This window comes from Advenella kashmirensis WT001, from assembly GCF_000219915.2.
GTDB lineage: Bacteria > Pseudomonadota > Gammaproteobacteria > Burkholderiales > Burkholderiaceae_B > Advenella > Advenella kashmirensis.
Genome location: NC_017964.1, coordinates 1209934 through 1325276, shown reverse-complemented (window position 1 = coordinate 1325276; position 115343 = coordinate 1209934). Strand labels below are relative to the sequence as shown.

General features: G+C 55.9%; 99 protein-coding genes and 14 pseudogenes (2 of these 113 only partly in view). 32 read left to right on the top strand and 81 right to left on the bottom strand.

The window, feature by feature from the left end:
* Positions 1 to 490, top strand: partial view of an acetyl-CoA carboxylase biotin carboxylase subunit gene (locus tag TKWG_RS06235; protein ID WP_014750033.1) — the end only. The gene continues 821 nt to the left of window position 1, outside the view; only the last 490 of its 1311 coding nucleotides appear in the window; its start codon lies beyond the left edge, outside the window; it ends in the stop codon at positions 488 to 490.
* A gap of 59 nt (positions 491 to 549) precedes the next feature.
* Here the strand turns inward: TKWG_RS06235 and TKWG_RS06230 are convergent, their stop codons facing one another.
* The 11 genes and pseudogenes from TKWG_RS06230 to TKWG_RS06190 all read right to left on the bottom strand — a co-directional run bounded on the left by TKWG_RS06230 (position 550) and on the right by TKWG_RS06190 (position 11601).
* Positions 550 to 1278 (bottom strand): GntR family transcriptional regulator, encoded by a 729-nt coding sequence (locus tag TKWG_RS06230; protein ID WP_041709928.1) that lies wholly within the window; start codon positions 1276 to 1278, stop codon positions 550 to 552.
* Between the two features lie 231 nt (positions 1279 to 1509).
* On the bottom strand, positions 1510 to 2061 hold the full coding sequence (locus tag TKWG_RS26930; RefSeq protein ID WP_407636914.1) for a 2OG-Fe(II) oxygenase family protein: 552 nt from the start codon (positions 2059 to 2061) through the stop codon (positions 1510 to 1512).
* Between the two features lie 78 nt (positions 2062 to 2139).
* Positions 2140 to 2490: pseudogene (locus tag TKWG_RS26925) on the bottom strand (2-oxoglutarate and iron-dependent oxygenase domain-containing protein); the annotation flags it as partial.
* A 163-nt stretch (positions 2491 to 2653) separates the two neighbouring features.
* Positions 2654 to 3396: pseudogene (locus TKWG_RS22350) on the bottom strand (amino acid ABC transporter ATP-binding protein).
* On the bottom strand, positions 3393 to 4112 hold the full coding sequence (locus TKWG_RS06220; protein WP_014750030.1) for an amino acid ABC transporter permease: 720 nt from the start codon (positions 4110 to 4112) through the stop codon (positions 3393 to 3395). Before TKWG_RS06220 ends, TKWG_RS22350 begins: the two are co-directional and overlap by 4 nt.
* On the bottom strand, positions 4109 to 4804 hold the full coding sequence (locus TKWG_RS06215) for an amino acid ABC transporter permease (RefSeq protein ID WP_014750029.1): 696 nt from the start codon (positions 4802 to 4804) through the stop codon (positions 4109 to 4111). Before TKWG_RS06215 ends, TKWG_RS06220 begins: the two co-directional genes overlap by 4 nt.
* 132 nt (positions 4805 to 4936) lie before the next feature.
* Positions 4937 to 5764, bottom strand: a complete 828-nt coding sequence (locus TKWG_RS06210) for an ABC transporter substrate-binding protein (RefSeq protein WP_014750028.1) — start codon at positions 5762 to 5764, stop codon at positions 4937 to 4939.
* A 286-nt stretch (positions 5765 to 6050) separates the two neighbouring features.
* A complete protein-coding gene (gene boxA / locus TKWG_RS06205) occupies positions 6051 to 7316 on the bottom strand; it encodes a benzoyl-CoA 2,3-epoxidase subunit BoxA (protein WP_014750027.1) in 1266 nt (421 codons plus the stop codon).
* Positions 7317 to 7376: 60 nt separating this feature from the next.
* On the bottom strand, positions 7377 to 8804 hold the full coding sequence (boxB, locus tag TKWG_RS06200) for a benzoyl-CoA 2,3-epoxidase subunit BoxB (RefSeq protein WP_014750026.1): 1428 nt from the start codon (positions 8802 to 8804) through the stop codon (positions 7377 to 7379).
* A 96-nt stretch (positions 8805 to 8900) separates the two neighbouring features.
* On the bottom strand, positions 8901 to 10562 hold the full coding sequence (gene boxC / locus TKWG_RS06195) for a 2,3-epoxybenzoyl-CoA dihydrolase (protein WP_014750025.1): 1662 nt from the start codon (positions 10560 to 10562) through the stop codon (positions 8901 to 8903).
* Positions 10563 to 10686: 124 nt separating this feature from the next.
* Complete coding sequence (locus TKWG_RS06190) at positions 10687 to 11601, bottom strand: helix-turn-helix transcriptional regulator (protein WP_014750024.1); 915 nt, start codon at positions 11599 to 11601, stop codon at positions 10687 to 10689.
* 144 nt (positions 11602 to 11745) lie between these two features.
* On the opposite strand from TKWG_RS06190, the gene TKWG_RS06185 reads away from it, so the two are divergent.
* From TKWG_RS06185 to TKWG_RS06145, 9 genes and pseudogenes are all read left to right on the top strand, one after another.
* Entirely contained in the window at positions 11746 to 12216 is a 471-nt protein-coding gene (locus tag TKWG_RS06185) for a DUF4863 family protein (protein ID WP_014750023.1), read from the top strand.
* Positions 12217 to 12378: 162 nt separating this feature from the next.
* The gene (locus tag TKWG_RS06180; RefSeq protein ID WP_014750022.1) at positions 12379 to 13953 is read left to right on the top strand and encodes a benzoate-CoA ligase family protein; all 1575 of its coding nucleotides are present in this window, start codon (positions 12379 to 12381) and stop codon (positions 13951 to 13953) included.
* 150 nt (positions 13954 to 14103) lie between these two features.
* A pseudogene (locus TKWG_RS06175) lies at positions 14104 to 15274 on the top strand (ABC transporter substrate-binding protein).
* A 58-nt stretch (positions 15275 to 15332) separates the two neighbouring features.
* Positions 15333 to 16202 carry a branched-chain amino acid ABC transporter permease gene (locus tag TKWG_RS06170; protein WP_014750019.1) on the top strand — a complete coding sequence of 290 codons (870 nt, stop codon included), beginning with the start codon at positions 15333 to 15335 and terminating at the stop codon, positions 16200 to 16202.
* Between the two features lie 27 nt (positions 16203 to 16229).
* Positions 16230 to 17198, top strand: a complete 969-nt coding sequence (locus TKWG_RS06165) for a branched-chain amino acid ABC transporter permease (RefSeq protein ID WP_014750018.1) — start codon at positions 16230 to 16232, stop codon at positions 17196 to 17198.
* Positions 17195 to 17976: pseudogene (locus tag TKWG_RS06160) on the top strand (ABC transporter ATP-binding protein). Before TKWG_RS06165 ends, TKWG_RS06160 begins: the two are co-directional and overlap by 4 nt.
* An 11-nt stretch (positions 17977 to 17987) precedes the next feature.
* Entirely contained in the window at positions 17988 to 18701 is a 714-nt protein-coding gene (locus TKWG_RS06155; RefSeq protein WP_014750017.1) for an ABC transporter ATP-binding protein, read from the top strand.
* Positions 18702 to 18846: 145 nt separating this feature from the next.
* On the top strand, positions 18847 to 20076 hold the full coding sequence (locus TKWG_RS06150; RefSeq protein WP_014750016.1) for an ABC transporter substrate-binding protein: 1230 nt from the start codon (positions 18847 to 18849) through the stop codon (positions 20074 to 20076).
* Positions 20073 to 20990 (top strand): BKACE family enzyme, encoded by a 918-nt coding sequence (locus TKWG_RS06145; RefSeq protein ID WP_014750015.1) that lies wholly within the window; start codon positions 20073 to 20075, stop codon positions 20988 to 20990. Before TKWG_RS06150 ends, TKWG_RS06145 begins: the two co-directional genes overlap by 4 nt.
* 108 nt (positions 20991 to 21098) lie before the next feature.
* On the opposite strand, the gene TKWG_RS06140 is transcribed toward TKWG_RS06145, so the two are convergent.
* The 7 genes from TKWG_RS06140 to TKWG_RS06110 all read right to left on the bottom strand — a co-directional run bounded on the left by TKWG_RS06140 (position 21099) and on the right by TKWG_RS06110 (position 27362).
* Entirely contained in the window at positions 21099 to 21665 is a 567-nt protein-coding gene (locus tag TKWG_RS06140; RefSeq protein WP_014750014.1) for a tRNA (mnm(5)s(2)U34)-methyltransferase, read from the bottom strand.
* Between the two features lie 23 nt (positions 21666 to 21688).
* Positions 21689 to 22231, bottom strand: a complete 543-nt coding sequence (locus tag TKWG_RS06135) for a GNAT family N-acetyltransferase (RefSeq protein WP_014750013.1) — start codon at positions 22229 to 22231, stop codon at positions 21689 to 21691.
* 163 nt (positions 22232 to 22394) lie between these two features.
* Positions 22395 to 23255: a 3-hydroxyacyl-CoA dehydrogenase NAD-binding domain-containing protein gene (locus TKWG_RS06130; protein WP_014750012.1), complete on the bottom strand. Its 861-nt coding sequence runs from the start codon at positions 23253 to 23255 to the stop codon at positions 22395 to 22397.
* 152 nt (positions 23256 to 23407) lie between these two features.
* Positions 23408 to 23974, bottom strand: a complete 567-nt coding sequence (locus tag TKWG_RS06125) for a YcbK family protein (protein WP_014750011.1) — start codon at positions 23972 to 23974, stop codon at positions 23408 to 23410.
* Positions 23975 to 23996: 22 nt separating this feature from the next.
* On the bottom strand, positions 23997 to 25628 hold the full coding sequence (locus tag TKWG_RS06120) for a L,D-transpeptidase family protein (RefSeq protein ID WP_014750010.1): 1632 nt from the start codon (positions 25626 to 25628) through the stop codon (positions 23997 to 23999).
* Between the two features lie 110 nt (positions 25629 to 25738).
* The gene (locus tag TKWG_RS06115; RefSeq protein ID WP_014750009.1) at positions 25739 to 26395 is read right to left on the bottom strand and encodes a dienelactone hydrolase family protein; all 657 of its coding nucleotides are present in this window, start codon (positions 26393 to 26395) and stop codon (positions 25739 to 25741) included.
* A gap of 49 nt (positions 26396 to 26444) precedes the next feature.
* The gene (locus TKWG_RS06110) at positions 26445 to 27362 is read right to left on the bottom strand and encodes a LysR family transcriptional regulator (RefSeq protein WP_014750008.1); all 918 of its coding nucleotides are present in this window, start codon (positions 27360 to 27362) and stop codon (positions 26445 to 26447) included.
* 170 nt (positions 27363 to 27532) lie between these two features.
* On the opposite strand from TKWG_RS06110, the gene TKWG_RS06105 reads away from it, so the two are divergent.
* From TKWG_RS06105 to TKWG_RS06095, 3 genes are all read left to right on the top strand, one after another.
* A complete protein-coding gene (locus TKWG_RS06105; protein ID WP_014750007.1) occupies positions 27533 to 28738 on the top strand; it encodes an ABC transporter substrate-binding protein in 1206 nt (401 codons plus the stop codon).
* 12 nt (positions 28739 to 28750) lie between these two features.
* Positions 28751 to 30244, top strand: a complete 1494-nt coding sequence (locus tag TKWG_RS06100) for a CoA-acylating methylmalonate-semialdehyde dehydrogenase (protein ID WP_014750006.1) — start codon at positions 28751 to 28753, stop codon at positions 30242 to 30244.
* Between the two features lie 281 nt (positions 30245 to 30525).
* Positions 30526 to 31692, top strand: a complete 1167-nt coding sequence (locus TKWG_RS06095; RefSeq protein WP_014750005.1) for a glycosyltransferase — start codon at positions 30526 to 30528, stop codon at positions 31690 to 31692.
* A gap of 120 nt (positions 31693 to 31812) precedes the next feature.
* On the opposite strand, the gene TKWG_RS06090 is transcribed toward TKWG_RS06095, so the two are convergent.
* From TKWG_RS06090 to TKWG_RS06080, 3 genes are all read right to left on the bottom strand, one after another.
* A complete protein-coding gene (locus tag TKWG_RS06090; protein ID WP_014750004.1) occupies positions 31813 to 32913 on the bottom strand; it encodes a fimbria/pilus outer membrane usher protein in 1101 nt (366 codons plus the stop codon).
* Between the two features lie 154 nt (positions 32914 to 33067).
* Entirely contained in the window at positions 33068 to 33829 is a 762-nt protein-coding gene (locus TKWG_RS06085) for an aldolase/citrate lyase family protein (protein WP_014750003.1), read from the bottom strand.
* A 91-nt stretch (positions 33830 to 33920) separates the two neighbouring features.
* Positions 33921 to 35366 carry an NAD-dependent succinate-semialdehyde dehydrogenase gene (locus TKWG_RS06080; RefSeq protein WP_014750002.1) on the bottom strand — a complete coding sequence of 482 codons (1446 nt, stop codon included), beginning with the start codon at positions 35364 to 35366 and terminating at the stop codon, positions 33921 to 33923.
* A gap of 310 nt (positions 35367 to 35676) precedes the next feature.
* Between TKWG_RS06080 and TKWG_RS06075 the strand changes: the two genes are divergently transcribed.
* Positions 35677 to 35973, top strand: a complete 297-nt coding sequence (locus tag TKWG_RS06075) for a CidA/LrgA family protein (RefSeq protein ID WP_014750001.1) — start codon at positions 35677 to 35679, stop codon at positions 35971 to 35973.
* A 30-nt stretch (positions 35974 to 36003) separates the two neighbouring features.
* Positions 36004 to 36686 (top strand): annotated as a pseudogene (locus TKWG_RS06070) (LrgB family protein).
* Between the two features lie 142 nt (positions 36687 to 36828).
* On the opposite strand, the gene TKWG_RS06065 reads toward TKWG_RS06070, so the two are convergent.
* From TKWG_RS06065 to TKWG_RS06025, 9 genes are all read right to left on the bottom strand, one after another.
* On the bottom strand, positions 36829 to 37578 hold the full coding sequence (locus tag TKWG_RS06065; RefSeq protein WP_014749998.1) for a sulfite exporter TauE/SafE family protein: 750 nt from the start codon (positions 37576 to 37578) through the stop codon (positions 36829 to 36831).
* 63 nt (positions 37579 to 37641) lie between these two features.
* Positions 37642 to 38091, bottom strand: coding sequence for a D-aminoacyl-tRNA deacylase (dtd, locus tag TKWG_RS06060; protein WP_014749997.1), 450 nt, complete (start codon positions 38089 to 38091; stop codon positions 37642 to 37644).
* A gap of 3 nt (positions 38092 to 38094) precedes the next feature.
* Positions 38095 to 38520 (bottom strand): cupin domain-containing protein, encoded by a 426-nt coding sequence (locus TKWG_RS06055; protein ID WP_081489379.1) that lies wholly within the window; start codon positions 38518 to 38520, stop codon positions 38095 to 38097.
* 211 nt (positions 38521 to 38731) lie between these two features.
* Positions 38732 to 39673: a 2-hydroxyacid dehydrogenase gene (locus TKWG_RS06050; protein WP_014749995.1), complete on the bottom strand. Its 942-nt coding sequence runs from the start codon at positions 39671 to 39673 to the stop codon at positions 38732 to 38734.
* Positions 39674 to 39726: 53 nt separating this feature from the next.
* Positions 39727 to 40983, bottom strand: a complete 1257-nt coding sequence (locus TKWG_RS06045; protein WP_014749994.1) for an NAD(P)/FAD-dependent oxidoreductase — start codon at positions 40981 to 40983, stop codon at positions 39727 to 39729.
* A 65-nt stretch (positions 40984 to 41048) separates the two neighbouring features.
* Positions 41049 to 41780, bottom strand: coding sequence for an amino acid ABC transporter ATP-binding protein (locus tag TKWG_RS06040; protein ID WP_014749993.1), 732 nt, complete (start codon positions 41778 to 41780; stop codon positions 41049 to 41051).
* On the bottom strand, positions 41777 to 42430 hold the full coding sequence (locus TKWG_RS06035; RefSeq protein ID WP_014749992.1) for an amino acid ABC transporter permease: 654 nt from the start codon (positions 42428 to 42430) through the stop codon (positions 41777 to 41779). Before TKWG_RS06035 ends, TKWG_RS06040 begins: the two co-directional genes overlap by 4 nt.
* A gap of 73 nt (positions 42431 to 42503) precedes the next feature.
* The gene (locus TKWG_RS06030) at positions 42504 to 43256 is read right to left on the bottom strand and encodes a substrate-binding periplasmic protein (protein WP_322786603.1); all 753 of its coding nucleotides are present in this window, start codon (positions 43254 to 43256) and stop codon (positions 42504 to 42506) included.
* A 9-nt stretch (positions 43257 to 43265) separates the two neighbouring features.
* Positions 43266 to 43898 carry a helix-turn-helix domain-containing protein gene (locus TKWG_RS06025; protein ID WP_014749990.1) on the bottom strand — a complete coding sequence of 211 codons (633 nt, stop codon included), beginning with the start codon at positions 43896 to 43898 and terminating at the stop codon, positions 43266 to 43268.
* Positions 43899 to 44397: 499 nt separating this feature from the next.
* Between TKWG_RS06025 and TKWG_RS26920 the strand changes: the two are divergent.
* A pseudogene (locus TKWG_RS26920) lies at positions 44398 to 45635 on the top strand (DmpA family aminopeptidase).
* A 174-nt stretch (positions 45636 to 45809) separates the two neighbouring features.
* On the opposite strand, the gene TKWG_RS06015 reads toward TKWG_RS26920, so the two are convergent.
* Entirely contained in the window at positions 45810 to 46613 is an 804-nt protein-coding gene (locus TKWG_RS06015; protein ID WP_014749987.1) for an alpha/beta fold hydrolase, read from the bottom strand.
* A 14-nt stretch (positions 46614 to 46627) separates the two neighbouring features.
* Positions 46628 to 47947 (bottom strand): MFS transporter, encoded by a 1320-nt coding sequence (locus TKWG_RS06010; protein ID WP_014749986.1) that lies wholly within the window; start codon positions 47945 to 47947, stop codon positions 46628 to 46630.
* A 172-nt stretch (positions 47948 to 48119) separates the two neighbouring features.
* Between TKWG_RS06010 and TKWG_RS06005 the strand changes: the two genes are divergently transcribed.
* Positions 48120 to 48596: a MarR family winged helix-turn-helix transcriptional regulator gene (locus TKWG_RS06005; protein ID WP_014749985.1), complete on the top strand. Its 477-nt coding sequence runs from the start codon at positions 48120 to 48122 to the stop codon at positions 48594 to 48596.
* Positions 48597 to 48675: 79 nt separating this feature from the next.
* Here TKWG_RS06005 and TKWG_RS06000 read toward each other — a convergent pair whose 3' ends face one another.
* The 6 genes and pseudogenes from TKWG_RS06000 to TKWG_RS05975 all read right to left on the bottom strand — a co-directional run bounded on the left by TKWG_RS06000 (position 48676) and on the right by TKWG_RS05975 (position 55210).
* Complete coding sequence (locus TKWG_RS06000; protein ID WP_014749984.1) at positions 48676 to 49650, bottom strand: Bug family tripartite tricarboxylate transporter substrate binding protein; 975 nt, start codon at positions 49648 to 49650, stop codon at positions 48676 to 48678.
* A gap of 73 nt (positions 49651 to 49723) precedes the next feature.
* On the bottom strand, positions 49724 to 50857 hold the full coding sequence (locus tag TKWG_RS05995) for an FAD-dependent monooxygenase (RefSeq protein WP_014749983.1): 1134 nt from the start codon (positions 50855 to 50857) through the stop codon (positions 49724 to 49726).
* The gene (locus tag TKWG_RS05990; RefSeq protein WP_014749982.1) at positions 50854 to 51330 is read right to left on the bottom strand and encodes an acyl-CoA thioesterase; all 477 of its coding nucleotides are present in this window, start codon (positions 51328 to 51330) and stop codon (positions 50854 to 50856) included. Before TKWG_RS05990 ends, TKWG_RS05995 begins: the two co-directional genes overlap by 4 nt.
* Entirely contained in the window at positions 51317 to 53005 is a 1689-nt protein-coding gene (locus TKWG_RS05985; protein ID WP_014749981.1) for an AMP-binding protein, read from the bottom strand. The genes TKWG_RS05990 and TKWG_RS05985 overlap by 14 nt, the downstream gene beginning before the upstream one ends.
* Before the next feature lie 23 nt (positions 53006 to 53028).
* Positions 53029 to 53924, bottom strand: a pseudogene (locus TKWG_RS05980) (VOC family protein).
* 23 nt (positions 53925 to 53947) lie between these two features.
* A complete protein-coding gene (locus tag TKWG_RS05975; RefSeq protein WP_041709089.1) occupies positions 53948 to 55210 on the bottom strand; it encodes an alpha/beta fold hydrolase in 1263 nt (420 codons plus the stop codon).
* A 112-nt stretch (positions 55211 to 55322) separates the two neighbouring features.
* Here TKWG_RS05975 and TKWG_RS05970 point away from each other — a divergent pair, with 112 nt between their 5' ends.
* Positions 55323 to 56090, top strand: a complete 768-nt coding sequence (locus tag TKWG_RS05970; RefSeq protein WP_014749980.1) for a TetR/AcrR family transcriptional regulator — start codon at positions 55323 to 55325, stop codon at positions 56088 to 56090.
* A 337-nt stretch (positions 56091 to 56427) separates the two neighbouring features.
* Entirely contained in the window at positions 56428 to 57873 is a 1446-nt protein-coding gene (locus tag TKWG_RS05965; protein WP_041709087.1) for a cryptochrome/photolyase family protein, read from the top strand.
* Between the two features lie 60 nt (positions 57874 to 57933).
* On the opposite strand, the gene TKWG_RS05960 is transcribed toward TKWG_RS05965, so the two are convergent.
* From TKWG_RS05960 to tkt, 25 genes and pseudogenes are all read right to left on the bottom strand, one after another.
* Positions 57934 to 58917: a Csu type fimbrial protein gene (locus tag TKWG_RS05960; RefSeq protein ID WP_014749978.1), complete on the bottom strand. Its 984-nt coding sequence runs from the start codon at positions 58915 to 58917 to the stop codon at positions 57934 to 57936.
* Between the two features lies 1 nt (position 58918).
* Positions 58919 to 60460, bottom strand: a complete 1542-nt coding sequence (locus TKWG_RS05955; protein WP_171815129.1) for a fimbria/pilus outer membrane usher protein — start codon at positions 60458 to 60460, stop codon at positions 58919 to 58921.
* A 74-nt stretch (positions 60461 to 60534) separates the two neighbouring features.
* Positions 60535 to 61275 (bottom strand): fimbria/pilus outer membrane usher protein, encoded by a 741-nt coding sequence (locus tag TKWG_RS23560; protein WP_050981544.1) that lies wholly within the window; start codon positions 61273 to 61275, stop codon positions 60535 to 60537.
* A gap of 46 nt (positions 61276 to 61321) precedes the next feature.
* Positions 61322 to 61849, bottom strand: a complete 528-nt coding sequence (locus TKWG_RS05950) for a Csu type fimbrial protein (RefSeq protein ID WP_014749977.1) — start codon at positions 61847 to 61849, stop codon at positions 61322 to 61324.
* A gap of 191 nt (positions 61850 to 62040) precedes the next feature.
* Positions 62041 to 62859, bottom strand: coding sequence for a fimbrial biogenesis chaperone (locus TKWG_RS05945; protein WP_148274487.1), 819 nt, complete (start codon positions 62857 to 62859; stop codon positions 62041 to 62043).
* Between the two features lie 316 nt (positions 62860 to 63175).
* On the bottom strand, positions 63176 to 64369 hold the full coding sequence (locus TKWG_RS05940) for a M20 aminoacylase family protein (protein ID WP_014749975.1): 1194 nt from the start codon (positions 64367 to 64369) through the stop codon (positions 63176 to 63178).
* 150 nt (positions 64370 to 64519) lie between these two features.
* The gene (locus TKWG_RS05935) at positions 64520 to 65530 is read right to left on the bottom strand and encodes an L-threonylcarbamoyladenylate synthase (RefSeq protein WP_014749974.1); all 1011 of its coding nucleotides are present in this window, start codon (positions 65528 to 65530) and stop codon (positions 64520 to 64522) included.
* Positions 65531 to 65625: 95 nt separating this feature from the next.
* Complete coding sequence (locus TKWG_RS05930) at positions 65626 to 66813, bottom strand: 5-(carboxyamino)imidazole ribonucleotide synthase (protein WP_014749973.1); 1188 nt, start codon at positions 66811 to 66813, stop codon at positions 65626 to 65628.
* Positions 66814 to 66828: 15 nt separating this feature from the next.
* Positions 66829 to 67377, bottom strand: coding sequence for a 5-(carboxyamino)imidazole ribonucleotide mutase (gene purE, locus TKWG_RS05925; protein WP_014749972.1), 549 nt, complete (start codon positions 67375 to 67377; stop codon positions 66829 to 66831).
* 10 nt (positions 67378 to 67387) lie between these two features.
* Positions 67388 to 68268: pseudogene (locus tag TKWG_RS05920) on the bottom strand (phosphoribosylaminoimidazolesuccinocarboxamide synthase).
* 213 nt (positions 68269 to 68481) lie between these two features.
* Positions 68482 to 68787, bottom strand: coding sequence for a helix-turn-helix domain-containing protein (locus tag TKWG_RS05915; RefSeq protein WP_014749971.1), 306 nt, complete (start codon positions 68785 to 68787; stop codon positions 68482 to 68484).
* Positions 68768 to 69151, bottom strand: coding sequence for a type II toxin-antitoxin system RelE/ParE family toxin (locus TKWG_RS05910; protein WP_014749970.1), 384 nt, complete (start codon positions 69149 to 69151; stop codon positions 68768 to 68770). The genes TKWG_RS05915 and TKWG_RS05910 overlap by 20 nt, the downstream gene beginning before the upstream one ends.
* A gap of 147 nt (positions 69152 to 69298) precedes the next feature.
* Complete coding sequence (fba, locus tag TKWG_RS05905; RefSeq protein ID WP_014749969.1) at positions 69299 to 70363, bottom strand: class II fructose-bisphosphate aldolase; 1065 nt, start codon at positions 70361 to 70363, stop codon at positions 69299 to 69301.
* 118 nt (positions 70364 to 70481) lie between these two features.
* Entirely contained in the window at positions 70482 to 71111 is a 630-nt protein-coding gene (gene mog, locus TKWG_RS05900; RefSeq protein ID WP_014749968.1) for a molybdopterin adenylyltransferase, read from the bottom strand.
* Positions 71108 to 71401, bottom strand: a complete 294-nt coding sequence (locus tag TKWG_RS25850; RefSeq protein WP_264300279.1) for a nitrilase-related carbon-nitrogen hydrolase — start codon at positions 71399 to 71401, stop codon at positions 71108 to 71110. Before TKWG_RS25850 ends, mog begins: the two co-directional genes overlap by 4 nt.
* 16 nt (positions 71402 to 71417) lie before the next feature.
* Positions 71418 to 71948 carry a nitrilase-related carbon-nitrogen hydrolase gene (locus TKWG_RS25845; RefSeq protein ID WP_264300278.1) on the bottom strand — a complete coding sequence of 177 codons (531 nt, stop codon included), beginning with the start codon at positions 71946 to 71948 and terminating at the stop codon, positions 71418 to 71420.
* Between the two features lie 82 nt (positions 71949 to 72030).
* A pseudogene (gene pbpC, locus TKWG_RS26915) lies at positions 72031 to 74258 on the bottom strand (penicillin-binding protein 1C).
* Positions 74255 to 74809, bottom strand: a complete 555-nt coding sequence (locus TKWG_RS21220) for an alpha-2-macroglobulin family protein (protein WP_014749965.1) — start codon at positions 74807 to 74809, stop codon at positions 74255 to 74257. Before TKWG_RS21220 ends, pbpC begins: the two are co-directional and overlap by 4 nt.
* The gene (locus tag TKWG_RS21215; protein WP_148274486.1) at positions 74782 to 75174 is read right to left on the bottom strand and encodes a hypothetical protein; all 393 of its coding nucleotides are present in this window, start codon (positions 75172 to 75174) and stop codon (positions 74782 to 74784) included. Before TKWG_RS21215 ends, TKWG_RS21220 begins: the two co-directional genes overlap by 28 nt.
* Positions 75171 to 76727: an alpha-2-macroglobulin family protein gene (locus tag TKWG_RS21210; protein WP_050981541.1), complete on the bottom strand. Its 1557-nt coding sequence runs from the start codon at positions 76725 to 76727 to the stop codon at positions 75171 to 75173. The genes TKWG_RS21215 and TKWG_RS21210 overlap by 4 nt, the downstream gene beginning before the upstream one ends.
* Positions 76728 to 76833: 106 nt before the next feature.
* A complete protein-coding gene (locus TKWG_RS21205) occupies positions 76834 to 79530 on the bottom strand; it encodes an MG2 domain-containing protein (protein WP_050981540.1) in 2697 nt (898 codons plus the stop codon).
* The gene (locus TKWG_RS21200) at positions 79527 to 80210 is read right to left on the bottom strand and encodes a hypothetical protein (protein WP_050981539.1); all 684 of its coding nucleotides are present in this window, start codon (positions 80208 to 80210) and stop codon (positions 79527 to 79529) included. Before TKWG_RS21200 ends, TKWG_RS21205 begins: the two co-directional genes overlap by 4 nt.
* A 322-nt stretch (positions 80211 to 80532) precedes the next feature.
* On the bottom strand, positions 80533 to 81729 hold the full coding sequence (locus TKWG_RS05880; RefSeq protein WP_014749964.1) for a phosphoglycerate kinase: 1197 nt from the start codon (positions 81727 to 81729) through the stop codon (positions 80533 to 80535).
* 90 nt (positions 81730 to 81819) lie between these two features.
* Positions 81820 to 82830: a type I glyceraldehyde-3-phosphate dehydrogenase gene (gene gap, locus TKWG_RS05875; protein ID WP_014749963.1), complete on the bottom strand. Its 1011-nt coding sequence runs from the start codon at positions 82828 to 82830 to the stop codon at positions 81820 to 81822.
* Positions 82831 to 82846: 16 nt separating this feature from the next.
* A pseudogene (gene tkt, locus TKWG_RS05870) lies at positions 82847 to 84900 on the bottom strand (transketolase).
* A gap of 101 nt (positions 84901 to 85001) precedes the next feature.
* Here tkt and TKWG_RS05865 point away from each other — a divergent pair.
* Positions 85002 to 85805, top strand: a complete 804-nt coding sequence (locus TKWG_RS05865) for a 16S rRNA (uracil(1498)-N(3))-methyltransferase (RefSeq protein WP_014749960.1) — start codon at positions 85002 to 85004, stop codon at positions 85803 to 85805.
* Between the two features lie 38 nt (positions 85806 to 85843).
* On the opposite strand, the gene TKWG_RS05860 is transcribed toward TKWG_RS05865, so the two are convergent.
* The 4 genes from TKWG_RS05860 to TKWG_RS21195 form a co-directional block, all read right to left on the bottom strand.
* Entirely contained in the window at positions 85844 to 86308 is a 465-nt protein-coding gene (locus TKWG_RS05860) for an NUDIX hydrolase (protein WP_014749959.1), read from the bottom strand.
* Between the two features lie 329 nt (positions 86309 to 86637).
* Complete coding sequence (locus tag TKWG_RS05855; protein ID WP_014749958.1) at positions 86638 to 87105, bottom strand: barstar family protein; 468 nt, start codon at positions 87103 to 87105, stop codon at positions 86638 to 86640.
* Positions 87102 to 88334: a patatin-like phospholipase family protein gene (locus TKWG_RS05850; protein ID WP_014749957.1), complete on the bottom strand. Its 1233-nt coding sequence runs from the start codon at positions 88332 to 88334 to the stop codon at positions 87102 to 87104. Before TKWG_RS05850 ends, TKWG_RS05855 begins: the two co-directional genes overlap by 4 nt.
* Before the next feature lie 278 nt (positions 88335 to 88612).
* On the bottom strand, positions 88613 to 89476 hold the full coding sequence (locus TKWG_RS21195) for a hypothetical protein (RefSeq protein WP_014749956.1): 864 nt from the start codon (positions 89474 to 89476) through the stop codon (positions 88613 to 88615).
* Between the two features lie 199 nt (positions 89477 to 89675).
* Here TKWG_RS21195 and TKWG_RS05840 point away from each other — a divergent pair, with 199 nt between their 5' ends.
* A complete protein-coding gene (locus TKWG_RS05840; RefSeq protein WP_014749955.1) occupies positions 89676 to 90830 on the top strand; it encodes a pyridoxal phosphate-dependent aminotransferase in 1155 nt (384 codons plus the stop codon).
* A 57-nt stretch (positions 90831 to 90887) separates the two neighbouring features.
* On the opposite strand, the gene TKWG_RS05835 is transcribed toward TKWG_RS05840, so the two are convergent.
* Positions 90888 to 91763, bottom strand: a complete 876-nt coding sequence (locus TKWG_RS05835; protein ID WP_014749954.1) for a lytic transglycosylase domain-containing protein — start codon at positions 91761 to 91763, stop codon at positions 90888 to 90890.
* A gap of 140 nt (positions 91764 to 91903) precedes the next feature.
* Between TKWG_RS05835 and ubiD the strand changes: the two genes are divergently transcribed.
* Positions 91904 to 93454 (top strand): 4-hydroxy-3-polyprenylbenzoate decarboxylase, encoded by a 1551-nt coding sequence (gene ubiD, locus TKWG_RS05830; protein ID WP_014749953.1) that lies wholly within the window; start codon positions 91904 to 91906, stop codon positions 93452 to 93454.
* Positions 93455 to 93631: 177 nt separating this feature from the next.
* Here ubiD and TKWG_RS05825 read toward each other — a convergent pair whose 3' ends face one another.
* The 6 genes from TKWG_RS05825 to TKWG_RS25835 form a co-directional block, all read right to left on the bottom strand.
* A complete protein-coding gene (locus TKWG_RS05825; protein ID WP_014749952.1) occupies positions 93632 to 93859 on the bottom strand; it encodes a hypothetical protein in 228 nt (75 codons plus the stop codon).
* Positions 93852 to 94262, bottom strand: coding sequence for a phage holin family protein (locus tag TKWG_RS05820; protein WP_014749951.1), 411 nt, complete (start codon positions 94260 to 94262; stop codon positions 93852 to 93854). Before TKWG_RS05820 ends, TKWG_RS05825 begins: the two co-directional genes overlap by 8 nt.
* A gap of 12 nt (positions 94263 to 94274) precedes the next feature.
* Positions 94275 to 94592: a DUF883 family protein gene (locus tag TKWG_RS05815; RefSeq protein WP_014749950.1), complete on the bottom strand. Its 318-nt coding sequence runs from the start codon at positions 94590 to 94592 to the stop codon at positions 94275 to 94277.
* 283 nt (positions 94593 to 94875) lie between these two features.
* A complete protein-coding gene (gene upp, locus TKWG_RS05810; protein WP_014749949.1) occupies positions 94876 to 95511 on the bottom strand; it encodes a uracil phosphoribosyltransferase in 636 nt (211 codons plus the stop codon).
* 18 nt (positions 95512 to 95529) lie between these two features.
* Entirely contained in the window at positions 95530 to 96192 is a 663-nt protein-coding gene (gene dacB / locus TKWG_RS25840) for a D-alanyl-D-alanine carboxypeptidase/D-alanyl-D-alanine endopeptidase (protein ID WP_264300297.1), read from the bottom strand.
* Positions 96102 to 97247, bottom strand: coding sequence for a D-alanyl-D-alanine carboxypeptidase (locus TKWG_RS25835; protein ID WP_171815128.1), 1146 nt, complete (start codon positions 97245 to 97247; stop codon positions 96102 to 96104). The genes dacB and TKWG_RS25835 overlap by 91 nt, the downstream gene beginning before the upstream one ends.
* Positions 97248 to 97562: 315 nt before the next feature.
* On the opposite strand from TKWG_RS25835, the gene queA reads away from it, so the two are divergent.
* From queA to lnt, 10 genes and pseudogenes are all read left to right on the top strand, one after another.
* Positions 97563 to 98621 carry a tRNA preQ1(34) S-adenosylmethionine ribosyltransferase-isomerase QueA gene (queA, locus tag TKWG_RS05795; protein ID WP_014749947.1) on the top strand — a complete coding sequence of 353 codons (1059 nt, stop codon included), beginning with the start codon at positions 97563 to 97565 and terminating at the stop codon, positions 98619 to 98621.
* A 149-nt stretch (positions 98622 to 98770) separates the two neighbouring features.
* Positions 98771 to 99910, top strand: coding sequence for a tRNA guanosine(34) transglycosylase Tgt (gene tgt, locus TKWG_RS05790; protein WP_014749946.1), 1140 nt, complete (start codon positions 98771 to 98773; stop codon positions 99908 to 99910).
* A 111-nt stretch (positions 99911 to 100021) separates the two neighbouring features.
* A complete protein-coding gene (yajC, locus tag TKWG_RS05785; RefSeq protein ID WP_014749945.1) occupies positions 100022 to 100312 on the top strand; it encodes a preprotein translocase subunit YajC in 291 nt (96 codons plus the stop codon).
* 82 nt (positions 100313 to 100394) lie between these two features.
* Positions 100395 to 102289: pseudogene (secD, locus tag TKWG_RS05780) on the top strand (protein translocase subunit SecD).
* 53 nt (positions 102290 to 102342) lie between these two features.
* Positions 102343 to 103281 carry a protein translocase subunit SecF gene (gene secF, locus TKWG_RS05775; RefSeq protein WP_014749942.1) on the top strand — a complete coding sequence of 313 codons (939 nt, stop codon included), beginning with the start codon at positions 102343 to 102345 and terminating at the stop codon, positions 103279 to 103281.
* A 177-nt stretch (positions 103282 to 103458) separates the two neighbouring features.
* Positions 103459 to 104883: a tRNA (N6-isopentenyl adenosine(37)-C2)-methylthiotransferase MiaB gene (gene miaB, locus TKWG_RS05765; protein ID WP_014749940.1), complete on the top strand. Its 1425-nt coding sequence runs from the start codon at positions 103459 to 103461 to the stop codon at positions 104881 to 104883.
* Entirely contained in the window at positions 104880 to 105938 is a 1059-nt protein-coding gene (locus tag TKWG_RS05760; RefSeq protein WP_014749939.1) for a PhoH family protein, read from the top strand. Before miaB ends, TKWG_RS05760 begins: the two co-directional genes overlap by 4 nt.
* Positions 105931 to 106488, top strand: coding sequence for an rRNA maturation RNase YbeY (gene ybeY / locus TKWG_RS05755; RefSeq protein WP_014749938.1), 558 nt, complete (start codon positions 105931 to 105933; stop codon positions 106486 to 106488). The genes TKWG_RS05760 and ybeY overlap by 8 nt, the downstream gene beginning before the upstream one ends.
* Before the next feature lie 279 nt (positions 106489 to 106767).
* Positions 106768 to 107666: pseudogene (locus TKWG_RS05750) on the top strand (HlyC/CorC family transporter).
* Positions 107667 to 107670: 4 nt separating this feature from the next.
* Positions 107671 to 109281 carry an apolipoprotein N-acyltransferase gene (lnt, locus tag TKWG_RS05745; RefSeq protein ID WP_014749935.1) on the top strand — a complete coding sequence of 537 codons (1611 nt, stop codon included), beginning with the start codon at positions 107671 to 107673 and terminating at the stop codon, positions 109279 to 109281.
* Between the two features lie 99 nt (positions 109282 to 109380).
* Here lnt and TKWG_RS05740 read toward each other — a convergent pair whose 3' ends face one another.
* The 7 genes and pseudogenes from TKWG_RS05740 to imuA form a co-directional block, all read right to left on the bottom strand.
* Positions 109381 to 109782: an OB-fold nucleic acid binding domain-containing protein gene (locus TKWG_RS05740; RefSeq protein WP_014749934.1), complete on the bottom strand. Its 402-nt coding sequence runs from the start codon at positions 109780 to 109782 to the stop codon at positions 109381 to 109383.
* Positions 109755 to 112614 (bottom strand): annotated as a pseudogene (locus tag TKWG_RS05735) (error-prone DNA polymerase). The gene TKWG_RS05740 and the pseudogene TKWG_RS05735 overlap by 28 nt, the downstream one beginning before the upstream one ends.
* A 102-nt stretch (positions 112615 to 112716) precedes the next feature.
* Positions 112717 to 112929: pseudogene (locus TKWG_RS22340) on the bottom strand (PHP domain-containing protein); the annotation flags it as partial.
* Entirely contained in the window at positions 112926 to 113390 is a 465-nt protein-coding gene (locus tag TKWG_RS24615) for a hypothetical protein (protein WP_014749931.1), read from the bottom strand. The pseudogene TKWG_RS22340 and the gene TKWG_RS24615, both read right to left, overlap by 4 nt.
* A gap of 17 nt (positions 113391 to 113407) precedes the next feature.
* A complete protein-coding gene (locus TKWG_RS24610; protein WP_238534320.1) occupies positions 113408 to 113632 on the bottom strand; it encodes a DNA polymerase Y subunit UmuC family protein in 225 nt (74 codons plus the stop codon).
* A gap of 41 nt (positions 113633 to 113673) precedes the next feature.
* Positions 113674 to 114306, bottom strand: a complete 633-nt coding sequence (locus tag TKWG_RS24605) for a Y-family DNA polymerase (protein ID WP_238534319.1) — start codon at positions 114304 to 114306, stop codon at positions 113674 to 113676.
* Positions 114307 to 114328: 22 nt separating this feature from the next.
* Positions 114329 to 115343: the 3' portion of a translesion DNA synthesis-associated protein ImuA gene (gene imuA, locus TKWG_RS05725; protein ID WP_238534318.1), read on the bottom strand. It continues 86 nt past the right edge of the window; the window shows 1015 of its 1101 coding nt (coding positions 87-1101); its start codon lies off the right edge, out of view; its stop codon occupies positions 114329 to 114331.

Genomic DNA, 115343 nt, shown 5'->3' with positions numbered 1-115343 from the left:
TGGTGTGACCGAAGCGGTCACGGGCATTGACATTGTGCAAAGCCAGATTGCACTGGCCGCCGGCAAACGTCTGCACGAGGTCATTCCTGATCGGCCGCAGGCCCCGGACGGCCATGCGATCCAGGTTCGCATTTATGCCGAAGACCCATGGCGCTTCACCCCGTCTCCCGGCTTATTGAACGTTTTTCGATTGAGCCAGGGCGCCGGCATTCGCATTGAAACCGGTTATGCTGAAGGCACGCGGGTTTCACCGTTTTATGATCCCATGATTGCCAAGGTAATCGCGCATGGCGCCACCCGACACCAGGCCATTGAACGCTTAAAAAATGCGTTATCAGACAGCGCGATCGAAGGTATCAAGACCAATCTGCCGTTTCTGCTGGCCGCATTGGAATACCCGGAATTTTGCCAGGGACAGGTTCACACGCAGTTGGCACAAGATATTGTGAGGCAGGCGGCGCCCGATAAAAAGCGTCCGCTTGTCGCGTGATGAATCGCACTGCCAAACCGTAGCAACACGGATCCAATGCGACCAATCGGCCTGATCGGTTAGTGCGTCTCGGCTTGCAGGGCCGCCAGGGTGGCATCCCAGGACTCCTGGATCCGCTGCTGGCAGATCTGTGCCGCCAGTTCAGCATCACCCGCCCGGCAGGCCTGCAGGGAGCGTTGCCAGTGCTCGATAGAACGCACTCGCCGTTCCCTGGATCGAAATTGCAGCTTGGAATAACGCAGGGTTTGCAATGACAAGGAGGTCACGATCTGGCTTAAGCGCGTATTGTTGGCGTAACGCGCTGACAGCAAAGACAGGCGATAAGTCGTCTCGGCGTAAAGACTGCCATCGGCAGGCGTGTCAATGCATGACGCAAGCTTTTTGATACCGTGCTCAAGCAACTTGAGCAATTCCGGGTTTTGAGCCGCCGCATTTTTTCGTGCTGCCAGAGACAGCAGGCTGCTACGCACTTCGAAGATTTCCGCCAGCTCATCGGCGTTCAGCTCTGACACGCTGGCTCCGCGTCTGGGGTTGACGACAACCAGGCCCTCTCGTTCCAGGATTCTTAACGCTTCGCGTACTGGCCCGCGACTGACCTCGTACCGTTCGGCCAATTCCTGCTCAGGAATATGTGCGCCGTTGGCCATGGAGCCACTGATGATCTGGTCACCCAACTGGGCGGCAATTTGCTCTGGCAGCGATAATGTAAGCTGCTTGCGTTCCGCAAAGAGTCGAAATCCGACCGAACTTTCAAAGTTGTCAAGTGCGTCTTGATCAGTTGGTTTCAAAATAAAATCCTGTTTGCCGGCAGGCATTGGTAGACACGGCGTCCGGCAGAAAATGATTGCAGACGGTTCTGTGCATTATAACGCCGTTGTAATAATTCATATAGTTAACAATAGGATTGTCGGGATTATCTGATGATTATTCTGTCGCGACTAAGCACGGCCCCCCCTGCCTGTGGGCGGTACATCACGCCATCCTGCGTCATACAATATCCATGCGCGTTAGCCACCCCCTTACAAGACCTCCTGGCGCAATTGCGGAAATACCCTGGATACTTTATTGAGCAAATAATCTCCATAAATGCCATTGAAGGCATGTACATTCGCCTTATCCCAGCGCGATGCGCTGTCGTCCGGATCGGGAACGGCGGGCAGTCCTTCGATGGGCTGCACCTGAGCAAAGTAATTGGGGTCAAAGAACAGCGGAAAAGACAGCCGATCGTGCCCCGAGGTGTTGCGTATAACCCGATGGGCGGTTGATCGATACCAGCCGCCGGTCATGCGTTCCAGCATGTCGCCGATATTGCAAATGAAAGTGCCGGGCACCGGCGTTGCATCCACCCAGCCGCCGGGCGTTTTTACCTGCAGGCCACCAATCTGGTCCTGCAGCAATATAGTCAATAAACCGTAATCCGTATGTTCGCCAACGCCCCATTGCACATCCATGTCCTTGGGCACCTCCTGGGTTGGATAATTAAATATGCGAAACAAAATCAGGGGGTCTGCCGTGTAGCGGCGCGCGAAGTAGTCTGCCGGCAACGCCAGACTGAGCGCAATGCCGCGCATCAGGGCGTGGCCCAGCGCGGTCACCGCTTCCATGTATTGCAAGATGGTTTGTCGCAAATCCGGAATATCGGGAAACAGGTTGCGCCCATGCACCGGTGTGCCTGCCTGAACCAGCGGATGGTCATCGGCCAGCTCGGTGCCCAGATAAAGCCCTTCTTTCCAGTCGGGCCTGCCCGACGTCAATTCACCCCCAAGAGGAAAATAACCACGCCACGCCCGGCCACCCAGTGCCATTCGCCAGCGCATTTTTTCCTGCACGTCCAGGGCAAAGAACTGGCGGCTGAGCGCATCCAGGCGCTGTATCAACGGCATCTGTACACCATGCCCCGAAACATAAAAAAAGCCATGGGCACGGCAGGCATTGCGAATGTGATCGGCAACCGTCTGCAATGCCTTGGGGCTGCTATCGGTGATCAGCGCAGAGACATCAATGATCGGTAATGCCGCATGGGGTGCTGAGGTATAAGTCATGGTCTTGATCGAATGAATGGTTGAAGATCCGGCACCCGGCAGTTCGCAAACGACTGCAATAGCGACTGCGGGCGCAAGGGCAAGATTATTCCAATTGTCATCATGCCCGGGCAAACCGCTGTTATACCGCCCGGGCGAAAGGCGTGCGTATATCGGCGAGAAACTGGGCAGCCTGGGGTGCTGCGGACGATTGAAAAAATCGTCCGGTGTCGCACGCTCCAGCATTTTGCCGGCATCCATAAACAGAATTCGGTCCGCCACTTCGCGCGCAAACCCCATCTCGTGCGTCACACATACCATGGTCATGCCGTCTCTGGCCAGATCGCGCATAACCAACAATACTTCCCCGACCATCTCAGGATCCAGCGAACTGGTTGGTTCGTCAAATAACATTAGTGGCGGCTCCATGGCCAGCGCACGAGCGATGGCAACGCGCTGCTGCTGCCCGCCCGACAATGCGTCGGGCATCGCGTCGGCCTTATGGGCCAGTCCGACCCGATCCAGCAAGGACAAGGCTTTTTCCCGCGCCGCCTTGGCAGACAGCCCGCGCAGATGCATGGGCGCCAGGGTGCAGTTTTCCAGGGCGCTCAAATGCGGAAACAGATTGAACTGCTGAAAAACAAAGCCTATGCCAGAGCGAAAGGCATTCAAATCAATTGATTTATCATGAATGTCCTGTCCGTTAACGCGGATATGGCCGGCCTGGATGGGCTCCAGGCGATTGATGGTGCGGATCAGGGTGGATTTTCCCGATCCCGAAGGGCCGCAAACGACGACCACTTCCCCACGCGCAACGGTTTCCGTGACATCGACCAGGGCATGATACTTGTCATACCATTTATTCACATTTTCAAATTCAATCATGTTGCTTCCTTGCGGGCCACAAGCGCCGCTTGCTGTTTCCCACGCCGGCGTTCAAGCCAGTAGGCAAAACGGGACAGGCCGAAACACAGCAGCAGGTAGGTCAGGCCCAGGACGAGATAGATCTGTGCCGGATACACCATCACCTGGGTATTGATTTGCGAGGTGATAAAAGACACTTCAGCAAGACCAATGATATAACCCAATGAGGTTTCCTTGATCGTCGAGATAAACTGGTTGATCAGCGATGGCAACATATGCCTGATTGCCTGCGGCAATACAACCAGTCGCATGGCCCGAAAATAACCAAAACCCAGCGAACGGGCACTCTCCATCTGGCCCTTGGGCAGACCCTGAATGCCGGCCCGGATAATCTCGGCCAGATAGGCCGCGTCGAAAATGACCAATGCAATTAGCATGGTCCAGAACTGATTGGTTTTTACGCCGGTCACGCTGGGCAAAAAGAAATACGCCCAGAACACCACCATCAGCAACGGCGTTCCGCGCACCACAAAAACCAGGAGACTCACAGGCCAGCGCACGGCGCGCCACGGACTGATGCGGGCAAACGCCAGGGCAATTCCCAGCGGCATGGCCATGACCAGCGCACAACTAGCCAGCAACAACGTTAACGCCAACCCGCCCAGCGGTCCGTTCGGATACTGGCCAACCAGAAAGTACAACCAGTACGTATCAATGATCTCAAGAAATCCGCTCATAGCGCCCTCGGCGGATAACGGTGCTGGAACCATGCCGCCAGCGCGGTGATCAGCAGCGACAGGCTCAGATAGGCAGAGGTGGCAAAGGCAAACGATTCAAAACTTCTGAAGCTGGCGCTTTCAACCTGGCCTGCCTGATACATAAGCTCTGCCACGCCAATGACGGTTGCAATACTGGTGTTTTTCCACAAATTCAGTGTCTGCGAAATCAACGGGGGCGTAATGACGCGCATGGCCTGTGGCAGGATAACCAGACGCATGGCGGCCAGAAAACTCAGGCCCAGCGCACGCGCCGCTTCCATCTGTACAAATGAAATGGCCCGAATCCCGCTGCGGATGTCTTCAGCCATATAAGCTGCGGTGTAAAGCGTAAGGGCGATGACCGCGCAGCTGGCTTCGGTATTACCTGCGTAAAGCCATTGCTTTGCTGCTTCGGGCAGCAGCTCGGGAGCGCCAAAATACCAGAACAGCATATGTGCCAGCAAGGGGATATTGCGAATGGTCTCTACGTAGGCGAAGCCCACGCCACGCAACAGCCGAAACGGCGACAGACGCAGCAAGGCGATACAGGTGGCCAGCGGCAGCGCGAGCACCAGTGAAATGGCCAGCAACTGTATGGACAGCCATAATCCTGCCAGCAGCATGTCATGGTACCGGCCGCTAAGCAGCATGGAAGCGTCAAACTCGGGCATGTATTGGTCGCGTAGTCATGGAACAAAAAACGGCGTGAAATCCGCTGCGCAGGTCGAGCGCAGCACACGCCGTCGCTTGGCAACAGCTACCGGTCGTGTTCCGATGCTGTCTTGCGGATATCCAGTCTACTCTTAAATCTTATCGGTTTCGAGTTTAAAGCTGCGCGTTGAAAACTGTGATTTGGTATCCGGTCCGTACCACTTGAAGAAAATTTTCTCGGCCTGGCCAGAGGCTTCGAGTTCACGCAGCGTATCGTCAACGACCTTTTTCAACCCGGCCTCGCCTTTGCGCAAGCCGAATGCCAGCGGCTCTTCGCTGATGCTTTGCTTGAGCACCACAAAATCTCTCTGTTTGGGACCCAGCTTGGCGTAGACGCGCAACAGGGCGGCTTCATCGTCAACATAGCCTACGCCCTTGCCTTGTTGCAATGCAAGAAACGCCTGCTGGCTGGTATCGAAGGTGACCACGTTTACATCTGGCACCGCCTTGCGGATATTGGGCTCCTGGGTGCCGCCACGAATGGTCAGCACTTTCTTGCCCGACAAACCGGCCAGATCGGTGATACCGCTGTCGCTGCGCACCAGCGCCTTCTGTCCGGTCACAAATGTGGTCACGGAAAAATCGATCTGCGCTTCGCGCTCTTTGTTGTGCGTCAGGCCCGCGGCAATGATATCAACATGCTTTTGCTGCAGTTCGGGAATGCGCGCCGCTACGGCGACCTGTTTGAAGCGCGCCTTGACGCCGATCTTGTCGGCGACTGCCTTGGCAAGGTCCACTTCATAACCGATGAACTCTCGGGTTTTGGGATCAATAAAGGTGGCAGGTTCATCTGTGCCCAGGACGCCGACAACCAGTTCACCGTTTTTCTTGATATCGTCCAGTTGATCAGCCTGCGCGTTGACGGCACTCAGGCCGATGAGGGTTGCGCCCAGCAAGGCTAGTAGTTTTCTCTGTTTCATGAAGATTTCCTGATAGTTGGCGTTATGCTCAAACGTTATTTGGAATGCATATATTCGTGAAGAAAACTATATCAGCATAACAAAAGCCAATAAAATAACCAATGGTTATATGGTAATAATCAGGTTTCACGTTCAGCGCTGGCACTGCATGCTGTCGCAGTGCCCACATGGCATGACATATGACTTATGTCCCGTCCATTCATTGGCAAGCCCCATCCAAGCGCAAAAAAAAGCCGCGCCTGGTTCACAGGCTGCGACTTTTTCCCGGTTCACACAATGGCAGGAATTAATACGTCTCCAGATGCAGACGCCCTTTTTGCCTGAGCGTAGCATGCAGTTCGCTCCATTGCATACCGCCTGATGCGGCCGCTTCCTGCAACACCTCCAGCACGCCCGATTCCATGCCCTTGACGCCACAGACATAAATATAAGTGTCGTCGTTCCTGAGCAACGCCAGCAGATCGGGCAAGCGTTCGCGCATCACATCCTGCACATATTTCTTGGGTTCGCCAGGCGTGCGTGAAAATGCAAAGTTAATATCGATAAAGTCTTTGGGCAGCTTGTTGAGCGGGCCGAAATAAGGCAATTCTTCCTTGCAACGAGCGCCAAAGAAGAGCATGAGTTTGCCGCGATCGTCGCCCGGCTCCTGCAGGCGCTTGCGTCGGCGCCTCTCGGTCATCGCGCGCATGGGCGCACTGCCGGTTCCGGTGCAGATCATGATGATATTGGCACCAGGGTGATTCGGCATCAGGAAAGTATGCCCGAAAGGGCCGATAACCTGTACCTTGTCGCCCTTCTTCAAATCACATACGTAATTGGAGCAGACGCCCCTGACCGGATTGCCATCATAGTCCTGCACCACCCGCTTGACGGTGATCGATACGTTGTTGTAGCGGGGCCGCTCGCCGTCTCGCGGACTGGCCAGCGAGTATTGACGGGCATGATGCAAACGGTCGCCGGCGTCGGTGCCGGGCGGAATAATGCCGATAGACTGACCTTCCAGTACCGGAAAGGGAGCATCGCCAAAATCCAGCACGACATGGCGAATGTCGCTATCGGATGACTCATCGGTCAGCCGGTAGTTTCCCGACACCGTTGCCGTCACCACGTTGCGCGTGCCGTACAAATTCGTATAGCTGTGCGAGGCCGACCAGGGAGGGACCTGCGAGCCGGCCACATAATTGCTACCCTGAATGGTTACTTCGGCATCGGCATCCGCGTCAGCACCAGTCGCGCCGGCATCGGCGAGCGCCGTTATGTCCGCCACATCCAGCGCCAGCGGCGCAGGCAACTCGTCCCAGCTGTATTGTTCATCGAGTGAATACATTTTTTCGGCGAGCACCGGCTGCCAGTTGTCTATGGCACCGGTCGGACAGGGCGCCACACAGGCCATGCAGTGGTTGCAGACATCGGGCCTGACGACGTAATTGGTGCCGTCGTGCGTAATCGCATCGATCGGACAGGTTTCCTCGCATGTGTTGCAGCGTATGCAAATTTCCGGATCAATCAGGTGCTGTTTTTTTATTACCTGGGCTAATTCGATCGTCGCCATAACAGTCTACCTCCTGGATCTATTTCCATATTGTTGGATGCCCGTGTCGGGCATCCCCGATCAGTTGAATCGCACATACTCGAAATCAACCGGCTGTCGATTGATACCCATGACCGGCGGCGCGATCCAGTTGGCAAATTTGCCTGGTTCGACAACGCGCCCCATTAGTGAAGCGACAAAGGCCCGGTCCTCATGGGTCGGCAGCCAGTCGCGCTCGCGCTTGACCCATTCAGCCTCGGACATCATCGTGCCTTCTGGAGAAACAAACACGCCCGACAGGGTGCCGATACTTCGGTTAAATGCCTTGTGCGGCGTCTTCAGGCGAAAGGCAATACCCGCCTTTTCAATGACTTTGTTCCAGCGATTGACGCCACCGACCGAATCCTTGATATAGTCATCGCGCAACACTTCGTTCAGGGCGTTTAGCATCGGCACGGAGCGCTCGACCAGGCGACCGTCCTGCACCGCCAGCACATTGTAGGTGCGATCGTATAGTTTATGATCGTCATCACGCTTGGTTTCTTCATAGCGTCCTTTCAACCCGGTGTTGTAGAACGTAGCTGCGTTACTGGATTCGTCGGCACCAAACAGGTCAATGGTGACACTGAAGTGGAAATTCAGATAGCGCTGAATGGTTTCCAGATCAATCACGCCAGCCTCGCGAAGACGCGCGGCATCGTCGGTTTTCAATTGGTTCATCACCTCGCAGGTTCGCTGAATGACCCGGGATACGCCCGACTCGCCCACAAACATATGATGCGCCTCTTCGGTCAGCATGAATTTGGTCGTACGGGCCAGCGGGTCAAAGCCGGATTCGGCCAGCGCACACAATTGAAATTTACCGTCACGGTCAGTGAAATACGTGAACATATAAAACGACAGCCAGTCTGGCGTTTTTTCATTGAAGGCCGCCAGAATCCGCGGATTGTCTTCGTCGCCGCTATTGCGCTCAAGCAACGCCTCGGCTTCCTCGCGGCCATCACGACCGAAATGCTTATGCAGCAGGTACACCATGGCCCACAAATGCCGTCCCTCTTCCACGTTGACCTGAAACAGATTGCGCAAGTCATACATGGAAGGCGCAGTCAGGCCCAGATGGCGCTGCTGTTCCACCGATGCCGGCTCAGTGTCGCCCTGGGTCACAATAATACGTCGCAGATTGGCGCGATGTTCGCCCGGCACATCCTGCCAGGCCTTCTCGCCCTTGTGTTCGCCGAAATTGACCTGGCGCTCGGCATCGCGCGGGTTCAGGAAGATGCCCCAGCGATAGTCCGGCATCTTTACATAGCCGAAGGAGGCCCACCCCTGCGGATCTACACTGGTCGCGGTACGCAAGTAAACGTCAAAATCCTGGGAACCGTCGGGACCCATTTCGTTCCACCATTTACGATAATTCGGTTGCCAGTGCTCCAGCGCGCGTTGCAGCGTCCTGTCTTCAGACAGGTTCACGTTATTGGGGATTTTTTCGCTGTAATTGATACTCGACATAGTGATCTCCAGTGTCATGGAGCGGGTATTTCAATGAGTTTACCCGGCTCCTTCATTTTGATGGATATACGCAGCTAGCAGCCAGATGCGATGGGGTCAGACGCGATTGCGGTCAAAGTTCGGTTTTTCGCCCTTGCCATACAATTTGAGGGCGCCTTTTTCACCCACCGCATTGGGCCGGATGAAGATCCAGTTTTGCCAGGCCGTCAGGCGGCCGAAAATCCGGGTCCACATATTTTCCGGGCCGTTAAAGCGCAGGTTGGCTTCCATGCCGGTTAACGCATCGGGCGACATGGACACCCGCTCTTCAATGGCAATCCGCACTTCTTCGTCCCAGTCGATATCATCCAGCGCATAAGTAACCAGGCCGGCCTGTTCGGCCTGATCGCCTTCCAGTCCCTTGCCGGCCAGCGCCTTGATCCGTTCCAGGCTGACCGGATCATCATAGAAGCGGCGCGCCAGACGCGACTGCCGCGTCACCATGGGCAAAAAGCCGAAATTGATCGGACCAACGGTGATACGCGGCGTGCGATCTTCATCGTCGGGCAGGGTCAGCATATAGATGCGGTCGCAGGCAAGCGCAGGCTCCAGCAACGATCCGGCAAAGCATGAGCCTTCATCGACCAGCGCAAACAGAGAGCGCGAAGAAACGTCCAGTCTTGCAAAAGTACGACGCAGCAAACCCAGTGTTTCGCGCACGAACCAATGGTCCTTATGATTCAGCAGGATATCGTCGCTTTTGAGCACAGCCTCGGCGCTGCCTGTCGTCTTGATCAACCACAGCCCGCTGTCCAGTTCATTGGTGCGCATGGAAAGAATGGCATCATCCAGTTCGCGGGCCATTTGCAACGGCCACCAGCTCATACCGGCCTGCAAAATGGCATCAATGCTTTCGGGCAACGCCCCTTCGGGGCCTCGCAGGGTGAACGTGGCGAACTTGCCTGCGCGATCAATATCAACATTGACATATTTGTAATGCAGGCTGTCGGCCGTTTCGTGTTTGTCAAGCGCCGTCAGCGTCACGCCCTGCAACCCGGGCGATGAACCTGAAGCATTCTGCTGCGCCAGTTCCTGTGCACGGGCGCTGATGGTTTCCTGAAACCTGGCCGGCTTGACGACCTCATCAACCAGTTTCCAGTCTTTAGCCCGCTGGCCGCGCACGCCTTCAACCAGGGTGCAGAAAATATCAGCGTGGTCATGACGAACCTTGCGTTTATCGGTGACCCGGGTCAGCCCGCCGGTCCCCGGCAGAACCCCGAGCAAAGGAACTTCAGGCAGCGACACCGACGAGGAGCGATCATCCACCAGATAGATTTCATCACAGGCCAGGGCCAGCTCGTAACCGCCACCAGCACAGGCGCCGTTGACGGCAGCAATGAATTTCACGCCTGAATGCTCGCTGGTATCCTCTATGCTGTTGCGCGTCTCGTTGGTGAACTTGCAGAAATTGACTTTCCACGCGTGACTGGACAGACCCAGCATGAAAATATTGGCGCCCGAGCAGAAAATGCGCTCTTTGCCACTGGATACAACAACGCTGCGCACTTCCGGATGTTCAAACCGAAGGCGATTGAGTGCATCGTGCAATTCAATATCCACACCCAAATCATAGGAGTTCAGTTTCAGCTTATAGCCGGGACGAATGCCACTGTCTTCATCGATGTCAATCGTCAGCCGTGCAACATTGCCTTCGGTCGTCAATGAGAGGTGCTTGTACTGCGACGGATTGGTCTGGTAATTGACTTTCAGCTCGCTCATGGCTGTCTCCAATAGAGTCATGCATTTCATTGCATTTAGTTTGTCATTAGAGGCACTATATTGCATGATTCTATAGGTGGTCAAGCCGTTTGACTAGGGATTTACCCTAGCCACTTCGGTTCACTCAGGTCAATACTTCGGCCGACTGGCGCGCCGCCTGAACTTTCGCAAACAGCGACTCAAAGGTCTCTTCAAGGGGCTGAAGGCTGGTATCCAGATGTACATCCGCCTTGCTATAGAAGGCCACCCTGCCCTCCAGGATCAGCTTCAGGTCGTGCATGGCTTCCTTGCTGCCGGACATGGGACGGAAATCGCCCTGGGCAATGACACGATCCATATGTTCGCGCGGTGTGGCCTGCAACCAGACCGTCAGGCAATGCTCCAGCAGATTGTTATAGGTGGCCGCTTCGGAAACCAGCCCGCCCGGCGTGGCAATGACCACTTCAGGATATAGCTGGATGGTTTCTTCCAGCGCGCGTCGCTCATAGCGACGGTAAGCGACGGGGCCATATAGCGAATGAATCTCGTTGATGCTGCAACCGGTAGTCTGCTCAATTTCATGCGACAGCTCGATGAACGGATAGCCAAGCCGGTCTGCAAGCATGCGGCCCAGCGTGGATTTGCCGGCACCGCGCAGGCCGATTAGGGCAATGCGTGACAGCCGCGAGCCCGGCGTCTTGTCGGCGCCGAACAGCTCAATCAGCCGCAGCCGCACTTTATGCAAATCCTTCTCGCTGCGGTTCTCCAGTAACTCGCGGATCATCAGCCACTCGGGCGACGAAGTGGTAACGTCGCCGATGAGTTCGGCCAGTGAGCAAGTGAGCGCCTGAGCGACCTGGTGCAGCACCAGTATGGTTGCATTACCGGTACCCAGCTCAAGATTGGCCATATGGCGCTCGGAAATGCCCGCCAGACTCGCCAGCCTCTTGCGCGTGATGCCCTTGCGCGCGCGCAGCGAGCGGATGCGCTCACCCAACGCCCGCAACAGCGGCGTCTTGTCTTGCATCGAATCTATTTCAAATGAATTTTCCAGCGTCATAGCGTGCCATTTCGTAAATCGGGAGCTAGTGTTTTCCCTAAAGATTGAGCAAAAATCTTGACTGATTTTAACTGCATGCCTATCTTATCATCTACATGCAAAATAATGCACGAAAAAAAATCAGGTGTTAAGGAGACTTTAAGCATGCGCGAACATTTCGACACGCTTATTCAGACGGTAACCCGTCAAATAGCAGGCCGTCCGCTGGATCACACGCTCCAGGCGTGGCTCAATGCCGGCTACGGTGCGCACTCGGACTGGTACCAAGAAATGACGGCAGCCTGTATCCAGGGTATAGCAGATGGCTGGATGTGCAAGCACGAAGCGCAGGGACTCAAATACGGCCGGGTGACCAAGCCGTCCGAAGCGAGCCACGGATTTTCCGTGGATGTGGTCAGCATGCAGGATATCCGCGGCCCGCATCACCGTCATCCCAATGGCGAAATTGATCTGATCATGCCGCTCACACCCGGCGCCCGGTTCGATGGCAGTGATGCCGGCTGGAAAGTCTACGGCCCGGACTCTGCCCACTATCCGACCGTCAGCAACGGTGCAGCCCATGTGCTGTATTTGCTGCCGGACGGAAAAATAGAATTCACGGCGCAGCAGCAATGACAGCTCAATGAAAAGTCAGACCCTGTCGACAACCCGGCTGCAGCCATATCAACGTAGCACAAAACCGACACAGGCAGCCCATTGATCCACTCACAGCGCGGCAGTGCCAACAACTTGAAGTGCGCCGGCGGCAAGCAGCCAGGCATTTAGCGGAGTTAAACCATGCAGACCCCTGAAAACAGCAGCCAGTTCAATATTGCCGACTATCTGATCCAAACCAACCAGAACCGCCTGGATCGCATTGCTTACATCGATAGCAACGGAACGTTGACCTATGCCGCGCTTTTTGACAAAGTGCGGCGCCTGACCTCTGTGCTGAAAAACCTCGGCGTGCACCGCGAAGAACGGATACTGTTGCTGATGAACGACTGCACAGACTGGCCTGTCGCCTTTCTGGCCGCCGTTCACGCAGGCATTGTGCCGGTTGCCATCAATACCTTGCTGACACCGCAAGACTATAAATACATTATTGAAGACAGTCGCTGCCAGGCCGCCATGGTGTCGGCAGCACTGTTGCCGGTGCTAACCCAGGCCATGAGTGAAGCAGAGCACGAAATCAAGCATATCCTGGTGTCACGTCCGCAAGGTGAACTCTCGCATGGCCAGTTAAGCATGGACCAGGCAATGGACGCTGCAACGCCCTGTCATCGCCCCTGTAGCACCAAGGCCGATGAACCGGCCTTCTGGCTGTACTCATCGGGGTCTACCGGTAAACCCAAAGGCACCGTACACAGCCATGCCAATCCTTACTGGACCATTCGCTATTATGCACAGGACCTGCTGCGGCTGACCGAATCAGACCGAATTCTGTCAGCCGCAAAACTGTTTTTTGCCTACGGACTGGGCAACGCCCTGACCTTCCCGTTGGGTGTCGGGGCCAGCGTAGTTCTGATCGAGGGCCGCCCGACCCCGGATGCCGTGTTCGAGGCGATGCGCAAACACCAGCCCACAGTGTTTTGCGGCGCACCAACCGGTTATGCCGGCATGCTGGCGGCTGCCAACACACCTACCCGCGATGAAGTGCAATTGCGGATGTGTTCGTCAGCTGGTGAGGCTCTGCCAAGGGAACTTGGCGAGCGTTTCACGACTCATTTCGGATGTAATATCATCGATGGCATCGGATCAACCGAAATGCTGCATATTTTTCTGTCCAACCGGCCTGATGACATTCGCTATGGCACCACAGGAAAACCCGTACCCGGCTATGAACTTGAGCTTCGCGACGAGCAAGGTGCTATCGTCGCAGATGGCGAAATCGGCGATCTGTACATCAAGGGCAAAAGCGCTGCCCTCATGTACTGGAACAACCGGGAAAAGACAAGAGCGACATTTCAGGGGGAGTGGATCAAAAGTGGCGACAAGTATTCGCGCGATGCCGACGGCTATTACACCTATGCGGGTCGCAGCGACGACATGCTCAAGGTAAGCGGACAGTATGTGTCTCCCTTCGAAGTGGAGGCCACGCTCATTGAGCACGAGGCTGTCCTGGAGGCGGCCGTCATCGGCGTTACCGACTCGCAGGGCCTGGTCAAGACCCGCGCCTATGTGGTGCTCAAGGAAACGGCGCCACCGGCCGACGACACGCTCAAGGACACGCTCAAGGCCTTTGTCAAATCCCGGCTGGCACCGCATAAATATCCACGCAGCATTGAGTTTCTGGATGAATTGCCCAAAACGGCAACCGGCAAAATCCAGCGTTTTCGTCTGCGCGAAATGAATCAGCATGAAGTGGCGTAAGCTGGCACAAATAAGACAGGCATAGCGGCTATCGCAAGGTCTGCCGTGATCCTGCAAGTGCGGTATCAGGAGGCGGCACACCACATCGTTCGTGGCAACACAAATAAGCAGTCATCATAAAAAGCAGTCGTACATTCAGGAGACAGGACAATGAATAATGTGAGAAAAGCCACGATCGCCACGGCGATCCTGCTGGCCGGGGGATTGGGTCAGGCGGCGCAGGCCGAGGTGAAGGTGGGCCTGATGCTGCCGGCCACAGGCACCTACGCGGCGCTTGGCAAGGCGATTGAAAATGGCTTTAAACTGTACGTCGAGGAACAGGGCGGCAAACTGGGCGGTCAACAGATCCAGTATTTTGCTGTGGATGACGAATCTGAGACCGGCCAAGGCACCAGAGAATACCAACCGGCTGGTGCAGCGCGACAAGGTCGATGTACTGGTAGGAACAGTGCATTCGGGCGTGGCCATGGGGATGGCGAAAATTGCGCGTGACAGCGGCGTCATCTATATTATTCCCAACGCCGGCGCGGATATGCTTACCGGTCCGCTGTGCGCAAAGAACATCTTCCGCAGCTCATTCACCAATTGGCAGCCTGCCTATGGCATGGGCATTGTCGCCGCCGAAAAACAAAAGCATAAAACTGCAGTGACCATCAACTGGAAATACGCCGCCGGCACAGAAGCGGCCGATGGTTTCCGCGAAGGTTTTGAAGCCAAGGGTGGCAAGGTGATCAAAGAGCTCACACTGCCCTTCCCCAACGTGGAATTCCAATCGCTGCTGACTGAAATCTCCTCATTGAAACCGGATGCCGTCTTTGCATTCTTCGCCGGTGGCGGGGCTGTCAAATTCGTTAAAGATTATGACGCCTCGGGCCTGCGCAAGACAATTCCGCTTTATGGTCCGGGCTTTTTGACTGACGGCACACTTGCCGCCCAGGGTGATGCCGCCAAGGGCATGCTGACCACCCTGCACTATGCCGATGAGCTGGACAATCCGAAAGACAAGGCGTTTCGCAAGCACTACCAGGAAAAGTTCAGCATGGAGCCGGACGTATATGCAGTACAGGGCTATGACGCGGCCCAGTTGCTGGCAGCCGGCTTGAATCATGCCAAGGGCGATATCAAGAACAAGGACGCCGTTATTGAGGGAATGGAACAGGCCAAGGTGGACAGCCCGCGTGGACCGTTCACCATGTCCAAGGCACACAATCCGGTGCAGAACATCTATCTGCGTGAAGTCGTAGGCAACCACAACAAGAACCTGGGTATCGCCGTAGCCAATCTGGAAGATCCGGCCAAAGGCTGCAAGTTGAGCAAGTAAACCGAAAGTGCAGGCGCAAGGGCTGATCCGTGCGCCCGCCCCTTTCTTCGGATCAAATATGGATATAACAACATTTCTGATTCAGTGTCTGAACAGTGTGCAGTACGGGCTGCTACTGTTTCTGATCGCCAGCGGGCTCACACTGATCTTCGGCATCATGGGCGTCATCAACCTGGCGCACGGCAGTTTCTTCATGATTGGCGCTTATCTTATCTACGCGCTGGGCATGTATATCGACAATTTTGCCCTTGCCCTGGTGCTGGGCATTATTCTTGCCCTGGCTTTCGGTTATTTGCTGGAGTGGGGCTTTTTCAGCTTTCTGTACGAACGTGAGCACCTGTTGCAGGTGCTGATGACCTACGGGCTTATTCTGGTATTCGAAGCGCTGCGCAGCATTCTGCTGGGCGACGATGTGCATGGCGTCAGCCCGCCTGCCTGGCTGGCCGGCTCTATCGCATTGGGCAATGGGCTGAGCTATCCGGTGTATCGCCTGTTCATTTCGCTGGTCTGCCTGGTTATTGCGATTGGCATGTACCTGTTGATCAAGCATACCCGGCTGGGCATGAAAATCCGCGCCGGCGCCACCAATCGCGAAATGGTGCAATCGCTGGGCGTCAATATCTCGGTACTGTACCGCACCGTATTTGCGGCCGGTGTTGCCCTGGCCATCTTTGCCGGCATGCTCTCGGCGCCAGTGTCATCGGTCTACCCTGGCATGGGCGGCAATGAACTGATTATCTGTTTTGTGGTCGTGGTCATCGGCGGCATCGGCTCCATCAAGGGCGCGCTGGTCGCAGCGCTGCTGATCGGCTTCGTAGACACCTTTGGCAAAGTGCTCTGGCCCGAAGGCGCTGGCGCACTGGTCTATCTGCTAATGGTGCTGGTGCTGCTATTCAAGCCCCAGGGCCTGTTCAAACAGGGAACCTGAGCATGATTACAAAAAACAATCTTTTTTTTGTGGATAGTCGGCCTGGCCCTGCTGGCACTGCTGCCCTTGCTGCCCGAGCCCATTGGCAGCAAATACCACGGTGATCTGGTTACCAAAATCATGATCCTGAGCATTTTTGCGCTCAGCCTGCAATTGCTGGTTGGCTTTACCGGTCTGGTGAGCCTTGGGCACGCCGCTTTTCTCGGCTTTGCCGCCTATATGGTTGCGACCTTCTCGCCCGAGTCGGAAGCGGGCAACGGCTGGCTGCTGATGGCGATCTGCATTGGCGGCGCAGGGCTGCTGGCATTGCTGATCGGTATGCTGGTCATGCGCAGCTATGGCGTGTATTTCATCATGGTCACGCTGGCCTTTGGCCAACTGGTTTACTTCGTTTTTCATGACATCAAGATTTTCGGCGGCTCCGACGGCACCTATATTTATTTCAAGCCGGTTTTTTCCATTTTTCAATGGCAGCCCTTCGATCTTGAATCGGGCAATACTTTCTACTGGTTCACGCTTGTGTTGCTTATTATCACCGTCATCATTCTGCAACTGATTCTGCGTTCGCGCCTGGGTCATGCTTTTGTCGGTATCAAACACAACCAGTTGCGCATGCGTGCCGCCGGGTTCGAGTCAACCGCTTACAAGATTGCCAGTTTTGTCATCAGCGGTATGCTGGCAGGTCTGGCCGGGTTTCTGTATGCATGCCAGTACGGTTACGTCAATCCCGAGCTGCTGTCCTGGCATCAGTCTGGCAATGTACTGCTCATGATTATTCTGGGCGGCCTGGGCAGTCTGGGTGGGGCCATTATCGGCGCCTTCGCTTTCGTGCTGCTGTCAGAATGGTTTACCGCCCTCACCAAGCACTGGCAGTTGCTGCTCGGCGGCTTTATTATTTTCGTAGTCATGCTAATGCCCTATGGCCTGGCCGGCCTGCCCCGGCAACTGAAGGAATGGCGCATTCGCCGCGCAAACAAGGGAGGTGCAACCCGATGACAACGGCATTACTTGAAGCCAGGAACGTGACCCGCAAATTTGGCGCGCTGGTTGCAGTAAATAATGTATCGCTCCAATTGTTCGAAGGGGAAATCCTGGCTGTGATCGGCACCAACGGGGCCGGTAAATCGACACTGACCTATCTGCTGTCCGGCGAACTGCCGCTGACCAATGGCCAGGTGTATTTGCGCGGCAAAGATATCAGCAAATGGTCACAGCCGGCAAGATCTCAAGCAGGCCTGGGACGCAGCTATCAGCGCAACAATATTTTTCTGCCGCTAAGCGTACGCGAAAACTGCCGCCTGGCCGCCCAGGCAAAAATTCAGAAACCATGGCAATTCTGGACGGCTGCGCAACATTGTCAACGCAGCCTTGAGATGGCCGACCACGCGCTGGAACAGGCCGGCCTGAGCGGACAGGCTGCGAGCATTGCCGCCAACCTGTCTCACGGGCAGAAACGCCAGCTTGAAGTGGCCATGTGCCTGGCCCAGCAGCCCCAGGTACTGTTGCTGGATGAGCCACTGGCAGGCATGGGGCTGAAGAGTCCGAGCGCATGCTGGCGCTGCTGCACCGGCTGAAAAAGAACCTGGCTATTTTGCTGATCGAACACGACATGGATGCGGTTTTTGCCGTTGCAGACCGCCTGACGGTAATGGTCAACGGCGCAGTACTCGCTAGCGGCCTGCCCCATGATATTCGCAACAATACCGCGGTGCAGACCGCCTATCTGGGCGAGAGCGATCACGCCACAGACGACTCGGCCACTCTGGCGATATGACAAATGCAACTATGACAGACGACATCATTCTGGCACGCGATATCCATGCCTGGTACGGCTCCAGTCACGTGCTGCACGGCATTGACTTTAACCTGCGGCGCGGCGAAACCGTAGGCCTGCTGGGCCGCAACGGCATGGGCAAATCCACGCTGATACGCAGCCTGCTGGGCCATGTCAAACAACGCAGTGGACGGATCGAACTGCAGCGACAGCTGATGTCTGGTGCCCGCCCCTATCAGGCTGCCCAATTGGGCATTGCCTACGTTCCTGAAGGGCGCGGCATTTTTCCCAATCTGACAGTCCGCGAAAATCTGCTGATGTGCGCGCGCGCCGGCCGCGACGGGAGTAAAGCATGGGATACCGATCGCATACTGCAGACCTTTCCCCGGCTCGCAGAGCGCCTGGACAACATGGGTGACCAGCTCTCCGGAGGCGAACAGCAAATGCTTTCGATTGGTCGGGCGCTGATGACCAATCCGGATGCCATCATTCTGGATGAAGCCACCGAAGGCCTGGCGCCGCTGATTGTAGAGGAGATCTGGCGTGTCATTGCGCTCATCCGCGCCAGCGGCCTGGCAACCATGGTGGTCGACCGCAATTATCGCAAAGTGATGGAGCAGGCGGACCGGCTGGTTGTGCTGGAAAAAGGCCGGGTTGTGCTCGAGGGCGATGCCAGCCAGCTACGTGAAGACCCTTCGCAGATCCACCGGTATCTGGGCGTCTGATAGTTGGGGTGCCAGGGGAACAAAATAACCGCAGCCTGGCGGGCCCAAGCCTTGCCAGGCACTAACCAAAGCGCTGCCGGCGATCGGCGATAGCGCCCTGGTCGCGGGCACAGTTCTGAGAGACAGTATAAAAAAGGAGAGAATGATGAACAAGACGGGCACACTCACATGGGCGACAGGCATGCTGCTTGCCTCGACAGGCGCGGCGCATGCCGCCGGCATCTCCGATGATGTCATCCGTATCGGTTTTCTGACCGATATCTCGGGGGTCTACGCCGACTATGACGGCCAGGGTGGTGTGCAAGCCATCCGCATGGCGATCCGCGATGCTGGCGGCAGTATCGACGGCAAGAAAATTGAACTGCTTTATGCCGATCATCAGAACAAGGCCGATGTCGCTGCCGCCAAATCCCGTGAATGGGCGGACGTGAACAAAGTAGATATCCTGATCGGCGGAACCAATTCTGCGGTCAGCCTGGCCATGGCCAACGTTGCCACTGAAAAGAAAAAACTGTTTATCTCTACCGGTGGCGGTACATCGGCCCTGACCGGCAAACAATGCTCGCCTTACATTATCCACTACACCTATTCAACCGATGCGCTGGCCAACGGCACGGGCAAATCTGTGGTTAAAAACGGCGGCAAGGACTGGTTCTTCATTACCACCGATTATGCCTTTGGCCATGCTCTGGAAGCGGCCACCTCCAAGGTGGTAAAGCAAGCCAACGGCACCATCAAAGGATCGGTCAAAGTGCCGCTTGGCGCTTCCGATTTTTCTTCCTATATATTGCAAGCGCAATCATCAGGCGCCAAGATCCTGGGCATGGCCAATGCCGGCGGCGATTTTGTGAACGCTGCAAAATCTGCCAATGAATTTGGCTTGAATACCCAAATGAATCTGGTGGGCCTGACAGTACTCATTCCGGACATCCACTCCCTGGGCTTGCAGGTTACCCAGGGAATGTATCTGACCACGCCGTTCTACTGGGACCTGGACGATGACACCCGCAAGTGGACAGCCGAATACAAAAAAATCACTAATCGCATACCGACCTACATTCAGGCCGGCACCTATTCGGCAGTCAGCAATTATCTTGCGGCAGTCGCCGCATTAAAAACCGACGATGCGGATGCGATCATGAAGCGATTCAAGACCGAGCGCATCAAAGACTTTTTCGCCAAAGATGCCATCGTACGTGCCGATGGCAGACTCACCAATCCGATGTACCTGATGCAGGTAAAAAAACCGGACGAATCCAAAGCACCCTGGGATTATTACCGGAAAGTTGAAACGCTTTCACCCGATGATCTTTACGGAAAACTGGAAGACTCCGCCTGCAAACTGGTGCAACAATCTGCAGGAGCGCAATCATGAGTACACCCAAAGTCATTATTACCATTGCCCCCACCGGTGGCATGGCCTATAAGAGCCAGAACCCGAACCTGCCCACGCAACCGCAGGAAATTGCCGACGACGTGTACGACTGCTACAACGCCGGCGCCAGCATTGTGGCGCTGCATGCACGCAATCCCGATGACGGCGCCACCTGCAATCCCGATATCTATTACGACATGAATACACGCATTCGCGCCAAATGCGACATCATTTTGAATAACTCCACCGGTGGTGGAGTCCATGGCGAGATGATCGGACAGAACGAAAACGGCATGTGGGAATTGCTTTGGGAAGAACGCATCAAGGGTATGGAGGCCGGCGCCGAGATGTGCACGCTGGACGCGACCACCATTATTGCCAGTTTTGATAACAAGGAAATACTGATGAACACCGCGCCCTCGCGTTGCCGCTTCCTGGCCGACGAGATGAAAAAACGCGGCATCAAACCCGAATGGGAGGTATTTAGCCCCACTCATATTTTGCAGGATACCGCGACGTTGTTGGCCATGGGCGCGGACGAAGAGCCGGCCTATGTCAACTTAGTCATGGGCGTACACCGGGGCTTTCAGAACGCCATGCCCTACTCGCCAAAAAATCTGCAGTTCATGGTGGAGTGCCTGCCGCCTGGAACTATCTTCGGCGCCAGCGGCATCGGCCCGGCACAGTTGCCCTGCGCCATCAACTCGTTGCTGCTGGGTGGACACGTACGGGTCGGACTGGAAGACAATTTGTATTACTCACAAGGTCGCCTGGCAAGCAATATCGAATTGACCGAAAGAATTGTCCGGCTGGTGCGTGAAATGGGTTATGAGCCGGCAACGCCCAAGGAAGCCAGGCAAATGCTCAATTTGCCACGACCTGGCGCACCGGTCAGACCGACGTTTGCGCTGTGATCTACGGCACAGGCGCGGACTGATACCCGGTCTTGCAACGCCACCGAAAAACGCCACAAGCTGGCTTATTGCCATGCTTGGGGCGTCAACCAATCAGAGGCGCGCTGCTCAGTTGGTAAAGCGTTCGACGGCCAGCAGATACGGCGCAGGATTCGCGCGATTAATGAATTCATATTTGAGCACCCGGTACTGCTCAGGCGAAAGCTGTGCAACGAACGGCTCAAGCGCTTCTTTCTCGTCGGCGCCTGCGGGATGCCCCCAGTAAATCGCAATCAACAATAGTCCGCCGGGCGCAAGCAGTGTCAACGCACTTTTGACGGCAGCCAGGGTGCTGTTGGCCTGGGTGGCGCAGGATTTATCGGCGCCGGGCAGATAACCCAGGTTAAAGATAATGGCACTGACCGGCTCCGATACGTAATCGAGCATGTGCGCATGGCTGTCGTGAATCAGCGTGGCACGCGCTTGCAGATTTTCGTGACCCAGGCGCGCGGCCGTGGCAGCCAGCGCATCGCGCTGGATATCGAACGCATATACATGACCGGCTTCACCTACAAGCCGGGCAAGCTGCAGCGTATCGTGCCCATTTCCCATCGTCGCATCAATGACGCGCGCGCCGGCTACCACGTGGCCGGCAAGCAGCGTATGAACAAAGGCAACGGTTTTGAGCAGCGGCATCCTGTGGCTCCTGGCGTCTCGCGCTATACAGCACCAGGCAGCGTGAGTTCGCGCTGCATCAGCACGGCATCATCACCGAAAGCCGGGTCAGTGCTGGCGGCCGGGATCGCGACAAAGCCCAGTCTTGACCAATACCGCTGTGCGCCTTCGACCGCAATCAGTATGGCGCGCGACAGGCCAAATTGTTGCCCCTGTCGCATCAGCTGCGACACCAGTGCATTGGCAATACCCCGGCCCGCATAGGCCCGTGATACTGCCACATCATGCAGATAAAGCACATCGCAATCCTGTTGCAGCGCAAGCGGACGGTTCCAGCTGGGCTGCAGGTTGGAGCGCCAGGGATAGCCTAGCGCGTAGGCGCAAAGCGTATCGCCATCGCAGGCCGCCAGAGACGTCCAGCCGGCCGGGACAAAACTGATCTTGCTGGCCAGCACCTGTCCGCTTTCCAGCAGCGATGAGGGGTACACGCTGGCCTGCAAGGCCAGCACCTGCGGCAGATCATCGGTGCGCAGCGCCCGCATGCCGATAGACGGCGCTCGCGTCTGGCTACGGTTTTCAATTGACATAATCATTTATTCGACATAATGAGAAGGGCATGCATTCAGTCGCCTGTCGCGATCGACATGCCCGGCCCCATGGGGTCACGCGTCATCGCCCTGTTTTTTGTCCAGACTTTTCAGAATATCAATCAAATGGCTGTCGCGATAGCGCAGCAGCGATTCAAACGATTTATCTTCCTGGCCTGTTGCGTGCCTGAACCATACGCGCTCGCAACTCCGGGGTCATGCGCGGATTGCCCAGGTCATCCATCCAGCTTTCGATGGCCGGTTGCAAATGGTCGATCAGATGCGCCAGACCAGCCCGGCCGCCAGCCAGGTCAAACACCATTTGCGGACCGAAGATGGCCCAGCGCAGGCCCGGCCCCTTGCTCATGGCCGCATCAATATCCTGCACGCTGGCCACGTTTTCGTTGACCAGATGCATGACCTCGCGCCATACCGCAGCCTGCAGGCGATTGGCGATATGCCCGGCAATTTCCTTGTTCAGACGGATCGGGTGCTTGCCAACGGCACGATAAAATGCCAGCGTACGCGCGATCGTGTCTTCGGATGTCTGCTCGCCGCCGACCACTTCCACCAGCGGAATCACGTGCGGCGGATTAAACGGATGGCCCAGCACGCACCGTTGCGGATACCTGCACTGCGATTGCATGCGGCTGACCAGCAGGCCCGACGAGCTGGAGGAAATAATGACGTGCTCCGGCAACAGTGCATCCATTTTTGCGAACAGCGAGATTTTGAAGTCTTCACGCTCTGGCGCATTCTCCTGCACGAAGTCTACATTTTCCAGCGCCTTGTGCAAATCGGCCTCAAAGCGCAAATTGTGCAGAAATGACTCATTCTTCACTTTGCCCAGCTCACGCAGGGTTTGCCAGGCCGAGTCGATCAGCGTTCGGGTATTGGCCTCAACGTCCGGTGCCGGGTCCGACACCACCACATGATAGCCATGAGCAAGAAAAAGGGCAGCCCAGCTGCTGCCTATGGTTCCGGCGCCGATAATGGCGATTGTCTTGATGTTGCGATTGTCCATGATTGAATCTGTTATTTGCTTCGTATTTCAATAATAATGAGCGTCATCACGATGTTGCCGTGCCGTCATCCATCTGCGGGGTATACAGTGCGGTCGCCGCGAGCGATATCGCGAGCACCTGCACGCCATGCGGTTTCGGACGAGGTCAAGCGCTACCAGCTGCGTACGCGTCCCGTATCCATGTGTACAAACCCGTCTTTTGGATAATAGCCCACACCGCCCAGTGCTAGTTCCTTGGCGGCATCCCGCAATTCATCAAGCGGCACGCCTTTGAGGCGCAGGTCCATGGCCTGTCCCACCATATGCAGGCTGCGCTTGGCTACGCCGCCACCGCGCGTCTTGCGTAGACGTTCATTGGTATGCGGGTCGCGATAGCCTGAAATGACTTCGATAGCGACATCAGTCTTGAGCGACGCCCTGACCTTGTTGATCAGGTCAAACAGCGTCGGGTCCATATGGCCGATCGCGCCGGAGTAATGATCCCGCAAGAAACGGTTCAGCCGCTGCATCGCGGCGGGAATATAGGCGTCGCCATTGGCATAAGCCAGGGTGATTTTCTCATTGGTATGCAGATGATCCAGCGAGATTTGCCTGAATCCGCCGCCGATATTGGCGCGGGCGGTATTGGTGCCGATGGAGAACATGGCACCGGCAACAAGCAGAGAAGAAGAGTTTCTTAAAAACTGGCGGCGGTGTAACTGAGGGGGCGTAAACGTCATACCGTACTGGCTCCTGAAAATATTACGAGGCAGGTGGAATGTTACGTGAGGCGGCCATCTTCTTGATGGCATTGTCCAGAATCTTGTCCTGTCCGTAGATGTCGGGGAAAAAGTGAATTTTATTGTTTTTAACCACCACGGTACTATAACCCAATACAACAGGAACAGGCTCCAATACGTTGATTGTTTTGGATTTTTTTGCTGTCATGGCCTTTTCGATAGCGCTCGCGGTCCACTCTGGTTGTTTTTCCAACACAAATTGCGCCAGTTTCACCGGTTCTTCCACCCGGATGCAGCCATGGCTCAGATCGCGCCGCGTACGGTCAAACAACTGGGTGCTGGGAGTGTGATGCAGGTAAATGGCATCGTTATTGGGGAAAATGAACTTGATATCGCCCAGCGAGTTCTTGGGTCCGGGGCGCTGACGGATGCGTGCCTGGCCATTTAACACGGCGTTCAGGTTGGCCTCGCTGACGGTTTGCGACACGCCAGACTGGGTAACAAACTCGAACCCCTGGCTCTGCAGATAAGACGGATTGCTGCGTAAACGCGGGATCAGTTCCTTGCGGGAAATGGAAATAGGCACATTCCAGTACGGACTGAACTCAATCTTGCTGACTGCCCCATCGAACAGCGGCGTACTGGTGTTGAAGGACTTGCCGACAATCACTTTCATTTCAATAATGTTTTCCGCCTTTTTATTGCGGATGTGATAGGCGCGCAACACGAACTCGGGTACGTTGACGACAATGCGACGCTCGCCTTCTATCAGCGGCGTCCAGCGCAGCCGTTCCATACTGATCTGGATCTGGCGGATACGGTCAATGGGTCTTGTGTTCAATTGTTCCAGCGTACCCTTGCCAATCACCCCATCAGGCTCCAGCCCATGGCGTTGCTGAAAGCTTTTCACGCCGGCCATGATCGCGGCGTCGTAAATCGGTCGTGCCGGTGTTCCTTGCGGCAGATCGCCCAGCAGGACCAGACGCTCGATGAGCGCGGGCATGCCCGTATAGGTTTGGCCTTCGGTCAGTTTGCCGCCAGGAACCGCAGGCAGTGCCTGGTTCATAGTCGGATTTTTCTGTAATTGACGAAATACCACCAGCGCCTGCATCAGCGAGTTGTACATGGGAATACTGTCGGTCAGCGCCTTGACCGATGCCTTCAAATTGCCATTGCTGATCGCCGTCGCCAGGAACAGGTCAGCATCGGCATCGGAAAACATCGGCTTGGAATAGCGGTTTTTAATCAGGGACGGCGAAATACGGCCGTTCTTCAGAAACTTCACATAGGTGCGCATCTGCGTGGTCAGGTCACGATCAAATTGCGCCGTTTCTTCTGCAGAAGCCGCATAGTTGATCCGCTCCCATTGCGACTGCAATTGTGCAATATGAAACCAGCGAGGGTCCAGACCGTGCTTGTCTGCTGTTGCCAGCAGATCAAGGGCGTCCCTGGCCTGTTCGATCGGACGTCCGTCTTCAATCCAGCTCACAGCAGGTACCTCGAAGGTCGCGTGGGCAAAGTCCGGTGGAATGGTTATTCCGCTATCAGGAATAGTAAACGGCGCCGTAGCATCATTTTGCGGCGCCTGTGCATGCACGGTAGTGGCAAGCATGAGAGAAAACGAGACTGCAGACAGCATTGTCGAAAACGTCATAAATTTTTTCACCTGTCGTTATTTAATGGCCGGCCGGGACACGCCTGCGCCCGGCACTTGCTTAGCACCGATAATCGGGCGTATGACATTGCGTTGGCTGCAAGGCAAGGTTACAGATGCGCCTTGAAAAATTCCACTGTGCGAGTGCGCGCAAGTTCGCTGGCAAAGGGATCGTAGGAGCCGCGCTGGTCGCATCCGAAGCCGTGGTCCGCGTCATAAGTGCAGATGTCAACGTCAGGCTGGGCGGCACGGATCGCCTCGACATCAGACGGCGGAATGGATTTATCTTTGTCGCCAAAGTGCATCTGCACCGGGCATTGGGCTTTTTCGTCACGCAACTCGGCAATGCCGGCACCATACCAGCAGGAAGCCGCCGAAAAGGCAGCGCTGCGGCAGGCGGCAAGCCATGTCAGGGTACCACCCCAGCAAAAGCCGACCACGCCGATTTTCTTCTGTGACGACAAGGCGGCGGCGGCTGCCTCAATATCCTTGAGCGCCTCCTCGTAGCTCACCCGGGCTTTGAACGCTTTGCCGCGCTCAATGTCCTGGGCGGTATAGCCCATTTCCACACCCGGTTCGATCCGGTCAAACAGCGCCGGCGCAATCACACGATAACCCTTTGAAGCATAGAAATCACAGACATCGCGAATGTGGCTATTGACCCCGAAAATTTCCTGCAGGACCACAATGCCCCGTTCCGCGTCTTCGGCGCCGGCCGTATAGGCCTGCAGAATGTGTCCGTCTGCTGCTGTCAGTGTAGTGGTCATGCGTGTACTCCTTCTGGAAATCAGGTTGTCACAAATTGCTTGTCGATTGTCATTGTACCTGCTGCACCGGCATCCTGCCCTGTACCAGCAGTCGGTTATTTCCTATGATGTCACATAAGTGTTCCGAAAGCATCACAATACGTTTCAGTCGTTTCAGTTCTTCATGGTAGTAAATCCAGAAACTGCGCGTGATCCCGATTCTGTCCTGCAGCACCGGAATAAGTTGTGGATTCTGACCGGCAAGAAAACACGGCAGAATGGCCAGCCCGTGACCTTGCAGACAACTGTAATATTGCGCGATGACACTTGTGCTTTTTATGACGGGCTTGGTAAACGGCAGGATGTCCTCCAGATACCGCAATTGGTCGCTGAACAGTAGTTCATCCACATAACTGATAAAACGATGATGATGCAGATCCGCTTCGGTATTGACCGCCCCATAGCGATCAAAGCAGGCCTGGGTCCCGTACAGCAGCAGCGTATAGTCGGTCAGCTTGCGAGTGACATAAGGCCCGCGCGCCGGACGCTCTATGGTGATCGCAATATCGGCTTCGCGACGAGTCAGGCTGACAAAACGGGGGACCGGCAGCACATCTATGGTCATATCGGGAAACTGACTCTGAAATTGTGCACACAGGGGCGCAATAATGCAGGAACCAAAGGCCTCGGTCGCTGCCACCCGGACATGCCCGGCCGGACTCTGGCTCACTCCCAGAATCTGCTCCTGCGCATTATATAAATGCGTTTCCATCTGCTCTGCATGCGCCAGCAGTTGCTGCCCCGAACGGGTCAGGGTAAATCCGGAGCTGCGCGATTTGTCGAAAAGCAGCTGTCCCAGGTCCGCCTCAAGGCGGCGGATGCGCCGGGCCACGGTGGTATGCTCCACCCCCAGCCGCGCTGCTGCGGCGCTGGCTCTGTGTGTCCTGGCCACTTCCAGGAAATAGCGGATATCGTCCCAGTCAGGCATGAGTCATTGTATAAAGGTTGCGCATGAGTTGTGCTTCTGTTGTAATTGTATTGTGCAAAAATGAACATTAAATGTGCAAATATTCTATTGCAAAATTGATTTATACACATCAAACTGGATACGTTTTGCAAACAAAACGATAAAACTATTAAAAAATTCAGGAGACTCCTATGTTGATCAGGAAAGCAGTACTGGCTGCGTCGTCGTGCGTGGCGCTTAGCGCCTGGGCCGCCGATGCACCAGAAGTAAAAGTGGGTGTGCTTACCGATATGTCGGGCACCTATGCCTCTATGGGCGGCGCCGGTTCGGTTGCGGCAGCGCAGCTTGCCATTGATGAATGTCTGGCTGGCCCATGCAAGGGCATGAAAATCGATTTGGTATCTGCCGACAATCAGAACAAAGCCGACGTCGGGGCGGCGAAGGCACGCGAATGGTTTGACCGTCAGGGCGTTACCGCCATCGCCGATCTGACCAATTCAGCAGTAGCGCTGGCAGTGCAGAACGTAGCCAGGGAAAAAAACCGCATAGCCTTGTTCTCAGGACCGGCTACCACCGCACTGACCAATAAATCCTGCTCGCCGGTGGGCTTTCACTGGATGTTCGACACCTATTCCCAATCGGTGGGCGGCGCCAAAGCTACGGTTCAGGCTGGCGGCAAATCCTGGTTCTTCCTGACCGTAGATTACGCATTTGGTCATTCGCTTGAAGCCGACACCGCGAAAATGGTCAAGAAACTGGGCGGCACGGTGGTTGGGCAGGTGCGCCATCCATTGAACAACAGCGACTATGCCTCGTTCCTGTTGCAGGCGCAAAGCAGCGGTGCGCAGGTTGTCGCCTTGGCCAACGGCGGCCAGGACACGGTCAATGCCGTCAAACAGGCCAAGGAATTTGGCGTCAGTGGTGGCGACCAGCGCCTGGTGGCCCTGTTGATATTCCTGTCGGACCTGCGCGCGCTGGGCAATGAAAACGCCCAGGGCCTGACTTATGTAGACGGCTTCTACTGGGACTTTGACGAAGGCACCCGCCAGTGGTCCGACCGCTTTGCCAAAGCCTATAAGGGTCTGAAACCCACCATGACCCAGGCCGGCGTGTACTCCAGCGTGCTGCATTACCTTAAAGCCGTAGCCGCTGCAGGCACGACCGATGGCGCCAAGGTGGCGCAGCAGATGCGCAAGCTGCCGATCGAAGACCCGATCATGCATAACGCCTCTATCCGTGCCGATGGCCGGGTCATTCACGATATGTACCTGTACGAAGTCAAAAAGCCGGGTGAAAAGAAAGGCGAATGGGATTATTCGAAACTGATTGCCACCATTCCGGCAGCTGAAGCATTTAGCCCCCTGTCCGAATCTACCTGCCCTCTTGTAAAAAATTAAAGGATTGATGTTATGAGTGCCATACCCAATATTCCGCTGCTGATCAACGGAAAAAAAGTCCAGTCCACGGCCAAGGACTGGCTTGATGTCGTTAACCCGGCCAATCAGGAAGTGGTGGCCCGCGTACCGCTGGCGCCCATTTCGGAAGTGGACGAGGCGGTTGCCAGCGCCAAGGCTGCGTTTGCGACCTGGCGCAATACCAGCCAGGGCAACCGCATGCGCGTCATGCTCAAACTGCAGCAACTGGTGCGCGACAACACAGCAAAACTGGCTGAACTGATCACACTGGAACATGGCAAAACACTGCCTGATGCAGAAGGCGAAGTGGGCCGTGGCCTTGAAGTGATCGAACACGCATGCTCAATCGTCAGCCTGCAAATGGGTGAATACGCAGAAAATGCCGGCACCGGAATCGATGTATATACCTTGATCCAGCCACTTGGCGTATGTGCGGGAATTACCGCGTTCAATTTCCCGGTCATGCTGCCCTGCTTCATGTTTCCCATTGCCGTGGCCTGCGGCAACACCTTTGTGCTCAAGCCTTCGGAACAGGACCCCAGCGCATCGCTGTATCTGGCCGAACTGGCGCAGGAAGCGGGCCTGCCCCCCGGCGTACTCAACGTGGTACATGGCGGCCCGGACGTGGCCAACCGCCTTTGCGAACATCCGGATGTAAAAGCAGTCTCGTTTATTGGTTCCACACATGTGGGTACGCAGATTTATCAACGCGCCTCCAATGCGGGCAAACGCTGCCAGGCCATGATGGGCGCCAAGAATCACTGCGTCATCCTGCCCGATGCAGACAAGGAAGTGGCTCTTAACCAACTGGTCGGCGCCGCTTTTGGTGCGGCTGGCCAGCGCTGCATGGCCACGTCGGTAGCGGTCATGGTGGGCCAGGCCCGGGAATGGATTGACGAATTCGTAGAAAAATCAAAAGGCCTGAAAGTGAATGCGGGCAGCGACCGCAAGGCAGATCTGGGGCCTCTGGTGTCACCGCGGGCAAAGCAGCGGGTGGCGCAGCTGATCCAGACCGGCGTGGACGAAAAAGCCAGCCTGCTGCTGGATGGCCGCGATGTTGTTGTCGCCGACTATAAAGACGGCAATTTCATCGGCCCGACCATTTTTTCAGATGTCAAAGAAGACATGGCGATTTATCGCGAAGAAATTTTCGGCCCGGTCCTTTGCATCGTGTGCGTCGATACGTTGGAAGAAGCGGTGGAGTTTGTCAATCGCAACCCGAATGGCAATGGTGTTGCCGTTTTCACACAAAGCGGCGGCAATGCGCGCTATTTCCAGAACAATATCGACGTAGGCCAGATCGGCATCAATATTCCGATCCCTGTTCCGGTCGCATGGTTCAGCTTTACCGGCTCGCGCGGCTCCAAACTGGGCGATCTGGGGCCTAACGGCAAGCAGGCGGTCATGTTCTGGACCCAGACCAAGTCAATTACCGCGCGCTGGGCTTCACATGACACGGGTGTCAACACCACGATTGCGCAAAAATAGCGTCTTGTAAATACAATTGCATGTGTACCAACCCGGTCGCGCTCCTGGCGCAGCCGGGTTTTTTATCGCCTGCGCCCCTTTGATCCGACGGTCAATTGCCAGCGAACAACACGCCAATCCTGTTGTCGAATGACGAGCGCTTTCGCGCCTTTATTAAAGGACATAACATCGGCTCTGTATATTCGTATCAGTCCGACACATTTTATAATTTGCGGCAATTCATATTCATGCCACAATACGGTCATAAACTGTTCATCTGAACCATTGAGAGAAAGCCATTTATGAATAAAAATATTGACTTGATCTATTTCAATGCGGGCGGTGGTCATCGGGCGTCGGCCCGGGCCCTCGAGGCGGTGCTCAAAAACAGCCATCCTCACTGGAACGTCAGGCTCGTCAACCTGTTTGAAGTACTCGACTCGCGACAGGTCTATAAACGGGTGACCGGCGTTGCCCCCGAAGAATTTTATAATCGGCAACTGGCCAAAGGCTGGACCATGGCCATGACGCCGGAACTGCGCATTTTGCAGGCATTTATCCGGCTGACCCACCAGGTGATGGTCAAACGGCTACAGGAACACTGGATTGAAACCGAGCCCGACATGGTTGTCTCGCTGGTTCCCAATTTCAACCGGGCCATGTACGAAAGCCTGGTTTCGTCGCTGCCGGGCGTGCCTTATGTGACGATCTTAACCGACCTGGCCGACAATGCGCCCCATTTCTGGATTGAAAAAAACCAGCAACAGCATTTCATCTGTGGCACCGACAAGGCAGTGGAACAGGCGCGTGCCGCAGGCCATCCCGACTCCCATATCCATGCGAGTTCGGGTATGCTGCTGCATCCTGATTTCTACAAGAAACCCGACATCGATCGCCGCGAACAACTGATCGCTGCCGGCTTTGACCCGAACAAGCCGGTAGGGCTGGTCATGTTCGGTGGCCACGGTTCAAAAACCATGATCAAGATCGCCAAACAGCTCTCGGATGTGCAGATGATCTACATTTGCGGTCACAATGCGGCGCTGGCCAAGAAAATAGGCAAGATGCAAACGCGCGCACACAAGCTGGTGGAAGGGTTCACTACGCAAATGCCCATCTTCATGGAAATGGCCGATTTCTTTATCGGCAAACCCGGCCCCGGCAGCATCAGTGAAGCCATCCGCAAGGATATGCCGGTCATTATCGTCTGCAACAAATGGACCATGATCCAGGAGCGCTATAACGGCGAATGGGTCACCGATAACGGCTTGGGCATTGTGCTACCCAGCTTCGCAAAAATCAACAAGGCAGTGCATCACTTACTGGAGAATCTGGAAAGCTATCGGGAGCGGGTTAAAGCGCAGAACAATCAGGCCGTATTCGAAGTACCTGATATTCTCGCGCGCATCCTAGCGCAAAACGAGATTGCAGAACAGGCTCCCCTGCCCTCGGCCAGCACCACGAACTGAACTCGGATGGGGGCACAAAAGCCCCTTTTTTTTCTGCCATATTAAAGGCCGCACTCAAGGCCGCGGATAATGGACGACCGTGAAAAGTCACGTGAGCAGCTGCCAATTAGGCAATGCCAGTTAACGGCCACCGATAGGAATATCCACGTTGAACTGCAATAAGCCGTCGTCGCTGTGCACGGCGCGTTGCGCCTTCAGTTTGAACAGGACAGAGTCCAGCTTGTAGCTTTGCTCCACACCGAAGCGCTGTTCGGAAGCGCCGTCAAACACCCGGCTGTTTTCAAACGTGCCTGACACCTGCGACTGTGTATCAAGCGGATAGGTCAGTTTCAGCTGATTGCGAATGGCGCGGTCCGACAATGGATCCTGCGACAGCCTGGACAAATCCATATAGTGGGCGCTGGTTAACTCATTGGAGAACTGCAACGTCGCCAGATCGAACACCTTGGCCCGATAGGCAAACATCGAGCGCCAGTTTGCATCGCCCTCGTACTTGCCTGCATTCACGGTCAGTCGCAAATCGCCCATGTCATCCAGGGCGTAGCTGGCGCCAAGGCCCACGTTCTTGAGCGAGCGGGCCAATTGCACTTGTGTATCGACCGAAGCCGAATCGCTCAATCCATAGCGCACAGCGGTATTGGCGGCGCCACTACCGAAGTGAAAGCTGGCATCTTCGCCCGAAGCGGCCGAATAATCCATGGCCCCCGCCGCCGTCGAATAGGCCAGTTGGTTACTATCGATAAACCAGTTGTCCTGCGTGCTGTCCGGCTGCCGGCTCAACTGCATGCCGCCGATTCGAAAGCCACTCTGGCCGATCGGACTCACGACCTGATTGGACCCGAGTGAGATCCGGTTTCTGTCCTCGGTCGTCAGACTCCAGGTGCGTGCGCCGGTAGAAAAACTTTGCACGGGCTTGAGCGTGATTCTGGACGATGGCCTGCGCAACGCTGCAGCATCCTGATCCGACATGAATGCGCCGAGCGCAGCTTCATACTGATAATTTTCCCAGTTGTCCACGCCACGCAACGCGTCGGCAGTAACCAGTTGCTCAAGCGGCACCGCCTGGCCGGGTTCAGGCGTCGCGATGGGCTCATCCACTGGCAACAGAATAATTTTGTTTTTTTCCGGATCGAATGACCAGGAGGGCGGCAGCTCGGTCGCCCCCCCGGCTGCACTATCTGCGCCAACAGCCTGCACACTGCGCGGGGCATCATCGCCCATTGCATACGTGATCGTTTGGGCGAACGATGAGCCGGCAGGACAAATCAGAAAAGAAAGACAGCTCGCAAAAATTATCCTGAGTTTCAAACTAGTCAGCATCCTCGTTTATAAACTTACTATAAAACGCCATCATGACGCTGTCGCTACACCACGCTTAAAATCGGCTGCGCAAGCTCATCAAGGCATTTTTATAGACGGAAAGATCAACGCCGACACCCACGAAACTGAAGCCCTGCTTGATATAAGCGGCAGCCTCGTCGGGCACGACCGCAAGAATGCCGCTGGCTTTGCCGGCAGCGGCCGCCACTTCATGGACATGGGCAATGGCCTGTTGCACCTCTGGATGCTGCGGCTGTCCAAGATATCCATAAGCGGCCGACAAATCGGAAGGACCAATGAAAATGGCATCCACGCCGTCTACGGCAACAATGTCTTCTACCGCCTCCACGCCCGCGCGACTCTCAATTTGCAGGATCACGCCGATATGGTCATTGACCTGCTTGAAGTAATCTGCTTCGGTGCCATAGCTGCTGGCCCGGGTCATACCGGCAACACCACGCACGCCTGCCGGTGGATAACGCGTTGCCGCCACCGCGTATGCAGCCTGCTCGCCAGATTCAATGAATGGAATAAGCAGGTTGTAAAACCCGATGTCCAGATACTGTTTGATCAGGGTCTGGTCATTGACTGGCGGACGGCCGATAGCTGCACTATTGCTGGAGTTAATGGCCTGCAGCTGGGCGGTCAGCGCAGGAATGTCATTGGGCGCGTGCTCGCCATCCAGCAGCAGCCAGTCGTAGCCGCAAACGCCCGCCACTTCGGCGAGCATGGGGCTGGTGGTGCTCAGCCACGTGCCAATGAGTGTTTCACGGGCCAGCAATTTCTGGCGAAAGGTATTGGGTATCTGCTGTTTCATGTTAAGTAATACGTATCTGCTCGGTTAATCGAATATTGACGATTGAAAGTTAACTGCCCGGTGGCCAATGGTGCACCGGGCCCCCGGTTTATTAGATGCCGCCCATCAGCATATACTTGATGACCAGGTAATCATCGATACCGTAATGAGAGCCTTCACGACCCAGGCCGGATTGCTTCACGCCGCCAAACGGCGCCACTTCGGTAGAAATAAGACCGGTATTGATGCCGACAATGCCGTATTCCAGTTGCTCGGCAACCCGCCAGACGCGTCCCAGGTCGCGCGCGTAAAAATAAGCGGCCAGGCCGAACTCGGTATCGTTCGCCATTTTGATGACATCTTCATCTGTTTCGAATTTGAATACCGGCGCCAGCGGGCCGAATGTCTCTTCACGGGCAAACGCCATCTCCTGCGTTGCGTCGCCGATGACCGTCGGTTCAAAAAACAGCCCGCCCAGTTTGCTGCGTTTACCACCCGTCAGCACCTTGGCCTTGTGTCCCAGGGCATCGCTGATGTGGCTTTCCACTTTTTCCACGGCCTTCTCGTCAATCAGCGGACCAATTTGTACGTTCTTGCCGGTGCCATCACCCACGACCAGTTTTTCAACGGCAGCCACCAGTTTTTTGACAAATGCCTTGTACACGCCTTTTTGCACATAGATACGGTTGGCGCAGACGCAAGTCTGGCCGGCATTCCGGTATTTTGAGATCATCGCGCCTTCAACCGCCGCATCAATATCGGCATCGTCAAAAACGATGAATGGCGCATTGCCGCCCAGCTCCATGGACACTTTCTTGATGGTGCTGGCCGACTGTTCCATCAGCAAGCGCCCTACCTCGGTCGACCCGGTGAAACTGACCTTGCGCACCAGCGGGTTGCTACACAGTTCCTTGCCGATTTCAGATGAATTGCCTGTAATAAGCGACATGACGCCAGGGGGAATGCCCGCCTGTTCAGCCAGCTCGATCAGCGCAAGTGCAGTCAGCGGCGTTTGCGACGCCGGCTTGATCACGACTGTGCAGCCTGCTGCCAGCGCAGGCGCGACCTTGCGGGTAATCATCGCCGCGGGAAAATTCCACGGTGTGATGGCGGCACATACGCCAATAGGTTCCTTGGTCACCACGATACGCTGGGACGTTTGCGGCGCAGGAATTGTATCGCCATAAACGCGCTTGGCTTCTTCGGCAAACCATTCAACAAACGAAGCGGCGTAAGTGACTTCACCTTTGGCTTCGGCCAGGGGTTTGCCCTGTTCAGATGTCATGATGTAGGCCAGATCATCCGCATTGTCATTGATCAGCGTGAACCACTTGCGCAAAATGGCGGCACGCTCCTTGGCGGTCAGCCCCTTCCATGCCGGCCAGGCCTTGTCGGCGCCCTTGATGGCATCTGCGGTTTCCTTTTTCCCTAATTTGGGTACCGTGCCAACGCGCTTGCCGGTTGCCGGATTGGTCACTTCGATGATCTCCTTGCCACCGATCCATTTACCGTTGATATAACATTTGTCTTTAAGCAGACTGGCATTTCTAAGCTTCATGGGTTGACTCCTGATCCTGTTATTGAACGACATTATGAGTAATATTCAAAGAGTACCATATCCGCCGAGCCGATCTCATACCGTTGCGCAATCCGGATTCGGCAACGGTCGCAGGTGCGCTTTGACCAGGACGTTTATCAACAATAAGGCGCCCTTTGATCATTAACTTTAAGTAAAAAATATACTGACCTTACACCCAGCATTACCTTATTGATAAGAAAGTATAATGGAGCACTTCCATACCCTTGTCTCTGACAGTTAACGTTTATGCTCGTATCTCTACTTGTGATTGCAGTCTGCTACTTCGCCGGTGAAGAGTCTCAGCAGTGCACTGACCCTGCCGCTGCCCGGCCCTATTGTGGGCCTGCTCCTGCTGCTGTTGGGGTTTAAACTTTGGCCAGCCTTGTTTACGCTGATGGCCAGACATATACCGGCCCTGCTCTCGCATCTGGCGCTCCTGTTTTTACCGGCTACCGTAGGTATCATGGTCAGCTACAGATTGCTGGACGGATATTGGCCCGCCGTTATCACAGCTGTCATCGTCAGTACAGTCCTGTCGCTACTGGCCGGTATTCTGGTATTTCGTTATGCCGACAAGCAGCGTTAAACAGATGACATTCTTATTTTCGGAGTTGCCGTGTTCGCTGTCCTGACCGGTTTGCTATTAACGATCTTCGCCTATTGCCTGGCATCGTGGCTGTTCGCCCGCAGCGGTTATTTCCCTTTACTCAACCCGGTGCTGGTGGCCACCACGCTTATTATTGTCATCCTGCAACTGCTGAATATCGAATACAGCAGTTATCTGCAGGGCGCCCATTATCTGTCACTGTTGCTGGGGCCCGCGACCGTCGGACTGGCGGTGCCGATTGCCATGCACAGCAGGACCATCAAGAAGAAGCTGCGCCCCATTCTGCTGGCCCTGGTAGTCTCTTCGCTGGTGGCCGTGTGCTCATCTGTCGGTCTGGCCTGGTTGATGGGTGCCGACCGCAACATTCTGATCGGCCTATCGGTAAAAGCAGCCACCATGCCCATCGCGCTGGAACTGGCGCGTTCGCTTGAAGGCGCAGTTCCACTGACCGCGGCGTTTGTATTTTTTACCGGTATTCTGGGGGCGACCATCGGCCCTTCATTTTCAAATGGATGAACATCCGGCACGATGACGTGCGCGGACTGGCCATGGGCGTAACCTCCCACGTAATCGGCACAGCCACGGAATTCAAGCACAGCCAGGAAGCCGGCTCTTACGCCAGTTTGGGAATGAGCCTGAACGGCATCTTTACCGCTATTTTGATACCGGTGCTGTACTTTCTGTTCTTCTGAACGCCGATCAACAACCACCGGCCAATATACGCGCGCTCCTATCGAGCGCTGCGCATGCGGCGGCGTTGCGTTGGCAATATGGCCCCGCATTGCCGATGGTCCGATGGCGCTTGAAGGTGAACTTTAACGCTCACCCGCCTCTTCAGGCGGCAACAAGCTGCGGAACGGCCGAGGCAAGCAGCGCCAGGCCCGAGATCGTCAGCAGCATCAGCACAACCAGGCGGAAGCGCTCCGGACTGAATCCTGCATACACCCGGGTGCCAATAAAGGACGGGATCAGAATCGCCGGCACCACCAGCAGAAACATGGGCAGCATAGGTCGCGTTACCATGCCGGACACGATGTAGGACAGCATCGTCAGAGACAGCATGGAAAGATTGAAATTTTGGATAATGGCCCGCTGCGTATCACGATTGGAATAACGCAGCGTACACCACAGCGTCGGCAAAACACCGGAAAAACCGCCCAGTCCGCCCATGATACCGCCGCCCAGGCCCACGACGGTGTTGGCAATATTGCCGCCAAAGGTGATTTTGGGAAGCTGCCTGGCAAATATCATGATCGGACACCAGACGATCAGCAGGCATCCCAGCGCCGCCTTGAACATGTTCACATCAAGCATGGGCAATAGCATGACGCCCAGTGGGATGCCAGCCAGCCCGCCCAATACATACGGCACCAGCAAGCGCCAGTCAAAACCGCGTCGCAGCGATAAGGCACCCACGATCTGCCCGGTCATTCCGCCAAACACCGCCAGCACGGCAGCCAGGCGCGGATCCAGCACCCACGCCCATAGTGCCATGGACACCAGGCCAAAGCCAAACCCCGACAGGCCCTGTACAAACCCGGCTACCACCGCCCCCAGAACCACATAAAGATAAATCGTGTCCATCACCACCCTCTGCTGCAGATCGGTGCAAAGGTGGATCGCTGCCGAACCTCATTGCATCTGTGTTTATCGGTCACGACTGTCCAGCAAAATCGTGACGGGACCGTCATTGACCAGGGACACCTGCATATTGGCGCCGAAAACGCCGACCGGGACTGCCTGCCCCAGCCCCGCTGAAAGCTGCTGCACGAAGCGTTCAAAATACGGCTTGGCAAACTCGGGGCGTGCCGCCGCAATGTAGGAAGGGCGATTGCCCTTGCGTGTATCGGCCATGAGCGTGAACTGGCTGACGGCCAGAATTTGGGCGCCCGCATCAAGCACCGAGAGATTCATCACGCCGTTGTCATCATTGAAGATACGCAAGGCCAGCGTTTTGCGCAGCAGATATTGTGCGTCCTGTTCTGTATCGTCCTGGGCGATGCCAACCAGCAGCAACATGCCAGCCCCGATTGCAGAGACTTCAACACCATCTACATGGACACTTGCCTGACGCACGCGCTGCACCAATACCTTCATAATTCAGACATGCTCCAGCGTGGCCGTAGAAAATGTTGCCGGCGCGACCACTTCCAGCATTTCCAGATCGGCACTGTGGGCTATTTCGCGATGGCGGATGCCAGGAGGCTGATAAACCGAATCGCCCCGCTCCAGACGGACCACACCGGTCTGTTCGTACTCGAACTCGACCCAGCCTTGCAGCACATATACAAACTGAAAATCCAGTTGATGCAGGTGCGGTACGCCCGACGCTTCATGCCCATCCAGGGCGCGAATCACATGCACGGAATAAGCACCTGCCGTTGCCTGGGACACCCCCAGATCGCGGTACTCAAAGAACGCCCGTAGCCCGCCGTCGAATGTCGCGTCTTTCAGACGCGATATGATGGCTTGCGGCGCGGGTGATGCAGCCGGATGTTGCGGTGTAGGTGCTTGAGCAGTCGACATTGATGGCTCCCCATTGGTCAGATGGTCGTTTGCGTATCGTATGCGTTTCATTATTCTGCCCGATTGTAACGCCAATGGCGCAGCCACACCGCGTTTGCACAGCAGGCCCGCATAGTCTGATGGGGGCTGAACTCGGCTGATCACTGACCCGGCAATACGCCAGCCGGTAAAGCGGTTGACCCGGTTGAACGAATGTATTGCCTGGAAATGATCAGTAACCCGTATCTCGGATGACTTCACCACTGATTGGTTTGCCCTGCAGCGCATCCTGTAGTTTGCCGCGAATCTGCCTGATTGCCTGGTAATGATTGGTGGGTCCGGAAATATGCGGTGTCAGGGTGATGCCCGGATGGGTCCAGAAAGGATGGTCGCCTGGCAACGGCTCTTCACGAGCCACATCAAGAACGGCTCGTGACAGATGCCCGGAGTCCAGCAAAGTGATCAGATCCGCCTCCACAAGATGTTCACCGCGACCTATATTCATTAGCACGGCGCCCTTAGGCAAGTGTCCCAGCGTGTTACGATTGAGAATATTGCGCGTCTGGTCGGTCAGTGGCAGAACGTTGATCAGAAACTGGCTTGAACCCAGAAAGCCCGCGAACTGCTCTTCACCATGAAAGCTCCTGACGCCCGGTAATGCCTTCGGGCTGCGCGACCAGCCCTGAACAGGATAATCGAGCGCGCTTAAAGCCTGCGCAATCCGCGCACCAATTACGCCCAGTCCCATAATGCCGATCGTGCAATGTTGCACTGGTGTCTGTTCTGCTCCCTGCCACAGGCGACTTTCCCTGTGCTGCTCATAAACGCCGAAATTACGGGTGATGCCCGACAGATAATGGATGACATATTCAGTCATGGGATTGGCCAGCCCCGCGTCTTCCAGGCGGATAATGCGGGTGGTGTCGGCAATCTCGGGTTGACGCAAAATAGCGTCAACGCCTGCGCCCATATTGAATACCAGATCCAGGGCGCGATAACGTGCGAACAGCGCAGCCGGCGGTTTCCAGACGATCGCAGCGCGCACATCCGGTGTCGGCGATGGTGCCTGTGGGTCAAAGATATGGGCATCCAGATCAGGAAAGTGCTGCTCAATCACCTTCAGCCATTTCTGCGCGGCGGCAGCGCTTTCCGATGCCAGTACAACGGGAATCATATATTGTCCTGCTTTTAGTCAAACTCGATAATAAATAATCAACAGCCGCAAGCCTAGCTGCGGCTGTCCAGATAACGGTACCACGAAATCAATGCCCCCACATAAAGCTTGCGCAGTCCATAAAAAGGCAACCGTTGCACCGGAGTAAATGGTACAGGAAGCGCAGCTTCATTGCCCGATTGCAAATAGCTCGCAATGGCTTTGCCCATTGCAGTCTGCAACCCAATGCCTCGTCCCTGGCAACCGATATTGAGGATCAGGCCGGGTTCAGGCTGATGTAAATGCGGCATGTAGTCCTGCGTCACCGAGACCCTGCCACACCAGTAGTATTCAAATTCAATATCCTTCAGTTGAGGATAAAGCAATGTAATGGCCTTTTTCAGATGATCCCAGTCCTGCTTGCCGCGCGGTTCACGAAAGGGTCCCCGACCGCCCATCAGAAAGCGCCCGGTATGGTCCTTGCGAAAGTAAAGGAGCAAATTGCGTGTGTCCGACACGGGCTGACCCTGCGGCAAAATGGTTCTGGCGATATCATCAGGCAGTGGCGCGGTGGCCACCTGATAGGTATTGGGATCGACCACCGTCTCTTTCAGGTCCTTCCAGATGCCATCACTATACGCATTGGTGCAGACCACCACGCGACGGGCCTGCACGACATGACCGCCAGCGGTGGTCACCTGCCAGCCGCTGCCTTTTCTTTCAATGGACTGCACCGGCGTGCCGGTATGCACCGCCACCCCGGCTGCAATCGTGACGCGTGCCAGCTCGCGCACATAACTGAGTGGCTGCACAGAGCCGCCGCGCTCGTCGAACCAGCCGCCATGATACTGGTCCGTACCCAGCAGATCGGCAACGTCGCTGCGCGACAGGGGCCTGACGGGCGCATCGCGTTTTTGCCAGTCGGCAACACGTTTCTGTACAATCGCCAGCGCGGATTGCGAGTGCGCCGGTTGTATCCAGCCATTGCGCGTATGCGGCACGTTCAATTTGTATTGGTCAATCAATGAGAAAACGGTACTGGCGGTGGTAGCGGCAAACTCAATCAATTGTCTGCCGCGCTCTGCTCCATAGGCACTCAGCAACTCCTCGGGATCTTTTTTCAGCCCTGGCACCAATTGCCCGCCATTGCGGCCGGAACCGCCAAAGCCGATTTCTCTGGCGTCGAGCACCATGCACTGTCCGCCCGACTGCGCCAGATGCAGCGCAGTACTCAGGCCCGCATACCCGGCGCCAATAATCAGCGTGTCAGTCTCGGCAGCGGCGTTCAGTGGGCTGGTTAGCGGAGGCGCGACCGCAGTATCGTGCCACAACGCAGGGCCAGAGGAAACCGGTTAGCTGGAAACATGAGACGTCCTTAAGTACAAATGCAATATAGTCAGAATGGGTGCAGAACCCGCCGCAGAAAATCCTGGGTCCGGGGATGTTGCGGGGCATTGAGGATATCCGTGGCCTTGCCTTGCTCCACAATGACCCCCTGATCAAAGAACAGCACGCGATCGGCCACCTCTTTGGCAAAAGCCATTTCATGGGTCACAACAATCATGGTCATGCCTGCGCGCGCCATATCGGCCATGACATTGAGCACTTCGCCAACCAGCTCCGGATCTAGCGCGGAAGTGGGTTCATCAAACAGAATGGCCTGTGGCTCCATGGCCAGCGCCCGCGCAATCGCGACCCGCTGCTGCTGTCCGCCGGAAAGCTGCTGCGGATATGACGACAGCTTGTCTGCCAGGCCGACCTTTTCCAGATACTGAGTCGCCGCTTCCCGCGCCTGTGCGCGTTCGACGCCTTTGACATAGATAGGCCCTTCCATAACGTTTTCCAGCGCAGTGCGATGCGGAAACAGATTGAAGCGCTGAAACACCATGGCCACTTCCTGGCGAATCTGCCGCAGATGGCTGCTCTTGCGGTCGACCAGTTTCTCGTCAATGTGGATAGCCCCTTCTTCGTAGCTTTCCAGACCATTGATACAGCGCAGAATAGTTGATTTTCCCGAACCCGACGGGCCGACAACACACACGACTTCGCCGTTTTCAACTTTCGCATTAACGCCGCGCAGAACATGATTCTGGCCGAAACGCTTGTGAACATTTTCAAGTGTGATCATGCTTTCTTCGTCCGTTTTTCCAGGTACTTCACAAGAAAAATAAGTGGCATGCACATCACCAGATACATGATCGCAACCATGGTAAACACAGTCACATTGTCAAAGTTCGAGGTCGCCAGCAATTTTCCCTGCATGGCCAGCTCGGCCACGGTAATGGTTGAAGCCTGGGACGAATCCTTGAGCATCATGATCATGGTGTTGCCATACGGCGGCAAGGTAATGCGCACGGCCTGAGGCAGAATTACTCGCCGCATCATGGTTGCCCAGGTCATCCCCATCGATTGCGACGCCTCTACCTGACCATGATCAATGGCTTCAATCCCCGCACGAAAGTTTTCCGACTGGTATGCCGAGTAGGCGACGCCCAGGCCAAGAATGGACGCCTGAACGGCATTGACATCGATACCGATATCTGGAAACACGAAATAGACGTAGAACAGAATAACGATAATCGGAATGCCGCGAATAATGTTGACGGCACTCTCACTTAGCCAGGCCAGCCAGCGAATGCCGGAACTGCGCATGAGTGCCCAGATCAGGCCCAGCACAGTTGAGAGCAGCAACGAGCCTGCCGTGACAATAAGGGTTGCCTTAACACCCTGCAAAAGCACAGGAAAATACTGGGCAATGCGTACCGACAATTCATCCATAGGGAACCATTAATTCTGTTGCATAAGAACGCCGCAGCGCTGGCACGCATGCGTGCCGGCACGAACGGCAAGATTATTTTTCAAGTTTCCACTTTTTCAGAATGGACGCAATGGTGCCATCAGCCTTAAGCGCGTCAATCGCCGTATTGAGTTTCTGCTGCAAATCAGCTTCGCCCTTGCGTGTAATCAACCCCAGGTCGCGCACAACGACTGGCTTGTAGCTTTCCACCAGGCGCACGTTCTTGAACATATTGTTACTCAGATACGCCGCAGCAATCGGCTGATCCACCAGCACGGCCTGCACCCGGCCTTTTTCCAGATCACGCATCATATCGGTTGAGGCGTCATACAGCTTCACATCGGTGACCCCGGCCTTCTGCGCCGGTGCTATATAGGCGGTGCCGATCTGAATACCCACGGTTTTATCCTTTAGTTGCTCCAGGCTGGTGTATTGCGTTTTGTCGCTTTCAGGTACGACCAGCCCTTCTCCGTAGCTGAAGATGGTATTGGTATAGTCAATAATTTTTGCCCGTTCGTCTGTCTTGATCATGGCAGCGGAAATAATATCGATCCGTTTTGATTGCAACGACCCGATCAGAGCCGAAAACACCATGGGACTGATTTCATACGTAAAGCCGGCTTTCTTTGATACCGCATCAATCACATCGACCATCACGCCTGCAATTTTTCCTGACTTGGCATCCAGATAGGTGAAGGGCATGCCGGTGGGCGTCGAGCCTACCTTATAGTTGTCTGCAGCCAGTGCAGCCGAGCCGTTCAGACATGCCGCCAGCATACATACAGATAACAGTTTTTTCATTCCCATGAAGTTCTCCTAGTCCCTTTCGGGTTTGGTAATAACCCACAGCACACATGTGTCCTGATCGGTCGGATTGTTCCACTTGCGTGGCATATCGCTCGTATAGCAGAACGTATCATTCTGCTCGAGCTTCACGTAACGTTTGTCAAACCACAACTGCAATTGTCCGTAGATCACCAGTCCGCTGATCTCGCCGCTGCTCGTGGTGATCCATTCATCACCTGAACTGCCGCCTGGCTGGATAATCGCCTGATACATATCCACCGAACGACAGCGCGAAGGCGTGATGATTTTCTTGATGATCTTCTTGTCTTTCATCACCACCTGTTTGTGCGAAGCGGCCCTGGCAACCCAGCCATCGGTCTGCTCATCGGTGCACTCAGTGTTGCTCAGCAATTCGCCAAGTGAAATATTGAGCGCCCCCGAAATACGGTTCAGCATATTAACGGTCGGAGAGGTCATGCCGCGCTCAATCTGGCTGAGCGAACCAATTGAGACATCCGCCTTGCGTGCGACCTGCTCCAGGGAAAGATTTTGTTCGCGCCTGATCGCTCGCAGTTGCTGCCCCAGCCAGAAATCGACAAATGAGGCGATCTTGCCGGTGAACCGCGCACCAGAAGGTGGCGTAACGGTGTCCATGATCTTCATCCATTGTGTCCGTTATATGGAAAATGAAATTTTCATTATTATGAATAATATACACATTTGAAATATTCAACGACCGGGATTACCCTAAATGGATCCACTCATCAGGTGAAAAAAGATCCTGCTGCGTCTCGCAGCACACTGGCAGTGCTGCCAGGCAATGGTGCAGTTTTTCTCATGGCCTTACCTTCATCCACCAGCCAAAGCGACCAAGGGTAATGTTTGTTCCATCGCTCGCTTATTGCATAAATTAATAGCGCATTCAATGCGTCGGACTGTCCTCGTTGAGTGGCGCAACATACTGATTATCAAAACTGCCACGGTCACTGATCAGCTGCGCAATCATCAGGACAATAGCCGCATCTGCCCGCTCGCAAACGACGCATAGCTGCACCGGATTGCGTCGTGCATGCAAAAAACGGACCAGCCTGGTGCGCATGCAATATTTTTAATGCTCGTTTTTCAGAGTTAAATTATAGTTGTGATTTTTGGGGAGATTACAATGCGAAGTGCAGCACCAAAGCTACTTTCAATTATGCTAGCCTCTGTCCTGGCCTGTGTTCACGCACCGGCGCTTGCCAATGACAATGACAACCGGCCACGGGCGCGCGATATCGGCCTGATCAGCGGTGTCCTGCCACCTGGCAAATTGAATGCAATTACAGACGTCAACGGCGTTCTGGTTGGCCAGACCACACTGAACAAGGGCGACAATATCCGCACCGGCGTCACGGCGATCCTGCCTCATGCGGGCAACCTCTTCAAAGAAAAGGTGGCTGCCGCTGTGCATGTCGGAAACGGGTTCGGTAAACTCATGGGCTCAACCCAGATCAGCGAACTGGGTGAAATCGAAACACCCATCCTGCTGACCGGAACGCTGAACGTGCCGCGGGTGGCCGACGCCTTGCTGGACTGGATGCTGGCACTGCCGGGTAACGAGGACGTACGTTCAGTCAATGCCGTGGTGGGCGAGACCAATGATGGCCAGCTCAATGACCTGCGCGGTCGCCACGTTGGCCAGGAACACGTGTTTGCCGCATTGAAATCGGCCAGCACCGGCCCTGTCGAAGAAGGCGCGGTTGGCGCCGGCACCGGCACAGAGGCCTCGGATTCAAGGGCGGCATCGGCACGTCATCGCGGGTAGTGCCTGAAGGCGCAGGCGGCTATACAGTGGGCGTGCTGGTGCAGACCAATTTTGGCGGCGTGCTCACCATGAACGGCGCCCCGGTAGGCAAGGAACTGGGGCGTTACTATTTGAAGGAAGTACTCGAAGGTAAAAAGGTCAGCGCGCATGCGGGCAATGGTGCGTTGACGCTCACGAAGAACGATCCGATCCAGCTTGATCATGTTAGTGATCGCGCCGATGGCTCCATCATGATGATTGTTGCCACCGATGCACCGCTGGGTAGCAGAAATCTGGAACGGCTGGCCAAAAGAGCAATGCTCGGACTGGCCCGCACGGGATCGCCGGCGACCAATGGCAGTGGCGATTATGTGATTGCCTTCAGTACCGCGCCACAAAGCCGCATCAACTCATCCGACGCAGTACGGGAAATAAAAGTGCTCGGCAATAACGCCATGTCCCCGCTCTTTCTTGCGACGGTAGAGGCAACCGAGGAAGCCATTTATAACTCTTTGCTTAAAGCAAAAACAACCACAGGCAGGGATGGCCGCGTTGTGGAAGCCTTGCCGATAGACAAAACAGTGGAGATTCTTAAAAAATATGGCGCAGTGAAATAGGATCGGGCCCGCACAGAAGTGGGGATATGGCCGCTATCCTTATGGCGGCCATATCCATTAGACTGTTCCCGCAAGGCAAGTCGCACCCCCATACTCTTTTGATCCGGTAGCCTGACAACAACGGGATGGTATTTATCGGCCCCGCTCTGGTCAGGTATAGGATGCCGCTGTTGCTTACTGGACGCGGTTTTTTGATGGCAAATGTTTATTGAGAAAGCCCGCAACGACCTGGTTGAATGCCTGCGGCGTTTCGAAATAGGCCGAATGCCCGGCAGCAGCGTAGGTATACGTTGCACAACCTGGTATGAGTGTCGCGGTATGTTCGTGACTACCCGGCACAAGAAAATCATCGTGCGCGCCGCCTGTGATGATTGTAGGCACGCGATAGTTCGTGAAATCCTCAGGATGCAATTTGACCGTATCATCCATCATCGTCGCAGAGTCAAACCCAGGTAATGGGTTAAGCGCCTTGATCTGGCTATACAACAAAACGAGCTCAGGTTTGCTCTGTAATGTTTCTCTGTTCCACCCTATTCCGGCCCCACGTCCGAACGAGCCGCCCATGAAAACGTCGCTGCCTTTTTTCAGAACGCGCCAATTTTCTTCCGAATAGGCCGGCGTAGGCGAACCGTTGATATACAGGCAGGAGACGCGCTCGGGCGAACGCACCGCGATTGCAAGCCCGGCCCAAGCGCCCAGCGATTGACAGATAAACGCGGCATGCTCCAGGCCTTCGGCATCCAGGACGGCCAATATATCATCGTGATAGTAACGAGGATGAGCCAGCTCCGGCAAACAAGGGGAATTTTTAAACCCGCGCAGATCGACAGTGATCACCTTGTAATGCTGTGCAAAAAACGCCACTTGATTGAACCACGCCATGGTGTTGCCGCCACCGCCGTGAATGAAGATTAACGGATAGCCATCGCCATGCACCTCATAATAGAGTTTGGCGTCCTGAACGTTGATTTGAGGCATGATAATCTCCTTTGTTAAATAGTGACACTGGCGGCCGCGACCGGCGCAGCAATGGGCTCTGGCGCTTCGGCGCGTGGCATGAGCCAGATAGAGACCAGAGAAAGCACGTTCATCGCAATAACATAAATGACTGGCGAGGTCGGGTCGCCTGTCACCGAAATGAGCCAGGTGAAAATGACTTGTGCAGTACCGGCAAAAAGCGCAGCGCCCAGACCGAAAGCGGTGGCCAGGCCAGTTGCACGCACCTTGCGTGGAAAGGATCTGGCGATCAGTAAAACAACCAACGCAGCGCTTGAAGCCTGGAACGCAGTCAGAAGCGCCGCACCTCCTAATAGTGCGAATGCACTTGGCGCCTGCACCAGCATTAGCACCAGCGGATAGATCAGCAGTAGCAAAAGCACTCGTGGCAAAATACTAATCAGACGTAAACCGAATCGATCGCCCAGCCATCCCCCCAGCAGCGCAAAAACAAGCGTACTTGCGCCGACCGCGAAGTTGGCCAGCTGAGCCGTTGCCGCAGGCATGTGCAAGGTGTTGATGGCGAAAGAGGTAAGGTAGATCAGAAAGTATTGCGCAATGGTAATTCCTGAGAATGCCCAGATAGCCAGCAGCAAACTGCCAAGGTGGTCACGCATCAGTGCTTTGATCACACCACCTGTCGTCGCATGAGCAGTCTCGTGGACAAGCGTCTCGTTCAGATTCCGGCGAATATAGATGCCAACGGGAATAATCAAAATACCCATTATGAAAGGTATACGCCAGCCCCAGGACTGCGCGTCTTCTGCAGACAACAGGCGCGCAACGCCATAGCCAATCAGACCAACCAGGATTGAAGCCGCCCCTTGGCTAGCCAGTTGCCAGCTGCCAGTCAGACATTTTTTGCCGGCTGGCGCCGCCTCATAAAGATAGACCGTGGATGCACCCAGTTCCCCGCCAGCGGCAAAGCCCTGCAGCAACCGTGCGAGCACGAGTAACAAGGGCGCAGCAACACCGATTTCGCTATATGCGGGAATCAAGCCAATTGCTGCCGTACCCAGGGCCATGAGCGTGATGGTAAGCGTCATTGCCGCCTTGCGCCCATGCTTGTCTGCGTACGCACCCAGCAAAAGCCCGCCCAGCGGACGACTGACGAAACCAACCCCAAAAGTAGCCACCGAGAGCAACAGGCTCACATAGGGGTCTGTGGACGGGAAAAATTTCTGGCCGATAAATACGGCGAATGCGGCGTAAACGCCAAAATCATAGAACTCCAGCGCGTTGCCCAGCACAACGGCAAAAACGTTGCGCCCGCCCAATCTACCGCCCTGCTCTGCTCCTTCACTGCTTGCTGACATTGCCTTCTCCTTTATCGTGATTATTTGTCTTCAAGTGCATTCAATGACTTGTTGCTGACTATCATAGGCAAACTAATTATAATTGTCAATTACAATTATAATTAGTTTGCCGGCTCAAATGACTTACATAGATGAAATAGCGGTAACATGCTGCTGACCATCAGGAGAAGGGATGAAGAATTACCTGAACTATAAACTCGACATTCTGAGCGCAGTCGCCAAGCGCGATGCGGATCAGATCTACCAGCGCGAATGCGGGCTGGATGTAAACCATTTGCGCTTGTTACGCCTGGTCAGTTTCTACCCTGAAATCAATCCGAGCGAACTTGCTGACCGGGCTCGCCTGGATCGCCCCAAAACGTCGCGCATGCTCGCCCGGCTTGTTGACCGTGGCTTTGTAGTCAAACGCACCACCGAGCGCGACGGGCGACAGGTGCGCCTGGCGACGAGCCCGCAAGGCCAGATCCTTATTGAGAAAGCCAATCACATCGCAACAAATCTCGAACGCGCCTTCCTGGCACCCCTGACTGCAAAACAGCAAACTGAGCTGGCCGATTGGCTGGACAAACTGACCCATTGGGTTGAATCCGGCGGACTCACCCGTTCGTACGAAACAGATGCAGATGAATTGGAAACCCGAGGGCAATAGCAGGCGTTGCTCCGGCAAACACGATGGACAAGCGACAGATCGGCAGGGCCAGGACTCATCCTCCCTGCCGGCTTGCCGACTAGTCCAGGGCAATATTAGCCTTCTGCACAATCTGACCGAAATGCGCCGAGTCCTCATTTACCGCGCGCGCCAGGCCGGGGGCATCGACAGACCATGCATTAAAGCCAAAGGTTTCAAATCGCTGCTTTATGGCGGGTGTGCGCAGCGCTGCGGCGATCGCCGTGTTAAGACTCTCAATGACCGCTTGCGGTGTACCTCGGGGAGCGAACGCAGCTACCCACGTTTTTAGTTCGAAGTCCTGCGGCCCCCCTGCCTGTGCTATCGTGGGCACATCAGGATACGCCGCCAGGCGGGCTGGGGCTGCCAACGCAAGAAACTTTACTCGCTTTGCCTGATACAGATTCTGTACTGTCGCTGCTGTGCCGAAAGCCCAATCTACATCGCCATTGGCCACTGCCGCATACAATTGCGACAAATCCTTGAATGGAATGTGCGTCATGCTCATTTGCGTACGCTGCTGCAAAATCGTCGACCCGAGATGTGCAACGCTGCCTATCCCCCAGGTGCCATAGGTGAGATGTCCATTCGCTTTGTGTGCGGCACCGATCAGGTCCCCGACATTGCGCCATGGAGAGTTGGCTGAAACAACAATAAAAAAGTGCGTCGAGTAAATGGGCGCCGCGGCGACAAAATCCCGTGCAGGATCAAACGGCATTTTTTTATACAGATGAGGATGCAGCGTCATATGGGTGTTGTCCACGATCGCTATCGAATAGCCGTCTGCAGCAGACCGTTTGACCTCGCCCAGCGCAAGCCAGCCGTTGGCGCCGGGTTTATTCTCGACAATAAACGGCTGCTTCCATGCCGTCGATAATTGCTCGCCTATCATTCTTGCGACCGTGTCCGGGCCGCCTCCAACCGAATAGGGCAAAACGGCACGAACACTGCGCGTCGGATAGGATGAGGATTGTGCCTGCGCCGAACAGGTCAAAACGCCCAGGATGAGCGTTGCCAGAGTAAGTATTTTTTTCATGTCTCCTCCAATTGAATGGATGGTTATCGGGTATGTTATTTAATTGTTTACGTCATATGCAAACTGTGGGAAACTAGGCTGGGTGCCTTACTTCATAGGCAGCAGTAAAACCCGGATCGCGTTGACGCAGATCCTCATGACTAACCTGCCCGGTGCGTCTCATATAATCGTAGGCAAAGGACACCGGATCCAGATGCATCTTGTCCGCGACGTTCTCGTACCAATCCAGGCTACGCGCTGCTGCATGCTGGAAATTGGATGAAGCCTGCCTGCGCCGGGACTCGAATACGCCAAATGCGGCCTGGACATCACCGGGATACTGGCGCAGCCCCTCATTCAATGCAATGGCATCCTGCATGGCCATGCGGGTGCCTGAGCCCAGCGAAAAATGAACCGTGCGCAAGGCATCACCCAGCAACACAATATTGCGGTACGACCAGTTTTCATTACGGACTATATTGGCTTCAAACCACAGGGAACGATTGGTCAGCAATTCGTTCGCCCCCAGATCGGCACGAAAAACCTCGGCACAATAATGGCGGCTCTGCTCTTCGCTCGCCACATCCAGGCCGGCGCGATGCCAGGTATCCGGGTCAACTTCGACCAGAAACGTACTTAGCGTCGCACTGTATTGATAACTGTGTGCGATGAAAATGCCGTGCTCCGTTTCACGAAAGATAAGCGAGACCGGATGAAAGCGCTGATGCGTTCCATACCAGGCGAATTTATTGCGACGACGCTCAAAGCTGGGGCAGAACTGATCGGCAAATTGCTTGCGCACGGCGCTATTGCTGCCATCTGCCGCCACCACCATATCGGCTTCGGCTGCCAGCTGTTCTATATTGTCGATGCGGCAATCGTGCTCGATGTGCACGCCGGCCCGCAGACAGGCCTGTTCCAGGACGTCCAGCATATCCAGTCTTGCGGTGCGTGAGAAATGATTGCCGTGCACCTGTACACTCGTACCCTGATGAATAATCTGCATATAGTCGCAGCGCTCGTGATGCGCCACGAATGTATCGAAAAACTCGGGATCGGCCTCGCGCAGGAAAGCCAGTCCCACGTCGGAAAATACCACGCCCCAACCATAGGTAGCGCCTCGGGGGTTTTGCTCATAAACGCGTATCTCATGACCAGGATCCTGTTTCTTGGCCAGCAGAGAAAAATACAGGCCAGCAGGTCCGGCGCCGATAACAGCAATCTTCATTGGTTCGTACTCCCGTATGGTGCCTGCTGTTCGCAGTCACGTTGATAACCAACCAGCGCAGCGCGCAGTATCTCGGGTAAGACAATGGCCCGACGCTCGCCGCGAGCTACGCAAATGGGCGTCAATCGTGCATCGAAAGCCGCCTGGCCACGCACACTGCCGGCGATGTGCAAGGTATACGTTCGCTGACTGATATTCTCAACATAGACAGCCATGTCAAACTCTTCGTCAGGCCAAAGTGAGGCGCGAAAATCAAATGTCAATGCACGCGTTGGCGTGCCAAAGCCATGCTCATCCTTTACGCGCTGAGGTGTTCCACCCAGCAGTTTTCCGTAAAAGAGCTCGGCCGCCGAGATGACATACTCGCTGAATGTGACGGTATAGACCACTCCGGCAGGATCGCAATCGCCCCACTTTACCCGTCGTCGAATCACAAACGGCGCGTCGTTCACTACGTACTCAGTACTTATCATTATTTTCCTCCGTGCCTTGCCGGGCTTCGCGATTGAGTAAATCTGCAATCATTCTGCGCAACATCATCTTGTCCAGCTTGCCCACTTTGGTAACCGGAAAGGCTTCAATAACCTCCACACGTTCGGGGCACTTATATTTGGCCAGACCCTTTTCAACGAGGAACATCATCAATTCATGGACAGTCGGCGCAGCGTATCCTGGCCGTACGGTGACAAAGACGCAGCCTTTCTCGCCATAAATGGGATCCGGCATGGCGACCAGGCGTGCTTCGGAAATGGCCTGATGTGCGCTGACCAGTGCTTCAACCTCTTCGCAGCCGATCTTCTCGCCGCCACGATTGATGTTGTCCCGCAGTCTGCCTTCAAAGCTGTAATAGGACTGGCCATCTACAATCCGTTCTATCATCATGTCACCGGTTCGGTAAAAGCCATCAGACGTGTACGCCTGGACATTGGCTGTCGGAGCGTCGAAGAATCCGGGAATGGTCGCCGGACCGCGAAAACACAATTCGCCCATCTGCCCCGATTCAACCTGCACTTCAGTGCCTGGCGCCAGTAATCGAATTTCATCGCCGGTACAACCCGAGCGGCCCTGGGTTTTGTGGCGGATGTACGGCGGCGCACTGGCCGGTGAGCCAAGCAGCAGGCCCTCGGTAATACCAAACAGGTTGGAGCACGGAATGCGCAAATGTTCTTCCAGCCTCTCGGCTGCGCTCATCGTCATAAACAAACGCAACGACGACAAGTCATGCTGCGCCAGTTCGGAATAGGCCATCAATTGCGGTGCAATCGGTCCGATTGAAATTGCCCGCGTGACCCGGTATCGCTCAATCAGCGTCAACATAAGCGGCACATCGACCCGGGGCATGAGAACCGCCGACACGCCCATCGCGATGACCGGCATCAGGACATACACCTGAGCGGCATTGTGCAATAACGGTAAAGCCCAAATGAAACGATCATCTTCGCCAAGCTGATAGTTCTTTGCACAGGCAAGTGAGTGCGCGATGTACTCAGCATGAAATCGCGGAATGATTTTTGGAATGCCGGTCGTACCGCCAGACAACTGGAACGCCAGTACATCCTCGCACCCAGGCGCATTCTCGGCGACGATGGTCTGCGCCCGCGCCAGCGGCATGGCGTCGATCAACTCACGCATATCGTTGCCGGCCGATGAATTGCCGCGTGCCACCACCAGTTGTGTCAATCCTGCATGGTCGGACATCATTCGCTGAGCGAAGGCAACCAGATCAAAGCTGCCAAAGTCAGCCTGAACAAAGTATCCACGTGCGCCAGACTGGCGGACCAATTGACCAATTTCCAGTTCCCGGTGCTGCGGCAGAGAACAAACCGGCACGATGCCCGCTTTATAACAGGCCAGCAACGCAATGACGGTCTCAAGCGTAGTACCCATCTGAAAAATGGCACGATCACCAGGTTTAAGACCCAGGTTAAGCAGCGCCGCAGCCAGCCTCTCGGTTTGCTCATCCAGTTGTGCAAACGTGACGCTGCCTTGCTCTGTGATAATCGCTTGTCGTTCACCACACCGACGCGCGGTGGCCTGCAGCAATTGACCCACTGTCTGTTGTTGCCACGTACCGTTGTCCAGCCAGGCGCGTGCTCGCGCCCGTTCATGGTAGATAACACCCTCTATGGGGTAACGAATATTTTGCATTTTTGTTGTCTCCTGCCAATAGATCACGCTGCCGTGGGCACGATCAGGACCCGGTCGCGGTCCAGCACTTCAATGACACCGCTGACGCCGCCTGTAAACAAGCCATACCAAACTGCCGGTTTCATTCCAAGCGTCTTGCGGCGAAATTCCAGCGGCTGGTCCGCATAAATACAATCGAAATATTCATGCTTGACGACCTGACAATCATCGCGTTGTTCTGCGTCGCGAACCAGCGGCGCAAATTCTTCGACGCAGGGTACAAAGATGCGAACGCTGCAGCAGGCATCTGGCCCATTGCGCCTTGGTTCTCCAGCAACATTGCCTTGCGGGCCCATACTTCATCAATATGCCGGATGCGCTCGCCCTTGGAAAGCGCGCTATCTTCTGCCTGTATTGCAGCCTGCATCGTCAGGTCTGCGTCAACTTCGTCAACCCGTCCCAACGGCCTCAATTTACGGGTAAATTCAATGAAATAGCCATTGGGGTCGCGAACATAGATCGACTCGATCACTTCATGGCGCGTTTCCACGGAGACCTCCAGCTTTGCATCCTCAAGCCTTTTTTTCCAGGCTTTGAGCTCGTCTTCACTGCGCACCAGCCAGGCAGTATGCGTCGCGTCTGCAACATGATCTTCCGGCAAAGGCCGCATACTGCTGCGCCCTTGCATAGTTTCAGGTTCGCTTGAACCCAGATAGTAAAAAAATGCGATTGTGCTGCCGTTGCCACTATCGAAAAAGAAATGCAGAAAATCCGGATGGCTCGCAGGCCCCCAACCGCGAGCTGAAATAACATGGACCAGACGCAAGCCAAGCACATCGCGGTAAAACGCGACCGTCTCGCGCAAGCGCCAGGTCGGTCTCGCAGTATGGTCAACGCCATGCAGCCGCAGTGCACCAGGCGTATCGTGAAAAACAGTCATGTCAAATCTCCATTAGGCATTAATCAAAGAAAACGCGCCTGCAGCCAGCGGGCCAGGTCGCGACCAGCCTGGTAGCGTCCGGGTTCTTCATTGTCCGCCAGGGCCCGACCATGGTGATCGCCGCGAATGCGAAGGTGCTGCTTGTCCTGCGCCGCCAGTGCGCTATAGATCGTCTGTACGTCACCTGGAAAGCAGGCCTGGTCGCCGGTGTATTCGATCACCAGCGTTGGTATGTCGATGGCCGGGGCGGTACGCGACAGACTGGCATTGGATGAAAGCGCCGACCAGGTCGAGAGCCAGCTCTCCGGTGTACAGAAACGTGCGAAACCAACAGCGCCATAGTTTGATGAATATGGATTTTTGCCCCACAAGGAGCCCGGATGGCGGTCAGAGGGATCGAGACTCAGATCCAGGCAACGCAAGTCAGCATCGGTTCGCCAGACGATCAGCACCGGTGTATGAGCGGCCAGCCGTTTGTCATCTGCAGCGCTGTCAGCCTGCGTTTTCACCCGCTCTCGCGCCTTCAGTCGCGTGTCGATCATCCGCTGCGCGGCCGCGTCCAAACGGGCAACCCTTTCGTGCTGGCCGGCACGATAGCGTTCGATAAATTCTAGTGAATAACGCGCCTGTCCATTCGGTTTGTAGCCATTGGCGGGATCCAGCGGATCCAGGTCAGATACGACAGACAGGGCATCACTCTCCTGCGCTACAGACGGGTCAATGCAATTCATTAACAATGCCCCCTGCCCTGGATGCGGGCCGACCAGAACCATGCCCTGAATCCGCGGCATATCCAGCTGGCCCAAACCGGTCCGCTTACCTGCTGGGCTGCGCGCAATACGTTGCGCCCCGGGCAGCACAGATTGTTCAGCGTAAAGCGAATACAATCCCGCCCCACCCGAATTACCCAGCAGAACAATATTGTCGAAGCCCTGTTCACGCAGAAAGGTCAGGCCAGCGGTGACATCATGCAATGCGAACTCATGTTCCAGGCGCAAATCATTGCCCACTGATCGTGCTCCCTGAGACCAGGCGGCAAAGCCGGCCGCAACAACATCTGGAATGAGGTAGTGGCACGCCATGAACTCACGCGGATGCATGATGCATACCACTGTCCTGCATCGCTTGCCGGCTGGCTGGTACAGGGAGCCCGAGGTGGCGGCGCCATCGGCGCAGCGCAGGACCACGTTGCGGGTCGAAGTGCCCGCTGGTAAATCACGTGGATTCCAGTCCGTGTTCAGAAACCCAGCGGTAGCCGAATTTGCAGAAGGGTTTGTTGCCACAATCGTTCTCCTTTACAAATATCATTTCAGTGTTATTTGACACATTAGATAATTATTTGACTTTAATGTCAATTAATTTTTAATATTTGACGAATCCGTCAAATCAAGGAAAATAATGGTCTATACAACCGGCAGCCAACTGGGGTTTAATGGCTGTGTTGCGACAGGGAGTACGACAGTGAACGACATTTCTACAAAGGCTACGCTCAAGGGAGAAGCGCTACGCAGTGCCATCCTGGATGTAGCAGCAACGCTTTTCATTGAGCGGGGCACCGGCGGCACCAGCATCCAGGACATTGCCGAAGCGCTGGGATTGAGCCGTACCGCGGTGTATTACTATTTCAAGAACAAGGAACAGATTCAGCAATCACTCACAGAAGAAGTGCTGAGCGCGGCGCGCAAGCTGGCCGGCGACACGGTTGCCCGCGACGATCTTGACCCGGTGACAGCGTTGCGCGCGCTGGTCACCCAACACGCCGACCTGATTCTGTCACGCCCTGCAGAGTTCCGGGTGGCGGATCGCACCGAGGCCGATTTGTCACCAAAACAGCGCATATCCGTGCAGAATGCGCGCCGTAATGTGCTTGAAAACTTCAGCCACGTCATAGAAAGAGGGATCAGGGAAGGCGTGTTTCGCATGGTCGACGCACATGTAGCCGCCTTCAGTCTGATCGGCATGTGTAACTGGTCGGCCTGGTGGTACAAGCCGGAGGGCAGACTGGATCGCGCCAACGTAGCCGAAATCATGGCTGACATGGCGGTCAATTCGTTGTTACGCGAAGCAGCACGACGACCGGAAGTGCCGGATGTACGGGAATCGCTGCGTTTGGTACGTGAGGACCTCGATTATCTGGAAAAATTGGTTCTGTCCGACAGCAAGTAGCTCCCCAACGGAGATCCAGCCTGCCCTGCTGCTTTGTTGAGCCAGGTTGATATCTCAATTGTGATCAAATCAAACACAACGTGTGATGTCCGAACTATCGATGCATGCCCGCCCGCTTGCGGCAAGGCGGCAGCAAGCGGACGGAATTACCTATAGTACGCCTCTCTGGCCCCGTGATTGATCTTTGGAAACAATGAAGACCGGGCGGAATCGGCCAGGTGCCCGCCACGCAAAGGACTGCCGGATAAGAACACCAGCACAAGAGCGGTTCAATGTATTTTTCCGGAAATTCAGTTAAGCTCGTGTTTCCACGATTGTTGATCACAAAACCTGACCCATGAAACAATATAGCCGCGGTTTAATGTGGTTCCGTCGTGACCTGCGCATGACTGACAACCGCCCCCTGTTTCAGGCGCTGCGTCAATGTGAAACGGTGTTTTGCCTGTTCGTCTTTGACACCCACATTCTTTCTACCCTTCCCCCTGACGATCGCCGCGTAGCCTTCATTGATGCATGCCTGGACGATCTGCAGCGCCAATTGCAGCAAGCCGGTTCGGGGCTGATCGTGCGTCACGGCACACCGCAGCAAATGATCCCGGACATCGCACAGGCGTTGAACGTAGAGGCGGTATTTGCCGGCAGCGATTACGAGCCACAAGCAAAAGAACGCGATCGGGAGGTGAGCGCCAGGCTGGCAGCTGACAACCGTGAATTTTTTCTATTCAAAGACCAGGTTATTTTTGATACGGACGAAATACTCAACGGACAGGGTCGTCCATACAAGGTATTTACGGCTTACAAGAACGCCTGGCTAAAAGCCTTGCGCAGTGAGCACTACAGCGCGGCACCCGTTGAAACGCTGACATGCGCGCTGGCCCCTGTCCCGCAAGCGCTGACACAGCGCCCTTGCCTGAAAGATATCGGCTTCATACCGCCAGCGCAGCCGGTGCCGATGGCGGCCGGCAGTAGCGCCGCGCAGGAGGCTCTCCAGGACTTCCTGCCCCGCATGAATGCCTATGATGCCAAACGTGATTTTCCTGCTCTGCGAGGCCCAAGTTATTTATCTGTGCACCTGCGGTTCGGCACCCTGTCGATCCGACAGTTAGTTAAGGTCGCTTGTTCGGCCATGTCCACAGGCAGCCAAGGCGCAGCAACCTGGCTCAGCGAACTGATCTGGCGTGATTTTTATTTCATGATCCTGCATCATTTTCCGCAAGTGGCCGACCACGCATTCAATGCCAAATACGACGCAATTGAATGGGAAAGCGGACCGCAAGCCGAGCGCCACTTTCTGGCATGGTGCCAGGGAAAAACCGGCTATCCGATTGTCGATGCCGGCATGCGCCAGCTTAATCAAACCGGCTACATGCATAACCGCCTGCGCATGATTGTTGCCAGCTTTCTGACCAAGGACCTGGGCATTGACTGGAAACGGGGCGAACATTACTTTGCATTAAAGTTGAATGATTTTGATCTGGCAGCAAACAACGGCGGCTGGCAATGGGCCGCCTCCACCGGCTGCGACGCCCAGCCCTATTTCCGTATATTCAACCCAATCACCCAATCGCAGAAATTCGATCCGGACGGCAAATTCATACGCCGTTACGTGCCCGAGCTCGCGGCATTGTCCGACAAGCACATCCATGCCCCGTGGACGGCAGCCGATCATGTCCTGGCGGCTGCACAGATTGAACTGGATACAACGTATCCGCGCCCTGTCGTGGATCACAAGGCGGCGCGCAGAATCGCGCTGGCCAGGTATGGGGAATTGACAGATAAGTAAGATCCGGGCACCTCGATAAAAAGCGTGCTATCCCTAACGCCGCACGCCACCATCTGCAATTTAATACGTGATCGTGACAGTAATCGTATCTTTATAGTTGGCCGCCCTGAGTCCGGCCTGTGGCGGGACTCTTCCATAGACCGTCGCATTCTGCGTTACCCCTGTAGCCACACCGGCAAGCGTTTCTGCCGTATTGAGCGTCGCGCCCCAGCGCTGGGAGCGCGCAGCATCTTTGTGCAACTCGTAATTGATAAACTGACCATCGCCGGCCTTCATGCGCCGCTGATTGCCCACCGCATACAAACCGTTGTTCAGTCCGATTTGATACGGCGTTCCTTTGGTGCAGGATGAGGCGATAGTAGAGGTTGACGTTACGCTCGCAGGAAAATTACTGGGATGGGTACCGAAATTCAACGGCTGAGCGCTGATCTTACATGCGCTGATCAATCTTGCTGTAATCGGAAAAGAGATATTTGCCGGTGTTCCGGTGATCGTGCATGAACTCTGTCCTATCGCGGACACCAGCGCCATTTTGACGATAACAGGCAGCGTCGAGTTGTATTGGCCCACACTTCGCTGCATAAACGGGTTTGCAGCAGCAAGCCGGCCATACACCGTCACCGAACCGGATGCGGTCGGCCGTACCCCAATGGCGTAAGGTCCGTGATGAATGACGACAGGTGGGCTGGCTGAACCATACACATTACCAAATACAGTCGTTCTGTTGGGATTGGAATAGATGTTATATGATAGTTTTTCAGTAGTCGTTGTCGTATGGGTCAACATGCGGTTGGCCACGTCGGCATCTTGCGGGCCACGGCCTATTTCGACGCATACTCTGATGTAACTTAACAGAGTAACCAGTGAAGAGCAACTGTAATTGATCGTCGCATTGACATCGAGTGTGCCCGGCGTAACTGGGTTGATATTGCCAAAATTAAGGGAAGTAACATTTGCGGTGCAGTTTGCCTGCGCACGCTCGGTCGCAAGCAATGAGCCGAAGATGCACAGGAACGAGAGAAAAACCAGCTTGAGCGGACGCATTCTATTTACTCCCTGCATACCAGTGCCCAAGCCTTGGTATTGTGTCTTCAGTATTAATGTAATCGAACTCGATCTGGCAATCTCCGGACGCTGATCTTGCACGTACCTGATTATGCGACTGCAATTGTTCCAGGTAGGCAATGCCATCGTAGCCCACAACGGTCTCTGAGCCGCCGTTTAGTACAATGGGGGTCCCCAACGGCAAAGGCTGCCCGTTGCGATCATGCAGAATGACCGTTGCCGCACGGGCCGGCGCCACCTTGAAGAGAACACGCGTACCCGATCCTCTTTCTGGTGCGACTGTCGTGTTTACTTTATCAATCATCATATTGGCCGGCAGTACCGACGGATCAATCGAAATCTGGTTCTTCTGATATGAATTCAGTGGCGTCACAATCAGCAACCCGCTGTTGTTAGTTGTACCATATTTGCGATTTTCGAGCTGGACGGGCACGTCCTTGACGCCATTGGTCGAGACCACTGCAAACCCATCGGTAATCTGCCGGCTGGCGAATACACCGCCAGACATCAGCACCAGAGATCCCGTCGTATTCGCGTATGCGGCGTTATTACCCCTGTCGCTCTGGATCCCCGCAGAATATTCACCGTAACGGCCGCGATAGTTTGCACTGGCATACAGGCCTGCAGATTGTCGTTCGTATTGCGTCTGAAGCGTCCAGGACAATCCTTCATCGTCTTCAGACCGACGGAACAGACTGGCCGTATAGCGATTGGTATCGTTGAGCGCCGTCGCCGACACATAGGCTGAATAGCGTTGATCAAAATTGAATGAGACCCCCAGAAAAAGAGTCTGGCGCCCGGATTTGCTCAAGTCCTTGTTGTAGTTCAGCGCCACATTTACTGTGTCAGTAATCTGTTTGTTCCAGTAGACATTCAGGTAGCGATCTGCCGGTTGTCCGAAATACTTCAGGTTAATGTAGCTGACGCCCAACTGGCCCCATTGATCCATATTGACTCCAGCCGAAAAAATCCGGTTGGATTCGGGTACTTCTGAACCGTACAATGACGCAACGTCACGATATGTCTTCTGTGCTTTTTTCAGATCAGCACTCACATGAAAGCGACTACCCTGCCATTGATACCCCCAACTGTACATACTGCCCCTGACATTATTATGCTTGCTGCTTGCATATGAGCCAGACACCACGCCGAACTGGCCCAGTCTGGCATTCACGCCCGCACCGTAGTTCACCAGCTTCTTGGTGCTTTCGGCATGAGCTTCAGCGGTAATTGCATCGGTCACCCCGTAGCGAATGGAACCGGAATACATTGGATCATGGCCGTAATCAAACGATTTAATCCCGTAAGATTTACGCACATAACCGGCCTCGATAGACCAGTCTGCCAGTCCTTTTTTCAGTAATGTCGTGCTGTTGTAAAATGGCAGTTCTACTGCGCGTTGCTTGCCCATTGCATCAGTCAAAACCAATGTGGCATTGCCTGCCCCGCTGATATAAGGCATGGTCTGAATATTGAAGGGACCAGCCGGTACCTCTTGTTCAAACTGTTTGATGCCATTCACATAGAGTTCCGCATTCGACGGAATGTCTGCAGAGCCCAGAAAGGAAGGCAAGGGTGCGGTGGAAAAGTACGGCTTCAGGCAAAATTGCGACTGAGTTGAATACCGCCAATGCGCGTAGGACGCGACCATGGTACAGCTGCGGTATGCGTGTCGCCCAGCCGCAAACTCACCGCGCTGCCCGGCCAGGAGGTTTCCCATTGGGTATCTAAACGAACCACATCTTTTTGCCACTGGCTTTGCTGGCCGCCTGTCTCTCTCTTGAACAACGCGGTGCTATTTAAGACCCCTAACGGACTGAAAAACCTTAACTCTGAAAAAGCACTGAGTGATTTATAGCGATTTGTTGAATACCAGGCGTAAATGTCATAGTTCAGCAGCAACCCCGTGCCGGAAGAAACTTCAATATCGGGAGAGATTTCATTAGTTAGTTCCGTCGCCTCCAGATCCAGCGTATCTAATGGTGCCGTCATGGACAGACGCTGCACATCCTGGCTGTAACGGTAATTGAGTTGATCAATATCATCCAGTGGGATGGGCGCCGAAGAATCATCCGGCACGCGAAACCCCAGGCTGCGCAATACTTTCGGGTTTCCTGACAACTTGCCGTCTTTTTCAATGAATGGAGTTAAATTACCTATTGGGTTGCCGTTCAGTGTTACGTCCAGATAAACGGTATTGAATGCACTCTGCGTGCTGACGTCCGCGTCCTTGTGCCGAACAGGCGGGGGGATATGCTGTGCCCGCGCCCAATCGGCCAGGGCACAGAAAATTATCAGCAGACCAATAGCCTTCCACGCCCTTACCCATTCAACCATTCGCAGCCATGTTATATTCCAGGAACATAATCTTCAAACAGCCGTGTCAGAACGTCACTGTGGCAGTAATGGTGTCTTGATAGTTCCCAACCGTGTAATTCGTACTTGGGACCCGTCCGTATACGGTGTGCGTAGCCTGTGCACCTGTTCCGGTTGCCGCTTTGGTGTTCGTATCCAGTGTATTACCCCAAACCGTTGCGTAGCTTGCGTCCTGATACAGTTGATAGGGTACATAATCGGCAGTATTATCCGGCGTGGTACTGACACCAATCATCCTGCGGGTATTAACATCACCAGCAGCACCAGCATTAAGTCCTTCATTCAGGCCTAACTGATAGGCAGCACCGTTAGTACACGTGACAATCAGATTGGTTGAACCTGTAACCTGTGTCTGAAAGGAGTCATGAGAGCCGAAAGCCAGCGTTGGCGCCCCATTGCCCGCCGTGCTGATATTACAAGAAGGGGTGATCGAAATAGTGACATCAAATGTTGTGGTATCGGTTGCTGCGTGAGCGGCTAAAGTACTCAGCGTAACCGCCGCTCCAACACCCACGGCAATTATCTTGGCTTTCATTGTTGTTCCTTTAAAATCAACTTCGTAATTGAGATTAACGTCCAAATAGCAAAACCGTTAAATCACCATAGCAAACGAAATTGTTTCAATCAAGCACAGCATTAAAAATACAACACAGACATAACTAATTTTTTCAAATACTTACAATTAATTAAGATTTGGTGAGCGCCGATGATGGCGCCCTGAACTATTCAATTGGGTGCAGAAACGGGTATTTGCAGCGTTTTACCGTTCATCACCACCTTAAACGTTCCACCGGCAGAAAACAATTGTGAATTTTTTAACGACCAATGCCTGCCGCTATTTGCAAGCGCATAACCGAACAGACCCTTATTGACTAGATGAGTTTTCCCTCCCCTGTTACTGGTAAATTGCAAATCACTCAATTTTGCCCGTGTCGTCCCTGAATTATGAATACTCAGCAGTACACTGCCTTTTGGGCCGGCTGCCAGATTCCAGTTCAGATTCGGCGGCGTTGGTTTATTGACTCCCTGAATAAACACCGGAATGGAATACCGCAGGGCAAACGTCAGACCTTTGCTTGCAGCACTTTCCAATGGCAATTCGTCCACTACAATACGATATGAGCGCTCCATCGCAACGGCAGGTTGCCCGACTTTGACCAAACGGACAAATTGCTTGCCGCTGCCGGGAATTTTTGCCATGGGCGGACTGGCCACGAAGTCGGTTGTTGGCGTAAGCACATCTGTTTCATTATTTTGCACCCATTCAAATACCCGAACCTGCACATCCATAGACGCATTTGATGTGTTGGTCAGCCACAAGCCGTCAGATTTTTGTGACTGCTTGATATCCAGGACGATGGGTGTGACCTGCAGTCCAGCCCCAATGGCAGGTTGTCCGCCCGCTAGTAAAATTGCAAGCACTATATAACGTAACAACGATCGCATTGAAGACGCTCCTTTGTAATAGACCAGATCTGAAGTTATGGTAACGTTGATCAGTGGGTCTTGCCAAGTGATTAAAACAAACCCGGAGGCCAGCCTCAATCATGACAAATGCATTATTACAAATGCAATGATCGTTTGCATCAAGCGCATATCCGACAACCATTCAATTTTTTGGAGTGCGTAGTAATCGTAAGCACAGGCAGGGTTGGCGTGGCGTGCCAGCATACACGTGCAAATGCAAGAAATACGAATACTGATGATGATCCGGTAGAGACCCAAAGGCGACCGACCGACGGCCTGACGATGCCCCCTTACATCGGCGCATGTCCTTTGAATTGCGAATATGGTGTGTCGTCAGTGACTCGGGCTGTCATTCCCGGACGCATGGGTCCCGGGAATGAAGTGAGGTGTGCTGTTAACTGGCTTTGGCCGCCAGATACATTTCTGTCAGGCGAATCCAGTAGCTGGCGCCGATCGGGATCAGATTGTCGTTGAAATCATAGCTCGGGTTGTGCAACATGCAGGGCCCCAGGCCATGGTCCGGCTCGCGGTGGTTGCCCTCGCCATTTCCCAAAAAGACATAACTGCCAGGCCGTTCGCGCAAAAAGAACGAGAAGTCTTCGGACGGCATGACCTGCACGTTCTCGCGCACCATTTCGGCACTGCGATCGCCATACAGCGACTCCATGACCTGGCGGCAGAACTCGGTTTCATCTGGCGTGTTTACCAATGGCGGATATTTACGGTCAAATTCAACCTCGCAGGTACAGCCAAAGCTGCTGGCAATCTGCGTGGCCAGTTCGCGCATGCGTTTTTCCATTACGTCGATCACGTCATCGGAAAAACAGCGCACCGCGCCGGCAAGCCAGCCACTATCGGGAATGACATTATTGGCCGAGCCGGTATGAATTTGCGTAATGGACAAGACTGCAGGGTCAATGGGACGAACCGAACGCGATACGATGGTCTGCAGCGCCACCGCAATCTGGGCAATCGCCGGAACCGGATCGGCGCAATCGGCGGGCGCTGCCGCGTGGCCGCCTTTTCCCGACACGGTGATTCGAAATACGTTACTGGAAGCCATCAGCGGCCCACTGCGATAGCCGAACGCCCCTTCGGGCAAGCCGGGCCAGTTGTGCATGCCGAAAATGGCTTCGCAGGGAAATCGTTCCAACAACCCGTCGTCAAGCATGGCTTTGGCGCCCGCAGCGCCCTCTTCAGCCGGCTGGAATATCAGGTGAACTGTACCGTCGAAATTGCGCGTCTCATGCAGGTAATGCGCCGCAGTAAGCAGCATGGTGGTATGCCCGTCGTGACCGCAGCCATGCATTTTGCCATCATGCTGCGAACGGTGCGCGAAGCGGTTTTCTTCCTGCATGGGTAGCGCGTCCATATCGGCACGCAAAGCAATGGCCTTGTCGGCGCTGCCTGCCCGGATGCTTGCGACCACGCCGGTTTTGCCGATGCCCGCTTCGTATGGGATGCCCCATTCCTTGAGCTTGCGGCAAATGACCTGGGCGGTCCGGTTTTCTTCGTAAGCCAGTTCGGGGTGGGCGTGGATATCCCTGCGCACATCCACCATTTCCTGAAGATTCTTGATTTCTAACATATTGTGTTCCGGAGATTCCAATAGAATCATCATAATCCGGATTAGGCCAACTGGCAAAGCGGCCTTGCGTTTTCCCGAATAAACTGCCGCGATTCGCGTAACAGATTGGAATATAACGCATTCCTGGCCACCACCCTGGCCAGTACAACGTTATTCAAAGGCGGCAGCGGCGCGCTGCAGGCGATCGGCAACGGCATCCCAGCGCTCATCCTCGGGCAGGCGCTGGATCAGCAAATGGTCCAGATTCTGCTGATCGGCCTCGCGCAGCAGCGCATACAGGTCATGCGCATACTGGACCGGATCGCAAGAGACCTGATGCCACTGCAGCTTTGCTGGCAGGATTGCTGGCGGCGCGTCAAATGCATAGATGGCCCAGCGTTCGTGTTCGGGGCGGGCGGCCAGCAGCGCGTGCAGGCTTGCAGCGTCGAACAGGCTCAGACGGGTCTGCGGCGCATAATGCGCCTTCAGCGTACCCGAGGCGCGGGGAACCGCGGCGTCGGGGCTGGCCGGAGTATAGCCCAGCACCTGCGCCAGTTGCGCTGCCGAAATATGGCCAGGACGCAGCAGTACAACCGGCATGCCCTGCGCAATGCGCGAGACGTCGACAATCGTCGATTCAATGCCGATATCGGTATCGCCGCCTTCCAGCACCGGCATGCCATCGGCGCATTCCCGGGGGAATTCGTCGCGTACGTGCTGGGCTTTGGTCGGAGACACATGGCCGAACCGGTTGGCCGAAGGTGCGGCGATACCGGCCTGCCCCGAGGGGCGCAGGCGGACGAAAGCGCGGATCAGCGCCAGCGCGACCGGGTGCGAGGGGCAGCGAAGGCCGATACTGTCTTGTCCACCGGTCACCGCGTCGGTGATCGCCGGATTTTTTGGCAGGATCAGTGTCAATGGACCCGGCCAGAATGCCAGCATCAACTTTTGCGCTTCTGTCGGAATATCCCGCGTCCAATAGGACAAATCTGCCTCCGGCGCGATATGGACAATGAGCGGATGATTGGCTGGCCGTTGCTTGGCCTGGTAGATTTTGGCCACGGCCTGCGCACTTTCGGCGTCGGCACCCAAACCATAAACCGTCTCGGTAGGCAACGCCACCAGGCCACCGTCGTTCAAAACGCGGGCGGCATGGTCAATCGAGCTTGTCATATCGGTCATGGAAATAGTCTGTGTCACGTGGTCATCGGGTGCAATCCCGGGTTGCCGGGACCACCGCTGGGAATTACATGGAATAGGTATACGGTTAAGGACAATCAGGACAAAACGGTGCGAATCCCCATTTTACGAATTACATCCCGTGCCCGTTGCTTGGCCTGTTCGATGGTGGCGCCCACAACGTTGATATGCCCCACCTTGCGTCCGGGACGCGGCTCGTCCTTGCCATATAGATGCAGCGATACACCCGGAATGGCAAGAATGTCATGCCATTGCGGTTCCCGTGGATGACTGGCATTGCCATTGAACCAGCAGTCGCCCAGGATATTGAGCATGACCACCGGTGCAAGCAGATCTGTCGCGCCTAGCGGCATGCCCGTCATGACCCGCACCTGCTGTTCAAACTGGCTGGTTACACAGGCGTCCATCGTGTAATGGCCACTGTTGTGCGGACGTGGCGCTATTTCGTTTGCAATCAGGCGACCGTCGGACAGCACAAAAAATTCGACACACAGCACGCCCTGGTAATTGAGCCCTTCGGCGATGCGCAGGGCGGCTTCCCGGGCCTGCCTGGCCAGGTCTTCGTTGATGAGACCTGGCGCCACGACCGTGCTGGCAAGAATGCCGTTTTCATGAGTGTTGATACCAATCGGGAAAATAGCAGTCTCGCCGCTGATGGCCCGTGCCATGACAACTGAAATTTCATGATCCAGCGGCAACATGGCTTCAAGCACGCAGGGAATCTGTCCAAAGGCACGAAAGGCTTCAATGGCTTCGGCGCGGGTCGATACCCGTTGCTGGCCCTTGCCGTCGTAGCCCAGGCGGGCTACTTTCAGAATGCCGGGAAACAGTGCCTCCTGCGCCTGCTCCAGATCGCTCACCTCGCGAACCTCGCAATATGGCGCAACTGGAATATTCTGGGCACTGATAAATGCCTTTTCGGCAATCCGGTCCTGCACGACGGCAACCGCTGCCGCACCAGGCGTAACACGGCAGCTTGCAGACAATTGCTTCAGGCTGCTGGCCGGCACGTTTTCAAACTCCGTGGTCACGGCGGGCGTAATCGCGGCCAGTTCCCTGAGCGCAACAATATCATCGTAAGCTGCGGCCATATGCCGCTCGGCGACCATGCCTGCCGGGCTGTTGCCGGACGGGTCCAGAACAACGACCTTGTAACCCAGTTTCTGCGCTTCATGGCAGAACATGCGACCCAGCTGGCCGCCGCCCAGCATACCCAGCCATTCGCCAGGATGAATGCGGTCGGAAAGTGCTATTGGTGTGTGCATTGCGAAAATTCTCTTTCAGTTCTTGGGAGCCGGCGGCAATGTCATCGCCCGTGCCGTATTGGTCTGCTTCTCGCGAAAAGCGCGCAATTGCTCACGCAGCGCCGGGTTGTTCATGGCCAGCATGGCAATCACATGCAGAGCCGCATTGGCGGCGCCGGCTTCGCCGATGGCAAAGGTGGCAACAGGAACCCCCTTGGGCATTTGCACGATGGACAGCAGGGAATCTTCGCCGCGCAGATAGCGCGACGGGACCGGTACGCCAAACACCGGCACCTCGGTCAGCGCCGCCATCATGCCAGGCAAATGCGCTGCACCGCCGGCGCCGGCGATAATCGCCCGCAGGCCGCGATCATAGGCTGTCGCGCCATAATCGGCCATGTCTTGCGGCATACGATGCGCCGAGATGACCTGGGCCTTGTAAGGCACGCCAAATTGCTCGAGCATGTCCGTGGCGTTTTTCATGACGTCCCAGTCGCTGGACGAGCCCATGATGACGCCGACCAGCGCCTGGTCGGCCTGCCTGGAATCAGTATTGTGATTGCCTGAGTTGACTGTTTCGTTCATAACGCCCTGCTTATCCGATCAGGCGGGTGGCCGCCTCACGATATTTGTCGGCTGTTTTCTGCAAAACGTCCTGTGGCAGCCGCGGTGCGGGCGCTGTCTTATCCCAGGGCTGCGTTTCCAACCAGTCGCGCACAAATTGCTTGTCAAAGGATGGCGGACTGATGCCCGTCTGATACGAGTCTGCAGGCCAGAAACGGGAAGAGTCGGGCGTGAGCACTTCGTCCATCAGATGCAGGACACCCTTGTCGTCCAGGCCGAATTCAAATTTGGTGTCGGCAATAATGATGCCTTTTTCTGCGGCATAATCGGCCGCCTCTGTGTAAAGACGCAGCGTAATATCACGAATCTGCTCGGCGAGCTCTTGCCCGACTTCGCGCACGACATGGGCGAAGTCGACATTTTCGTCATGTGAGCCATTTCGGCCTTGGCCGCCGGGGTAAAGATAGGCGACGCCAGCTTCTGCGCCTGCACCAGGCCTGCAGGCAGGCTGACGCCGCAGATGGCGCCGGTTTTCTGGTAATCGTTCCAGCCGGACCCGATCAGATAGCCCCGGGCAACCGCTTCCACCAGCACAGGCTTCAGGCGCTTGACAACCATGGCCCGGCCCCGGACCTGGTCTGCTTCCGACGGTTGCACGACCTCTTCGGGGGCAATACCGGTCACATGGGTGGGAATGATATGGCCCAGTTTCTTCAGCCAGAACTCCGTAAGTTCGGTCAGTACCTGGCCCTTGCCGGGAATGGGGTCATCCAGAATCACATCAAACGCAGAAATACGATCAGAAGCAACAATCAACAGTTTGTCGTCGCCCACGGCGTACATATCACGGACTTTGCCGCGTGCCAGCAGTGGCAGGGACTGAATATCAGATTGAAGAAGCGCAGATGTCACCGGAAATCCTTTGCAAGGGAAAATATCATGCCGTACGCGCCGAGCGACTTACTATCGCGGGCGTACGATCATGGAATAGAAATGGGAATAATCCGTTATTTTACCGCCATATGCTGCGCTTGAATGTAAAAAACCCTGCCAGAACGCATCGTCGTAGCGGGGTCCGCAAGCGGCCCGCAACATAAGCGTGCTCCCTCATACGGCAAGAGCATCTTACAGAATGGCTTGCAGCCCCTTGTCAGCGATCACATTGAGCAATTTCAACGCCGGTCCGGACGGGCGCGTATGACCCTGCTCCCATTTGCGTACGGTCGAGGCCGTGGTATGTAAATGAAGCGCAAAGACAGGCTGACTGATATTGAGTGACTCGCGCAACGTTCGTATATCTGTCGCCGTAAAATTCCTGACCGGCAACGGAAAAAGCGTGTCAAACTCGCGCATTGTCGTTTTGCTGATTGCACCAGCAGTCTGCAGCTCAGCCAGTTCACCACGCAATGATTCAATGATTTTTCCTGTCACAATGCAACTCCTGTAGGACGCCGGTTTGCAGGGCAAGGATCAGGTCGTCATCTGATAGCGCAAGAAATACCTTTCCGACATAGCTTAAGGCCTGCTTTTCTTTCAGAGAAATATTGGACTGCTCGCTTTTCGAAAAACCGTGCAGAAAAACATACCGAGTGCCTATTCGGGCCGACAGCAATGTACGGTACCCCCGGCTTTTACCGCAGCCAGCACCAGGCACCCGTTTTTTATAAAGCCTTCCACCCAAATCGGCGTCGATCAGCCCGTGCTCCATTTTCATAACCGCCCAACATAAGACAGCGTCAGGCAATTTTTCACGCAACTGCCATTTCGCAAACGCTCTGCGCTTTAACACTCTCATACTGCCACTGTATATTGCTAAATTATAGCAATATACCCGTTACGGGCATCATTTCCCACTACGGAAATCCACAAGAAAAACCCCGCCACAACGCATCGTCGTGGCGGGGTTTCCAGACAGGCCGTCCCGGGAGACGGCACAATCGTCTTATTTGATCTGTTGAGACAGCTTGCCTGCAGCATAGGCTGCGGCCATTTCAGACAGAGCAATCGGTTTGATCTTGCTGGCGTTGCCGGCGGTACCAAATTCCTGATAGCGCGCCACGCAGATTTTCTTGGCGGCTTCGCGGGCAGGCTTGTTGTATTCACGTGGGTCGAATTTGCCGGGGTTTTCGCCCAGGAAACGGCGAATGGCGCCTGTCATGGCAAGACGGATATCGGTATCGATATTGACCTTGCGCACGCCAAATTTGATGGCTTCCTGAATCTCTTCGACCGGCACACCATAGGTTTCTTTCATGTCGCCACCGAACTCACGGATTTCGGCCAGCAATTCCTGGGGAACACTGGAGCTGCCATGCATGACCAGGTGCGTGTTGGGCAAGCGGGCGTGGATTTCCTTGATGCGGTTGATCGATAGAATATCGCCTGTAGGCTTGCGGGTAAATTTATAGGCGCCATGGCTGGTGCCAATCGCAATCGCCAGCGCATCCAGCTGGGTGCGACGGACAAAATCTGCAGCCTGTTCCGGATCGGTCAGCAGTTGCTCCATGGTCATGGTGCCTTCTGCACCGTGGCCGTCTTCCTTGTCGCCTTTCATGGTTTCAAGCGAGCCCAGGCAACCCAGTTCACCTTCTACGGTGACACCGACCTTGTGTGCCAGATCAACAACTTTCTTGGTTACTTCCACGTTGTATTCATAGTCAGCAATGGTTTTACCGTCGGCCATGAGAGAGCCGTCCATCATGACACTTGAAAAACCAAGATTGATGGCGCCCTGACAGATTTCAGGTGACTGGCCATGATCCTGGTGCATGACTACCGGAATTTCCGGATAGCTCTCTACCGCAGCCTGGATCAGGTACTTGAGAAAACCTTCGCCTGCGTATTTACGCGCACCAGCAGACGCCTGCATGATGACCGGACTGTTGGTTTCCTTGGCCGCTTCCATGATGGCCTGCACCTGCTCCAGATTGTTCACGTTGAAGGCGGGAATACCATAGCCGTTTTCCGCGGCATGATCCAGTAATTGGCGCATAGAAACGAGTGCCATGTAACGATCTCCTGAAATTGAAAAATATCTGAACAGCCACTATTTTAAGTGGGAAACCGCATATAAGGCGCAGGAACCCGGCTTTTTACCAAATTTACCAATTGTGACATCACAGTTGTCACGCTTTGGGCTCACGCCGCGCCGATTTTGGGCGGAAAGCCGCGACAATCTCGTCTCGGGTCTCTACATAAGGACCGCCGATCAGGTCAATGCAATAAGGCACGGCGGCAAAAATGCCCGGCACCTTTACTTTGCCCTGTTCATCACGCAGGCCTTCCAGGGTTTCCTGGATGGCTTTGGGTTGCCCTGGCAAGTTGATAATCAGGGCAGCATGATCGTCTGCTTCACGAATCACGGCCACCTGCCGGGACAGGATGGCCGTAGGCACAAAGGCCAGGCTGATTTGTCGCATTTGTTCACCGAAACCAGGCATAAGCTTGGTGGCAACGGCCAGTGTCGCTTCGGGCGTGACATCACGCCGCGCCGGGCCCGTTCCGCCGGTAGTGAGTACCAGATCGCACCCCTGCTGGTCCACCAGTTCGGTCAGCGTCTCGGAAATGGTTTGCTGATCGTCGGCGATCAGGCGCGTACACGTCTGAAAGGGCGATTGCAGGGCGCGCTCCAGCCAGGCTTCGAGCGAAGGAATGCCTTTGTCCTCGTAAACGCCGGAAGTGGCCCTGTCAGAAACGGAAACCAGCCCGACAATAAGTTCGTCCGGATGCGTTCTTTTTATTGCAATTGTATTCATTTCAATCCTGATACCTGATAACGACGATTTTGCAGACATGGCAACAACTCGCGAACTTCGGCAATGCGTTCTGATGACAGAGTATGAACAGCCAGACCCGGGTCGGCGGTGGCAGTGCCCAGCACCATACCCAATGGATCCACGATCATGCTCAGACCGCAATTGCGTGGCGCAGTCTGCCCCGATGCCAGCACATAGCTGGTGTTTTCAATGGCGCGTGCCCGCAGCAATATTTCCCAATGGTTTTCCTTGAGCGGTCCGGCAAGCCAGGCCGCACTGACCGACAGCACATCGGCGCCTGATCAATCAGGCTCTTGCCATTTCAGGAAAACGCAGATCATAGCAGTTGATCAGGCCAATCCGAAAGCCCTTGATATCAAACAAACCCAGTTCGGCATTCTTTTCGGAAAAACTGCCGGGCCGCACTTTGTCTGACTCCTTGAACTTGAACGCGTCATAGACATGCATTTTGGTATAACGCAGCACCTGCGCACCGGTATTGTCAAGCACCAGTAGCTGGTTGGTTACACGTTCATCGCCCGGCTGGTCTGCCAGGCTGAGCACGCCAACCACGATATGCATGTTATGGTCGCGTGCCAGATCCTGCATGTAGCGGACAAAGGCAGGCGAGTTGTTGCCGGCGGTCTCCCGCAATTGCGGTAGCGGCGAGCCGAAAGAACACATGGACGCCTCGGGCAGCACGAGCAGCTCCACGCCCTGCTCTGCCGCCTGGGTTACCAGGGTATGGATATGTTCCTTATTGGGTTCGATCTCGTTGACGGCAGCAAACTGGCCGACGCCCACTTTCAGTTGTGAATTGCTTGTATTGGTTTGCATTGGTGCACCATCTGATTGGACTGTTTACTCAATTATGCAACAGATCGCATGGCCTGTGTCCGATAGGCATCGTAACGGCCGGTCACGGCTGCTGTCCCAGTTGCTGTCGCAGTTGCGCGCCCCGTATATTGACGCGCGCCCGATCGTGGGTCTGACCAGCGCCGTCGCGCGCTTCAATCAGGTGGCTGCCCGGTACGGGATACCAGGCAAAGGGATTGGCAGCTCCCAGAAAACGGCCATCGACATACCAGCGCACGGCTGCGTGCGCACCCCCTGCCGGGGTCGTGGTCAATAGCTGCAGGCGTTGATTATCTGCCGGGATATCCGGATCTAGAGCGATAATAGTACCGTCGGCCGGCGTACGAATGACCATGCGCCCGGAAACCGGAGCCGCGGCCGAAGACGCCAGCGCGATGCGCGACACCTCGGTGCCCGGCAGAAAATATTCGGTGCGGGTGGCTTCCAGATCATTTTCAAATGTGATGTCGCGTGCGCTCAACCCGCCGGGCCGGGTTGGTTGCATACTGGCGTGATCCTCATGCAGATACCGCATGATGTCGTGCCACGCAGGCCCCGCGCCGGTAACGCCGCTGACCTGGCGCATGCTGGCGCCGGTACTGTTGCCCACCCAAACGCCCACTGTATATTTATCAGACCAGCCCACCGTCCAGTTATCGCGCATATCCTTGCTGGTGCCGGTTTTGACTGCCGTCCAGAAAGGCGTAGATAAGGCGCTGTCCAGGCCGAAGGTGCGGGCCCGGGCCTGCCGGTCCGACAGGATATCGCCCACCAGCCAGGCAGCCTCTTCGCTCATGACCCGATTGGCAGGCGGCGGCGCGCCAACGCCCCAGTTCACTTCGCTGTACATGCCGTGGTTGGCAAGCGCCCGGTAAGCGTTGGTCAGCGATAGCAGCGTCACATCGGCGCTGCCCAATGCAAGACTATAGCCATAGTAATCGCCCGATTGCGCCAGCGGCAATCCAAGTTGGCGCAGTCGCTGGTGAAAGACGTCGGGCGTGACCATGACAAGCAGACGCACGGCCGGAATATTCAATGATGAAGCCAGGGCCGTGCGGGCACTAACCCAGCCGCCAAACTGTTTGTCATAGTTTTGCGGCACATACAGTCCATTGCCGGTAGGCAGGTTGACTGCGCTGTCGTCCAACAGGGAAGCGGCCGTGATGCGGCGTTGCTCCAGCGCCTGAGCGTACAGGAAGGGTTTAAGCGTGGAGCCGGCCTGCCGCAAGGCGGCGGCGTTATCAACGTAGCGGGCCGTCGCCAGATCGCCGGATGAGCCCACGTAAGCCAGAATACGGCCGGTACGGTTGTCCAGTACGACCGCCGCTGCATCATTGGCATGGCTATGGCGAATTTCATGGACCACACGATTGACAATGGCTTGCACAGTGCGCTGCAAGGTACCATCGATCGTGGTGGCAAGCTGCGCCTGCTGCGGCGTTTCCAAAGCCAGCCGACGTCGTGCAAAATGCGAGGCCGTAAAAGGATCGTCCTGCAGGATGCTGGTGGTATGACTTAACTGATATTCGATAATGCCCGCAAGATTGTCGCAGTATTGCGCTTGTGATTGTGCCTTCAGAATGCCGCAAGCCCGGCGCGCAATAACGGCTGGCGCAGCATTGGGTGAGCGCAGCATGGCCGCGAGAAGCGCTGCTTCACGGCTGTCCAGGCCGACAGGATATTTACCGAAAAGACTGCGGGCTGCTGCAGTCACACCAGACAACTCACCACGCCATGGCACCAGGTTGAGATAGCTTCAAGGATTTGTGATTTGCTCCAATGCAATTCCAGTGCCATTGCCTGCATGATCTGCCTGGCTTTCTGTGCCAGTGTACGCCTGCCGTTGCGCCCATCGCCAGCGTCCAGCATGCCTGCCAGTTGCATCGTGAGCGTCGAGCTGCCACGCACAGTATTTCGGGTAAGGCGGTCACGCACTGCACCGCCCAGCGCAAGCACATCGACGCCGGCATGGCTGTAGAAGCGCCGGTCTTCGGACAGCAGCACTGCACGGACCAGGGCGGGCGAAATCTCGCCCAGTGGCGTCCAGTTGTCGCGCCGCTCTTGATAGTCGTTACGCACCCGCTCCAGCACCATCCCATCGCGATCAAGCAAAGTGATATAGGACGGGCGGTAGCCGCTACGCACCTCATCGTACGCAGGTACCGGCAGGCGAACGATATAGACAGCAATCCCGGCAATAACAACGATCAGCAGCGCAGCCAGGCACAGGCCCACCAGCCTGGATGGCCAGCGCCGGCGTTCTGCCTGCTGCCCCACTGCCCTTCCTGTCATGGGGTTGTCACAGCCGACGCGCTGGCCCCTTGTGCCGGTGCAGCCTGTTGTGGTGCACCACCGGCCTGTTCACTGGCAGATTCAACGATCGTAAACCCACCCGTGTTGGGCAATTCCCCATAGACCTGCGGCGCATACATGGCCTCTATCCGCGTAGCGGGCAAACTATAGCTACCTGGGGTATTGAGCCTTACCGTATACTCAAGCGACGTTTTGCCTGCCGGTAACCACGCATAGTAGGCACGGTACAACTCGCTTTTGCGTTCAGCAAAGCTGGGCGACATGCCTGCGTCGTCCTGCTTCTCACCCTGGGTTGCCACGGCTGAATCCCGGCCCAGGCCGCCGCCCAGAACCGTCGCGCCGGCCGGCACCGGATCGCTAAGCACCACCCAGTTCATGGCGGTCTTGGCAGTAACTTCCAGATGGACACGATAGATGTCGCCCACTGACCATTTGCCGTTTATCGCCTGTGATACCGGAACGACAGTGCGACTAAGTGTATAACCCGCGTAGATTGGCTTGCTTACTGGTACCGCCGCCTGGGCAGCCATGGATGCCCAGACGCGCCCGGTTCCCTGAAGCGATAGTGACAGTTGCTGGGGATCATTGTTTTTCCAAGGCACCAGGATTTTCTGCGTTGGCTGCAAGCTTCCCACTGCTGGTCTGCAGATGTGGGGGCACCGGCAGCTTGCAGCGACATGGACAGTGTTCCCTTCACGGGCGTCTTTTCAAACGATGCACTGAAGGAGCGAACCGCCAGGGTACCCCACACATTGGCCGTGGTCGTAGACCAGGTGCCGCGCTGCTGCTGACCAAGCAAACCGGTCAGCAGCACCGGGATATCCTTTTCCCAGGCCTTGCTGTTCATGACAGCAACAAGCAGCTTGGCGGTCACCGTGGCGCGATTGCTCATCATCCACCAGGATAGGCATCATCGTCATCTGCCAGCACCAGACTGGTGCCTTGTCGACTCATGCGCGACAGCAGGGCCGAACGCAGCGTAGCCAGGGTCTGGGCCTGATCCGGCAGGTTCTTGACGCGCGATACAATACTGAGCCAATCTACCAGCGCCGCTGTACTCATGCGTTCTCGGTCAAACTCAATGGTGGACAACAGACGCGGTGTGACCATACCGGCTCGTGATAAGGCCTCCAGCACCATCAGCCTGCGTTCGCCGTTATCCTGCTTGGGCTGCCATGCTGTTGAACGGATTTTGCCAGTCACATAGGCCATCAGGCCTTCCAGCATTTTTTCACGATACGCTTTGGGAATAGTGTAAGGTTGATCGCCCCGACTGGCTTCGTGGGACACTGCCAGCAAATGAGCGGTCAGCACTTCGTCGCCTGCCAGGCCTGGGAAATAGGCCACCAGCCCGTGATCATCCATGTATACGGGTAGCCGGTTCATCAGCGCCGACCAGCGTTGTGGATTGTCAATACCGATGGCAATCGAAGACAGTTGTTCCAGGCAGGTAAACTGATAATCGGCAAACCAGCGGCGCACTGGATCCAGCCCTTTAGCCAGAGACGTGGACAACTGCACCTGTACGCCGCCCAGCGGCACGCCATCGGTCCCTTTGATCGCGCCTGCAGGCGGTTGCACCGGCAACCCCTGAATGGGTTCCTTGGCGCGCACCGATTGCAATGTGGCCTGTCGCACAGTGACCGGTACGGTAGGAATCAGCAGTTGTGATATTTCGACACTGTCGATGGCAGCCGCATGTGCCGGTGCACCGGCGCCCTGCTCGCCCTGTTCCCTGGCATCGAAACGCCATTTCAGCGTCTGCGACGATGGTCCTGCTGGCACGGTACGCATATCCATATCCCAGGTAACCGTCTGCGACGACTGTGCTGCAATGGACACGGTTTGCTGCTTCAGTGCCAATGGCGCAAGCGCCGGGCCGCTCACGCGCGCGCCCGCTTCTACGGTCATGGGGCGATCGGTCGCATTGCGCAGGGTGATCTTCGCGGTGTAATGGTCATCGCTGCGAGCAACCAGCGGCAAACCGGAGATGACCTGCAAATCCTGCGTGGTCACGATATGGGCGCTGCCCTGGCCAAACCGGTCTGCGCCCAGTTCGGCAATGGCCGCCAATCGAAAACCCGAGATCGCATCATTTAAGCCAAGCGCAACGGTAGCCTGGCCCTGTGCGTCCAGCACAATATCGGGCTTCCAGAATACCAGGCTATCGAGCAGTTCGCGGGTGGGCGCGCCGCCATTGCCGCCGCCACCGCCCGGTGGCAGGGCCTTGCGACCATAGTGCCGCCGTCCCACCACTTCCATCTGGGCCGTGGCTGTTTCCACGCCATAGGCGCGTTCTCCCATCATGGCCTTGACAATATTCCAGCTGTCATTGGGGGCCAGTTCCAGCAAGGCTTCATCCACCACCGCCAATGCAACACTGGCATTGGCCGCCGGACTGCCATCTGGCAAAGAGCCCCGGATCGTGGCGGTGGCCTGGTCGCGCACCTGATAGCGCGGCTTGTCTGTGGCAATACTGATGTTCAGGCATTTTTATCGCTGCGTACACGAATCGCCGTCAATCCATAGCGATACGCCGGCTTGGCCAGATCGATCAGGCAGTCGGCAGCGCAGAAGCAGATTCGCCCCAACTGAGATCCGGATTCTGCGCCGAATCGCGGATGCGGCCTCGCAGCGCCAGCACCGAAACATAAACGTTCGGCCCCCACTGTGGCTTGATCTGAACGGTAAAAGTTGGATTGGTGCCCGACAGAGCTACTTGCCGGGTCTCCAGGACCCCCTCCCGCTCAATGGCAACCAGTGCATTGGCCTGGCGAAATGGCATGCGCACCTGGAACTGTGCTGTCTCGCCAGGCTGGTATTCCTTCTTGTCGGCAATAATGTCGATGCGGTCATTGTTCTCGCCGCCCGAGAACCACATCTCGCCGGCGCCCACCACATAGACGCTGGACTCGGCCTGGGCATGGCGACCTGCGCTATCGGTAACCTCGGCAATCAGGCTGACCCGCCCCTGCTCTTTCAGGCTGATATCGCAAGCGAATTTGCCGTCAGCGCCGCTGGTGCCAGTGCATATCGTGCCCAGGTCTTTGGCGACGCGATGGGTGTCATAACTGTAAAATCCGCCGACCAGACGCTTGCGTACCGTCTGATAGGTATAGCTGACGGCACGTACCGTAACGGGGACTGTCGCCGCCGGCCTGCCCTGCGTGTCCAGCGTAATCACCGATATTGCGGCAGCCTTTTCCTGCTGTACCAGGTAACCACTGCGAATGCCCGCCACATAGGCCGCGGGCCACACGGCCACAGTACGACTGACGGTCTGCACCTGGCCGTTAGGATCCATGAAGCTGCCTTCAAAGGTGATGTTACGCGCTCTGTCGGACGCCGGCAAAGCGTCCAGCGCCAGGGTGCCGCGTCCCTGGGCATCCAGCGTCATCTTTTGCTTGTTCACGATAATGCGACTGGTGTCGCTATCGTCTGCGTTCTCTTCTTGCTCGCTATCGGCGTCGGCCGCAATCTGTTGCGGCGGATCGAAAGCGTAATCGTCATAGTCGCGAAAGGATATGCTGCGATCGCGCGACAATGCAGAAATGTCTACAGGCAGGCGTCCGGCGGCACCGCCAGATAAATAGCGCATTTGCATATCCAGCCGGACCGCCTTGGGTGCGATCAGCGGCCCTTTTTCGCCTGCAGCATCGGTGATGGACAACTGTCCTGCCAGCAAAGGCAGCTTGAAATCCTCGACACGAAACTGGCCTGTTTCGTATGCCTGACCATCGGGGTCCAGCACAATTCGGTACTGCCCACGTTTGATATCTTCCGGAATTTTCCAGTCCGATGCGCTGAACACATTGCCGCCCGACGTTTGTTGCCATGTGACGGGCAATTTATATTCGTCTTCCCCGCCAACCAGCTCAATGCTCATCTGTGCAGGCAGCGTATTGATGTCAGGCAGCGCGAATCCGTCGCGGGTCAGCGTGCGCAGCAGATGCTTCATGGATGCCGTCTCGCCGGCACGGAACAGACTGCGGTCCAGGATCGTGTGGGCGCGTACCGTAGGCTGGGCGGAACTGTCGGTTGGCACATTGAAGCGCCAGGACTCGATGCCATTGTCCCATGAGGTAAACGCGAACGAATAATCGCCTGTACCAGCGGCCAGCGGGTGATCTGGACCGATGCGCGCCGACACAAAAAGGCCGGACAATTGCGTATTGTTGCAATAGTCTTCGCCCTTGACCGCCTTGCGATAATGCCAGATCCCGTCACTACCCGTCTGGCCTGTCAGTAGTGTTTTACCAGAGCAATCCAGGACATTGACCTGTGCATGCGCTACCGGTTTGGCGTCGTCCAGCGTTGTGACCCACACCAGCAAATCGTCCCGGCCTTTTTTTATATGCACAGCCATATTGGTCACCAGCACGGAGCTACGCACATACATGGGATTCTTATTGGCTAGCAATGCCTGCCCCAGACTGGCAGACTTGGCTTCCAGCACATGAAAGCCCGGTTGCTGCAATGGCACGCCCAGCACCTCAAATTCGCGATGCTTGGCCGCCGTTTTTACACCAGGCAACGTGATGGTGGTTGCATTCGGGTTTTCAGCCAGCATGGAAACGGATCGGGTGTCTATATAGACCGGTTTGTTTTCCGTATGACTGTCAGGCTGATCATTCATCACGGCGCGAATGTTCTTTGCCGTCATCGATGTTTCATCCAGGCGGCGTACACGCGCATAGGCCTTGAGCACATCGGCATCCTCCTGGGGAACATAATCGCTGATGGTGCCCGGTGACAGGCGCTGGTCTTTGATGGCCAGTTGGTTTTCTATATAGCGAACGGTTAGCGGTACATGCCAAGGCGCCTTGCCGTCAGCGGCATCTGCCTTGCGCTCGATAATACCGAACGAGGAAGAGGCAAACTTGAGCATGGGCGAATAGGAAGCCATGCGAACCTTCATGGGGAACTGGCCGGCATTGCTCAGCATGCGTCCTGACTCGTCTTTCAGGCCTGCCGGCACATTGAGCGTGAGCGTCTCGTGTTCGGCAAACGGGCCGGGGAACTTCACACTGCTTATGGTGCTGTCGCTCTCGTCGATATCTGAGGGATATTGTTTGCCACTCGCACCGACAAGCGTAATGCCTTGCAGGTCTGCCCTGGTAATGGATTCACTAAGCGTCAGATACACAGGCCTGGCCGGTGAACAATCGGCATTCTGGTTTTCGCGCGAGCAGGAAAAGCCGGCGGCAAAGTCCTTGCGTACCTCGAATTCGAAATCATAGGGTTTGCTCATGGACACGCCCCCTGACTGGTGACTGCCTGCCCGATGACCAACCTGCCTTTGGCAGCTGCCGGCAATCGGCGCGCGCACTGAACAAACGCAATATTCTCGGCCTCGTCTTCCAGATATGGCCGGGCCTGGCTGATGATTATTTTCTTATCCTGCTCGGACAGCACCTTGACCGGAATCTGTTCTCCCAGACCCTGTACGACGCAACTTGCATGCGCCTGCACACTGCTTGGCTGCACAGGCAGGTTGAACCGAACCGTGAAAGCCTGATCTTCATCGATTTTGCCGGAGGGGCTGATGGATGTGACAGCCAGCCTGCCGGTATTAAACTGATATTGTTTCTTGCCTTGCACCGGTTTACCGGCGGTATCGCGAAAGGCGGCATCCGGGGTGATCGTGCATTGCACGCCGGCCGGCAGCGTTTCTTCAAATTCATAGGACCAGTGCGCGCCGTCGGACCATTTGCCGTGTCCCTTTACCTGGCTTCCCTTGCAACTGACCGAGACCGGTGGCGAAACATCGTTGCGCCCCAACGGAATGACGTTAGCGCTGAACACAATGTCAATGGCGGAGACCTTGCTTTGGGTGCCCGTGGGTGAAACCGACGTGATATTGGCGGCAACTGCGGTGCCAATAATTCCCGACAGAACCAGTGCGGCTCCGGCAACAAAGATGCGTTTCATAGTTACCGCCTTCCCAAAAATGATCAGGGCCACACGCCGAACCGGTGGCTGCCTGAAATCATAACAGAAGTCGGTCTGGTTCAGCTATCTGCCAGAACGGGTAAATGAGAGGATCATACGGACACAACTGAAGGAAAATAACGGCGGCCAGCGCAGATCCATTGCGCCGTTATTGAGCGGGTATCGGTATTAAAAAAAGCCACCGACAAGGTCGCTGGCTTTGATGTGTTGTGGCTATTAGTTATTGCTATTGTCTTGAGATGGGGATGCAGATACTGATCCGACCCTGTCGTATCAGTATCATGCAGAACCCTCTATCGGTTTATGCCTTATTGCGTTGCTCGAGAATCTCTACTGCAGGCAACACTTTGCCTTCAAGAAATTCCAGGAACGCGCCGCCACCGGTAGAGATATAGCCAACCTGATCGGTGATGCCGAATTTGGAAATGGCTGCCAGTGTATCGCCGCCGCCGGCAATGGAAAATCCCTCAGATGCGGCAATGGCTTGGGCCACCTTGCGAGTGCCGTTGGCAAAGGCGTCAAATTCAAACACGCCTACCGGGCCATTCCAGACGATCGTACCGGCATTTTTCAGAATACCGGTCAGTTCGCTGGCGGTGTTTTCGCCAATGTCGAAAATCATATCATCATCGGCAACCGCATCAGCAGATTTGGCCTCACCCTTGGCCTGGGCGGAAAATTCCTTGGCGCAGACAACATCGGTCGGAATCGGCACGCTGGCGCCACGTTTGGCCATCATGTCAATCACGACTTTTGCCTGGTCGATCTGGTCAGGTTCCGCCAGTGATTTGCCGATTTTCTTGCCGCTGGCGAGCATGAAAGTATTGGCGATACCGCCGCCCACAACCAGTTGGTCTACCTTATCGGCCAGCGACTGCAGGATAGACAGTTTGGTAGAGACTTTGGAGCCGCCCACAATCGCCACCAGTGGCCGCTTGGGATTCTGCAATGCTTTCCCCAGGGCCTCCAGTTCGGCTTCCAGCAAGGGGCCGGCGCAGGCAATGGGCGCAAATTTGGCTATACCATGTGTGGTGGCTTCGGCGCGATGGGCCGTGCCGAATGCGTCATTAGCATAGACATCGCAAAGCGCAGCCAGTTTCCGGGCCAACGCTTCATCGTTTTTCTTCTCGCCTTTATTGACGCGACAGTTTTCCAGTAATACGACTTGGCCGGGCGCCACGCTGACGCCGTCGACCCAGTCCTGGACCAATTGCACTGGCTTGCCCAGCAGTTCGCTCAAGCGCTTTGCTACCGGAGCCAGCGAGTCCTGCGCGGTCAATGTGCCCTCTGTCGGGCGGCCCAGGTGGGATGTCACCATCACGGCGGCACCTGCTTCCAACGCCATTTGAATGGCCGGCACGGAGGCGCGGATACGGGTATCTTCGGTGATGCTGCCGTCGTCGGCCAGCGGCACGTTCAAATCGGAACGGATGAAAACACGTTTGTCTTTGAGCTGGCCGTTCTTGGCCAGGGCGGAAAGCGTTTGTACATTCGCCATTTTGTCACTCCTTGGAGTTATTGTGAAAAACGGCACTGCCCGCCGAAGCGCGCAATGCCGTTTGCAATGTCCTTGACAGACACCAACCGATTACTTGGCAGACATCAAAGCTACCGTGGTATCGAGCATACGATTGGAGAAACCCCACTCGTTGTCGTACCAGGACGCCACTTTGACCAGTTTTCCAGATACTTTGGTTTGTGTCGCATCAAACGTGCTTGAAGCCGGATTGTGGTTGAAGTCTACTGAGACCAGCGGGGCTTCGTTGTAATCCAGGATGCCTTTGAGCGAACCTTCCGAGGCTTTTTTCAGAATGGCATTGACCTCTTCAACTGTCGTATCGCGTTTGGCAACAAAAGACAGATCGACAAGAGATACGTTGATTGTCGGAACGCGGACCGAATAGCCATCCAGCTTGCCGTTCAGTTCAGGCAGAACCAGACCTACCGCAGCGGCCGCACCGGTTTTGGTGGGGATCATGCTCATGGTGGCGGAACGGGCACGACGCAGGTCTTCGTGATAAACGTCAGTCAGCACCTGGTCATTGGTGTAGGCATGAATGGTTGTCATCAGGCCATTTTCCACACCCAGCGCTTCATGCAGCGGCTGCACCAGCGGAACCAGGCAGTTGGTGGTGCATGAGGCATTGGAAATGACGGTGTCGCTTGCCTTGAGCACTTGGTGGTTGACACCGTAAACAATGGTGGCGTCCACGTCTTTGCCGCCCGGAGCGGAAATAATGACCTTCTTGGCGCCGCCTTTGAGGTGGGCGCTGGCTTTTTCCTTGGAGGTGAAAAAGCCTGTACATTCCATGACGACGTCAACGTTCAGCTCGCCCCATGGCAGTTCTGCCGGATTGCGGTTAGCAAGGACACGGATCTTGTCACCATTGATTACCATGTAATCACCATCGACGGCGACAGTACCAGGGAAGCGGCCATGTGCAGTGTCATACTGAGTCAGGTGGGCATTGGTTTTGGGATCGCCCAGATCATTGATCGCGACGATTTCAATATCATGCTTTTTGCCACCTTCATAGTGAGCACGCAGTACATTACGGCCGATGCGGCCGTAGCCGTTAATTGCAACACGAATGGTCATTACATTCTCTCCTGTTTTATAAAACCTGTTTAACCCGGTTTGCCACGTTCTCCGCGGTAAACCCGAAATGCTTGAACAGTACGCCGGCAGGCGCTGATTCACCGTAGGTATCCAGGCCGACGGCGGCGCCGTTGCGACCGATATATTTGTACCAGCCGGAGGTGACGCCCGCCTCGACAGAGACAGCAGGCAAGGTCGGCGGGATCACGCTGTCGCGCCACTCGACGCTCTGGCGATCAAATACGGACGTGCTGGGCATGGATACGACACGGACGGGAATATTTTCCTGTGCAAGCAATGCCTGGGCTTCGAGTGCCAGGCCGACTTCGGAACCGGTAGCAATGATAACGGCTTGTGCCCCCTGTGCGTCACGCAAGACGTAACCACCTTTTTCTATTTGTTCGACGGTGGCGTTGTCGCGTTCAACAAAAGGCAGGTTCTGGCGCGATAAAAGCAAGGCACTGGGGCCGCCCTCCTGCACCTGCATGCCCACACTGACCGGACGCGATACGGCAGCCTTCCAGGCAATGGCCGTTTCCGTCGTGTCGCAGGGGCGCCAGACATCAAGATTGGGAATCAGGCGCAGACTGGCTGCATGCTCAACCGACTGGTGCGTGGGACCATCTTCGCCCAGACCGATGGAGTCGTGCGTAAAAATATGTACAACGCGCTGCTTCATCAGCGCGGCCATGCGGATGGCGTTGCGTGAATAATCTGAGAAAGTGAGGAACGTGCCGCCAAAAGGCAGATATCCACCGTGCAGGGCAATACCATTCATAATGGCTGCCATGCCAAACTCGCGCACGCCATAATTGATATGACGGCCGAAACGCAAATGGCCATCTGTACCGCAACGCACTGCGCCGGCACCTTTCCAGTCGGTAAAGACCGACCCGGTCAGGTCTGCCGAGCCGCCCAGCATTTCAGGCAGCATGTCGACCAGCGCCGTAATGGCAAACTGTGATGCCTTGCGCGATGCGACGGTTTCAGCCTTGCTGACCGTTTGCTGCAGGAATGCCGTGAATTTTTCAGCGAAGCCTTCAGGCATCTGACCGTTCATGCGGCGGGTAAATTCCTGGGCTTCCTGTGGGTAGTCTATGCTATAGAGCGCAAACTGTTTTTTCCAGTCGCGCTGAATCTGATCACCGCGTTCGCGCTGGTTCCAGCCGGCATAGACATCTTCGGAAATTTCAAAAGGCGGTAGCGTCCAGCCAATGGCTTCGCGCGTGGCGGCAATTTCCGCCGCGCCCAGCGGTGCGCCATGAACCTTGTCGCTACCCTGTAAATTAGGGGCGCCTTGCCGATTGTTGTCTTGCAGATAATGATTGTCGGACCGGAAGAACCACGTTGCGCCTGCTGCTTGGCTTTGGCGATGGCGTGGTCAACGGCAAACACATCGTGACCATCGACGCCACGAATCACATTCCAGCCGTAACCTTCAAAACGCTTGCCGGTATCATCGGCAAACCAGGGTTCAACCTTGCCGTCGATGGAAATACCATTATCGTCATACAGCACAATAAGCTTGGACAGTTTCAGGGTCCCGGCCAGCGAACACACTTCGTGGGAAATACCCTCCATCAGGCACCCATCGCCAACGAAGGCATAGGTGTAGTGGTCAACGATTTTGTGTTCGGGTTTGTTAAACTCCGCTGCCAGCAATTGCTCGGCCAGCGCAAAGCCTACCGCATTGGACAAACCCTGGCCCAGCGGGCCGGTCGTCGTTTCCACGCCGGGGGTGATGCCCACTTCGGGGTGTCCCGGTGTTTTGGAATGCAATTGGCGGAACTGGCGCAGCTCGTCAATAGGCAAATCATAGCCGGTTAAGTGCAGCAGCGCGTACAGCAGCATGGAGCCGTGGCCATTGGACAGCACAAAACGGTCCCGGTCAGCCCAGGCAGGATCTGCAGGGTTGTGGCGCAAGTGGCGCGTCCACAGCGCTTCGGCGATCTCGGCCATGCCCATGGGGGCGCCGGGGTGGCCGGAATTGGCCTGTTGCACGGCGTCCATGGCCAGCGCGCGGATTGCATTGGAAAGATGGGAATTCGATGTGGCGGCCGTGGTGGTCATGCGGATCCTGTAGAAATCACGGTTTAGTTACGATTAACCAGCGATTTTAACACTCCATGTTTTGTCCGTGACGCTCTCGCTAAATAAAGTAAAATTTAGCCATGCATACCCTACCCCGCTTCTATTGTCCGATACCGCTGCTGGCGCACACCCGTGTTACCCTGCCCGATGCCGCTGCACATCACGCTTCCCGTGCCCTGCGACTGCGCGAAGGCGATGCGATCGTACTCTTCAATGGCGATGGCACCCAATTTCCGGCACAACTGCGCTTTGAACAGGGACGCGCCATGGCCGATCTGGGCCCGCAACAGCATACCGGCACCGAGCTGCCAGGCAGAATCGGCCTGGTGCAAGGCCTGCCGTCGGGCGACAAAATGGACTGGATTATAGAGAAAGCAGCGGAACTGGGGATATCTGATGTGTTTCCAATCAGCGCGCAGCGCAGTATTGTGCAACTGTCGGGCAACCGGCTGGAAAAACGCCAGCTGCACTGGCAACGCATTGCGGAATCAGCCAGCGAGCAATCGGGTCGCAACTGTATTGTGCAGGTGCATCCGCTGCAGACGTTAAGCGCATATTTGCAACAGGCCAACGGGACGCTTGCCTATTTATGCCACCCCCAGGGCGAGCGTTCGCTTTTACAGGCACTGGCCACGCTGTCACAGGCCTCTTCAACGGCAGCGTCCAATACGCCGGAATCAAGCTTGAATTCGGGTACCACACCGCCAGACCCGCTCGCATTTCGTCTACTGATCGGGCCGGAAGGCGGGTGGTCGCCACAGGAACTTCACACCGTGCAAGCGACCGGCATCGAGGCCGTCACATTTGGCCCGCGCATTTTAAGAACGGAAACCGCCGGCCTTGCCATGACCGCAGCAGCCATCGCCACGCTTGGCTGGTTGTAGGCAACCACCTGCCGGATAAGGAAAGCCTGGTCAGCGATTCAGGCTGACGGGTGTGCCGCAGCACTATGGCGAAACAGCACTTCTTTAGGATATGGCAAAGCGAGTGTGGGCATTTGCGATCTCGAAAAATAGCGCAATGTGCCCTTCTGCCCATCCTGCGGTCCTGGCTGGCCCTCTGTCACACAATAAAACACAATGACGGTGTATTCCACCTCATCGCCATTGGGGTATATATAACGAAACGCCTTGCCGCCGAACACGTCCAGCAGCTGCGCCGAAAGCAGCTCAAGCCCTGTCTCCTGCCTGACTTGTCTGGCCAGCGCTTCCTGCGGCGACTCTGCCAGCTCGATAACACCTGCCGGCAGGCTCCACCCTTGAGACCCCTCTTTTTCCTGCAACAGGATCTGGTCATCCGCATTCAGAATAACGGCAGCCACATAAGGCATCTGGATAAGTTCATTGCCGATTTTTGCCCGCAGGTTCCATAAATAATCAGATAGCATAGGGGATCCTCCCGTTTATATGATCAGAAACTGGCGGGCATGGCATTAAGTGGTTGATATCACCCAACCCGGCATCACAACACTGGAGAGACATGCCCAAGACGGCGCATCTTGCGCGGCACCTTTTAGCGGCGCTATCTGCCTGCTGTAATATGATCGCCCAAGCCCTTGCATTAAACAGTTACGGTAGTCGGTCGCGGCAATTTGCTGCTCTATCCAGGCTGCTCTATTTAGCGCTACCCTCTTTAAGTTCCTCTGTATTCGTTACTTTGTTCGTTGGGCCCGTGCTCACTGGACAAGCATGCCCGCGACTCTATAACCGGCACACATTAATCGCTTTGCGCGTAAGGCCTGGGAGCACGCCCTGGCTCGGGCGCTTCATGCTTGCCTGCGTGCTCTACCAAGTAGGAAAAGACGCGACCATTATCGTCGCCATATTCCACGGTATCGTTAAGTACACCTTTGAGCGCATCGATATGCTCAAGGAGTGAATCGTCTTCTGAATGCAGACGGCGCAATGCGAGCACCATTCCGCCTTTCTGCTCAAGCAGTGTCTCGCCCAGGCAGTCGAGCAAGGCATCCATATTGCTGCCAAAAAACACCGGATAGTCTACTGCCTTGGCAATAGCACGTAGCACGGCCGAGCAACTGCGTGCCTTGTCGCAATCGGCCTCGAAATAGGCCAGGCCTGCTTTTTCAGCATGCGCTTTGAGTTCATCAAGACCAATGCTTTTTTCTTTTATGGCGCCACCCGTTTCCAGGACAGCTTTCAGTGGGGTAACTGTTTTTTTATTCATTGACCTCTCCATAAAAAAAACGCTTTGATTTCTTCCTGACGTGCCATCACGTCATTAAAGGCCAGTTCAATCAGCTCACCCGTGAAGGCTGATTCAAAGAGCAGGAATGAGGCAAGCAATCCGCCTGACTCTTTTTCGGGTCGTCCGGAAACGCCCAATACCCGTAAAAAGGCCCGAACCGACTTAGGCATGAAATTTAAATGCTTCAGGGCAATTTCGTCAATAGATTTACTCGGACTTATCGTTAAAACATCAATTTTTTTTACACCTGTGTTTAACTGTACACCAGGTGGTACAGATTCGAGTAGCGTATTGATACGACTGATGCGCTCCAGATCGATGGACAAGCCATCGATGAAGATGTCTGACAAGGCATGACCGCCAATTTGCGCCAGCGTCGGATATTGATCGCTTTGATGCACCGGATCCTCTTCTACCGGCGCATCGCCATGGGCACTGGTACTAATGACCAGTACCCTGTCGGCCCCTAAATGAATAGCCGGGCTGATGGGCGCCAGCTGGCGCATGGAACCATCGCCACACCACTCTTGCTTTTCTCCCAGCGCCAGGCGAGCCGCCGGGAACACGAACGGTATCGCACTGGACGCCATCAGATGGTCCAGCGCGATGGGTTCGGCAATGGCATAGCGACGGCGTCCCTTCCAGGCATCGAGCGGACCGCTGGACTGGTAGAACGTCAGATGATTGCCACTGGTATAGCTGGACGCCGTAATGGCCAACCCATGCAAATGACCGTTTTGTAAATTGCGCTGCAAATTGGGAAAGTCAATGCTTCTGCATAGCAGTTTGGCCAGCGGACGATTATCCAGCAGCGACTTGGGCGCATTATCGCGCAGCCCCTGCAGCGCCCAGCCGAACATCAGCATGCCCAGCCAGCGCATGCCGTTACCAAACACGCCCACCGGGTCGGAACGATAAACATTGCCTGTATGCAGGCTGCGCCAGATTTTTTCAAGCCGCTTGAGCGCCGCGTGCGGATGTGCGGCACGACAGGCATAGGCGGTCGCATTGATTGCGCCGGCTGACGAGCCGCAAACAATGGGAAACGGATTTCTGAAGCGTGCAGACTTGTTGGGATCGAGAATCGCCAGGACAGCCTGCAGTGCCCCCACCTGGTAGGCTGCCCGCGCTCCGCCCCCGGTCAGGACCAGGGCCGTCTGGGGACTGGAAGCGGCGTCAATGATGCCAGACAGGGACGGATCGTTCATTGGCGGCTACCCTTGTTGCAACCGCCAGGCTCATGGGACTCAAGAGCTTGGGCACGGAAATGATGATCCATTCTTATTCCTGAGAAATAGGGCGTTTCATGAGAAGTTTTCATGGCAAGTATGACGCGTGGCGCTCACCCGGACGATCAGTTCGGAGCGATCTGACAGCTATCATACGAAAAATCACCCGGGATTGCATCCGGTAATTCCGACACAGGCTTATCCCCTATTGCCACCGCCAGTCCGCTTCGCTTCACCCTGGCTGCGCCTGGTGGCGATCACCACCCGGCTTCACCCGACAGCAATTCATCCGGATAGACAAACAGCCCGCCCGGATCGAACAGGGCTTTGATATTGCCTTCTATGTGATGATGCACCCCGGCAGCAAAATCGCGATCGGCATCGCTCAGGACCGCATCAGTCACAATGGCGTTGTGCCGCATGCGGCGGATCACCAGCTCCTGGCACCAGATCAGTGTTCCGCCATGCCCCAGGAACAGCTGGGCCAGATTGATATCACCCAGCCGCGGCTTGAGCGCGTCCAGCCTGTAGGCCAGCGGCCAGCGGGGCATATCCGCACAACGGGCAATATCGGGATCGGATAGCTGTTCGAACAGAGATGGAATCAGCCGCTGCAGCGCCGGCAGGCGCAGTGGCGACTCGTCATTCACGCCAAAGCCGCCCAGCACGGCGGTCTGGCCATCGGCAAACAGGGCATGCACCCGCTCCAACCCGGAATTGGCAGTGCAACCGGGCCTGCAGTCGTGCCACTGCGGCATAGCCAGCCATTGCGCCAACGTGAGCTCAGGCGACACATGCGAGAACTGTTCGTAACCCAGCGTCTGCATATGCGCGACCGTTGTGCCCGGCAATGCCAGGCAGGCGTGTTCGCCCAGCGCCTCGGTACCACTCAATCGCGAACCGGCACTAACGATCAGGCAGGAACGGCCAATGATAGTGGCGGCAGTCGCCGTGCCTTCCAGCACCATTGCCACATCGTATTCCTGGCAAAGTTGCCTGAGCGCAGGCAGATCGTCCAGGTTCTGCAACACAATGCGCGCGCAATGATAGCCGTCCGTTTCCTGTTCTTCCATCAGGGCGCTTCCAGCGCCCGCTGTACCCGGCGGCAGAAGGCCGGCCACGGCCCTTCCTGAGGGCGTTTACTGAGAGTAAGGAAGCGACGACGATTCACATGCATGATCAATTGCAAAAGCCTTTGAGGCAACAGCGGCAAAACAGTCCGGCAAGGGGACGGATAACGTGCAGGCAGGCGTTTCCCGTTACAATAGGCGCTCACCACACGTATTCATTCTGATCTATTTTACCTTGCGCAGTTTCACCATGACCCGTTTTGCCCACCGAATTGACCAGGCTCTTACTTTTCACGCAATCGAGGTCACCAAGGCCGCCCAGCAACTGCGTGAACAAGGCCGGGATATTATCAGCCTTGGTATCGGGGAACCCGATTTTACGGCACCTCCCATCGTGGTCGATACGCTGGCCAGAGCGGCGCAAGCGGGCTTGAGCGGCTACAGTCCGGCCCTGGGCATCATGCCACTGCGCTCTGCCATTGCCGATTATTACAAAAGTCATTGGGGCGCGGAAGTGGACCCGGAGCGGATCATCATTACCGCAGGTGCTTCCGGCGCGCTATCGCTGGCCTGCATGACGCTACTCAATCCCGGTGACGAAATACTGATGCCGGATCCGGCCTATCCGGCCAATTCGAATTTCATCCTGTGCTCGGGAGCCACGCCGCGGCTGGTGCCCTGCACGGCGCAAGAACGCTTTCAGCTGTCGGCAGACAAGATCGCCGACCATTGGACTGATAAAACCCGAGGCGTGCTCATTGCCTCGCCCAGCAATCCGACCGGCACCTCCATCGAACGCGAGGAACTGGTCCGGATCATCCAGACCGTCAGGGAACGCGGCGGCGTGGTCATCATGGACGAAATCTATCTTGGCCTGTGCTATGACCGGGTACCGCGATCTGCGCTGACCCTGGATCCACAGATTGTCGTCATCAACAGTTTTTCCAAGTACTTTAATATGACCGGCTGGCGACTGGGCTGGATGGTTGTGCCCGAAGCCATGGTCGGGCCGGTCGAAAAACTCGCCGCCAGCCTGAACATTTGCCCGCCCACCCTCGCCCAGCACGCGGCCATTTCATGTTTTACCGAAGAGGCGCTGGCCATTTACGAGCACCGCCGTCTGGCTTTCATGGAGCGGCGCGACTTTCTGTTGCCGGCATTCGAGAAACTCGGTATCCATGTGCCGGTCAAGCCCGACGGCGCATTTTATATTTATGCCGATATCAGCCAGCACGGCATGACCAGCGATCAGTTCGCCCACAAACTGTTGCACGAAGCCGGTGTTGCGGTTGTTCCCGGGCTCGATTTCGGCCCTGCCTATGCGCAAAAAATGATCCGCGTCTCATACGCGACTGCGCTGGACAGGCTGCGCGAAACCATTGACCGGCTGCAAAAGATTCTGTAGCGCCCTGCAGGAAGCTACGCCGGCCGGTTGCCGGCGGCCGCGTGTCCCGGCCCCTGTCTATTGATATTTGCCCAGGTTACGCTTGAGCGCAATGCCCGATTCCAGCGCGATGCGACGCCGCTCTGCCTGCACCTTTTCGGCATAGCCGCCATCATTGGGGCCAATGGCACCCACGTAGCAGCCCAGCCCCCGATCCACGGAACCGCGTCGCGCGATGCAATCGTGAAGAATTTTTGCGCCCACCTGAATGTTGGCTACGGGATTGAGCGCGGACAATACGCCGCCATGAAACACATCGAATTTCTCGGCATGCACCTTGGGCATCACCTGCATCAATCCCTGCGCACCCACATGGCTTTCGGCGAATGGATTGTAGCGTGACTCGATTGCGATGACGCCCAGCATTAGGATCGGATCCAGCTGCTGCTTTTCGGCGACCGAATAGACCACACGGATCAGCGCGCCGGTCACGTTGCGGGCGATTCTGAACTTGCGCGCAACATACTCGCGCAACGCCAGCGCCTGACTGTTGCTCAGGCCTGGAACGGTGAACTGGCTGTCTGAAATCCCAAGATTGGCAAAAAAGCCCTCGTCCGTGTAATCGAGCTCTCTGGTCAGCGCCGCGTTATGCTGCTGCTCCGGTGATGCCGCCGGCGGCGGCACCAAGTCGCCGGTGCGCACATGGGGCGAATTGAAGATGGTCAGCAGGTCCTTATCGGACATGACCGTGCTGTCGGGCATCAGCGCATTCAACGATGCCTGGTGAATGACTCTGATCTGGTCGCGGATGGCTGGCAAAAGCGCTGCCGCCAGCACGGCAACAAGCACGGCGATCCCCAGATAGGAGACCATCAGATGGATAATATCGAGCACAGTCCGATAGACGGAGCCGAAATAACGGGAAGCAACAGGACGGGTTGTCGCAGAATTCATGTATGACAAGGACCGGATCGCCCCAAGCAAGGTCCGGAGAGATTTGAGGAAATTTACTATACCCCAGTTTTGGCTGGCCCGCACCCTTGCCTGCCTTTCTCCTATAATGCACTATCTGAGTCATCAATAGGCTGTCTATCGTGAAATATGCGGATCTGCGGGATTTTCTGAAGCAACTGGAAAAGCGGAATAATCTCAAATCCATTCAAGTGCCGGTACAAACCCGGTTGGAAATGACCGAAATCAGTGACCGGGTGCTGCGTGCCGGTGGCCCGGCGTTGCGTTTCGAACAGCCCCTGCACCTGGGGCGCACATCGGACATGCCGGTACTGACTAATTTGTTTGGCACCCCGGAACGCGTGGCCTGGGGCATGGGCGCCGAATCAGTCAGTGCCCTGCGCGATACGGGCACACTGCTGGCCAGCCTGCGCGAGCCCGAAGCGCCCAAAGGCATTCGCGAAGCTATCGGTACCGTATCCATGCTCAAGTCTGCACTCTGGGACATGGCGCCGAAAATGCAACGCCATGCAGCGTGCCAGGAAATTATCTGGGAAAAAGACGAGGTCGACTTATCACGCCTGCCAATCCAGCTGTGCTGGCCTGGCGATATCGCCCCGCTGATCACCTGGGGTCTGGTGATCACCCGCGGGCCCAATGCCAAACGCCAGAATCTGGGGATTTACCGACAGCAAGTCATTGGCAGAAACAAAGTTATCATGCGCTGGTTATCCCATCGTGGCGGCGCACTGGACTTTCGCGATCACGCCCTTGCCCATCCGGACCAGCCCTTCCCCATTTCCGTGGCGCTGGGCGCCGATCCGGCCACCATTCTGGGGGCGGTCACACCGGTGCCCGACAGCCTGTCCGAATACCAGTTCGCGGGACTGCTGCGCGGCTCGCGCACCGAACTGGTCAAGTCAATAGGCAATACGCTTTCGGTGCCTGCTTCTGCAGAGATCGTACTTGAGGGGCATATTCTGCCGGCGAACCACCCCGACGCCATCACACCAGACCCCGTGGCAGGCACGACAGTCCCGCGCGGCAACGGATTCGAAATGGCGCTCGAAGGCCCTTATGGCGACCATACAGGTTATTACAACGAACAGGACTGGTTTCCGGTATTCACCATTGACCGCATCACCATGCGCAATAAGCCGATTTATCACAGCACCTATACCGGCAAACCGCCAGACGAGCCTGCCGTCCTGGGCGTGGCGCTCAATGAAGTATTTGTACCACTGCTGCAAAAACAGCTCCCCGAGATTGTTGACTTCTATCTGCCGCCCGAAGGCTGCAGCTATCGCCTGGCAGTCGTCTCCATCCGCAAGCAATACGCGGGCCACGCCAAGCGTGTCATGTTCGGCGTATGGAGTATCCTGCGCCAGTTCATGTATACCAAATTCATTGTTGTTGTCGATGATGATATCGACGCGCGCGACTGGAAGGAAGTGATCTGGGCCATGACCACGCGTATGGATCCGGTGCGCGATACGGTACTGGTGGAAAACACGCCAATCGATTATCTGGACTTTGCTTCACCCGAGTCCGGACTGGGCGGAAAGATGGGCATGGATGCCACCAACAAATGGCCGGGGGAAACGCATCGCGAATGGGGAACGCCCATTGCCATGGATCAGGACGTCAGGCTCAGGATCGACGCTCTGTGGCAGGATCTTGGTCTTGATACGTAAAGGTGCCATGATCTACCGGGAGATCCTGTTCAGCATAACTGTGCGGCGGCGCCCGGCGCCGTGATTCCTGCTTCGAGCGGAATTTGTTATAGACAAACCACGACGTCGCGGCCAGGGCGATCGGCTTGATCAGCGCGGAACGGGACTTGGCGGCACGCAGCAAAAAGCGCGCAATGGTCAGGCTGACCAGCGGATTTTTTCGATCAATGAGAAAAGGCCGCTACGCCTGCGCGTAAAACTCATCAGCGTTTCGCCGCCCGCATCCAGCAGTGCCGTTTTGATAGCGTCAGGCGAAAGCGAATGACCAAGCGCGTTCATATCCTGTCGTAATTGTTCGCGCTCGGCCAATACCCGGGCGGTGAGCAAAGCCTTGCGTAACGGTTTTTTCAGTACTGGCTCATTCATCGCCGGCTCCTTTATTAGCGCCCGTAGCGGCCGGCACATGACGCCCACGCAGGGCCTGCGCATCGTCCCGCAGGGCATCAATGGTTGCAGCAAAAGGCGTTGTCGCCAGCCCCAGATGCTTTTTCATCAAAAGCAGACAGCCAAGACCAACCAAGGCATAAACCAGCACCAGGACGGCCAGGGCGATGTAACGATATTCGGTACCCCAGAAAAACAGCCCGACCAGCACCGCCACGACAGTGAGCGCCAGATGCAGAAACAGCAAGCCAATAGCACCGAACAAAAGAACCGACAAAAGCCGGTCCTTTTCTTCCGTCAGTTCCAGAGACAGCAGTTCCAGGCGTGTTTTTACCAGCGCGGTAAAACCGCCACTGACTGCACGCAGATTCTGTTTGACTGACATCGCGGCTCCGCGTTACTTGCGGCCGATGATGACACCCAGCAGGACGCCTGCAAGCGCAGCAAAGCCGACCGTACGCCATGGATTATCATGCACATAGTCGTCTGTCACTTTGACTGCCTGCTTGCTTTGTTCTACCGCGCGTTCCTGCACATCCTTGAATGAGCCGGTTGCTTTGTGCAGGGCACTCACAGCGCGATCACGCAATTCGCTGGCTTTGTCGCCGCCGACTTCGGACGCTTCCTTGAGCATGCCTTCCGCTTCAGCAATACTGGCGCGCAGATTGTTCAACAGCTGTTCCTGAGATTGTTCGAGACTTGATTTACTAGCCATGTGACTCTCCTGCAATGATTATCTGAAATAGCCGGCTTGCGGAACACCCGCTTTGACCGGGTCCTGCTTTTTATATTACGCCATTGTTGAGAATTTCAAGTTCATCATAGCGCATTCAAGGCATTTATCGACCAGACTTTAAGATTGTTTTCAATTGCACAGGTCCTGACATCCGCTGCGAACGACGAAAAAAGCATGGAATTTATATTTTTATATTTAAATACAATCACTTGCCGTATTCGGCACGGTCAATAAGGAGCAACACTCTGAAAAAATTGGTAGCCTATTCTTTCTGTCTGGTTCCGAAGATGCGATCTCCGGCGTCGCCCAGTCCCGGGATGATATAGCCGTCCTGATTCAGTCGCTCATCAATAGAGGCCGTATAAATCTTGACGTCGGGATGCGCGTTCAGGACCCGCTCAATACCTTCGGGCGCGGCGACCAGTACCAGCGCCTTGATTTCCCGGCAACCTGCCTGCTTGAGCATGGTGATGGTCGCTTCCATGGAGCCACCGGTAGCCAGCATAGGATCGATGATCAGCGCCAAACGCTGGTCCAGGTCGCCAACCAGTTTTTGCAAGTAGGTGCCCGCTTCCAGCGTTTCCTCGTTACGGGCAATGCCTACGGCACTGACCTTGGCGCCGGGAATCAGGGACAAGACGCCATCGAGCATGCCAATGCCGGCGCGCAGAATGGGCACGACCGTTACTTTTTTTCCGGCAATTTTTTTGACCGTGACGTTGCCGCACCAGCCTTCAATGACCGCGTCCTCCAGAGGAAAATCCTTGGAAGCCTCGTAGGTCAGCAACGCCCCGATTTCCTGGGCCAGTTCCCGAAAACTCTTGGTACTCAGATCGGCTCGTCGCATGATGCCCAGCTTGTGCTGGATCAGGGGATGGCTGATTTCATGAACGGACATGTTTTTTTCTCCGAAAAATTATTGTGCAATAAGCCACTCTACAAGGCCGTCGACAAAGGATTTGGTTTTAAGGGCAGCAACGTCATTGACCAGGCTGACCAGAATATAGGTTTTACCGCTAGCGGCAGTGACATAACCTGATAGCGCACTGGCATTGCCCAGTGTCCCGGTTTTGAAGTGTCCCCGGCCCCTTGCCGCCTGATCAGTCAGGCGGCGACGCATAGTACCATCCACGCCCGAGACTGACAACGAATCGATGAATGTGTCCCGCAACTTCGAAGCCCAGATGGTATCGAGCATCTGAGCCTGCCCGCCGGCAGTGATGCGTCCTGTGCGGGACAGGCCGGAGCCATTGACAACGGTATACGCGCCAATATTAACACCTTGCTTGCGCAGCGTATCCAGGACCGCCTGGCTACCCTTTTCGAAAGTTGCCGGTGCACCGTACAGCTCCTGCCCCAAAGTCAGCAGCAGGGTTTTGGCCATTACATTATTACTGTATTTGTTGATCGTTTGTATTACCTGCCCCAGCGAAGGCGATGTGCGGGTCTCCAGCAGTACCGCACGCTCCGGCACCAGGCCGTCGCGTATCACACCTGAAATAGTCCCGCCCTCTGCCGTCCATAAGCGCTCAAAAATGCTGGAAAACGTATAGGCTTGTGATCCGACAAGCCGGTAAATGGAAAATTCGCCACAGGCCGCAGACAGTTTGCCCTTGAGCTGCAAGGCGGGACACTGTCGGTCTGCACCATGCCAGTCAGCTCCGAGCCGGTGCGCGACTTGACGCAGGCGCCCGTGGTCAGGCCCAGATGGCCCGCAACGGGCGGATTCTGTATATCCGGCTCAAACGATATATCCCAGTTGCCTGACTGCCGATCCGGCTTCAAATTGAGCATGATCGCGCCAAGATTGACCATCATGGCGTCCGGATTAGCGTTATAGGGGCGCTCGGGCGAGCCGTCAAAATCTCCGGGGTCGGTAAAAATTGGTGCAAACAAAGAGCGGTCCACAATCACATCCGACAGATGACGCAAGCCTTTGGCCTGAACGCTGCGAATCATCTGCCGCAGATCGTGATAATTGAGCGCCGGATCACCACCGCCCTTGATATATAGCGGCGTGCGCATGGCCTGCGAGACGTCAAAACGCGCCTTGCGATCAATATAGACACGGGTCTTCCAGGTGTACTGACTTCCTAGTCGATTCAGCGCAGCCCAGGTGGTAAGCATTTTCATGACCGAAGCCGGGTTACGCGGCGTGCTCGGATTAATCGCCAGAATAACCGGACCGCCCGCCTCCTTGATCAACAGCGACAGCGAAGACAGCGGTACGCCGGTTTTGTCCCAGCGCGCTCGTATGGTGTCGGGCAAATGATCGGCTGATTTGATCGACGCTATCGGAAAACCATAGACATTCAACAGATCGCCGGCATCAGCCTCGCTTTGGGCCGCGGCTGCCGCAGCCAGGCCGGTTGCCCCTTTCTTTACCCCCAGGCCGCTTTTTTTTGCCGGCGGCACGATTTTAACGTCAAGGGCGTCCGGCCGGTTGAACTCAAACGTCGCGCCGGGCGCAACCCGAATGGTTGCGGTCTTTCCCTTTTTGCCGGACGATGTCTTCTTTTTTGTCTGCGGCTTGCTGCTCGAACCGCTCTCGCGTGCACTGGCGGGGGTCGCCAGCGTCAGAGCAAGCACAAGCAGGCAGGCCGCCATCGACAGGCGTCCCGCTACACGGTGCATAATCACATTTGCTATAGGCATACAGAGGCGTCAGAGACACAAGCCGAATGCCATGTTTGCCAAATTGCCGCTGCACAGGCAGCCACGCCCGCCACAGAACACCGCTTCGGATGAGAAGGCTTGCGATGAATCATTGTAATCTGGCTCTCCTGATGCAGTCCGGAACGAAAAAGACACTTTATAATGGTTAATTACGACAAGCCGGTTAAAACCGGCCAAATTCGTCCGCCAACCTTCCTTGATATTGCGAGCCCAGATTCGTGCAGCTGCGCGCATCGGTGCCGTCGATACCCTGCTTTCCGTTGCTTTTTATTCATGTTACCCATAGACCCCTCGCTGAGTATTGCCGACTTCGACTACGAACTTCCCGAAGACCTGATCGCCCAGACCCCGCCTGCTACCAGAACCGACAGCCGCCTGCTGCTCATGCAAACCGACGGCGCACTGCAGGACCGGAACTTCAGCGCCCTGCCCGACCTGCTGCTGCCTGGCGACCTGCTGATCTTCAATGACACCAAGGTGATCAAGGCAAGACTATACGGCCAAAAGGACAGCGGCGGGCGCGTGGAAGCGCTTATTGAACGCATTATTGAACCCACTCGCGCCCTGGCACATGTTCGGGCCAGCAAATCACCACGCCCGGGTACCACCCTGATCTTTGATGGTGCCATTACCTGTTCAGTCGTGGCGCGGCATGACGATCTGTTCGAATTGCAGTTCGATACCGATATTCTGCCCGTGCTGGACAAACACGGCAACCTTCCGTTGCCGCCCTATATCAAACACAGTGCCGACCAGCAGGATGAAACCCGCTATCAGACTGTCTACGCCCGCCACCCCGGTGCGGTCGCCGCCCCCACTGCCGGCTTGCATTTTGATGCAACGCTGCTGCAGCGACTGCAGGACAAAGGCGTAGAGACGGCCTGGGTCACCTTGCACGTGGGCGCCGGCACATTCCAACCGGTACGAGTAGAGAAGATCAGTGAACATATTATGCACGCAGAATGGTATACCGTGCCGGAAACGACCGTTGCCGCCATTGCTGCAGCCCGTGCAAGAGGCGGACGGGTCATTGCGGTGGGTACCACGAGCGTGCGGGCGCTGGAATCGGCCGCGCAGCAAGGCGGCACACTGAACAACCTGCGCTGCCCCGTCGCCCATAGTGCCGATACGCAGCTATTTATCACGCCCGGCTACACGTTTCGCGTAATCGACGGGCTGATCACCAATTTTCATTTGCCCCAGTCAACACTGCTGATGCTGGTCTCCGCCCTGACCGGGCGCGAACGCATGCAGCAGGCTTATCGCCACGCCATCGAACAGCGCTACCGCTTCTTCAGTTACGGCGATGCCATGTTTATTGCACCCGACTAATCAGGCGCGTACTGCCCGAAGCCGCTTCAGGCGCATAGACGACTTCGACTTTCCAACCATGACCCAGGCGCAAGGGAACGAATCAGTGCTGTTTCTGTCATACTTGGTTCTTTGCCTTGCGCGTATCCCCCTTTGACCAATCGATTATCATGCCAGGACTTTCCTTTTCTTTAATAAAAACCGAGGGTAAAGCCCGCCGGGCCAGCATCACTCTGAATCACGGCACAGTACAAACGCCCATGTTCATGCCTGTGGGCACCTATGGCAGCGTCAAGGCCATGCTGCCGCACGAACTGGAAGAAATCGGCTCGCAGGTGGTACTTGGCAACACCTTTCACCTGTGGCTGCGACCAGGCACCGAAGTCATTGAAAAGCATGACGGCCTGCATGGCTTCATGCAATGGAAAAAACCAATACTGACCGACTCCGGCGGCTTCCAGGTATTCAGCCTGAGCGATCTGCGCAGCAAAATCACCGAAGAAGGCGTTAAATTTTCTTCACCCATCGATGGCTCAAGACTGTTTCTGACCCCCGAAGAGTCCATGCGCATCCAGCGCGCACTCAATTCGGATATCGTCATGGTATTTGACGAATGCACACCGTACACTATCGACGGGCGTCCCGCCACGCACGATGAGGCAGCGCGTTCCATGCGCATGTCCCTGCGCTGGGCCCAACGCTCCCGCGATGCATTTGATACCCTGCAAAACCCCAACGCGCTGTTCGGCATTGTCCAGGGCGGCATGTTCGAGGACCTGCGCGACGAATCGCTGGCCGGCCTGCAGCGCATCGGGTTTGACGGATACGCTATCGGCGGCCTGTCCGTGGGCGAGCCCAAACCGGACATGCGTCGTATACTGGCCCATATCGCCCATCAGTTGCCGGACAATGCCCCGCGCTATTTAATGGGCGTGGGTACGCCGGAAGACCTGGTCGAAGGCGTCAGCCAGGGCGTGGACATGTTCGATTGCGTCATGCCATCGCGCAACGCGCGCAACGGTTGGCTGTTTACCCGCTTCGGTGATATTAAAATCCGCAATGCGCGGTATCGCGATGATACCCGCCCGCTGGATCCGACCTGCGCTTGCCACACCTGCCGGCATTTTTCACGGGCCTACCTGCACCATATGCAAAAGGCCAATGAAATTACCGGCGCTCGCCTGAACACACTGCACAACCTGCATTTCTACCTTCGTATCATGGAAGAAATGCGGGAAGCGCTGGAACAGGGCCGCTTTGCGCAGTGGCAGGAACAATTTTTCATCGATCGGTCAAAAGGCATTGATTAGCCCAGAAAAGGCTACAATATTCGGTTAATTTACACTTACGGGAGTCTTTCTTATGCTTACAAGCAATTTATCTACCTGGTCCTGGCGCAGGCTGCGCCAGCCGGCGGCATCATGGGCAGTCTGACAAGTTTTCTGCCTATCATCCTGATGTTCGTGGTGCTGTACTTCCTGATGATTCGTCCGCAAATGAAACGTCAGAAAGAAACCAAGGCCATGATCGACGCTCTTGCCAAGGGTGATGAAGTGATTACTGCCGGCGGCATTCTGGGCAAGATCTCCAAAGTCACGGACAACTACCTGACCGTAGAAGTAGCCAACCTGGCAGACAAACCCGTCGAGGTGCTGGTACAACGTGTCGCAGTGACCACGGTACTGCCAAAAGGCACAGTCAAATCGCTGTAATCCGGCAACAGGCGGGCGGTAACTACCGCCCTGCTTTTTGCCCGGCCCCCTGTTTCAACCCCTTATCGAAAACGGCTACGGTATGAACCGCTATCCCCTCTGGAAATACATTACGGTACTGGTTGCCCTCATCATCGGCATCCTGTATACCGCCCCCAATTTTTTTGGTGAAACACCGGCAGTGCAGGTGTCCAGCGCCAAGGTGACGCAAAAAGTCACCACGCAGACCATGGGTCAGGTAGAGGACATACTGCGGCAGAACAATATTGCCTTTTCCGGCACCTATTTTCAACAGAACGGCCCTGCGGGCACGGTCCGGGTGCGCCTGGCCAATACCGACGCGCAGCTGAAAGCACGCGACGTGCTGGACAATGCACTCAATCCGGTCAAGGATGATCCGTCCTATACCGTGGCGCTGAATCTGCTATCGGCTTCCCCAGACTGGATGAGCGCCATCGGCGCCAACCCCATGTATCTGGGCCTGGATTTGCGTGGTGGCGTGCATTTTCTGCTGCAGGTCGATATGCAGGGTGCGCTGGCTGCCCGCTATGAATCGCTGACCACAGACATCCGCTCCATTTTGCGCGACGCACGTGTCGCAGTAGAATCGGTCAACAACGCAGACAGCCGGATTACCGCCACCTTCGCCTCGGAGCAAGACCGTAACCGGGCGCAGGACGTTCTGCGCACTCGCACCAATGAACTGTCATTTACCACCAGCCAGTCTGGCGACAAATTCCTGTTGAACGGCACCATTCTGGCCGCCGAAATTGCCCGGGTACAAGATACCGCACTCAAACAGAATATCCTGACCCTGCACAACCGGATCAACGAACTGGGCGTGGCCGAACCAATTATTCAGCAACAAGGGCTGGACCGCATCATCGTGCAACTGCCCGGCATTCAGGACGTGGCCAAGGCCAAGGAAATCCTGGGCCGCACCGCTACCCTGCAATTGCGCATGGTCGATGATTCACCTGCGGCGCAAAACGCCATGGCCACTGGCACCGTGCCTTTCGGATTGGAAAGCTTCAAGGATACCGACGGCCGGACAGTGCTGGTCCGCCGCCAGGTATTGCTGACCGGCGAGAATCTGGAAAACGCCCAGTCAGGCGCAACCAGCAAACTCAGCAACCTACGGTCAACCTCACGCTGGACGACAAGGGCGCGCGTATTTTCCGTGATACCACCCGCGACAATATCGGCAAACGCCTGGCCATCATTCTGTTTGAGAATGGCAAGGGCCAGGTCGTGACGGCGCCTGTCATTCGCAGCGAAATCCCTAACGGCCAGGTCGAAATCTCAGGCAGCATGGATGCCACGCAGGCCGCCGATACCGCCCTGCTGCTGCGCGCAGGTTCGCTGGCCGCTCCCATGTCCATTATTGAAGAGCGCACCATCGGACCAAGCCTGGGCGCCGACAATATCCGCATGGGATTTGATTCCACCCTTTACGGTTTCCTGATGATCGCGGTCTTCATGATCATTTATTACCATGTGTTCGGTGTGTTCTCTACCCTGGGCCTGGCGTTCAACGTATTACTGCTGCTGGCGGTCCTGTCGCTGCTGCAGGCCACGCTCACGCTGCCGGGCATCGCCGCCATTGCCCTGACGCTGGGTATGGCAATTGACTCGAACGTGCTTATCAACGAGCGGGTCCGGGAGGAACTGCGCAATGGCGCCTCTCCGCAACAAGCCATCAACATCGGGTTCAGCAAGGCGTGGGCCACCATTCTTGACTCGAACCTGACGACCCTTATTGTGGGCCTGGCGCTGCTGGCTTTCGGTAGCGGCCCGGTGCGTGGCTTTGCCGTAGTTCACTGCATCGGCATTCTGACCTCCATGTTCTCATCGGTGGTCGGTGTAAGGGCCATTGTGAATTTGTGGTACGGCCGGCGCAAGAAACTCAAGTCAGTCTCCATCGGTACCGTCTGGCGTCCCGAAGCGGATGACAAAAAAGACATTGCCAAGAACTGAATAGCGCAGAACACTTTTTCTGTCCGGGCTGACCGGACAGAGCAGGAATAAATATGGAATTTTTCAGAATTCACAAAACCATCCCGTTCATGAAGAACGCGCTGATCCTTAATCTGATCAGCGGCATCACCTTCGTGCTGGCGGTCTTTTTTATCGTGACCCGCGGTTTTCACCTGTCCATCGAATTTACCGGCGGTACGGTCATGGAAGTCAACTACCAGCAGGCTGCCCAGCTCGATGAGGTGCGCAGCAGCATCAGTGCGCTCAAGTACAGCGACTTTCAGGTGCAGAATTTCGGTACCTCGCGCGACGTCATTATCCGCCTGCCGGTAGACAAAACCATGTCTTCGACAGAACAGAGCAATACCGTCATGGCCGCATTGAAGAAAGCCAGCCCCGATGCAGAACTGCGCCGGGTGGAGTTTGTCGGACCGCAAGTGGGCAATGAGCTGTTCAGCAACGGTCTGAAGGCATTGGCGTTTGTCGTGGTCGGAATCATGATTTATCTGGGGATCCGCTTCGAATGGAAATTCGCGCTGGCCTGCGTGATCGCCAACTTGCATGACGTGGTGATCATCCTGGGATTCTTCGCATTCTTCCAATGGGAGTTCTCACTGCCGGTACTGGCGGGGGTTCTGGCCGTCCTGGGGTATTCGGTCAATGAATCGGTGGTGATCATGGACCGAATCCGCGAGAATTTCCGCAAGCAGCGGCGCGCCAGTGTCCGTGAGGTGATCGACGGCGCCATTACGCAAACCATTTCCCGTACGGTCATTACCCACGCGTCAACGCAAATGATGGTGCTTTCAATGTTCTTCTTTGGCGGCCCGTCTCTGCACAATTTTGCGCTGGCGCTCACCATCGGTATCTGGTTCGGTATTTATTCGTCTGTATTCGTGGCGGCAGCCATCGCCATGTGGCTGGGCGTCAAGCGCGAAGACATGATCAAGACGCCGAAAAAAGAAGATCCGGCCAGCGAAGTGATCTACTGATCAGAAGACTGTACCGTGGGCGCAACACCTGCTTGCGCACCACACCGGGAAAAAGCGCCTTCGGGCGCTTTTTCGTTTGAAAAAACAACGGGATAAGGTGTAATCTGGGCAAACACGTTACAATCACGTTTTCCAAATTTTACCCCCGGGACAAAAACCCGCAACGGTACCCATATCATGCAAGAAACCTCACTCAAGCGCGGCAACGCGCCCGCTGTCGCCACGCCTGTTCAGGAAGCGCCCATCCGTATTCACCCTTCTGCCAAAAAGCTGTATATCAAAACGTTCGGCTGCCAGATGAACGAATATGATTCGGACAAAATGGCTGACGTATTACGCGAAAACCAGGGACTGGAGCTGACCAGCACGCCTGAAGATGCCGATGTCATTCTGCTCAATACCTGTTCCATCCGCGAAAAGGCACAGGAAAAAGTATTTTCGGACCTGGGCCGCATCAATCAGCTCAAAAAGAAAAAACCCAACCTGGTCATTGGCGTGGGTGGCTGTGTCGCCAGCCAGGAAGGCGCCACCATTATCCGGCGCGCACCCTATGTAGACGTGGTATTCGGCCCGCAAACCCTGCATCGCCTGCCCGAACTCATTGAACGGCGCAAAAACACCGGACGTGCCCAGGTTGACATCAGTTTTCCTGAAATTGAAAAATTCGATGCCCTGCCGCCGGCCCGGGTCGATGGTCCTTCAGCCTTCGTGTCCATCATGGAAGGTTGCAGCAAATACTGCAGCTTTTGCGTTGTCCCCTATACCCGTGGCGAAGAAATCTCCCGGCCGTTTGAAGACGTCCTGACCGAAATTGCCGATCTGGCAGACCAGGGCGTCAAGGAAGTCAATCTTCTGGGCCAGAACGTCAATGCCTATCGCGGCACCCTGGGCGGCACTGCTGAATTGGCTGATTTCGCCATGTTGCTCGATTATGTGCATGACATCCCGGGTATCGAACGCATTCGCTATACAACCTCGCACCCCAAGGAAATGACCAGCCGGCTGATCGAAGCCCATGGGCGCCTGCCCAAGCTGGTTCCTTTCCTGCATCTGCCTATTCAGACCGGAAGCGACCGGATCCTGGCTGCCATGAAACGGGGCTACACCGGGCTGGAGTTCAAGTCCATCGCCCGCCGTCTGTATGCCGCCCGGCCCGGCATGACCTTGTCTTCGGACTTCATCGTCGGCTTTCCAGGTGAGACCGAAGCCGATTTCGAGGCGACCCTCAAGCTAATCGCAGACGTCAATTTCGACACTTCGTTCTCGTTCATCTATTCGCGCCGGCCGGGCACACCCGCCGCCGACCTGGAAGACGATACCCCTTACGAGGTCAAACTGGAACGGCTGCAACGCCTGCAGGCCCAGATTACGGCACAGGCCAGCGCCATCAGTCATGGCATGCTCGACACCATTCAGCCGGTGCTGGTCGAGGGCCCCTCGCGCCGTGATGCCAGTGAATTGACCGGCCGCACCGAAAACAACCGGATTGTCAATTTTGCTGCATCCGAGCAGTTGATCGGCCAGATTGTCAACGTACGCATTACCGCCGTATATACCAACTCTCTGCGCGGCGAGCTCGCCTCCGGAGACGCCGCTTCATGACGGGAAAACGTACCTTGCCTGTGGTCTTCCACCTGGAAGGCGACAACACCCAGTTGGCCAACCTGTGCGGACCGCTGGATGAAAACCTGAAGCAAATTGCACAGGCTTACGATGTCACCATCGGTCGCAGCGGCAACCGGGTAATCGTCGAAGGCGAGCAGGCCCAGGATGCGGCAGGCGCCGTCAACCTGTTTCATCGCCGTGCTCGTCATCGCGATCTGACCATTGACGATATCCAGCTGGGGCTGGTCGAATTGCGAGCAAACGCAAAACCATCGGGCAGCGTCAATCGCAGCCAGACCGAGACCGATGACAGCCGACAGCGACGCCAGGCTGGTGCAACCGGCCTGCCCGAACTGCCGCCGCTGGATGATGACAGCGGCACGATTGCGCTGCGCACCCGACGCAATGACTTGCGTCCGCGCACCCCGCGCCAGCGTGATTATCTGAACAATATTTTGCGGCATGATATTACCTTCGGCACGGGCCCGGCTGGCACCGGCAAGACCTGGCTGGCGGTTGCCTGTGCCATTGACGCCCTGGAACGGGAACACGTACAGCGCATCATCCTGACCCGACCTGCCGTGGAAGCCGGTGAACGCCTGGGTTTTCTGCCTGGCGATCTGGCCCAGAAAGTCGATCCCTACCTGCGCCCGCTATACGATGCACTCTACGATCTGATGGGGTTTGACAAAGTCATGCGGCTGTTCGAGAAGCAGACCATTGAGATTGCGCCGCTGGCCTATATGCGGGGCCGCACCCTGAATCATGCGTTTGTGATTCTGGACGAAGCGCAGAACACAACCCAGGAACAAATGAAAATGTTCCTGACACGCATCGGCTTTGGCAGCAAGGCTGTCATTACCGGCGACCCCTCGCAGATTGATCTGATCAAGGGACAGAAAAGCGGCCTGGAACACGCCCTGCGCGTACTCTCCCAGGTACAGGGCATCGCCATGTCGCGCTTTACCAGCGAAGATGTGGTGCGGCATCCACTGGTCGCCCGCATCATTGATGCCTACGATCTGGCCGAAGGCCGCAAGCCCAATGAGTAATCCGGCCACGCCCCGCCCTCGCGGCATGCGCGACACCTCTTACCTGCGTACGACGGTCCAGCACGTCGTGCCTGTCCCGGAACTCACCCGCCAGCGCATTCGCGGCTGGATGCTGCGGGCCGTCGACGCCGCCATGGCCGATAACCCGGACATTATCCAGGCGGAACTGGCCCTGCGGCTGGTCAATGCCGAAGAAGCGCGCGAGCTCAACAGCCAGTTTCGTGGGCGCGACTATGCCACCAACGTGCTGACCTTCGAATACGGAATTGATCCCGATGGCACGGCACGTGGCGACATTGTGCTGTGCGTGCCGGTCCTCGAACAAGAAGCGAACGAACAAGGCAAAACCCTGCGGCAGCACGCGGCCCACTTGGTGATACACGGTGTATTGCACGCACTGGGCTACGATCACGAGGACGAAGACGAGGCGATCCAGATGGAAGCGATGGAAACGGCACTGCTGGCCGATCTGGCTTTCCGGATCCGTACCAGCCGCGCTGAGCTGGTTCGGCGATCCATTGGGTTGCCGCCGCTTTCTGCAAAACCCTGACTTTCCGTAACATCACGCTTTTTAACGTTCGTTTTCTATCCTGCATCCTGCTCTTTTTATACGCATTGCGGGTTTATATTTCGGTTTTTTGTAGCATTCCAGCACGAGCGCAGTTCTGGTCTTGCCTGATTTGCAACAAAGCCCCCATCTGCGGTGATACCGCCCCGTTCAAGAGCCGACATCGACAAAGGCCGGGTTTACCCAAAGTATCGCTCTTTTTTCATCAAATAGACGCAAATTTGCGTTATCCTTATAACTTCCTAAACTAGACGTCCAGAGATGTCAGATCCATACCCTTCCAACGATGCCGAGGCAGACAGTCAGCCAGGCAAAAAGCATACTTCCCGCTCACTTCTCCAGCGAATAAAAGGCCTGCTGGGCCAGAACGAACCCGAAGACCGGGACGATATCCAGGAGATCCTTTCTTCCGCGCATGATCGGGACATTATCGACGACGATTCCTATTCCATGATCGTCGGCTCTATCTCCTTCACCGAAAAAAACGTCAGCGACATCATGATCCCGCGTTCGCGCATGGATTTGCTCGATATCAGCAAACCCCTGGAAGAATTGCTTCCTATCGTGATCGATACGGCTCATTCGCGTTTTCCGGTATATGAAGAGGAAAAAGATAATATTATCGGTATCCTGCTGGCCAAGGATCTGCTGCGCTTTATCAACAATCCGCAAACTGATATTCGCAGTCTGGTCCGGCCTGCCAACTACATTCCTGAAACCAAGCGACTGAACCAGCTGCTACGCGATTTTCGCGAAACCGCAATCATATTGCCATTGTGATTGACGAATACGGCAGCATTGCCGGCCTGGTTACCATGGAAGATGTCCTGGAACAGATCGTGGGCGATATCGAAGACGAATACGACGACGATGCGCAAATGACCATCTTCCCGGAAACCGATACGTCCTGGCGCGTCATGGCCATCACCGACATCCGGCAATTGAACCAGACACTGCAGGTTGCCATTCCCGAAGACGATTACGATACGATCGGCGGCTGGCTGGCGGCAGAGCTGGATCATATCCCGCAACGCGGCGACAGCCACGATTTCCAGGGTTTGCGATTCCAGGTCCTGCGTGCCGATGCCCGGCGTGCCTTGTGGCTGCATGTCAAACGTCTGTCTGCCATGAGCAGCAGTCACAGTAAAACAGAATCCTGAGAACATGGTCTGGCTACTTCTCATAGCAGCCGGGGCCATTCATGCCCTGAGTTTTTCCCCGGACCCCCTGCCCGGCTGGACCCTGCCCTATATCCAGGTGCTGTCCATGGCGGTGCCCGCATTTATTGTCTTTAGCACAAGACATATCGGACGCGCCGCCCTGGCCGCTTTTACCTTCAGCACCAGCAGCTTCTGTGTAGGCGTGTACTGGCTGTACATCAGCATGAATCATTTCGGCGGCCTGGCAGCACCGCTTGCCGCTTTGGCCGTGTTGCTTTTTGCGCTTTATCTGTCTTTGTATGGTGCGCTTGCGGGCGCATGCACCGCCTGGCTGGGTCGCGACCTGAATGTCATGCGGGTACCGCAGGCACTGGGACGGCCGCTGTTATGGGCCTGTGCCTGGACGCTGGGTGAATGGTTGCGCGGTTTTATATTCACCGGTTTTCCCTGGAACAATATCGGCTACGCCCATACCAACAGCCTGCTGTCGGCCTGGGCGCCCGTTGCGGGCGTCTATGGCGTGGCCTTCCTGGCTGCGCTGGCCAGCGGGCTGGTTGCCTGCATCGTTTATTATGTGAAACACAACCGCACCGGCATCATGGCGGCCATGGCCAGTGCATTGCTGGGCATGTTCATCGTCAGTTTTGCGCTGTCACGTATTACATGGTTTGATAACCACGGCGCTGTCATGACGGTAAGGCTGGTGCAAGGCAATATTGCGCAGCAGATGAAATTTGATCCGGCGCAGTTGATGAGCTCACTGCAGACCCAGTTCGCGCTGGCCACACGCCCGGCGACAGACGCGCAACATGCGCCTTCGGTGATTATTTTCCCCGAAACCATTCTGCCGACATTTCAGGACAGGATGGCGCCGGAATTCTGGCAATCAGTTGTCGAGCTTGCTGATCAAATGAAAGCAACCCTGTTCATGGGCACACCCATGCACACGGCATCCGACGGTCAGGATCGTTATACGAACAGCGTGCTGGCGATCGACAGCAATACATCGGTGTCGGCCCTGATGCAAGGCCAGCAGGTGCCGGTCTATGACAAGCAACACCTGGTGCCGTTTGGCGAATTCGTTCCTTTGGGTTTTCGCTGGTTTGTTGATGCCCTTAACATCCCACTGGGCGACTTTGATCGCGGTGGCCAGGGCCAGGAAAGCTTTGCCGTCCACAATCAGCGATTCGCACCCAATATCTGCTATGAAGATGTCTTTGGCGAGGAATTGCTGCCCGCTGTGCGTACCCAGGCAGACGGCACGCCAGGCGCCAGCGTACTGTTCAACGTCAGCAATCTGGGCTGGTTTGGCAACACCTGGGCACTCAGACAGCACTTGCAGATCTCGCGCATGCGCAGTATGGAAACAGCAAGGCCCATGCTACGCGCCACCAATACCGGATCGACGGCGATCATTGATGCAACAGGTCGTGTCTTGTCGCTATTGCCCACGGCAACAGCCGGCATTCTGGATGTACAGATACAAGGCACGCAAGGCCTGACGCTATACACCCGGGTTGGGAACGGGTTGATCGTTGTAGTCAGCCTGTTGGGTCTGGCCATTGGATTCATTCAAAGGCGACGCACGCGCGCAGCAGATTCCGGCAGATCCTGAAGCCATGTCCGATAGTGACTCAGCCGGTGTAGCGGCTGGTGAAGACTGTCCGCCGACAGCGACTGTCGCGCCGCCGGCAGCTCCCGGCAATGAGCCTGCTTAATGAAAATTGCGGCTACGCGTCTGCAATTGACCCAGCAAATGTGTCAGATTGACCAGCCGCTCCACAATCACATGCTGTACACCATTGGCTGACTGCCAGCGCCCATAGGCCCCCATCAGACGGGAAGTAAGGAGCTCCTTGCGCTGGCGCTCTACCAGCGCTGGCCGCAGCAGCAGATTGATTTGCCCAAACTCATCTTCCAGCGTCACAAAAACGACGCCCTTGGCCGTGCCGGGGCGCTGCCTGACCGTGACGATACCGGCCGCACGCACCAGACGCCGATCAGGTTGCTCCTGCAGGACAGCAGAAGAGGAAAACCGCAGCTTGCTCAATGTGTCACGCAATAGTTCCAGGGGATGACGCCCCAGCGTCAGGCCCAGCGAATCATAATCGGCCACCAGCGACTGCCTTCCGTGAGCAGCGTCAGTTGCGGGCTCACCGTTTCATATACGGGTGCCTCCCGCAGAATATCTTTATCGGGCACACTGACAACCGCATCCCACAAGGCAGCCCTGCGATGACCGGCCAGGCTCTCCAGCGCATTGCCAGCTGCCAGTGCATTCAGGTCATGCCGGCTCAGATCAGCGCGCCGCGCCAGATCGGCAACAGACGCAAAGGGAGCCTGGACACGCGCCTGTACGATCCGCTGTGCCGCCGCCTCCTGCATTCCTTTAAGCTGATTCAACCCAAGCCGGACCGCCGGTTTGGGTTTTGACTGGGACTTGGACTGGCTGGAAAGACAATCAGACACGTGTTCAGCAGGTTCTACTGTGGGCTCTGTTGCAGGTTCTGCCGTGGGTGTAACAGTCGCTGTGTTTGCAGACCGGGAAACAGCAGGCTCCAATGTGGCTTCCCAGTGGCTGACCTGCACATCGACAGGCAGTATCTTTACCTTGTGTCGCCTGGCGTCCTGGATCAATGTTGAAGCACTGTAAAACCCCATGGGCAGGCTGTTGAGCAACGCCGCCAGAAAGGCCTGAGGTTCATGGCGCTTGAGCCAACTGCTGGCATAAGCCAGCAGCGCAAAGCTGGCGGCATGACTTTCTGGAAAACCATATTCGCCAAACCCCTGGATCTGGCGAAAAATCTGCTCGGCAAACTCCCTTTTATAGCCATTGGCTAACATGCCATCGATAATTTTGTTATAGAATTTTTCCAGCCCTCCTTTGCGCTTCCAGGCAGCCATGGAGCGCCGCAACGCATCGGCTTCCCCGCCGGTAAAGCCTGCTGCCTTCATGGCAATCTGCATCACCTGTTCCTGAAAAATCGGCACACCCAGCGTACGTTCCAGTGCTGACTTGACCGCTTCGCTTGGATAGCTTATCTTTTCAAGCCCCTGGCGTCGCCGCAGATAGGGGTGCACCATTCCTCCCTGTATCGGACCGGGGCGAATAATGGAAACCTCGATGACCAGATCGTAATAACAACGCGGCCGCAAGCGCGGCAGCATAGTCATTTGCGCGCGCGATTCAATCTGGAATACACCAATGGTATCGGCTTTGCAGATCATATCGTAGGTATCGGAATCTTCCAGGGGGATGTCCTGCATTCGAAAAAATGGCCTGCCGTATTGCAAGGCCACAAAATCCAGCGCCCGGCGAATAACACTGAGCATGCCCAGTGCCAGCACGTCGACCTTGAGAATACCCAAGGCATCCAGATCATCCTTGTCCCACTGCACCACGCTACGGTTTTCCATGGCGGCATTTTCGATGGGAACCAGCCGGCAAAGCGGGCCCTGCGACATGACAAAACCACCAGGATGCTGCGAAAGATGACGCGGAAAGCCCATGATTTTTTCTGCCAGATAAACCCATTGCATGGCAACAGAGGAAGTGCAATCCAGACCGCTCTCCTGCATGCGCGCCATCAGATTGGCACGACCATCCCAGTAATGATAGGAACGTGCCACCGCTTCGATAATGATGGGATCAACGCCTAACGCCTTGCCCGTGTCGCGCAATACGCTCTTGACCCGATAGGTGATCACCACGGCAGTGAGCGCGGCGCGATCCCGACCATATTTTTTATAAATATACTGGATGACTTCTTCGCGACGCTGATGCTCGAAATCAACATCAATATCAGGCGGCTCATTGCGCTCCTTGCTGATAAAGCGTTCGAACAGATTATTGCCAAGCACAGGATTGACTTCGGTAATACCCAAACAATAGCAAACAGCGCTATTGGCCGCCGACCCCCTGCCCTGACACAAAATGCCCTGAGCGCGGGCAAATTTCACAATGTCGTAGACCGTGAGGAAATAGGCTTCGTATTGCAGTTCGGCAATGAGCTGCAACTCATATTCCAACTGGCGGGTAACGCTATCCGGTATCTCTTTTTTAAAACGCCGCTGTGCGCCGGCATAGGTTTCCTGATGCAAATAGGCCGTCGCGCTCAGGTTTTCCGGACAGATGCCGCCAGGGTATTCATATTTGAGCTCTTTCAGATTGAACTGACATTGCAGCATTACTTCGAGCGTCTGCTCCAGGGCTGCGGGCGGATAGAGATTGGCCAGCGTCACCAGCTGGCGCAAATGGCGCTCGGCATTGGTCGCGCGTGCAAAGCCACACTCCTGCACACTTTTGCCCAGTCGGATTGCTGTCAGTGTGTCATGCACGGGTTTGCGTGAACGCACATGCATCTGCACCTGACCGGTTGCCACCAACGGCACCCCGGTGGCCTCTGAGACGGTCATCAGCCTGCTCTTGTGAGCCGCATCCTGCCCCTGGTGCAACAGCGTGAGCGCCAGCCAGCAGCGCCCGGCAAAGGCCTGGGCAACCCATTGGGCCTGAGCAGCATCTGTTCGTAGGATGAGCCATACTCAGGCACCAGCAGCCCAAGGCACTCGGGCAGGTTCTGTAAATGGGCCAGAGAAGGATCGGCAGGACTGCTTATGTCACTTGTCGTCAAATAATAATTGCCCTTGGTGGCACGCCGTCGTCCCAGGGTGATGAATTCGCACAGGTTGCCATAGCCTGGCGGGTTTGAGCAAGTACGAGCAGTTTCAGGGCGGGTGAATGCTCACCTGTATGCAGAGAAAAAACAGAACCCACAATCAGTTTCATCGGCAGGCGCAGCGGCGTTTCGGCAGGATCAGCACTATCGACAGTGCCTCCCGCCGATGTTGATGTTGATGCAAAGGCTGATGGCGATCCAGCGAGCGCAATGGATGAACCAGATGAAGCGGACGATGGCGTCTGCGACAGTTTAGATAGCCATGCAGGCAAAGACGGGAGTAAAGACGCGGTCTGCGTCGGATCGGATTGCCCCAGCACGTAGCCGGCCTTTTCCAATGCAATCTTTTTCCTGCGTTCCATTTCGTCCAGAATGGGCTTGTTCAGCCTTTCTACTTCCGCGTGGGCGCGCACCACCCCTGCCACGGAGCATTCGTCTGTGATGGCCAGCGCCATATAATTGAGTTCGAACGCCTGCTGCACCAGTTCCTCTGGATGAGACGCGCCCTGCAGAAAACTGTAATTGCTCTGGCAATACAGTTCGGCATAGTCGGGCAGCGCGTATGAAGAAAAAGAAGGCGTCGTCATATCCTTGTCCTGTTACCCGAAAACCCCGTGCAGAAACCAGCGCCACTGGCCATAGCGTTCTCGAAACAGCCAGTAGCGTACGCCGCTAGCATCTTGCGCAACAAAATAGTCTCTGAGCGCCCATCCTTCCCACCAGCCATCTTCGATTCTTTCGGGCCCCTGCACAATACGCAAGGCGAACCATACCAGGGGCGATGCTTGCGCACAGACAAGAGCAGCGGCTTTTCCAGCAGCCAGCAGGGTCGCGTCACACCGTCGACAACAGGCCCTGCAACAGAAGCCATGTTGGCCGGCCCCCACCGGTTTGCCACCTCGGGACGATGATCGGCGACCGGCTGCGGCGCCAATACCCGATCATGCCCCAGCCTGGCCAGAATAATTTCAAGAATCCGTTGGCGGTCCTGTGGCGTTCCCCCCCGCTCAGGAAACAGATCGTCAGCAACCGGCGCCGTCTCCTGCACTCTGGCCGCATCAAGGGTTACGGCAATAATAGGGCAGCCGGTTTCAAATGATGCAGATGCTCCTGCAACAAGCGCATCAGATGAGCCGGATCCCGGGTGGGAGCGGCGGTTGCCAATTCCACCCGGGATGGTTCGCGCGCATGACGACCACGCTCATGCTCAAGAAGCAGGACAAGCTGGGTGACCGCCCGCTGATGTCCCGCCAGCCACCCGCAAAGCTGCTCGATCAGCCGGCCTGCCACCCTGGCAACGGCGTCTGCATTGTCAGTTCGCTCAACCAGCTCTATCCGCCCCTGAAACTGCAGCGGCGCGACAACCCATTTGAATATTTCAGGTGTGTTCCCGTAGGCGGCATCAAGCGCCTGCAAAACCTGCCGGCTGGTGCGTCGCTGCAACCCGGCGCGTGGCAGTTGCCGCAAGGCCCCCAGAGTGCACAGCCAATGCTGCTCAGCCAGGCTTCATAAGGCTGCGCAGCCGGCAACGACCCGACTGGCAAGGCATCCAGCCGACGAACCTGGGTACCTGGTTTCAGACAGCGGCGCAAGTTCGCGCACGCAGCGGTCGCCAGCAGCCAGGCGCCGCCAGCCGTTGTCGCAATAGCGCAGCCTGCACTCAGGCAAAGCCCGTGCAAAGTACCCTGGATACGTCGGTAAAGCCGCCGGATGCCGCCAAAAAGACTAAGACTGGCGGTGACATCCAGCAACAGGGTATCCCGTTCTCCCAGCGCAAGCTCGGGCGTGTACTGCAACAACGCCAGCGATGCCGCCTGGATTGCCGAATGATGAATATGCTCATCATATTCGGTAAGCACAGCCTGGGGACACAGGGTATTGACGCCGCTGATGCGCATGCCGGGCTGCACACCTGCGGCCCGGGCCGCAGGTGAACACACCCGGACCAGGCCATGATCTATCACAACAGCCGCAGTGTTGCGCCAATCAGGACAGAGAGTGTCCAGCGTGGGGTGCAGCAAATGTACGGCGATCCATGTTCGCATGGCGGAACTCGGTAAAAGCAGCGGAATGGGGATCAGCAGCGTCCTCAGAATAGAGGTCCCTGCCGAACGCATCCGGATGAAGTGAGATATGGACAGGATGTTCACTGACACTGCCACGACGTTTGACAATATGCACGTGAAGCCCCGTAGGCACCGGATGCAGCGCAAGTCGCAAGGGGGCCGGAGAGGATTGCCGGGCAGCGGACAGGGCCCGAACCAGCACGAATAGCGTGTCACCCTTTTGCGCTGCCAATTGCAAGCGACGCAAGGCGCCATCGCGCAGGGCATGTTGCCATAACACCAGCGCCGCAAAAGCGCCACTGTTCAGGATATGTTCGGCCGCCCACAGGGCATCGGCCGTGCTTTGCGGAGCGAGCCAAAGCAGGCGGGAAGGTGCAACTCCCCAATGCGCCCACGCACAAGCCTGTGGCGCATACGGTGGCTGAATAAGCACGATAGGCCGTTGCTCGGGGCTGGCGCTGTCCAGACCCACAGCCGTTGAAGCGCGATGCAACGACTGCACCCTGTGCCCGCAAAAAACGGGCTTGAACAACTGGAGTTCCCCAATACCGGCACGGGGTGTCATGACCTCAATCAGATTGCCCAGAGGCCAGCCGCCACCGGGCAATTGGGCCGATATTTCAGGATAGCCGGTATGAGCGTAAAGTCCCGGGGAACGGGCAATTTGCGACGCTCGCCACAGCGAAGGGTGAATACGCTCCGGCGCAGCCAGGATAGAAGACGAGGCAGCGCCCTGCCCGACCTGTTGCGCCAGCATGTCTTTGGCTCTTGCCCCTGAAAAAGACACGTCTGAGAATAAGGCGCTGGCAGCAGGCAATCCGGCCGGAGCACCTGAGCGCCCGGCTAATTGCGAAGCACAGACAACCCCTTTGGGCACGCCTTCAGAGATGCTTTCGGGGTTACTTTCGGGGTTACTTTCGAGATTTCTTTCGAAG

Excerpts from the sequence above, each read along its gene's own strand:
- TKWG_RS06050 (WP_014749995.1), bottom strand. The coding sequence starts at position 39,673 with ATGATTCCCGTTGTACTGGCATCGGAAAGCGCTGCCGCCGCGCAGAAA.
- TKWG_RS06125 (WP_014750011.1), bottom strand. The coding sequence starts at position 23,974 with ATGACGTTTACGCCCCCTCAGTTACACCGCCGCCAGTTTTTAAGAAAC.
- TKWG_RS06180 (WP_014750022.1), top strand. The coding sequence starts at position 12,379 with ATGCAGACCCCTGAAAACAGCAGCCAGTTCAATATTGCCGACTATCTG.
- gap (WP_014749963.1), bottom strand. The coding sequence starts at position 82,830 with ATGACCATTCGTGTTGCAATTAACGGCTACGGCCGCATCGGCCGTAAT.
- TKWG_RS25845 (WP_264300278.1), bottom strand. The coding sequence starts at position 71,948 with ATGCAAACCAATACAAGCAATTCACAACTGAAAGTGGGCGTCGGCCAG.
- TKWG_RS06215 (WP_014750029.1), bottom strand. The coding sequence starts at position 4,804 with ATGCCCGAGTTTGACGCTTCCATGCTGCTTAGCGGCCGGTACCATGAC.
- TKWG_RS05860 (WP_014749959.1), bottom strand. The coding sequence starts at position 86,308 with ATGCTATCTGATTATTTATGGAACCTGCGGGCAAAAATCGGCAATGAA.
- TKWG_RS06170 (WP_014750019.1), top strand. The coding sequence starts at position 15,333 with ATGGATATAACAACATTTCTGATTCAGTGTCTGAACAGTGTGCAGTAC.
- TKWG_RS06085 (WP_014750003.1), bottom strand. The coding sequence starts at position 33,829 with ATGAAACAGCAGATACCCAATACCTTTCGCCAGAAATTGCTGGCCCGT.
- TKWG_RS06130 (WP_014750012.1), bottom strand. The coding sequence starts at position 23,255 with ATGGACAATCGCAACATCAAGACAATCGCCATTATCGGCGCCGGAACC.
- TKWG_RS05950 (WP_014749977.1), bottom strand. The coding sequence starts at position 61,849 with ATGAAAGCCAAGATAATTGCCGTGGGTGTTGGAGCGGCGGTTACGCTG.
- TKWG_RS05760 (WP_014749939.1), top strand. The coding sequence starts at position 104,880 with ATGACGGGAAAACGTACCTTGCCTGTGGTCTTCCACCTGGAAGGCGAC.
- tgt (WP_014749946.1), top strand. The coding sequence starts at position 98,771 with ATGCCAGGACTTTCCTTTTCTTTAATAAAAACCGAGGGTAAAGCCCGC.
- TKWG_RS06080 (WP_014750002.1), bottom strand. The coding sequence starts at position 35,366 with ATGAAGCTTAGAAATGCCAGTCTGCTTAAAGACAAATGTTATATCAAC.
- boxA (WP_014750027.1), bottom strand. The coding sequence starts at position 7,316 with ATGGCGACGATCGAATTAGCCCAGGTAATAAAAAAACAGCACCTGATT.
- TKWG_RS06115 (WP_014750009.1), bottom strand. The coding sequence starts at position 26,395 with ATGACCACTACACTGACAGCAGCAGACGGACACATTCTGCAGGCCTAT.
- TKWG_RS05910 (WP_014749970.1), bottom strand. The coding sequence starts at position 69,151 with ATGAGAGTGTTAAAGCGCAGAGCGTTTGCGAAATGGCAGTTGCGTGAA.
- TKWG_RS21220 (WP_014749965.1), bottom strand. The coding sequence starts at position 74,809 with ATGGCTGCCCAGGCGGCGGTACCAGTAAGCAAGCCAATCTACGCGGGT.
- ybeY (WP_014749938.1), top strand. The coding sequence starts at position 105,931 with ATGAGTAATCCGGCCACGCCCCGCCCTCGCGGCATGCGCGACACCTCT.
- TKWG_RS21200 (WP_050981539.1), bottom strand. The coding sequence starts at position 80,210 with ATGAAACGCATCTTTGTTGCCGGAGCCGCACTGGTTCTGTCGGGAATT.
- TKWG_RS05990 (WP_014749982.1), bottom strand. The coding sequence starts at position 51,330 with ATGATAAGTACTGAGTACGTAGTGAACGACGCGCCGTTTGTGATTCGA.
- TKWG_RS06210 (WP_014750028.1), bottom strand. The coding sequence starts at position 5,764 with ATGAAACAGAGAAAACTACTAGCCTTGCTGGGCGCAACCCTCATCGGC.
- TKWG_RS05820 (WP_014749951.1), bottom strand. The coding sequence starts at position 94,262 with ATGTCAGTCAAACAGAATCTGCGTGCAGTCAGTGGCGGTTTTACCGCG.
- TKWG_RS06035 (WP_014749992.1), bottom strand. The coding sequence starts at position 42,430 with ATGGATGAATTGTCGGTACGCATTGCCCAGTATTTTCCTGTGCTTTTG.
- TKWG_RS05855 (WP_014749958.1), bottom strand. The coding sequence starts at position 87,105 with ATGAATAAAAAAACAGTTACCCCACTGAAAGCTGTCCTGGAAACGGGT.
- TKWG_RS06110 (WP_014750008.1), bottom strand. The coding sequence starts at position 27,362 with ATGCCTGACTGGGACGATATCCGCTATTTCCTGGAAGTGGCCAGGACA.
- dtd (WP_014749997.1), bottom strand. The coding sequence starts at position 38,091 with ATGAAGGTATTGGTGCAGCGCGTGCGTCAGGCAAGTGTCCATGTAGAT.
- TKWG_RS06190 (WP_014750024.1), bottom strand. The coding sequence starts at position 11,601 with ATGACGCTGGAAAATTCATTTGAAATAGATTCGATGCAAGACAAGACG.
- lnt (WP_014749935.1), top strand. The coding sequence starts at position 107,671 with ATGGTCTGGCTACTTCTCATAGCAGCCGGGGCCATTCATGCCCTGAGT.
- purE (WP_014749972.1), bottom strand. The coding sequence starts at position 67,377 with ATGAACGAAACAGTCAACTCAGGCAATCACAATACTGATTCCAGGCAG.
- TKWG_RS06055 (WP_081489379.1), bottom strand. The coding sequence starts at position 38,520 with ATGTCGACTGCTCAAGCACCTACACCGCAACATCCGGCTGCATCACCC.
- upp (WP_014749949.1), bottom strand. The coding sequence starts at position 95,511 with ATGTCCGTTCATGAAATCAGCCATCCCCTGATCCAGCACAAGCTGGGC.
- TKWG_RS23560 (WP_050981544.1), bottom strand. The coding sequence starts at position 61,275 with ATGGTTGAATGGGTAAGGGCGTGGAAGGCTATTGGTCTGCTGATAATT.
- TKWG_RS06100 (WP_014750006.1), top strand. The coding sequence starts at position 28,751 with ATGAGTGCCATACCCAATATTCCGCTGCTGATCAACGGAAAAAAAGTC.
- TKWG_RS05850 (WP_014749957.1), bottom strand. The coding sequence starts at position 88,334 with ATGAACGATCCGTCCCTGTCTGGCATCATTGACGCCGCTTCCAGTCCC.
- mog (WP_014749968.1), bottom strand. The coding sequence starts at position 71,111 with ATGAATACAATTGCAATAAAAAGAACGCATCCGGACGAACTTATTGTC.
- TKWG_RS21215 (WP_148274486.1), bottom strand. The coding sequence starts at position 75,174 with ATGATGAGCAATCGCGCCACGGTGACCGCCAAGCTGCTTGTTGCTGTC.
- TKWG_RS06015 (WP_014749987.1), bottom strand. The coding sequence starts at position 46,613 with ATGCCTCAAATCAACGTTCAGGACGCCAAACTCTATTATGAGGTGCAT.
- TKWG_RS25835 (WP_171815128.1), bottom strand. The coding sequence starts at position 97,247 with ATGCACCGTGTAGCGGGACGCCTGTCGATGGCGGCCTGCCTGCTTGTG.
- TKWG_RS06220 (WP_014750030.1), bottom strand. The coding sequence starts at position 4,112 with ATGAGCGGATTTCTTGAGATCATTGATACGTACTGGTTGTACTTTCTG.
- TKWG_RS05995 (WP_014749983.1), bottom strand. The coding sequence starts at position 50,857 with ATGAAGATTGCTGTTATCGGCGCCGGACCTGCTGGCCTGTATTTTTCT.
- TKWG_RS06030 (WP_322786603.1), bottom strand. The coding sequence starts at position 43,256 with ATGGGAATGAAAAAACTGTTATCTGTATGTATGCTGGCGGCATGTCTG.
- fba (WP_014749969.1), bottom strand. The coding sequence starts at position 70,363 with ATGGCACTCGTTTCTATGCGCCAATTACTGGATCATGCCGCGGAAAAC.
- TKWG_RS05985 (WP_014749981.1), bottom strand. The coding sequence starts at position 53,005 with ATGCAAAATATTCGTTACCCCATAGAGGGTGTTATCTACCATGAACGG.
- TKWG_RS05930 (WP_014749973.1), bottom strand. The coding sequence starts at position 66,813 with ATGCACACACCAATAGCACTTTCCGACCGCATTCATCCTGGCGAATGG.
- TKWG_RS06145 (WP_014750015.1), top strand. The coding sequence starts at position 20,073 with ATGAGTACACCCAAAGTCATTATTACCATTGCCCCCACCGGTGGCATG.
- TKWG_RS06155 (WP_014750017.1), top strand. The coding sequence starts at position 17,988 with ATGACAGACGACATCATTCTGGCACGCGATATCCATGCCTGGTACGGC.
- TKWG_RS06150 (WP_014750016.1), top strand. The coding sequence starts at position 18,847 with ATGAACAAGACGGGCACACTCACATGGGCGACAGGCATGCTGCTTGCC.
- TKWG_RS05880 (WP_014749964.1), bottom strand. The coding sequence starts at position 81,729 with ATGGCGAATGTACAAACGCTTTCCGCCCTGGCCAAGAACGGCCAGCTC.
- queA (WP_014749947.1), top strand. The coding sequence starts at position 97,563 with ATGTTACCCATAGACCCCTCGCTGAGTATTGCCGACTTCGACTACGAA.
- TKWG_RS06185 (WP_014750023.1), top strand. The coding sequence starts at position 11,746 with ATGCGCGAACATTTCGACACGCTTATTCAGACGGTAACCCGTCAAATA.
- TKWG_RS05815 (WP_014749950.1), bottom strand. The coding sequence starts at position 94,592 with ATGGCTAGTAAATCAAGTCTCGAACAATCTCAGGAACAGCTGTTGAAC.
- TKWG_RS06120 (WP_014750010.1), bottom strand. The coding sequence starts at position 25,628 with ATGACGTTTTCGACAATGCTGTCTGCAGTCTCGTTTTCTCTCATGCTT.
- secF (WP_014749942.1), top strand. The coding sequence starts at position 102,343 with ATGGAATTTTTCAGAATTCACAAAACCATCCCGTTCATGAAGAACGCG.
- TKWG_RS06140 (WP_014750014.1), bottom strand. The coding sequence starts at position 21,665 with ATGCCGCTGCTCAAAACCGTTGCCTTTGTTCATACGCTGCTTGCCGGC.
- TKWG_RS06010 (WP_014749986.1), bottom strand. The coding sequence starts at position 47,947 with ATGTCAGCAAGCAGTGAAGGAGCAGAGCAGGGCGGTAGATTGGGCGGG.
- TKWG_RS05970 (WP_014749980.1), top strand. The coding sequence starts at position 55,323 with ATGGTCTATACAACCGGCAGCCAACTGGGGTTTAATGGCTGTGTTGCG.
- TKWG_RS05840 (WP_014749955.1), top strand. The coding sequence starts at position 89,676 with ATGACCCGTTTTGCCCACCGAATTGACCAGGCTCTTACTTTTCACGCA.
- TKWG_RS06005 (WP_014749985.1), top strand. The coding sequence starts at position 48,120 with ATGAAGAATTACCTGAACTATAAACTCGACATTCTGAGCGCAGTCGCC.
- TKWG_RS06135 (WP_014750013.1), bottom strand. The coding sequence starts at position 22,231 with ATGTCAATTGAAAACCGTAGCCAGACGCGAGCGCCGTCTATCGGCATG.
- TKWG_RS05960 (WP_014749978.1), bottom strand. The coding sequence starts at position 58,917 with ATGCGTCCGCTCAAGCTGGTTTTTCTCTCGTTCCTGTGCATCTTCGGC.
- TKWG_RS06000 (WP_014749984.1), bottom strand. The coding sequence starts at position 49,650 with ATGAAAAAAATACTTACTCTGGCAACGCTCATCCTGGGCGTTTTGACC.
- boxB (WP_014750026.1), bottom strand. The coding sequence starts at position 8,804 with ATGTCGAGTATCAATTACAGCGAAAAAATCCCCAATAACGTGAACCTG.
- boxC (WP_014750025.1), bottom strand. The coding sequence starts at position 10,562 with ATGAGCGAGCTGAAAGTCAATTACCAGACCAATCCGTCGCAGTACAAG.
- TKWG_RS21205 (WP_050981540.1), bottom strand. The coding sequence starts at position 79,530 with ATGAGCAAACCCTATGATTTCGAATTCGAGGTACGCAAGGACTTTGCC.
- TKWG_RS06040 (WP_014749993.1), bottom strand. The coding sequence starts at position 41,780 with ATGATCACACTTGAAAATGTTCACAAGCGTTTCGGCCAGAATCATGTT.
- TKWG_RS05965 (WP_041709087.1), top strand. The coding sequence starts at position 56,428 with ATGAAACAATATAGCCGCGGTTTAATGTGGTTCCGTCGTGACCTGCGC.
- TKWG_RS05935 (WP_014749974.1), bottom strand. The coding sequence starts at position 65,530 with ATGACCGATATGACAAGCTCGATTGACCATGCCGCCCGCGTTTTGAAC.
- TKWG_RS06065 (WP_014749998.1), bottom strand. The coding sequence starts at position 37,578 with ATGGACACGATTTATCTTTATGTGGTTCTGGGGGCGGTGGTAGCCGGG.
- TKWG_RS06105 (WP_014750007.1), top strand. The coding sequence starts at position 27,533 with ATGTTGATCAGGAAAGCAGTACTGGCTGCGTCGTCGTGCGTGGCGCTT.
- TKWG_RS05940 (WP_014749975.1), bottom strand. The coding sequence starts at position 64,369 with ATGTTAGAAATCAAGAATCTTCAGGAAATGGTGGATGTGCGCAGGGAT.
- miaB (WP_014749940.1), top strand. The coding sequence starts at position 103,459 with ATGCAAGAAACCTCACTCAAGCGCGGCAACGCGCCCGCTGTCGCCACG.
- yajC (WP_014749945.1), top strand. The coding sequence starts at position 100,022 with ATGGGCAGTCTGACAAGTTTTCTGCCTATCATCCTGATGTTCGTGGTG.
- TKWG_RS05865 (WP_014749960.1), top strand. The coding sequence starts at position 85,002 with ATGCATACCCTACCCCGCTTCTATTGTCCGATACCGCTGCTGGCGCAC.
- TKWG_RS26930 (WP_407636914.1), bottom strand. The coding sequence starts at position 2,061 with ATGCGCGGCATTGCGCTCAGTCTGGCGTTGCCGGCAGACTACTTCGCG.
- TKWG_RS06025 (WP_014749990.1), bottom strand. The coding sequence starts at position 43,898 with ATGAAGATCATGGACACCGTTACGCCACCTTCTGGTGCGCGGTTCACC.
- TKWG_RS06095 (WP_014750005.1), top strand. The coding sequence starts at position 30,526 with ATGAATAAAAATATTGACTTGATCTATTTCAATGCGGGCGGTGGTCAT.
- TKWG_RS05825 (WP_014749952.1), bottom strand. The coding sequence starts at position 93,859 with ATGAATGAGCCAGTACTGAAAAAACCGTTACGCAAGGCTTTGCTCACC.
- TKWG_RS05835 (WP_014749954.1), bottom strand. The coding sequence starts at position 91,763 with ATGAATTCTGCGACAACCCGTCCTGTTGCTTCCCGTTATTTCGGCTCC.
- TKWG_RS06090 (WP_014750004.1), bottom strand. The coding sequence starts at position 32,913 with ATGGGCGATGATGCCCCGCGCAGTGTGCAGGCTGTTGGCGCAGATAGT.